Source organism: Paracoccus liaowanqingii (assembly GCF_004683865.2).
GTDB lineage: Bacteria > Pseudomonadota > Alphaproteobacteria > Rhodobacterales > Rhodobacteraceae > Paracoccus > Paracoccus liaowanqingii.
In genome coordinates this window covers 3,177,244-3,271,357 of record NZ_CP038439.1, presented here as the reverse complement: position 1 = coordinate 3,271,357, position 94,114 = coordinate 3,177,244, and the positions used below count along the sequence as shown (strand labels likewise).

The following is a 94,114-nucleotide window of genomic DNA, read 5'->3' as shown; positions in this document are numbered from 1 at the left end:
AAATCACGTCGACCCGGGGTGGGGCCGGAAAACAGCTGTCCCGACGACCGGAATGCGGTCGCGCGGGGGGCGTCAGCCCGTTTCCGATCTCAGACACGGTTCCTGCAATGGTCGGTGGCAGCCGGCCATGTGGTTCCGAGGGCGGAAGAGAAGATCTTCGCGGCCCGGCCGTGCGTCCCGAAGCGACCCGAAGGTCGTCTCGCGAGGTCCGGCCCGTCCCCCAAGCGACGTGAATCGCATGGAGGAAACTAGCGCCACGGGGGCTGCAGCCGCAACCGAACTCTGCGCTTGACAGAGAGTTGGACCCCTCGAATCTGCGAGGCCTTTGACTCGATTAACAATTTTCACAAAACGCTGAAATCGTTCGATTTTCGGGAACGATGCACATGCAGAAACGCAAATCGGGCGCGAGGCTTTCGCCTGCACCCGATCATGTTCTGGGGCCCTGACGGGCCCGAAAGCTGGGGATTCCCGCCCCTTTCGGGGCCGGCCTTCAGGCGGTGGTCAGCGCGTTCACGCGGGCTGCCAGACGCGACACTTTCCGCGATGCAGTATTCTTGTGCACGACACCCTTGGTGACGCCGCGCATCAGTTCGGGCTGGGCGTTCTGCAGGGCGGTCTTGGCGGCGGCGGCGTCGCCCGAGGCGATGGCCTCCTCGACCTTGCGCAGGTAGGTGCGGATGCGCGAGCGGCGGGCCTTGTTGACGTCGGTGCGACGTTCGATCTGGCGGGCGCGTTTCTTGGACTGGGGCGTATTGGCCATGGGATCTTCCTATCGGGTCAGGTGCAGGTCAAAATATCGAACGTGCAAAAGCCCCATGGCGTCGTCCCGGGTCGGGGACGATCATGATTCTTGCCAAAGCGGGCCCACACGCATGTAAGCCCGGGCCTATAGGCCAGCGGGCGCAAAAAGGAAAGCCTCTTTGCGCCGGAGCCGTCATTTGTCGCGGAACTGCGCCTCGCGCTTTTCCAGGAAGGCGGCCATGCCCTCCTTCTGGTCCTCGGTCGCGAACATCGAATGGAAGGTCCGGCGCTCGAACAGCAGGCCTTCGTGCAGGGTCGTCTCAAAGGCGCGGTTCACGGCCTCCTTGACGGCGCGCGTGGCGATCTGGGACTTGTCGGCGATCTTGCGCGCGGTGGCCAGCGCCTCGGGAAGCAGCTTGGCCGTGGGCACGACGCGGCTGACCAGGCCCGAACGCTCGGCCTCGGCCGCGTCCATGAAACGGCCGGTCAGGTTCATGTCCATCGCCTTGGACTTGCCGACGAATCGGGTCAGGCGCTGCGTGCCGCCGATGCCGGCGATCACGCCCAAGTTGATCTCGGGCTGGCCGAACTTGGCATTCTCGGCGCAGATGATGAAATCGCAGACCATCGCCAGCTCGCAGCCGCCGCCCAGGGCATAGCCGCTGACGGCGGCGATGATCGGCTTGCGCACGCGCCCGATCGCCTCGATCTGGGCGCCGAACAGGTCTGCCTGATAGACCTCGACGAAGGATTTCGTCGACATTTCCTTGATGTCGGCGCCGGCGGCAAAGGCCTTCTCGCTGCCGGTCAGCACGATGCAGCGGACCTTGTCGTTGCGGTCGGCATCCGACAGCGCGCTGGAGAGCTCGTCCAGAAGCGTGGCGTTGAGCGCGTTGAGCGCCTCGGGACGGTTCAGCCGGATCAGGGCGACCTCGTCCTCGATCTCCACGATGATGGTTTCGTAAGCCATAGGCTTGGACCTCGTTGCCAGGTTGCTACCGGCCCGTCCTATCAGCTTGGACCCGGTAAATCCAAGCGTTCACCTCTGGCAGGAAGGGCACCAGAAGGACGACCGCCCTGATTGCACGATGCGGCGGATGGTGCCGTCGCAGCCCGCGCGCAGGCAGGGCTGCCCCTCGCGGTCATAGGCGCGGAAGCTGTGCTGGAAATAGCCCAGCTCGCCGCTGGCCTGCCGGTGATCGCGCAGGGACGAGCCGCCCGCCGCGATGGCGTCGGTCAGCACGTCTCGGACATGGCCCGTCAGCGCCGCAAGGCGCGCCGCCCCGATCCGCCCCGCCGCCCGGCGCGGGTCGATCCCCGCCCGCCACAGGGATTCGCTGACATAGATGTTGCCCAGGCCCGCCACGATCCGCTGGTCCAGCAGCGCCTGCTTGACCGGCACGCGCCGCCCCGCGAAGGCCAGCGCCAGATAATCCGGGGTGAAGCCCGCGTCGAAGGGCTCGGGGCCCAGATGATCCAGCAGCGGATGCGCCGTGCCCTCGCGGATCAGGTCGACCATCCCGAAGCGACGCGCGTCGTTGAAGGTGATGGTCGTGCCCGCCTCGGTGGTCAGCACGACATGGTCGTGGCGCGCATGGATGCCGGGATCGCGGTGAAACCCCGCCAGCCCCGCCCCCTCGACCAGCATCCGCCCCGACATGCCCAGGTGCCACAGCACGGTGCCGCCCCGATCCAGATCGGCCAGCAGATATTTCGACCGCCGCCGCAACGCGGTGACCCGCGCGCCCGTCATCACCTGCACCAGATCGACGGGCAGGGGCCAGCGCAGGTCGGGGCGGCGGACCTGGACCTGCACGAGGCGCGCGCCTTCCAGATGGGGGGCCAGGCCGCGGCGGACGGTCTCGACCTCGGGCAGTTCGGGCATGGTGGTTCCTTTCGCGCCTGCGCCTGCCGCATTCGGGGGGCGCCTGCGGCGTAACCGTCGCATTGCACCTATGACGCATCGCGGTCATTGTGCGGGCGGCAGGCCGGACCTATCTGGCGATGGAACAGGCAAACGGCAAGCGTGATGAGCGACAGAAAACAGACCCATTTCGGCTTTCGGACCGTGGACGAGGACCAGAAGGCCGGGATGGTGCACGAGGTGTTTTCCTCGGTCGCCTCGCGCTACGACCTGATGAACGACCTGATGAGCGGCGGCATCCACCGCATCTGGAAGACCGCGATGATGGACTGGCTGACGCCGCGCGACGGCCAGCACCTGCTGGACGTGGCGGGCGGGACCGGCGACGTCGCCTTCCGCTTCCTGGACCGCGCGCCCGGCGGCCGCGTGACCGTCTGCGACATGACCGAGCAGATGCTGGTCGAGGGTCGCAAGCGCGCCGATGCCGTGGACAAGGCCGACCGCCTGTCATGGGTCACCGGCGACGCGATGGCGCTGCCCTTCGCCGACAACAGCTTCGACCGCTACACGATCAGCTTCGGCATCCGCAACGTGACCCGCATCGGCGACGCGCTGGCCGAGGCCTATCGCGTGCTGCGCCCCGGGGGGCGGCTGATGGTGCTGGAATTCAGCCAGATCCCGGTGCCCGCGATGCAATGGGCTTATGACCGCTACAGCTTCAACGTCATCCCGGCCATGGGCCAGGCAGTGACGGGCGACCGCGACAGCTATCAGTACCTGGTCGAATCGATCCGCAAGTTCCCCGAGCAGGAGGAGTTCGCCCGGATGATCCGGCAGGCGGGCTTCGACCGCGTCCAGTGGCGCAACCTGACCCTGGGCATCGCCGCCCTGCATTCCGGCTGGAAGTTGTAGACATCATGCGCGGCCCCCACAATATCCTGAGGCTGGTCCGCACCGGCGCCACATTCGAGCGGACCGGCGCGATGGCGGCCGTGCTGGATGCGGTGGATGCGCCGATCCGGCTGCGGATGGCCGCGCGGGTGTTGGGCTGGCCGTTCCGCTGGCTGGGCTACAAGGGCGATCCGACCCTGCCGCCGATCACGCGGGCGATCACCGCGCTTGGCCCCGCCTATATCAAGTTCGGCCAGATCCTGTCGACGCGCGCCGATGTGGTGGGCCCGGAAATGGCGGGCCAGCTGCGCATGCTGCAAGACCGCCTGCCGCCCTTCCCCACCGACATCGCCAAGGCCGTGATCGAGGCCGACCTGCGCGCCCCGATCGACCAGCTCTTCTCGGAATTCTCCGAGCCCGTCGCGGCGGCCTCGATCGCGCAGGTCCACCGCGCCCGGGTGCGCGAGACGGGGCGCGAGGTCGCGGTCAAGGTCGTGCGCCCCGGCATCGGGGCGGCCTTCAAGCGCGACATCGACGCCTTCCATTTCGGCGCCCGCCTGGTCGAGATGCTGTCGCCCGGTGCCCGCCGCCTGCGCCCCCGCGACGTGGTCAGCCATTTCGAGCAGACCGTGACCGGCGAGCAGGATCTGCGGCTGGAGGCGGCGGCGGCCTCCGAGTTCTCGGAAAACACCGCCCGCGATGCCGGCTTCCAGGTGCCGATGCCGCATTTCGCGCTGTGCTCGCGCCGCGTGCTGACCGCCGATTGGGCAGAAGGTCTGCCGATGGGCGACCGCGAGGCGCTGATCGCGGCCGGGCACGACACCACCGATCTGGCGCGCCGGGTGATCCAGCTGTTCCTGTCGCATGCGCTGCGCGACGGGTTCTTCCATGCCGACATGCATCACGGCAACCTGAAGGTCGCGGCGAATGGCGACGTGATCGCCTATGACTTCGGGATCATGGGCGAGATCGACGAATATACCCGCCGCGTCTATGCCCAGATCCTGTACGGTTTCATCCAGCGCGACTACCGGCTGGTGGCGCGCGTGCATTTCGAGGCCGGATACGTCCCCCGCGACCGCGACGAGGCCGCCTTCGCCCGCGCTTTGCGCGCCGTGGGCGAGCCGATCTTCGGCGCCGATGCCAGCCGCATCTCGATGGGCAACCTGCTGTCCTATCTGTTCGAGGTGACCGAGCGTTTCGGCATGCCCACCCGGACCGAGCTGATCCTGCTGCAGCGCACCATGGTCGTGGTCGAGGGCGTGGCGCGGTCGCTGGACCCGAACCTGAATATCTGGGACGCGGCCAAGCCGGTCGTGTCGGATTACATCAAGGCCGGGATCGGCCCCAAGGCCGCTGCCCACGATCTGGCGCAGATCGCCCAGACCGTCGGCCGCTATGGCCCGCTGCTGCCCCGCATCATCGAACGCATGCTGTGGGAGCGCGCCCATCCCGAGGAGGCGCGCCTGACCCTGATCCAGGCCCGCCCCGCCGTGCCGATCTGGCTGGTGGCCGTGCTGGCACTGGCGGCGGGCGCGGGCATCGGACTTTCCCTGTAGGGCGGGGCCTTTAGGGTCAGAAGCAGATGATCTCTGCCTCGGCCTCGGCGCGGCGCAGGATCGCCACCGTCTCGGTCAGCTGCGCCATGCCGCGGAACATGCCCGAGCGTTCGCCGGTGGTCTGGCGCATCCGCAGCACCGTCTCGGCATTCACGTAGTCGCTGTAGGGCAGGATCTCGGCGATGCGGTCGATCGCGCAGGAGCAGCGGTCGATCATCTCGCGCGTCTGGCCGTTGGTGGCGATGCAGGTGAAGACGTATTCCGCCCGCGCATTGGTCGGAAAGTCGTTGATGGCCTGGGCCTGGGCAGGGGCGCCCATGCCCGAGGCCAGGATGGCCACGACCGCCAGGAGCGGGGGCCAGCCCCCACCCCCTCGGGATATTTCCGGACCCAAGCCGTCAGGATGCCGCGCCCTCATTGCAGGACAAGCGCGCTGCGATAGCCGGGGACGGCATCGGTTTCGGCGCGCAGCTCTCGGATCGGATCGTCGGGATCGGCCATCACGAAGGTCAGGCGCAGCGTGTCGAAGCCGTTCATGCGCGCGGCATTCGCATCCTCGGCGAAGGGCTGGAAGCTGGCGGTCACGCCGCCCTCGTCGCGGGTGATCTCGCCGCCGCGGAACAGCGCCTCCTTCATGCGGTTGCGGATGTAATGGGGGCTGCCGCCGGACAGGGCGGACATGTCGCGCACCGTCTGTTCCAGAAAGAAGGTCAGCACCGGGTCGCCGCCCGAAATCGGGAAGGGCCCGATCTTGCGGCTGCCCGTCCCCAGCTCCTGCGTCAGCTGCAGGACCGGCTGCTGGTCCGAGGGGTCGATCGTCTCGGCCAGGGTCACGGCGGCATCGGCCAGGGGGCGGAACCCCTCGGCCTGCGGGCCCTCGACCGTCATGCGCCATTCCAGCGCGGCGTCCAGATCCCAGGGGCCGCGTTCGGCGAAGACCGCATCGCCCGCCTCGGCGGCGGTCATGGGCTGCGGGGCAAGGGCCGCCAGCCCCGCGCAGAGGGCTAGGGCAAAGGCGCGTGTCATGGTCGGTCCTCCCAAACGTTCCGTCGGTCATGATGGGGGGCGGAGGGGGCCGGGCGCAAGCCCCGGCAGGCCGCGCATCCCCCCTTGGTCTTAGGCCAGGAGCCGGGCCAGGATCTCGGCCAGCTCGGCGGGGCGCACCGGCTTTTCCAGAAGATGCATCCCCATCCGCGCGCAGCTGCGCGAGATGCCCGGGTCGCGATGGGCGGTGACCATGACCGCGGGCACCGGGCGGCCCGCGGCGGCGCGCAGGGCCTCGATGGCGGCGAAGCCGGTATCGCCGTTCTCCAGGTGATAATCCGCCAGGATCACGTCGGGCGGCTCGTCCCCCATGGTGGCCAGCGCCTCGGCGGTGCCGCCCGCCAGGCGGGGCACCATGCCAAGCCGGTCGCGCAGGATCATCTCGTAGCCGCGGCGCATGTCGGGGTCGTTCTCGACCACCAGCGCGACGCGGCCGCGCAGCGCCGGAAGCGCCGTGTCCGAGAGGCGGGGCGCCGCATCGGGGTCGGCGCCGACCAGCGGCAGGCCCACGCGGAAGACGGTGCCGCGCATCGCCTCCGAGCTGAGGCTGATCGGATGGTCCAGCTTGGCGCAGGCGCGGCGCACGATGGACAGGCCCAGCCCCATGCCGGGGGTGGCCTGATCATGCGTCAGGCGCTGGAACTCGTCGAAGATGCGGTTGCGGTCCACGGCGGGGATGCCGATGCCGGTGTCATAGACCGACAGCCAGCACATGCCCCCGCGCTTGCGGGCGCCCACCGCCACGCCGCCGCGCTGCGTGTACTTGATCGCGTTCGACACCAGGTTCTGCGCGATGCGGCGCAGGAAGATCGGATCGCTGTCGACCACCGCGCCGGTCGGCATGAAGGCCAGCCGCAGCCCCTTGGCATGGGCCACGGGCGCGAATTCGGCGGCCAGCCTGCGGAACAGCTCGTCCAGCGCGACGGGCTGGCGGTTGAACTCGATCCGCGCGCTGTCCAGCCGCGAGATGTCCAGCACCGCATGCATCAGCTGCTCGACCGATTCGAAGGCGCTGCCCAGCCTGTCGGTCAGCTCGGCCTGGTTCTCGTCCATCGGCGTGTCGGCCAAGGCGGAGAGGAACAGCCGCGCCGCCGACAGGGGCTGCAGCAGATCGTGGCTGGCGGCGCGCAGGAATCGGGTCTTGGACCGGTTCGCCTCCTCGGCCGAGGCGCGGGCGACGGCCAGTTCGCGGTTCCGTTGCGACAGGTCGGCCATGGCGCGTTCCAGATCGCGGGTGCGGGCCAGCACCTCCTGTTCCAGCGCGACGGCGGCCTGGAAGGTGGACCAGGCCGAGCCGCGCTTTTCCTCAAGCCGGTCGATGCGGTCGATCAGGACCTGGGTGATCCGGGTCAGCTTCTGGACCTGCCGATCGGGCGGGTCGTCGTCACGCAGCATCGACACCCTCCGGCGCGGGGAACGGTGCGGGCGGGTCGGGCGCCAGGAACGCCAGGCCCACGAAGGTCTGGTTCACGTGCATGCCGCTGTGCTGCTCGCCATAGGTGTTGAAGCCCGCGACCCGGTGGCGCCGGTAGAGATCCGAGATCCGCTCGCTGAGCCCGGCGCGCTCCAGCGCCAGCCGCCGCAGGATGCAGTCGAAGGCCAGCACCATCAGCGGCCGGCCGGGCAGCGCCTCCAGCATGTCGGAGAAGCCCTGGGCCATGTCGTCGACCCGGCCAAGCGTCAGCACCGTGCCCGTGTCGATGGCCGACATCAGCGACAGGCCGCCATCGTCGGTGATGGCGCTGATCGCGCGGACATGGTGGCGCGACCCCATCCGCAGCAGCAGCGGAAAGCGGGCGAATTCCGACGGGGTCAGCGCGGTGTGCGGCAGGCCGGTCAGCCGGGCATATTCCGCCGCCGCCGGTTCGGCGTTCAGTTCCAGGATGCGGCGGCGTTCGGGGATGGCGGCGGTCACGACCGCACGGGTCGCGGTGGGGCTGAAATGGGCGAAGGTGACCTCGTGGATCGCCAGATCCGTCTCGACCAGCAGGAAGACGGCGACGTTCGACTGCACCACGCCCTGGGCCAGCAGCGTCGTGACCTGGAAATCCAGGCCGTCGCCCGCCGATCCGCCCAGCACCGGGACCGAGGGCAGGGCCGCGTCCAGCGTGGCGACCAGCACGTCCTCCTGCCCGGTCAGCCCGTCCGACAGCATCAGGCCGAACAGGCGGCGCGCCGGATCATGGCCGAAATCCCGCGCCAACTGCCGCAGGCTGGCCATCCAGGCCGAGACGGGCAGCGCCGGCAGGTCGGGCAGGATCAGGGCGGCGGCACGGAAGTGGCGGGCGGGAAAGCCGATCGCCACCACGCTGTCGGACGCATAGCCCTGCGGCCCGATCTCTCCGGCCGAGGAGCAGCCGGCGATCACGCAGCCCGGCGGCAGTTCGGGCCTCAGCGCGTCGTTCAGCGCCGCCAGTTCGTCGCCCTGGGCGCCGAACAGCAGCACCAGGGCGGGATGGGTGCCGCGCAGGCCGTCCAGCAGGGTCGGGACCAGATCGGTCCCGCCGCGGTCGGCCTGCACAGCGACCGGTCCGGATGCGCCCTCCCTCGCCTCCGGACCGGTGTTCATCAGCCGGCCTCGAACAGCCGGATGGAATTGGCCAGCAGCACCGCCTGCGTGCGGCGGCGCGCGTTGATCTTGGACATGATTGCGGTGATGTGGGTCTTGACGGTGGCCTCGGCGATCGACAGCTCGTAGCTGATCTCCTTGTTGGCCTTGCCCTTGCAGATCAGCCGCAGGATCTTCATCTGCTGCGGCGTCAGCGTCGAGAAGCTGCGCGCCAGTTCGGCCTTGGCCAGCTCGCCCGCGCCGTCCTGGTCGGGGCGATAGCATTCGGGGGTGACATGCTCGCCCTCCCACATGCGGCGCAGGCTGTCGACCAGCGCCTCGCGCGACAGCGACTTGCTGATATAGCCCTGCGCGCCCGCCGCCATCGCGGTCGAGATCATCGAGCCCTCGAGGTCGGCCGAGATCATGGTGATCGGCACGCCGGGCAGCTGTCGGCGCAGGGTGACGATGCCCTCGGCCCCGCGCGCGTCGGGCAGGTTCAGGTCCAGGATCACGGCATCGGGCGCGCCCTGCATGCGGATCTGTTCGACCGCCGCCGCCAGCGTGCGGGCGGTGCGGACGTTCTTCAGCCCGAAGCTGATCTTCAGGGTCAGGGCAAGAGCGTCGCACATCAAAGGATGGTCGTCCACGATCAGGATCTCGCGGACCTGATCGGCGGTCGGTCGCGGTGACGGCGCAGGACGCGCCTGCATGGCGGTTGCGGTCATGGCAGTCCTCCCTGGGGTTCAGACGAAGCGCCCCTCCTCCAAGGTTCGCCCGTTGCCATCAGTTTAGGCCCGCCTGCATATAAAGCAAGCGTTATGCCCAGACTAAAGTGGGAGGAGGTGTTTAGCTTTTGTTGACCTCTGCACGCTCCGCGGGAAAGCTTTCGTCCCAGATATTGCCATCCGTGTCCTCGACCCGCACATCGACGGGCTGGCCGTTGGGATTATAATGAAAGCGGAAAACCGGATCCTCGCTGACCGAGATCCCGGCGGACATGCGGAACAGCAGATCCTCGCCCTGACGGACCTCCAGACGGTCGATGAAATGTGCGGGGATGTTCAGCAGCGTCACTTGGTCGCGCTGAAGGCCCGAGAAGTTGGGATGCCGGATCATCAGCGTGCCGATGGCGCGGTCGCCCGCCTCGTCCGGGGTGCTGCGCCAGCGCATCTGCCCCATCGTCGCCTCGACCGCCGCCATGTCCTTGCCCGCCGGCGCCGAGCAGCCGCCCGCCGCCTTGACGAAGCGGCCCGCCATGACCTGTGCGCCATCGGCCTGCGTGGCGATGGCCCGGACGTCGGAATAGCTGTCGATGCGAAGGCGCACTTCGAAATCCAGCGGCATCAGCGACGGTCCGAAATCGTATTCGGCGGCCACCGGGGCGGGGTTGCCGTCGACCACCAGCGTCAGCGCCTCCAGCGGCGGGGCCTCGGCACCCTGCGTCAGACGCACGGGCACGATGGCCGCGTCATGGGCGCGCGGCGGCGCGTCCAGATCCAGCGCGACGGCGTCCAGCGGCGGATCGACATCCACGCCGATGATCGAGGATCGAAGATCCTCCCAGATCGGCGAGGGTTGCAGCGCATTGTCCTGCGCCAAGGCCGGCGCGGCCAGCAGGACCGCGCCCAGGGTCAGCCACAGCTTCATCACTTATCCTCCCTTTTTCATCCTCCGATAGATCAGCTCGGCTGTCGTGGCGGCCGCATCCTCCTCGGCCCTCGCCACGACACCCGCATGCAGCGGAGATTTCGGACAGACCGGATCGGTCGCCCGCGCGTCGCCCGCCAGCGCCATCGCCTGGCAGCGGCAGCCGCCGAAATCGACGGTCTTGCGCTCGCAGCTCTGGCAGGGCTCGGGCATCCAAGCGGTGCCCCTGAAGGCGTTGAAGCTGTCGGACAGGTGCCAGATGTCGGACAGCGACCGTTCCTGCACGTTCTCGAACCGCATCCAGTCGATGGATTGCGCGGCATGGCAGGGCAGCACGGTGCCGTCCGGCCCCACGTTCAGCCCGGTCGAGCCCCAGCCCCCCATGCAGGCCTTGGGATAGATCGCATGGTGGTCGGCGGGCACGTAGTCGATGACCAGCCGCCCGCGCAGCCGCAGCCGCGCCGCGTTGACCACCTGGCGCGCGAAGGCCGCCTGCTCGCGCGTGGGCATCAGCGCCTTGCGGTTCAGGTCGGCCCATCCGTGGAACTGCACCGTCGCCACCTCGATCCGCCGCGCGCCGAGGCGTTCGGCCAGATCAATCATGTCGGGCAGGCGGTCCATATTCTGGTGATGGACGACCGCGTTGATGGTCAGCGGAAAGCCGATCTCGGTGACCCAATCGCTGAAGGCCATCTTCTTGTCCCACGACCCCGGATGCCCGCTGATGCGGTCGGCCATGTCGGGCCGGATGCCCTGCAGCGACAGCTGCACGTGATCGACGCCCGCCTGGTCCAGCTCGATCAGCCGGTCGCGGGTGATGCCGATCCCCGAGGTGATCAGGTTCACATAGAGGCCCGCATCCCGCGCATGACCCACGATCTGCGCCAGATCCTTGCGCACCCCCGGTTCCCCGCCCGAGACATGGACCTGCAGCACGCCCAGATCGGCGGCCTGCCGGAAGACCCGGCCCCAATCGTCGGCGCTGATCTCGGACGCGGCGCGGACCAGCTCGACCGGGTTGGAGCAATAGGGGCAGGCCAAGGGGCAGCGATGCGTGACCTCGGCCAGCATGGCCATGGGCAGGCCGGGGGTGACGGGGTTGCCGTCCAGATCGCGCGGCCCGTCCTGCTGTCCGGTGGGGTGCTGCTGGTCCTTCATGAGGCGTCCTTCACGAAGACCATGCGCCGTTCGATCAGCCCGGTCAGGAAATCGCGCACGTCGCCCGCGATCTGTTCGGGCGGCGCCTTGTAGCGGGCCGTCAGCCCCGCAATGATGCCGTCCATGCTGCGGGTGCCGTCCAGTTCGGTCAGGATCGCCTCGCCGATCTGGTCCAGCTGCATCGCCCGCTCGGGCGCCTGCAGCACGCGGATGCCGCGCACGCGGTCGCTCTGCAGCCGCACGCCGCGCGGCAGATAGGGCACGTCATGGGGTTCGATCAGCGCGGTCATGCGGCCATCCCCTCGCCCGGTTGCCAGGCGCCGGGAGGGATCTTCCCCTCGACATAGCCGTGCCACAGCGCGTCCAGCTGCGCCCAGAGGACATCCGTCTTGAAGGTCAGCGCCGCCGCCGCCGCGTCCTGCTTTTCCAGCGTGTCGGCATGGGTCAGCACATAGCCCAGGCCGAACTTCACATCCTCGGGCGCCTCGGTCAGGCGCTTCTTGAAATAGGACAGGCTGCTGTCGTCGGCGAAATCATAGTGCTGCAGCAGGCCCTCGATCCGCTGCGCATGGATGCGGGGCGCGAACAGCTCGGTCAGGCTGGCGGCGACGGCATCCAGCAGGGGCATGTCGCGCACGAAGCGGACATAGGCATCCACGGCAAAGCGCGTGGCGGGCATGATGCCCACGCCCGAGGCCACGTAATCGGGGTCCAGCCCCACGGCCTGCGCCAAAGCCAGCCAGCGGCGGATGCCGCCACCTTCGCTCTGGCCGCCGTCGTGATCCTCGATCCGCTTGCGCCAGGCGCGGCGCAGGTCGGGATCGGTCACGCGGGACATGAAGGCCGCATCCTTCATCGGGATGCGCGACTGGTACATCCAGCGGTTGATGACCCAGGCACGCACCTCGTCGGGGGTGCAGTCGCCGCCATGCAGGCGGGCGTGGAACGGGTGGCGGTCGTGATAGCGCGCGGCCCCGATGGCCCGCAGCCGGGCCTCGAATTCCTCGGGCGAATGCGCCTGGTCGCGGATATCCTTCACAAGCTGATCTCCATGCCGTCGCGGCCGACCTGCCAGCCCGCGGCGACGGCTTGGGCCGTCTCGGGGCTGTCGGGATCGGTCAGCGGGTTCGAATTGTTCATATGGACGAAGACGCGCCGCCCGATGGTCGTTCCGGCCAGGGCGGGCATCGTGTCCGTCGCGGCCATGTGCCCCATGCGGCGCCCGGTCTTGCAGCCCAGCCCCATGCGGATCATCTCGTCATCCTGCCACAGGGTGCCGTCGAAGAACAGCGCATCGGCCCCCGCGATCCGGTCCCTGAGCCAGTCGGGCAGGTCCGCGCAGCCGGGAATGTAGAGCGCGCGCCGGTCGCCCGCGCGCAACTCGACCCCCACGGTCGTCTCGCCCATCAGGCCGGTCTCGACCACCGCGCCCTCCTGGTACAGGGGCACCTTGCCGGGCACGGCGAACAGCGTCGCGGTCAGGCCGGGGGTCAGCTCGACCGTCTGGTCCAGCGCGACCGTGCGGCGCGGCACGAAGTCTGGGTTCACCGCCGCCAACATCGGATTGGCGGCCAGCGCGTCGTGGATCGCCGCCGTGGCGTACAGATCGAAGGGCTGGCTTTCGCGCAGCGTCAGCAGGCCCGCCACATGGTCGATGTCACCATTGGTGACCAGCACCGCCCGCAACGGCATGTCGCGCGGCCCGGTCGGATGCAGCGCGGGGGTCGCGGCAAGTTGCACGCGGATGTCGGGCGAGGCGTTCAGCACGGCCCAGTCCCTGCCGTCGGCGCTGACCGCGATCGAGCTTTGCGTCAGCGACGGGATCCGCCCCGCGCGCGCCGCATTGCAATTGTCGCAGCCGCAGTTCCATTGGGGCAGGCCGCCACCGGCGGCGGCGCCAAGGATGATGATCTGCATTGGGGTCCGCCTTAAAAAAGAGGCCCCGACCGAACGAATCGGACGGGGCCGCATTCCTGCCTGTGTGACAGGCTCAGAACAGGACGGGTTCGTCCTCGGCCGGTGCGTACATGTTGATTTCCATGCCGCAGGCAATTTCCGTCAGGATCGGTTTGGTCCAGGCCATGCTGTGCTCCTCCTACATGCCAATACTGCCGCGCAAGAAGGCGACTGGATTCAAATGTAGTTCAGAGGCAGGATGAATCAACACGACCAAGGTCGTATGTTCGTGACCATTTCGTGATCGCTTGGTGCTGAAAGAGTAAAAACCGCGATGTTTCATCTGATCCTGGGGGCCTGCCTGGCGGTGTCGGGCGACGATTGCGGGCAGATCCTGCTGCCGAAGGGCGATTCCCCGGATCTGGCAGGCTGCATGGCGCAGGCGGACCGAATCGTTTCGGATTGGCTGGCCGACCGCCCCGACCTGACCGGCGGCCGCGCGGAGTGCCGCGCCAATGCCGACCTGCCCGCCGCGGATCTGCGGCAGGTGGCGCCGGGCGTCTACGTCCATTTCGGCACCCCCCGGCAGATGGAGGAGACCCCGGACGGCCGCATCGCCAATCTGGGTGTGGTGATCGGGCAGGGCGGCGTGGCGGTGATCGATGCGGGTGTGTCCCGGGCCGAGGGGCAGGCGCTGCATGTCGCGATCCGGCGGCTGACCGATCTGCCGATCCGCCACCTGATCCTGACCCACATGCATCCCGACCACGTCCTGGGCGCCGAGGTGATGGCCGAGGCGGGCGCCCGGATCACCGCCCATGACGCCCTGCCCCTTGCCCTTGAGGCGCGGTCGGACAGCTATCTGCAAAGCCTGCAGGACCTTTACCCCGCCCCGGAATGGATCGGCACGCGCATCGCCCTGCCCGACCGGCTGGTCGCGGATGCGGACCGGATCGATCTGGGCGACCGCCATCTGGACCTGCGCGCCTGGCCCGCCGCCCATACCGACAGCGACCTGACGGTGCGCGACAGCGCCACGGGGGTGCTGTTCACCGGCGACCTGATCTTTCGCGACCTGACCCCGGTGGTCGACGGATCGCTGCAGGGCTGGCTGGACTGGATGGCGGACGATCCCGCCGCCGGGGCAACGCTGATCGTGCCCGGCCACGGTCCGGCTGCGACGTCATGGCCCGAGGCCGTGGACCCGCAGCAGGATTTCCTGACCGCGCTGGCAGCGCAGACCCGCGACGCGATCGCTGCCGGGCTGGCCCTGTCGCAGGCGGTGCCGGTCATCGCCGAGGCCTTGCAACCCTACGGCACGTTCTGGAATTCCTATCCGGCGACAGTGGCGCGCAACGCGACCGCTGCCTACAAAGAGCTGGAGTGGGAATGAGAAACATTTGACAGGTTCGCCGGAACCGTCGGATGTTGGCGATAACAGCGGGCAGCACTGCCCGGGACTTTCAGGGAGGAAGACTTGAAAACCACATTGTTCACGACCGCCGCCGTCCTTGCGCTTGGCGCAGGCATGGCGCAGGCGCAGCTGGTGATCGAACCGGGCAGCGACGACCGCATCAACTGGGCCAGCCTCGAGGAGTTCGCCGCCGCCCATCCGGGCCTGGAAGGCGAAAGCTTCGACATCCTGGGCCCTTGGCTGGGGGGCGACCAGGAGCTGTTCCAGTCGGTCATCGCCTATTTCAACGAGGCGACGGGCGCGCAGGCGAACTATTCCGGCTCGGACAGCTTCGAACAGCAGATCGTCATCGACAGCGAGGCGGGATCGCCGCCCGACATGGCGGTGTTCCCGCAACCGGGCCTGGCCGCCGATCTGGCGGAAAAAGGCTTCCTGCGCCCCTTGGGCGAGGACACGGCCCAATGGCTGGCCGACAACTATGCGGCAGGGGAAAGCTGGGCCGCGCTTGGCACCTATGCGGGCGCCGACGGGACCGAGGCGCTCTATGCCTTCCCCTACAAGGCCGACGTGAAATCGCTGGTCTGGTACGTGCCCGAGAACTTCGAGGACGCGGGCTACGAGATCCCGAGACCTACGAGGACCTCAAGACCCTGACCGAGCAGATCGCCGAAGAGGGCGAAACGCCGTGGTGCATCGGCCTGGGATCGGGCGGCGCGACCGGCTGGCCCGCGACGGACTGGGTCGAGGATCTGATGCTGCGCACCTCGACGCCCGAGGATTACGACGCCTGGACCACCAACCAGATGCCCTTCAACGACCCCAAGGTCGTGGCGGCGATCGAGGAGTTCGGCTGGTTCGCCAAGAACCCCGACTTCGTGGCGGGCGGCGTCGGATCGGTCAGCGCGACCGACTTCCGCGAAAGCCCCGCGGGTCTGTTCGCCAGCCCTCCGGGCTGCTACCTCCACCGTCAGGCCAGCTTCATCACGACCTTCTTCCCCGAAGGCACGGTCGTGGGCGAGGATGCGGACTTCTTCTACATGCCCGCCCCCGCCTCGGGCGATCTGGGCCAGCCCGTGCTGGGCGGCGGCACGATGTTCGCCGTGCTGTCGGACAACCCCGCCGCGATGGCCTTCGTCGAGTTCCTGAAGACCCCCGCCGCGCACGAGATCTGGATGGCGCAGCAGGGCTTCGTGACGCCCTTCAGCGGCGCCAATGTCGAGGCCTATGACGATCCCACCGTCCGCCGGATGGGAGAGATCCTGCTGGACGCCACCGTCTTCCGCTTCGACGGGTCGGATCTGATGCCCGGCGCCATCGGTGCGGGCGCCTTCTGGACCGGCATGATCGACTTCGTCGGCGGTGCCTCGGCGCAGCAGGTGACGGACACGATCCAGGCCACCTGGGCCTCGCTGAACTGACGACCGACCGGCGCGGCGGCCCGTACGCCGCGCCCTTTTCTTCAGGGGGGAGACTGGGATGGAATTGCTGTGGTTGGCAGCCAGCACGATCGTGATCGGCGTCTTCGGCTGCGTGGCGTGGTTCTGGGGGTCGAACTGGCTTCTGGACCGGATCTATCCGCCGAGGGGCGCCAGGGCGGGCGACAACATCCGCCGCGCGGGGCAGATCCGGCCTTGGCTGTTCCTGGGTCCGGCGATCCTGTTTCTGTCCATGTATCTGGTCTATCCGGTCCTCGACAGCTTCTGGCGGTCGCTGTTCAACTCGAACGGATCCAGCTTCGTGGGCCTGGACAACTATTTCTGGCTGATGGGCGACGCGAAGTTCCGCGAATCCATGGTCAACAACATGATGTGGCTGCTGGTCGTGCCGGCCCTGTCCACCGTCTTCGGCCTGATCGCGGCGCAGCTGACCGACCGGATCAAATGGGGCAATATCGGCAAGTCGCTGATCTTCATGCCCATGGCGATCAGCTTCGTCGGCGCGGGCGTGATCTGGAAGTTCATCTATGAATACCGCGCCTCGGGCGAGACGCAGATCGGCCTGCTGAACTGGATCGTGACCCAGTTCGGCGGCGAGCCGCAGATCTGGCTGACCCTGCCCGTCTGGAACAACCTTCTGCTGATGATCGTGCTGGTCTGGATCCAGACCGGCTTCGCGATGGTCATCCTGTCCGCCGCCCTGCGCGGCATCCCCGAGGAGACGATCGAGGCCGCGATCCTGGACGGCGCCTCGCCGCTGCAGGTCTTCTTCAAGATCAAGGTGCCGCAGATCATGGGCACCATCGCGGTGGTCTGGACGACCATCACCATCGTCGTGCTGAAGGTCTTTGACATCGTCTTCGTCATGACCAACGGGCAATGGGGCACGCAGGTGCTGGCCAACCTGATGTATGACTGGATGTTCCGCGGCACGCCGGACTACGGGCGCGGCTCGGCCATCGCCATCGTCCTGATGATCCTGGTCACCCCGATCATGGTCTGGAATATCTGGAACGCACGCAAGGAGGTCCGCTGATGGAGGGCATGGCCGGACAGAAATCCTCGCTGACCTGGGTGGTCAACATCTCGGCCTTTCTTCTGGTGCTGCTGTGGACGATCCCGACCCTGGGGCTGTTCGTGTCGTCGTTCCGCGACCGCGACCAGATCTCGACCTCGGGCTGGTGGCAGTCCTTCTCGGGATCTGAGCAGACCGGCTTCGTGCGCACCGGCACCGCCGACGACCAGGTCGAGCGCGACGGGCTCTACGTGATCGAGGGCACCGCGCTGGAGGGCACGCAGGAGCTGACGGCCTGGGGCACCGGCGCCCGCAGCCCCGCCGAGTTCGCACCCGGCGACACGGTCGAGATCGATCCCGGCGTCAACGTCACCGTGGCCGGGGACGGCACCTACCAGATGACCTCGGCCCAGCCCTTCGAGATGACGCGGGGCGAGCGGATCTTCACCACCACCCTGTCCCCGCCCAGCTTCACGACCGAGAACTACGGCCGCGTGCTGACCGCCGGGGGCCTGGGCCGGGCCTTCATGAACACGATGACGGTGACGATCCCCGCGACCGTCATCCCGATCCTGATCGCGGCCTTCGCCGCCTATGCGCTGGCCTGGATGCAGTTTCCGGGCCGCGCGCTGCTGACCGCCTGCGTGGTGGGCCTTCTGGTCGTGCCGCTGCAGGTGGCGCTGATCCCTCTTCTGCGGCTGCACAACGAGCTGGGCATCGGCAAGGGATACCTGGGGATCTGGCTGGCCCATACCGGCTTCGGCCTGCCGCTGGCGGTCTATCTGCTGCGAAACTACATGGTCGGCCTGCCGCGCGAGGTGATCGAAAGCGCCCGCGTGGACGGGGCGACCGAATTCCAGATCTTCCGCCGGATCATCCTGCCCCTGTCCTTCCCGGCGCTGGCAAGCTTTGCCATCTTCCAGTTCCTCTGGGTCTGGAACGATCTGCTGGTGGCCACCGTGTTTCTGGGCAATACGCGCGAGCAGCTGGTCATGACCGGCCTTCTGCGCGAACTCATGGGATCGCGCGGAGGCGAATGGGAGATCCTTGCGACCTCGGCCTTCATCTCGATCGCCGTGCCGTTGCTGGTGTTCTTCGCCATGCAGAAATACCTGGTCCGCGGATTGCTGGCCGGGTCGGTGAAAGGTGGATGACTTGACGGACATGACGACCGAGTGGTGGCGGGGCGGGATCATCTACCAGATCTATCCCCGCAGCTTTCAGGACACGACCGGCAGCGGCACCGGCGATCTGGGCGGCATCGCCCAGAGGCTGCCCTATGTCGCCTCGCTTGGCGTGGACGCGGTCTGGATCTCTCCGTTCTTCACCTCTCCGATGAAGGATTTCGGCTATGACGTCAGCGACTATCAGGGCATCGACCCGATCTTCGGCACGATGGAGGATTTCGACTGGCTGATCGCCAGCGCGCACGAGCTGGGGCTTAAGGTCATCATCGACCTGGTCATGTCGCACACCTCGGACCGCCATTCCTGGTTCCGCGAAAGCCGGGCCAGCCGCGTGGGTCCGAAATCCGACTGGTATGTCTGGGCCGATCCCAAGCCCGACGGCACGCCGCCCAACAACTGGCTGTCGATGTTCGGCGGCAGCGCGTGGCAATGGGATGCGCGGCGCGAACAGTACTACCTGCACAACTTCCTGTCCTCGCAGCCCGACCTGAACTTCCACAATCCCGAGGTGCAGCAGGCGCTGCTGGACATGGCGCGGTTCTGGCTGGACCGGGGTGTCGACGGCTTCCGGCTGGACGTGGTGAACTATTACTTCCACGACCGCCAGCTGCGCGACAACCCGCCCTTGGCGCCCGAGCTGCGCAAGGCCGACACCGCCCCGGCGGTCAATCCCTACAACCACCAGAGCCACCAGTTCAGCAAGTCCCAGCCCGAGAACGTGGCCTTCCTGGAACGCTTCCACCAGACCATCGCACCCTATGGCGCCTCGGTCGTGGGCGAGATCGGCGACAGCGAACGTGGGCTGGAGCTGCTGGAGGTCTATACCGGCACGCCGGGCCGGGTGCAGATGTCCTATGTCTTCGACTTCCTGTCGGGCACGGACCTGACGGCGGCGCGCATCGTCGACGTCTTCGACCGGCTGACCAGCCAAGCGCCCAATGCCTGGCCCTGCTGGGCCATGTCGAACCATGACGTGGTGCGCCACATCACGCGCTGGTCGGTGCCCGATGCCGCCGCGAAGGCCTATGCCACGGTGCTGCTGTGCCTGCGCGGCTCGGTCTGCATCTACCAGGGCGAGGAGCTGGGCCTGCCCGAGGCGGAACTGCGCCACGAGGAGCTGCGCGACCCCTACGGGATCGAGTTCTGGCCCGAATACAAGGGCCGCGACGGCTGCCGCACGCCGATGGTCTGGGACATGGGCGTGAACGGCGGGTTTTCCACCAGCCAGCCCTGGCTGCCCGTGCCCCATGCCCATCTGCAGCGCACCGTCGTCGCGCAGGAGGCCGACGCCCAGTCCATGCTGCACCATTATCGGTGGGCCCTGGGCCTGCGCCGCAAGCACAGCGCGCTGCGCGGCGGCACCATGACCGACGTCACGGCAGAGGGGCCGGTCCTGTCCTTCCGCCGGATGGACGACAAGCAGACCCTGCTGATCCGCGCGAACCTGTCCGACGACGAGGCGGGCGGGCTGATGCCGTGGCAGGTCCAGATCATCGAAGGATAGGGGAGGAACCCGCAATGGCCGATCTGAAACTGAGGCATGTCGCCAAGTCCTATGGCGACGTGCAGGTGTTGCGCGACATCGACCTGGACATCACCTCGGGCGAATTCATCGTCTTCGTGGGCCCCTCGGGCTGCGGAAAGTCGACCCTGCTGCGGATGATCGCCGGGCTGGAACAGATCAGCGACGGCGAGCTGCAGATCGGGGGGCAGGTGATGAACGACATCCCCCCCAGCCAGCGCGGCATCGCGATGGTGTTCCAGTCCTACGCGCTCTATCCGCACATGACGGTGCGCGACAACATGGCCTTTGCCCTGAAGATCGCGGGCCAGTCCAAGGACCAGATCACCGCCGCCACCGACCGCGCCGGCAAGATGCTGCAGCTGACGCCCTATCTGGACCGCCTGCCCAAGGCGCTGTCGGGCGGCCAGCGCCAGCGCGTGGCCATCGGGCGCGCCATCGTGCGCGACCCCAAGGTCTATCTGTTCGACGAGCCGCTGTCGAACCTGGACGCCGCCCTGCGCGTCGCCACCCGGATCGAGATCGCGCAGCTGAAGGCCTCCATGCCCGACCGCACGATGATCTACGTGACCCATGACCAGACCGAGGCGATGACCCTGGCCGACCGCATCGTGGTGCTGGCGGGCGGCGGCATCGCGCAGATCGGCGCGCCTCTTGAGCTGTACGAGCGCCCGGTCAACGAATTCGTGGCCCAGTTCATCGGCAGCCCCGCGATGAACCTGCTGCCCGGCCGCGTGAAGACCCCGGGCGCCACCACCCTCGTCGCGCTGGAGGGCGGGCTGGAGGCCGAGGTCGCCATCCCAACCCGCGCGGGCGATCAGGACATGCCAGTGAACCTGGGCGTCCGGCCCGAGGACATGCGCGTGACCGAGGGCACCCCCGTCTTCGAAAGCACCGTCGATCTGACCGAAGCCCTGGGCGAGGTCACGCTGCTCTATTTCGGCACCAATGCCGAGACGGTCCCGATCATCGCCAAGCTGCCGGGCATCCATCCCGACCTCAAGGGCCGCCGCGTGCGCCTGACCGCCGATCCCCACGCGCTGCACCTGTTCCACAAGGGGCAGTCGCTTCTGTATCGCGACGGACCGCCCCCCGCCTATCAGCCGCGCACCGCAGCACCCTCGGGCAGCATGGGCAGCACGCCCGCCGGCCCGGACGCCGGTGGTGAAGGCGGGGACCGCATCAAGGACGGCGTGATCAAGCCCGTCGGCCCCGTGCGGTAGGCACCCCTTGGGGATGCGACCAAAGTCGCAGATCGCATCCCGAAAACCGTGCTAGACTGCGCCGACCTTGGGGAGGGGAGGCTTTCGATGCAGCGCAACCATGCGGACCTGGTGGCCGCCAAGTCGCAGTCACCCGGCGCGACATCGGCCTTGGCGGCCTCGTGGCGCCGGTCGATGGTCAAGCACGGGCTGGACCCCGCCGACCGCCGCCGCCCCGAACGCCTGTCCGCGCCCGAGCTGGCGGCGCGGCACCAGGCGATGGAGGCCTTCCTGCATGTCGCCGGGCCGCAGCTGGACCAGCTGCACGGGCTGGTCGGCCTGTCGGGCTGCAACGTGCTGCTGACCGATGCGCAGGGCGTCGTGCTGGACCAGCGCGTCTCGGACAGCGACGCGGCGCAGTTCCGGGACTGGGGGCTGTGGCGCGGCGCCGTCTGGTCCGAGGCGGCGCAAGGCACCAACGGCATCGGCACCTGCCTGGCCGAGGGACGGCAGGTCACCATCCACCGCGACGAGCATTTCCACACCCGCAACACCGCCATGTCCTGCATGGATGCGCCGATCTGGGGGCCGGACGGGCGCCTTCTAGCGGCGCTGGATGTCAGCTCCGCGCGCGCCGACCAGACCGAACGCTACAACCGGCTGATCCAGGCGCAGGTCGCGCAGACCGCGCGGGCGATCGAGGCGATGTTCTTCCGCTCCAGCTTTCCCGATGCGCGGATCGTGGTCGCCTCGGACGACCAGACCGACCAGGCGGTGCTCTTGGCCGTGGACCGCGACGACCTGGCCATCGGGGCCACGCGGGCCGCGCGCCGGGTGCTGGGGCTGGAACGCGAGGGCGCGCTGCGCCCGCGCCCGGCCGCCGACCTGCTGGGCCGGCAGGACGACCTGCGCGGCTTCGACAAGGGCGAACGCGCCGCCGTCATCCGGGCCCTGGCGCGGGCCTCGGGCAACGTCTCGGCCGCCGCGCGGGCCTTGGGGATCGGGCGGGCGACGCTGTACCGGCGCATGGCGCGCTTGAGGATCGGCGATAATCCGGAGGGACTGTCTCAAGACTGAGACAGCTTCTGCGGTGCGGCAAGGATGGCGGCTTGCCACGAATCATGTCGTGCACGATCTTTGGCCCAGGCCCGGACGGGGAGGTCCGGCGACCATCTTCAAGGAGGACACCGATGCCGAACGATCAGACGCACGAGTTCAAGGGCGTGGGCGTGATGCCCTTTGCCAGCCGCTATGACAACTTCATCGGCGGCACGTGGGTTGCCCCCCGCTCGGGCAAATATTTCACCAACACCACCCCCATCACCGGCGCCCCGATTGGAGAGATCGCGCGGTCGAACGCCGAGGACATCGAGCTGGCCCTGGACGCGGCCCATGCCGCCAAGGACGCCTGGGGCAAGACCTCGACCACCGAGCGGTCGAACGCGCTTCTGCGCATCGCCGACCGGATGGAGCAGAACCTGCAGCTGCTGGCCACGGCCGAGACCTGGGACAACGGCAAGCCGATCCGCGAGACGATGGCCGCCGACCTGCCGCTGGCCGTCGACCACTTCCGCTATTTCGCCGGGGTCCTGCGCGCGCAGGAGGGCGGCATCAGCGAGATCGACAACGACACCATCGCCTATCACTTCCACGAGCCCCTGGGCGTCGTGGGCCAGATCATCCCGTGGAACTTCCCGCTGCTGATGGCCTGCTGGAAGCTGGCCCCGGCGCTGGCCGCGGGCAACTGCGTGGTGCTGAAACCGGCCGAGCAGACCCCCGCCACGATCCTGGTCTTCGCCGAGCTGATCGCCGACATCCTGCCGCCGGGCGTGCTGAACATCGTGAACGGCTTCGGCCTGGAGGCCGGCAAGCCGCTGGCCTCGAACCCGCGCATCTCCAAGATCGCCTTCACCGGGGAAACCACCACCGGCCGGCTGATCATGCAATACGCGGCCGAGAACCTGATCCCGGTGACGCTGGAACTGGGCGGCAAGTCCCCCAACATCTTCCACGAGGATGTCTGCCGCGAGGATGACGATTTCTTCGACAAGGCGATCGAGGGCTTCGTGATGTTCGCGCTGAACCAGGGCGAGGTCTGCACCTGCCCGTCGCGCGCCCTGATCCACGAGAAGATCTACGACCAGTTCATGGAAAAGGCGCTGAAGCGGGTCGAGGCCATCGTGCAGGGCGATCCGCGCGACAGCGCCACGATGATCGGCGCGCAGGCCTCCAGCGAGCAGATGGAGAAGATCCTGTCCTATTTCGACATCGGTCGGAAGGAAGGCGCCGAGATCCTGACCGGCGGCGACAAGGCCGATCACGGCGGAGAGCTGTCGGGCGGCTATTACATCAAGCCGACGGTCTTCAAGGGCCACAACAAGATGCGGGTCTTCCAGGAGGAGATCTTCGGCCCGGTCGTGTCGGTGACCACCTTCAAGGACCATGACGAGGCGCTGTCGATCGCCAATGACACGCTCTACGGTCTGGGGGCGGGCCTGTGGTCGCGCGACGCGAACACCTGCTACCGCTTCGGCCGGGCCATCCAGGCGGGCCGGGTCTGGACGAACTGCTATCACGCCTATCCCGCGCATGCGGCCTTCGGCGGCTACAAGCAGTCGGGCATCGGGCGCGAGAACCACCGCATGATGCTGGACCACTACCAGCAGACCAAGAACATGCTGGTCAGCTACAGCCCCAAGAAGCTGGGCTTCTTCTGATCCGGGCGCGGGGGCCTTCGGGCCCCCGCACCCTTCGCCCTCCGCAACACCCGCCCCCGCAACCCACGCCCCTCATGCCGCGTTGAGCCGGACCGCCATCAAGGGACGCGCGCCATGCCCAAGGACGCCATCATCGACCCCGAGGACGCCGCGATCAGCGCGGGCCTCGTCTATGTGAACGACGACATGCCGGGCATCCGCCGGGTCCGGGCGGGCAAGGGCTTTTCCTATCGCGACGCGCAGGGCCGCACGATCACCGATCCGGCGACGCGCAAGCGGCTGGCCGCGCTGGCGGTGCCCCCCGCCTATACCGATGTCTGGATCTGCCCCGATCCGCAGGGCCATATCCTGGCCACCGGCCGCGATGCCAAGGGGCGCAAGCAGTACCGCTATCACCCCGGCTTCCGCGAGATCCGCGACGGCACCAAATACGACCGCATGCTGGATTTCGCGCAGGTGCTGCCCGGCCTTCGGGCGCGGGTCGATGCCGACATGGCGCGGCGCGGGCTGCCGCCCGAGAAGGTGCTGGCGACCATCGTCTTCCTTCTGGAAAACACCATGATCCGGGTGGGCAACGCCATCTATGCCAGGCAGAACAAGTCCCACGGCCTGACCACCCTGCGCGCCCGCCACGTCTCGCTGGAGGGTAACCAGGTGCGTTTCCGCTTCAAGGGCAAGTCGGGCAAGGACTGGGACCTGGGCCTGCGCGACCGCCGCGTGGCGCGGATCATCCGCGCGGTGCAGGAGATTCCCGGCCAGCACCTGTTCCAGTATGTCGACGAGGACGGCACCCGCCATCAGGTCAATTCCGGCGACGTGAACGCCTATCTGCGCGACATCACCGGCCGCCATGTCACCGCCAAGGATTTCCGCACCTGGACCGGCACGGTGCTGGCCGCGCTGGCCCTGTCGGAATACGAGAAGGCCGACAGCGAGGCCGCCGCCAAGCGCAATGTCCGCGACGCGATCGAGACGGTCGCGGCCAAGCTGGGCAACACCCCCACCATCTGCCGCAAGTGCTATGTCCATCCGCAGATCATCGACGGCTATCTGGCCCATGACCTGAAGCTGGACCTGCAGGACGAGATCGCGCAGACCCTGACCCATGACGACCTGCGCCCCGAGGAAAAGCAGGTCCTGACATTCCTCAAGAGAAGGTTGAAGCCATGAGCACCGTCACCGCGACCCCCGACGCCCTGCGCCTGATCGACGAGATCGTGGCCGATCACGGCCCGGTCATGTTCCACCAGTCGGGGGGCTGCTGCGACGGATCCTCGCCCATGTGCTATCCGCAGGGCGATTTCCGCATCGGGGAGCGCGACGTGAAGCTGGGCGAGATCGGCGGCGCGCCCTTCTACATCTCGGCCAGCCAGGCCGAGGCATGGAAGCATACCGACCTGATCATCGACGTGGTGCCGGGCCGGGGCGGCATGTTCAGCCTGGACAACGGGCGCGAGAAGCGCTTCCTGACCCGGTCGGAACTGTGCAGCATCTGACGACCCCTCGTGCGGCGTTGTGACCGGCCCCGGCCTGCGCTAGACAGTCGGTGATCCAGAACAAGGTGCCCCATGACCCACAGCGTCTTCATCGATGGCGAGGCCGGAACGACCGGCCTGCAGATCCGCGACCGCCTGATGGGGCGCGACGACATCCGCCTGGTGCAGCTGGATCCCGCGCGCCGCAAGGATCCGGCCGCGCGGGCCGACTGCTTTGCCCAGGCCGATGTGGCGATCCTGTGCCTGCCCGACGATGCCGCGCGCGAGGCCGTGGCGCTGACCGCCGACATGCCCGTGCGGCTGATCGACGCCTCGACCGCGCACCGGATCGACCCTGCCTGGGTCTTCGGCTTTCCCGAACTGGCCCCCGAGATGCGCGAGATGATCGCCGCGGCGCGCTTCGTCAGCAATCCGGGCTGCTATTCCACCGGGTCGATCGCCATCATCGCGCCCCTGGTCGCCGCCGGTCTGATCGAGGAGACCGAGGCACTGTCGATCAACGCCGTCAGCGGCTATACCGGCGGCGGCAAGGCGCTGGTCGCGGAATACGACGCGGGCACGGCGCCGGTGCAGTTCGTCTATGGCCTGGACCAGCGCCACAAGCACATCCCCGAGATCATGACCCATGGCGGGCTGCTGCTGCAGCCGGTCTTCGCGCCCTCGGTGGGAAGCTTCGCGCAGGGCATGGCCGTGCAGCTGCCCCTGCATCTGGACGACGACCGCAGCGTCGCGGCCCTGCATCAGGCGCTGGCCGACCATTACGCGGGCGAGGCCTTCGTGCAGGTCGTCCCCGCTGCCGAGCTGGGCGGGCGGATCGACCCCACCGCGCTGAACGGCACCAACCGCATGCGCCTGAGCGTGCATGGCGATGACGAGACGGGCTGCGCCACGGTCATCGCGGTGCTGGACAATCTGGGCAAGGGCGCCTCGGGCGCGGCGGTCCAGAACCTGAACATCATGCTGGGCCTGCCCGAGGATGCGGGGCTGTAGCCCCGCCTCCGTCCCACGGTTAATCCTTTCGAAACTGATCCTTTGACACGGATGCGATTCGGGACGTAATGGCCCTGACATCTGCACGGATGGGTTGTGTTTCAGGGGTTTGACACATTGGCACGGGTTTTTGCATATCGCGGTTTCGACCAGCTGAATTCCGACTTCAGCATGCTGTATTACAACGCGCTGGACTTCCAGTTCGACGACAACATCAACCTGAACCGTGACGGCCAGCGTCTCGAGGATCTGCTGACGGTCGCCTACGAATCCGGTAGCGAGCTGTTCGGCATCGGCTTTGCCGGAAGCCGCTTCCGCATGGTCGGGGACCGGGTGACCGGCGGCACCCTGCAGGTCATGGCCGAAGTCCGGGAGGTCGGCGGCCGTTACGAAGAACTCTGGGAGATCGACGGCCTGAACCTGCCGCTGGTCGATGTCTACAACGCCACCCTGACCCGCTCGACCGCCGACGACGCGCGCCTGCTGGGGCGGATGCTGTCCGGCAACGACCTGTTCGAGCTGAGCTTCGAGGCCGATCGCGCCTTCGGCATGACGGGCAATGACACGCTGCGCGGATTTGGCGGCAACGACACCCTGTCCGGCGGCGCGGGCAACGACCTGCTGGATGGCGGCATCGGCAACGACGCCCTCTATGGCGGGGCGGGCAACGACCGTCTGATCCTGGATGCGGGCAATGACCTGATCGACGGCGGGACCGGGATCGACTGGATCGTGGCGCAGGGCGCGCGGGCCGTGCGGATAGATCTGGCCCTCGCCACGCGCCAGGACACCGGGCTGGGCCGGGACATGATCCGCAACGTCGAGAATGCCCAGGGCGGCGCGGGCAACGACGTCCTGATGGGCGATGCGCGGGCCAATGTCCTGCAGGGCGGCGCGGGCAACGACCAGCTGACCGGCCGGGGCGGCGCGGACCGGCTGTTCGGTCAGGCCGGGGCGGACACGCTGCTGGGCGGGACCGGCAACGACCTTCTGGATGGCGGGGCCGGGGCGGACCGGCTGCTGGGCGGGGCGGGCAACGACCGCCTGCGGGGCGGCACCGGCAACGACACGCTGACCGGCGGGGCGGGGGCGGATGTGCTGACCGGCGGGGCCGGGGCGGATGTCTTCGTCTTCGCCGCGATGGGCGACAGCCGCCCGACCGGGGCCGACCTGATCACCGACTTCCGCCGCGGCACCGACCGGATCGACCTGCGTCCCATCGACGCCGACGGGCGCAGCCCCGGCAACCAGGCCTTCGACTTCGAGGGCTTCGGCGCCCTGCAGCCGGGCGCCGCGGGCCAGCTGACCTTCCGCCATGTCCAGACCGGCGGCGGGCGGGAAACGCGGGTCCTGCTGGACACGGATGGCGACGGCCGCGCCGAGGGGATGATCCGCCTGTCCGGCGCGCTGACCCTGACCGAGAGCGACTTCCTCCTCTGATCTGCCCGATTAGCGGGCATCTGCGATCTGCGGCGCCGTTGCGGGCGCCGCGACCTTGCCAAGCCGCGCTCGGCGGGCCTCTGGTAACGTCATGGAACGGCTGTCAATCATCGTGGTGGAACGCGACCGGGACCGGGCGCTGAAGATCGTCGACGGCCTGCGCGCCTCGGGCGATCATCATATCACGGTCATTGCCGAGGAAACTGGCCTGGCCCGCCGCATCGCCGAACAGCAGCCCGACATCGTGCTGATCGACGTGGCCGATCCCTCGCGCGACGTGCTGGAGGAACTGGCGCTGGTCTCGGGCCCGCTGGAGCGCCCGGTGGCGATGTTCGTCGACCGCTCGGACGAGCAGCTGACCCGCGCCGCGATCGAGGCGGGCGTGTCGGCCTATGTGGTGGACGGGCTGCACAAGGACCGCATCAAGCCCATCCTGGACGCCGCCATCGCGCGGTTTCACATGTTCCACAAGATGCGCGCCGAACTGGCCGCCACCAAGGCCGCGCTGGAGGAACGCAAGATCATCGACCGGGCCAAGGCCATCCTGATGAAGGCGCGCGGCATCGACGAAGAGGCCGCCTATGCCCTCTTGCGCAAGACCGCGATGGACCAGAAGCGCCGCGTGGCCGACATCGCGCAGCAGCTGGTGATGGCCGCGGGCCTGCTGACATGACCGACCGCCTGCGCCTCGGCTATGTGCCGCTGACCGATGCCGCGACGCTGATCATCGCGCGCGAGCTTGGCTTTGCCGCCGAAGAGGGGCTGGACCTGGATCTGGTGCGGGTGGGCAGCTGGTCGCAGAGCCGCGACCTGCTGGGCACCGGCGCCATCGACGCGGCGCATATGCTGGTGCCCATGCCCATCGCGCAAAGCCTGGGGCTGGGGCCCGCCTATCCCGACTTCGACCTGCTGATGATCCTGTCCCAGGGCGGGCAGGCCATCGCCATGTCCAAGGCCATCGAGGACCGGCTGCGCGATCAGGGCCACCCCTTCGACTTCCGCGATCCCGTCGCCGCCCGTACAGCGCTGGACCGCGCCCATCCCGGGCCGCTGCGCGTGGGCGTGCCCTTCCCCTTCTCGACCCAGGCCGAGCTGGTGCGCCACTGGCTGCGCGACACCCCCTGGCCGCCCGGCTGGAGGTGCATACCGTCCCGCCCCCGCAGATGACCGACGCCCTCGCCGCCGGAGAGCTGGACGCCTATTGCGTGGGCGAGCCCTGGGCCTCCTATGCCGTGGAACGGGGGGTGGGCGCGCTGCTGCTGCCCGGGCGGGCGATCTGGGCGGCGGCGCCCGAGAAGGGGCTGGTGATGACCCGCGCCCTGGCCGAGGCCCAGCCCGAGGCGACGGGGCGGGTGATGCGGGCGCTGTGGCGCGCCGGGCGCTGGCTGGACCGGTCCGGCAATCGCGGCACCGCGGCCGAGATCCTGTCGCGCGCCGATTACCTGAACCTGTCGCCCGAACTGTGCGAACGCGGTCTGCTGGGCCGCCTGCACGTCACCTCGACCGGGGAATTCCGGGATTATCCCGACTTCATCCGCTTTCATGCCGAGGCCGCGACCTTCCCTTGGCGCAGCATCGCCGCGATGATGGGCGCCTGGATGGCCGCGCGCCACGGGCTGGACCCGGGCGCCGCGGCGGCGAAGGCGGCGGAATGTTTCCGCACCGACCTGTATCGCCGCCACCTGCGCGAGGCGGGCGCGCATCTGCCCGGCGCCTCGGCCCGGGTCGAGGGCGCGATGCGCGAGCCGACCCTGGTCGCCGCCGAACAGGGGCAGATGATTCTGGGCGCGGATGCCTTCTTCGACGGGCATGTCTTCGACCCGGCGTTTCCCGCGCGCTGAAATCGCGGGCAGGCTGCTTTATTCTGAAGCCGTGACGAGCCGATTGCCGTCCCGGACCCCCTGTTTTCTTGACCGGGGCGCCCCCGCTGCCGATGATGGATGAAAGGCGGATGCAACGGCGCACCGCGTTTCGATCTGCCCGCAAGGACGCGGGCTCCCCCTTTCCGGCAATGTCGCCACCTGTTCGTGCCCCCTGCTGCGGGCTGCGACCGGTGGCCTTTCGTGTTTTCGCGCCCGCCCCCCTCCCGGCGGGCCAGCCAAGGATGAGCCAGATGACCTTGATCAAGCCGCCCTCCCGCCGTCGTTTCCTGCAAGCCACCGGCGCGCTGGCCACCATGGCCGCCGCCCGCCTGGCCCTGCCCGGCGGGGCCTGGGCCGCCACCCCCGGCACCCCCGAGGTGACCGGCTGCACGCTTGGCTACATCGCCCTGACCGACAGCGCGCCGTTGATCATCGCCGTCGAGAAAGGCTTCTTCGCCAAGCATGGCATGCCCGACGTGCTTGTCGAAAAGCAGGCCAGCTGGGGCGCCACGCGCGACAACATGGCGCTCGGCTCGGCCTCGGGCGGGATCGATGGCGGGCATATCCTGCGGCCCAAGGTGCATCTCTATTCCACCGGCAGCGTCATGCAGAACAGCCAGCCCCTGCCGATGTACACGCTGCTGAACCTGAACGAGGACGGGCAGGGCCTGTCCGTGCGCCAGGACTATGCCGACAGCGGCGTGGGCCTAGACTCGAGCCCGCTGAAGGAGATCTTCGCCGCCCGTCGCGCAGCCGGGCAGGAGATTCCCGTCGCCATGACCTTCCCCGGCGGCACCCATGATCTGTGGATGCGCTATTGGCTGGCGGCGGGCGGGATCGACCCGACCAGCGAGGTTGACCTGATCGTCGTGCCGCCCCCGCAGATGGTCGCCAACATGAAGGTCGGCAACATGGAGGCTTTCTGCGTCGGAGAGCCGTGGAACGAACAGCTGGTCAATCAGGGCATCGGCTTTACCGCCGCCACGACGGGCGAATTGTGGGCACGTCACCCGGAAAAGGTGCTGGGGATGCGCGCCGAATGGGTCGATGCGAACCCCAACGCCACCGTCGCCGTCATGATGGCGGTGATGGAGGCGCAGATGTGGTGCGACGCGCCCGAGAACAAGCAGGAGATGGCCGAGATCATCGGTCGCCGCCAATGGTTCAACGTCCCCGTCGATGACATCATCGGTCGCCTGCAGGGCACCATCAACTATGGCAACGACCGCATCGAGGAACGCCCCGATCTGGCGATGAAGTTCTGGGGCGAGAACGGCGAGACGTCCTATCCGTGGAAGTCGCTGGATGCGTGGTTCATCACCGAAAACAAGCGGTGGGGCTATCTGCCCGGCGATCTGGACACCACGGCGCTGGTTGATGCGACCAACCGCAGCGATCTGTGGCTGGCGGCGGCGGCGGGCCTTGGCCTGACGGTCGATTTCGGCGACAGCCGCGGGGTCGAGACCTTCTTCGACGGCAAGACCTTCGATCCGGCAAACCCCGACGCCTATCTGGACACGCAGTCCATCAAGGCGATGGTGTAAGGGGGATGGCCATGAACGTGACCGCCCTCAAGCGCAAGCTGGACCTGACCCCCAAGCCTGCAGCCCCCGTCCTGGCGCTGCCCCCCCGCACCCCCGACCGGCTGGCACCCTGGCGCAAGCGGGGCATGGCCGTGGTGAATGCCGTCCTGCCGCCGCTGGTCGTGCTGGTCGTGCTGCTGACCATCTGGCAGGTCGGCGCCTCGGGCGAGGGCAGCGGCCTGCCCACGCCGATCCAGGTCTGGATCGACAGCGGCTTTCTGTTCATGGAACCGTTCTACGTCTATGGCACCCAGGACATCGGCCTGGGCTGGCGCGTCCTGACCTCGCTCGAGCGGGTGTTCTACGGCTTCGGCCTGGCCGCCGTGGTGGGCGTGCTGACCGGCGCGGTCATCGGGCAATCGGCGCTGATGATGCGCGGCTTCGATCCGATCTTCCAGATCCTGCGCACGGTGCCGCCGCTGGCCTGGCTGCCCATCAGCCTGGCCGCCTTCATGGACAGCGGCCCGTCGGCGATCTTCGTGATCTTCATCACCGCCATCTGGCCCGTCATCATCAACACCGCCGCGGGCGTGCGCGCCATCCCGCAGGATTACCGCAACGTCGCCGCCGTCCTGCGCCTCAATCAGGTCGAGTTCTTCTGGAAGATCATGGTCCCCGCCGCCGCCCCCTACATCTTCTCGGGGCTCCGCATCGGGGTGGGCCTCTCGTGGCTGGCCATCGTCGCGGCCGAGATGCTGACCGGCGGCGTGGGCATCGGCTTCTTCATCTGGGATGCGTGGAATTCCTCGCGGCTCAGCGACATCATCGTGGCCCTGGCCTATATCGGCGGCACGGGCTTCATCCTGGATCGTCTGGTCGGCTGGATCGGACGCGTCGTCTCTCGCGGCACGGCCGTGTAAGGGGAATGACCATGAAATACCTTCAGATCGACCATCTCTCCAAGACCTTCGTGAACGGGGCCAAGACGGCCCATGTGCTGTCCGACATCAACCTGACCATCGAGAAGGGCGAGTTCGTCAGCATCATCGGCCATTCCGGCTGCGGGAAGTCCACCCTGCTGAACCTGATCGCCGGGCTGACCGACGTGACCACCGGCGGCATCCTGCTGGACGGGAAAGAGGTCAACGCGCCCGGCCCCGACCGCGCCGTGGTGTTCCAGAACCACAGCCTGCTGCCGTGGCTGTCGGTCTATGACAACATCAAGCTGGCGGTGACCAAGGTCTTCGGATCGTCCAAGACCAAGGCGCAGCGCCACGACTGGATCATGCAGAACCTCGATCTGGTCCAGATGAGCCACGCCGCCGACAAGCGCCCGGCGGAAATCTCGGGCGGGATGCGCCAGCGCGTGGGCATCGCCCGGGCGCTGGCGATGGAGCCCAAGGTCCTGCTGCTGGACGAACCCTTCGGCGCGCTGGATGCCCTGACCCGCGCGCATCTGCAGGATGCGGTGATGGACATCCACAGCCGGCTTGGCAACACGATGATCATGATCACCCATGACGTGGACGAGGCCGTGCTGCTGGCCGACCGCATCGTCATGATGACCAACGGCCCCGCCGCCACCATCGGCGAGGTGCTGACCGTGCCGCTGGCCCGCCCCCGCGACCGCATCGCCCTGGCCAGCCGGCCCGATTACGTGAAGGCGCGCGAGGCCGTGCTGCGGTTCCTCTACGAACGTCACCGCTTCGTCGAAGCAGCGGAGTAAGCCCATGACACGCAAACTTGTGGTGATCGGCGCGGGCATGGCCTCGGGCCGGATGCTGGAGCATCTGTTCGACCAGGCCCCCGGCCAGTGGGACGTGACCCTCTTCAACGCGGAACCGCGCGGCAACTACAACCGGCTGATGCTGTCGCCGGTCCTGTCGGGCGACAAGACCTATGCCCAGATCGTCACCCATGACAGCGACTGGTATCTGGCCCAGGGCGTCACCTGCCGCTTCGGCGAGGCCGTCGTGGGCATCGACCGCGAGGCGCAGATCGTCCATGGCGCCCGCGGCCCGGTCGAATACGACGCGCTGGTCATCGCCACCGGCTCGGCGCCCTTCATCATCCCGCTGCCGGGCCACAAGCTGCCCGGCGTCGTGGCCTATCGCGATCTGGAAGACACCAACGCGATGATCGAGGCCAGCCGCCCCGGCGCCACCGCCGTGGTCATCGGCGGCGGTCTGCTGGGGCTGGAGGCCGCCGCCGGCATGGCCGCGCGGGGCGCCGAGGTGACTGTCATCCACCTGATGGGCCATCTGATGGAGCGCCAGCTGGACCCCGCCGCGGGGTACCTCTTGCAACGGGATCTGGAAAAGCGTGGCATCCGCATCCATTGCAAGGGCGCTACCAAGGCGATCCTCGGCACGGATCGGGTCGAGGCCGTGCTGCTGGAGGACGGGACCACCTATCCCGCCGATCTGGTCTGCATGGCCGTGGGCATCCGCCCCGAGACGCGCCTGGCCAATGATGCGGGGCTGGAGGTCGCGCGCGGCATCACGGTCGACGACCAGATGCGGACCAGCGACCCGGCGATCTTCGCCCTGGGCGAATGCGTGGAACATGACGGGCAACTGTTCGGGCTGGTCGCGCCGCTCTACGATCAGGCCAAGGTCCTGGCCGCCACGCTGGCGGGCACGCCCGCCGCCTTCATGCCCCTGCAGACCGCGACCAAGCTGAAGGTCACCGGCTGCGACCTGTTCAGCGCGGGCGACTTCGCCGAGGGCCCGGGCCGCGAGGACATCGTCTTCCGCGATCCCGGGCGCGGCATCTACAAGCGCCTGATCCTGGAAGGCGACCGCCTGATCGGCGCCGTGATGTATGGCGACACCGCCGACGGGCCGTGGTTCTTCGACAAGATCCGCAGCGGCGCGGACATCACCGCCGACCGCGACACGCTGATCTTCGGCCCCGCCTTCGCCGGAGGTGCCCAAGCGGACCCTTTGGCAGCCGTTGCAGCCTTGCCGCCTGAGGCGGAGATCTGCGGGTGCAACGGCGTGTGCAAGGGAACCATCGTCACCGCCATCCAGGGCGGTGCCGCCACACTTGATGCCGTGCGCGGGCTGACCAAGGCCAGCGCGTCCTGCGGCACCTGCACGGGGCTGGTCGAACAGGTCATGGCGCTGACGCTTGGCGACGGGTTTGCCGCCAACGCCAACCCACCCATGTGCAAATGCACCGATCACACGCACGAGGACGTGCGGCGCCTGATCAAGTCGATGGGGCTGAAATCCATCCCCGCGGTCATGCAGGATCTGGGCTGGAAAACCGTGGGCGGCTGCGCCTCCTGCCGTCCGGCGCTGAACTACTACCTGATCGCCGACTGGCCGCTGGACTATCGCGACGACCGCCAGAGCCGCTTCGTCAATGAACGAAACCACGCCAACATCCAGAAGGACGGCACCTATTCGGTCGTGCCGCGCATGTGGGGCGGCGTCACCACCAGCGCCGAGCTGCGCGCCATCGCGGATGCCGCCGACCGCTATGCCGTGCCGATGATCAAGGTCACCGGCGGGCAACGCATCGACCTGCTGGGCGTGCGGAAAGAGGATCTGCCCGCGATCTGGTCGGATTTCAACCAGGCGGGCATGGTCTCGGGCCATGCCTATGCCAAGGGGCTGCGCACGGTGAAGACCTGCGTGGGTACGGATTTCTGCCGCTTCGGCACCCAGGATTCGACGGGCCTGGGCATCCGGCTGGAGAAGCTTTTGTGGGGGTCGTGGACGCCCGCCAAGGTGAAACTGGGCGTCTCGGGCTGCCCCCGCAACTGCGCCGAGGCCACCTGCAAGGATATCGGCGTCGTCTGCGTGGACAGCGGCTTCCAGATCAGCGTCGCCGGCGCCGCCGGCATGGATGTGCGCGAGACCGAGCCGCTGCTGACCGTGGACACCGAGGACGAGGTCTGCGAGGTGATCGCGGCCTTCGTGCAGCTCTATCGCGAACAGGCGCGCTATCTGCACCGGATCTACAAATGGGTGGACAAGGTGGGTCTGGACTGGGCCCGCGAGCAGGTCGCGGATCCCGCCACCCGTGCCGGGCTGATCGAGCGTTTCCGCCTGTCGCAGACGATCTATCAGACCGACCCCTGGGCCGAACATGCCGCCCGTCCCGACGAGTGGGCCCCCGTGGCCGACCTGCGCCTGAGGGCCGCCGAATGAGCCAGCTGATCGACATCGCCGCGCTGGAGGACATCCCCCCCCAAGGCGCCCGCGTGGTGCGCACGCCGCAGGGCTGCGTCGCCGTCTTCCGCACCGCCGACGACCGGGTCTTTGCGCTGGACGACCGCTGCCCCCACAAGGGCGGACCCCTGTCCGAGGGCATCGTGCATGGCACATCCGTCACCTGCCCCCTGCACAACTGGGTCTTCGACATGGCCACCGGGCAGGCGCAGGGCGCCGACAGCGGGGCGGTGGCCACCCATGCCGTGCGGGTGGAGGGCGGGCGGATCTTGCTGGACGCCTCCGTCATCCGGCGCGTCGCATGAGCGGCGCGGTCCGGACCACCTGCCCCTATTGCGGCGTGGGCTGCGGGGTGCTGGCCACGCCCGACGGCACGGGCGGGCTGGCCATCGCGGGCGATCCCGACCACCCGGCGAACCGGGGGCGGCTCTGCGTCAAGGGCGCCGCGCTTGGGGAAACCGTCGACATCGCGGGGCGCCTGCTGACCCCGCGCATCGGCGGGGTGGACGCCCCTTGGGGCCGGGCGCTGGACCTGATCGCCGACCGCTTCACCGATGCGGTGGCCCAGCACGGGCCGGATTCGGTGGCCATGTATGTCTCGGGGCAGCTGCTGACCGAGGATTACTACGCGGCCAACAAGCTGATGAAGGGCTTCATCGGCAGCGCCAATATCGACACGAACAGCCGGCTGTGCATGGCCTCGTCCGTCGCGGGCCACAGGCGGGCCTTCGGGACCGACACGGTGCCCGGCCTCTATGAGGATCTGGAGCAGGCCGATCTGGTCGTGCTGACCGGATCGAACCTCGCGTGGTGCCATCCGGTCCTGCATCAGCGCATCCTGGCCGCCAAGGCCGCGCGTCCGGGCATGAAGATCGTGGTGATCGACCCCCGCCGCACCGCCACCTGCGAGGGGGCGGACCTGCATCTGGCCGTCGCGCCGGGGGCGGATGCGCACCTGTTCAACCTGCTTCTGTGCCACCTGTTCGATACCGAACGCACCAGCGCGGATTTCCTGCCCCATGTCACGGGCTTTGACGCGGCGCTGACCGCCGCGCGGATGGCCAGCGCGCAGGCCACCGGGCTGGACCCCGCCGATCTGGCGACCTTCCTGGACCTCTGGGCCGGCACGGACAAGACCGTCACCGTCTTTTCCCAAGGCATCAACCAGTCCGACAGCGGCACCGGCAAGGTGAACGCGATCCTGAACTGCCATCTGGCGACGGGCCGGATCGGGCGCCCCGGCATGGGCCCCTTCAGCGTCACCGGCCAGCCCAATGCCATGGGCGGGCGCGAGGTCGGCGGCATGGCCAACATGCTGGCCTGCCATCTGGAGCTGGAGAACCCCACCCATCGCGCCGCCGTGGGCGGTTTCTGGAACGCCCCACGCATGGCCGACCGCCCGGGCCTCAGGGCCGTCGACATGTTCCGCGCGGTCGAAGAGGGGCGTATCAAGGCGCTGTGGATCATCCACACCAACCCCGCCGTCACCATGCCCGATGCCGACCGCGTGGCCCGCGCGATCAAGTCCTGCGATTTCGTGGCCGTCAGCGAGGTCTGGCCCGATACCGACACCGCCCGTCTGGCCGATGTGCTGCTGCCCGCCACGGCCTGGGGTGAAAAGGACGGCACGGTCACCAATTCCGAACGCCTGATCAGCCGCCAGCGTGCCGCCCTGCCCCCGCCGGGACAGGCGCGGCCCGACTGGTGGGCGGTGGCGCAGGTGGCGCGGCGGATGGGTTTCAAGGGCTTCGACTGGACCTCGGCGGCCGAGATCTTTGCCGAACATGCGGCGCTGTCGGGCGTGGCGGGCGCCTTGGGCAGCGATTTCGACATCTCGGGCCTGAGTGGCGCCGATTACGACGCGCTGGCCCCGATCCACTGGCCGCAGGGCCCAACCCAGCAGGGGGGGCGGTTCTTCGGCACGGGGCGCTTCCACACGCCCGACGGCCGCGCCCGGATGGTGCCGGTCACGGCCGCCCTGCCCGCGCAGGAACCGGGGCAGATGCTGCTCAATACCGGGCGCATCCGCGACCAGTGGCACACGATGACCCGCACCGGCCTGTCGCCGCGCCTGTCGCGCCATCTGGCCGAACCCTATCTGGAGCTGCACCCGGACGACGCCGCGCGCCTGAACCTGTCCACCGCCGACCTGGCGCAGATCGACAGCCCGCAGGGCTGGGCGATCCTGCGCGTCCTCGTCAGCGACCGCGTGGCGCCGGGCCATCCCTTCGCGCCGATCCACTGGACCGGCCAGACCGCGCCAAGCGGGCGCATCGACGCGCTGGTGGCCGCGCGGACCGATCCCATCTCGGGCCAGCCCGCCAGCAAGTCGTCCCCGGTCGCGGTCACCCGCCATGCCGCCGCCTGGCACGGCTATCTGCTGACCACGCAAGCGGTGACCCCCGATTGTGCCTATTGGGCCCGCGCCCGCCTGCGCGGCGGCTGGCAGATCGAGATGGCGGGCGACGTCACGCCCCCCGACTGGTCGGACTGGGCGCAGGGGCTGCTGGGCCTCGGCGCGCCCTCGATGCAGCTGGGCGATCCGCTGCGGGGAGTCCACCGGATGGCCTTCCATGAAGGCGGCAGGCTGGCGGCGGCACTGTTCGTCTCGCCCGGCCCGGTGCTGCTGTCGCGCGACCATCTGGCGGACCTTCTGAACAGCGACGACGCCCATCCGCTGGCCGGTCGCCCGCCCGCCGACCGCCCCGATCCCGGCCCCACGATCTGCGCCTGCCTCAACGTGGGCCGCACGACCATCCTGCGCGCGCTGGCCGAGGGCGTGGACAGCGTCGAGGCCTTGGGGACCTGCCTTGGCGCGGGCAGCAATTGCGGCTCGTGCCGGCCCGAGCTGGCGGCGCTTGTCGCGGGCCACCGCCAGCGCATCGCCGCCGAGTAACGGCGCCGCTCAGGGCCGCGCCGGCAGGATCCGCCCGGTGCAGGGACCGAACCCGATGCGATAGCCGTCCCCTTGGGCAAAGCCGAACAGCCCGACCTCGTCCCCATCCTCGAGGAAGGTCCGGGGCTGGCCGTTCGCCATGACCGGCACCCGGCCGCCCTGCGTCATCTCCAGCAGCGCACCGGTCTGGTCGGGCGCGGGCCCCGAGATCGTGCCCGTCCCCAGCAGATCGCCCACCCGCATCGGGCAGCCCGAGACCGCGTGATGGGCCAGTTGCTGGGCGCTGGACCAGTACATCACGTTGTAATTCGTCTGCGCCATCTGCTGGCCGTTCATCGTCCAGCCGACCGTCATGTCGTAAAAGCCAGGGCGATCCTCGTGCAGATAGGGCAGCAGATCATTGTCGCGCGGTGCGCCTGCGCTGCGGAACGGCTCCAGCGCGGCTTGCGTCACGATCCAAGGGCTGATCGTGGTGCCAAACGCCTTGGACTGGAACGGGCCAAGCGGCTGATATTCCCACGCCTGGATGTCGCGCGCCGACCAGTCGTTCAGCAGCACATAGCCGAAGATCATGTCCTCGGCCCGGTCCACGCCGATCCGCTCGCCCATTGCGCTGTCGGCGCCCACGATCGCGCCCAGCTCCAGCTCCAGATCCAGACGGCGGCAGGCGGTCCATTCGGGACCAGCCTCGCCCCTGACCTGCCCCATCGGCCGCCGGATGTCGGTGCCCGACACGACGACCGAGGATGCCCGCCCGTTATAGCCGATGGGCATGTGCGTCCACTGTGGCGGCAGCGCATTCTCCGGCCCGCGGAACAGCACCCCCACATTGAAGGCATGATTCTTCGACGCATAGAAATCCGTGAACTCGGTCACCGCGATTGGCAGATGCAGCCGTGCCTTGGCCATCGCCACCAGCGGCAGGTCGCGCGGGCCGTCATGGGCCAGCAGGTCCGTCAGCGTGGCGCGGATGCGGTCCCATTCGGCCCGGCCCCGCGCGATGAACCCGTTCATCTGCGGCGCCGCAAAGCTGCCGCCCGCCGCCAGCAGGCCCCGCGCCTCGCAGGCCGCCAGATCCAGGATCATGTCGCCGATCGCCACCCCGCAGCGCGGCGCCGTGCCCTCGGTCGAGAAGACCCCATAGGGCAGGTTCCGGATCGGGAAATCGCAATCCGGATCGTTCGCCGCAGCCACCTGGCTGCGCGGCGCCCGGCCCGTGGCCCCCGGGGCGGTCACTTGACGCCCGGCGTGCCGTCGAACTTCTTGTCCAGCCGGTCCCACAGCTCGACGTAATCGGGCTGCATCGGCGCCTCGTGGGCGGCGAATGCGGTCAGGTGCTGGGGAAAGCGCGTCTCGAACATGAAGGACATGGTGTCGTCCAGCTTGGCAGGCTTGAGGTCCGCGTTCGAGGCCCCTTCAAAGGCGTCGCGGTCGGGGCCATGCGGCAGCATGCAGTTGTGCAAGCTGATCCCGCCCGGCGCGAAGCCCTGCGGCTTGGCGTCATAGACGCCATAGATGTTGCCCATCAGCTCGGACATGATGTTCTTGTGGTACCAGGGCGGGCGAAAGCTGTGCTCGGCCACCATCCAACGTTCGCGGAACAGCACGAAGTCGATGTTCGCCGTCCCCTCCTGCCCCGAGGGCGCGGTCAGCACCGTGAAGATCGACGGGTCGGGATGGTCGAAGAGGATCGCGCCCACCGGGGAATAGGTCCGCAGGTCGTACTTGTAGGCGCAATAGTTGCCGTGCCACGCCACCACGTCCAGGGGCGAGTGCCCGATCCGCGTCTCGTGGAACTGCCCGCACCACTTGATGACGACGCGGCTTGGCACCTCGCGGTCCTCGAAGGCCGCGACCGGGCATTTGAAATCGCGCGGGTTGGCCAGGCAGTTGGCGCCGATGGGGCCGCGGCCCGGCAGGTCGAACTTCTGGCCGTAATTCTCGCAGACGAAGCCCCGGGCGGGACCCTCCAGCACCTCGACCCGGTAGACGAGGCCGCGCGGCAGGATCGCGATCTCCTTCGGCTCCAGATCGATGACGCCCAGCTCGGTGCAGAAGCGCAGGCGGCCTTCCTGCGGGACGACCAGCAATTCGCTGTCGGCGGAGAAGAAATACTCGTCCTGCATGGACCGGGTGACCAGATAGACATGGGTGGCCATGCCGACTTGGATGTTCACGTCGCCCGCCGTGGTCATCGTGCGCATGCCGGTGATCCAGGTCAGCGGCTGGTCCGGCACCGGGACCGGGTCCCACCGGTACTGCCCCAGGCTGGTGACGCCGGGCAGCACATGCGGCGCGGTCTTCCAATGCGGCACCTCGAGAGGGATGAAGCGCCCGACATGATGGACCGAGGGGCGGATGCGATAGCACCAGGTCCGCTCGTTCTGGCCGCGCGGGGCGGTGAAGGCGGTGCCCGACAGCTGCTCGGCATAAAGACCGTAATTGCATTTCTGCGGACTGTTCTGCCCCTGCGGCAGGGCGCCGGGCAAAGCCTCGGTCTCGAAATCATTGCCGAAGCCGGGCATGTAGCCCGCATGCGGGCCGCCCGAGGGCGCGCGGGTCAGGCCCTGCGGCAGGTCATGGGTCACTTGCGCCTCCTCCGGCAATACCGTTGCATCTGCAACGAATATGCCGGCGGTGGCGGGATTCTGTCAAGCGTTCAGGCGCCCGCCCGGACCGCGATCCAGATCACGTGCCGCGACCCGCCCCCGCCCCGCGCGGCACGGACCGTGTGGCTGCGGGCCTCGAAACCGCAGCGGGCCAAGCGCCTGGTGAAACCCGCATCCGGCTCGGCCGACCAGACGGCCAGCACGCCGCCGGGGGTCAGCGCCCGATGCGCCGCGCGCAGGCCCGGATTGCCATAGAGCCCGTCATTGTCGGGGCGGGTCAGCCCGCCGGGCCCGTTGTCGACATCCAGCAGGATCGCGTCGAAGACCCCCGCCCCCGCACCGATCTGCGCGCCCACGTCGCCCAGACGGATCTCGACCCGCGGATCGGACAGGCAGCTGCCGAAGACGGGTGCCATCTGCTGCCCGGCCCAGGCCACCAGCTCGGGCACGATCTCGGACACGACCAGGCGGGCCCCCGGCGGCGCGACCGCCTGCGCGGCCCGCAGCGTGAAGCCCATCCCCAGGCCGCCGATCAGCACGCAGGGCGCGGCCCGCCCCGCCAGCCGGTCCAGCGCCAGCCGCGCCAGCGCCTCCTCCGAGCCGCCCAGCCGGCTGTTCATCAGCTCGTTCCCGCCCTGCAGGCGGATCGAGAACTCGTCGCCCCGGCGCAGCAGCCGAAGCCTGTCGCCCCCCGGCGCGACCGCCGATGCCAGCTCGATCCACGGCAGCATGCGCCATCCCCCTGTCGAAGAAACCGCCCCGTGGCCTAGCGCATCGGCGGCGGCAGGAGAAGGGGCCAGAAGGGGGCGCGGACACGCCAGCGTCCCGGCCATGGCGTGGGGGCTATACTTGGCGCGACAGGTATTGTTTGATCGCGCGCATGAACATTCTGCTGGTCGAGGACAATCGGGATCTGGGCGAGGCAGTCGAGCGGCGGCTGAAGAAGCTGGGCTATCAGGTGACCTGGAACACCACCGGCGCCGACGTCCCCGAGACCCTGGCCCTGGGCGAATTCGATGCGCTGATCCTGGACCTGACCCTGCCCGCGGGGGACGGCATCTCGATCCTGCGGGCGCTGCGGCGGACGCAGGTGCAGCTGCCGGTGCTGGTCGTCACCGCCAAGGCCGAGATCGACGACAAGGTCGGGCTGCTGGATCTGGGCGCCGACGACTATCTGGTCAAGCCCTTCGATCTGCGCGAGCTGGAGGCACGGCTCCGCGCCGTGATGCGCCGCCCCGCGGGCACCGGCTCGTCGATGCTGGAACTGGGGCTGCTGCGGCTGGATCAGGCCGGGCAGGTCCTGTGGCTGAACGCCGAGCTGATCGAGATCGGGCCGCGCGAGTTCCGGCTGCTGGACAGCCTGCTGGTCGCGGCGGGCCGGGTGGTGACCCGCGACCGGCTGCTGGCGCGGTTGGGAGAGCTGGACGACGGCGGGTCGGAGAATGCGCTGGAACAGATCGTCTCGCGCGTGCGGCGCAAGATCGCCGGGTCGGGGGTGCAGATCGTGACGGTGCGCGGCGTGGGCTACATGGTGCAGGATGGCGCGCCCTAGGCCGCTGTCGCTGCGGCGGCGCATCCTGGCCTTGGCCCTGCTGATGCTGCTGGGGGCGGCGGCCCTGCTGGTCGTCTTCATCAGCGACTATGCCCACCGCGCCTCGGACCGGGCCTTCGACCGGCTGCTGTCGGCCTCGGCCCTGTCCATCGCGGGGGCGGTCCAGATCGAGGATGGCGCGGTCGCGGTCGAGCTGCCCGCCGCCGCCTTCGCGATGATGTCGGATCAGGAGCGGGTCTTCTACGCGGTCGAGGATGCGGCGGGCCAGCATGTCACCGGCTATCCCGACCTGACGCCCGACGCGGCCTTGGCCAGCTCGGTCACCCCGGTCTTTGCCGATGCCGCCCATAACGGCCATCCGGTGCGGCTGGTGACGGTGGGGCGGCTGGTCTCGACCGTCGAGGGGACGGGCTGGGTGACCGTCCGCATGGCCGAGACGCTTGGCGCGCGCGCGGCCCTGGCCGCCGAGATCCGCCGCAACGCGCTGATCCCGGTGGCGGTGCTGACCGCGCTGGCGCTGGTCATGGTCTGGGTGGTGATCGGGCGGACCTTCGCGCCGCTGGACACGATCGACCAGGCCCTGCGCCGCCGCCGCCCCGAGGATCTGTCGGCGCTGGACGTGCCCGTCCCGGTCGAGGTGCAGCGCCTGGTCGAGGGGCTCAACGGCTTCATGGCGCGGCTGGCCGTGTCGATGGACCGCATGGGCGGGCTGGTGGCCGAGGCCGCCCACCAGGTCCGCAATCCCCTGGCCGCCCTGCGCGCGCAATCGGAGATGGCACTGTCGGAACCCGACGAGGCCGCCCTGCGCGCCCGCGCCGCCCGCATCCACGATCTGGCGGTCGAGGCCAGCCACCTCGTCTCGCAGCTGCTGATGGATGCCACGATCTCGCACCGGATGGACACGACCATGACGCAGCCCCTGTCGCTGGCCGCGATGGTGGACGAGGTGCTGGGCCGCCTGGACCCCGACCTGGCGCCGCGCGTCAGCGGCCGCATCGACCCGGCCGCCCGCGCCGCCGTGCTGCGCGGCGACCGCATCGCCCTGCGCGAGGCGCTGCGCAACCTGATCGACAATGCCCTGACCTATGGCGAGGGGCCGGTCAGCGTCGAGGTGGCCCCGGCGGGACCCCGCCGCATCGCGCTGTCGGTGCTGGATCGCGGCCCGGGCATTCCGGACGCCGACAAGCCGCGCCTGATGCAGCGCTTTGCGCGGGGCGCGGCGGGGGCGGGCCATGTCGGATCGGGGCTGGGGCTGGACATCGCCCGCCGCGTGGCCGCGGCCCATGGCGGCACGCTGATCCTGCGCGACCGCGAGGGCGGCGGGCTGGCGGCGGTCCTGGACCTGCCGCTGGCCGATGACGAGCCGCAGGCCCCCCCGGACCCGGCCCCGCGCGGGACCCTGTCCGCCGGGATGCTGGTGGCGGCGCTGCTGGCGCTGACCCTCGGCGCGTCGCCGCTGTCGGCCCAGCCCGTGCTCTACCCTGCCCGCCCCCTGCCCATGGGCGACGAGACGCCCGAGCGGCTGCTGCGGATCGCGGGCACCACCGACACGCAGCTGTTCGTGGACTTCATCGACGCCTTCCAAGCCCAGAACCCCGGCGTCGCGGTCAGCTATGCCGAGACCGACAGCAACGCCCTCTATCGCGGCTATCTGGCGGGCACCCTGCCCGAGCCGCCCGACCTGCTGATCAGCTCGGCCTCGGACCTGCAGTTCAAGCTGGCCAATGACGGCCATGCGCAGGCCCATGCCTCGCCCTGGACCGAGGGGCTGCCCGATTGGGCGCATTGGCGCGACGAGATCTTCGGCTTCACCTTCGAGCCCGCGGTCATCGTCTACAACCCCCGCCTGGTCGCGCCGGGCACGCAGCCCCGCAGCCATACCGAGCTGGCCAGCCTGCTGGAACAGCAGCCCGAGCGGTTCCGGGGCCGGGTCGCCACCTATGACATCGCGCGCAGCGGCGTGGGGCATCTGCTGGCCACGCAGGACCAGCAGATCTCGTCGCAGTTCTGGCGGCTGGCCTCGGCCTTCGGGCGGGTCGATGCGCAGCTGAGCGATTCGAGCCCCCAGATCATTGACGCGGTCGCCTCGGGCGAGCTGGCGCTGGCCTACAACGTGCTCGGATCCTATGCGCTGGCCCGCCAGGCCCAGGGGGCGCCCATCGGGGTGATCGTGCCCGACGACTACGTGCTGGCGCTGACCCGCACGATGCTGATCCCGCATGACGCGCCCGCGCCCGACCTGGCCCGCGCCTTCGTCGACTTCACCCTGTCGCCCGCCGGCCAGTCGATCGCGGCAGGGCGCGCGGCCCTGGGGTCGGTCAGGCCGGGCGCCACAGGGCCATGGACGCAGGAACGCATCGCCGCGATGGGCCGGGGCTCGGTCCAGCCCATCGCGCTGCGCCCGGTGCTGCTGGTGGGGCTGGACCCGCAGCGGCGCAGCCGCTTCCTGACCACCTGGCAGGAGATCGTGGCCCCCGGCGTGCCCTGACGCCCCCCCTCTTACCCTGACGCCCTCCGACCCTGACGCACGCTGCCCTCGGGCGATTTTTCCCGATGACAGGACGATGACAGGAAACATCGCTAAGGTTTCCTCATCTGGGCATGGGAGGTGTCCGGTCCCGGTGCAGGCGAGGAGGCCGCGCATCACGCCCGCCGCAAGGCGGGCCTGCCGCACCCTTCGGTGCTGTCCCGGTCCGATCCCCTTCCGCCCATGTCACGGCCCCGAGGGCCATCGAACATCCTGGGAGGGAACCATGAAGAAACTTGGAATCGCCGCTGTCCTGTCGGCCACGCTGATGGCCCCTGCGGCCATGGCCGAACTGTCCGAGCTGCGCATCATGGCGCCGGCGGGCCCCGGCGGCGGATGGGACCAGACCGCGCGCTCGATCCAGTCGACCCTGCAGGCCGAGGGCCTGGTGTCGAACATCCAGGTCGAGAACGTCGCCGGCGCCGGCGGCACCATCGGCCTGCAGCAGTTCGTCAACCGCTCCAGCGGCGATCCGGCGGCGACCATCGTCGGCGGCTACGTGATGGTCGGCGCGGTCATCGCCAACGACTCGCCCGTCTCGCTGACCGACGTGACGCCCCTGGCCCGCCTGACCGGCGAATATGTCGTGGTCGTGGCCGGGGCCGACAGCCCGATCAACAATGCCGAGGATCTGGCCGCGGCGCTGGCCGAGGATGCGGGCTCGGTCACCTGGGCCGGCGGTTCGGCGGGCGGCGTCGACCACATCGCGGCGGGCCTCTTCGCGCAGGCGGCGGATGTCGATCCCGCGACGATCAACTACATCCCCTATTCGGGCGGCGGCGAGGCGCTGGCCGCGATCCTGGGCGGCCAGGTCACCGTGGGCGTGTCGGGATTCTCCGAATTCTCGGCGCAGATCGAGGCCGGCTCGGTCAAGGTCATCGGCATCACCGCGCCCGAGCGTCAGGACTATCTGGACGCGCCGACCTTCGCCGAGCAGGGCTATGACGTCGAGGTGCAGAACTGGCGGATGATCGCGGGCGCGCCCGGCATCACCGACGAGCAGAAGGCCGAACTGGTCGGCACCATCGAGACGATGGCCGGATCGGAAGCCTGGGCCGAGGTGCTGGCCTCGCGCGGATGGGTCGACACCTTCCTGGCCGGCGACGAGTTCACCGACTATCTGAACGGCGAGATCGAGGCCACCGCCGCGATCCTGACCGAGCTCGGGATCACCGAGTGATGTCGGTCGACAGGACAGAGGCAGCCGGGGAAACCCGGCTGTCCGCCGAACCCGACATCCGCCTGCATGGCGAGGACGAGGTGGGCCAGGCCAGCGGACGCCGCGATCTGGCCGGTCTGGGCATCGCGCTGGCGCTGTTCGCGCTGGCCGCCGTCATTTATTCCGACGCCTCCGGCTATCCGGTGCGCCGCTCCTACGCGCAGTTCGGACCCGAGATCGTGCCGTTCATCGTGGCCTTCGGCATCCTGGTGCTGGCCGGGCTGACCGCGCTCAGCGCCTGGCGCGGCGGGTTCGAGACGCGCGAGCCCCTGAACTGGGGCGGCGTGATCTGGCTGGTCGCCGCCATCGTGATCGAGATCATCATGCTCTATTCCGGTACGGGCTTCATCCCGGCCTCGACGGTGCTCTTCGCCTTTGCGGCGCGCGCCTTCGGACAGACGACGCATCTTCTGAACGTGGCCATCGGTGCGGTCATGTCCACCCTTCTGTTCCTGCTGTTCCGCTATGGCCTGGGCCTTGCCCTGCCGAACGGTCCGCTGGAACAGGTCATCGACCAACTCTTCCGGTAGGGCGCCATGGACACATTTTACCTTCTTCTGGGCGGCCTCGGCACGGCGATGGAGCCGATGAACCTGATGTTCGCGCTGATCGGCGTGATGCTGGGCACCGCCGTGGGCGTCATGCCCGGCATCGGCCCGGCCCTGACGGTCGCGCTGCTGCTGCCGGTCAGCCTGTCCTTCGGCGCGACCGGATCGATGATCATGTTCGCCGGCATCTACTACGGCGGCATGTACGGGGGCGCGATCTCGTCGATCCTTCTCAACACGCCCGGAGAGACCGCCTCGATCATGACCGCGGTCGAGGGCAACCGCATGGCCAAGCGCGGCGCGGGCGGCAAGGCCCTGGGCGCGGCCGCCATCGGCTCCTTCGTCGGCGGATCCATCGCGACGCTTGGTCTGGCGGTGGTGGCACCCCTGATGGTCGCGGTCGCGCTGTCCTTCGGGACGGCGGAATACTTCGCGCTGATGGTGCTGTCCTTCCTGACCGTCTCGGCGGCCTTCGGCGGCTCGGTCGTGCGTGGCCTGACGGCGCTGTTCATCGGCCTGACCATCGGCATGGTCGGCACCGACAAGCTGACGGGACAGGTGCGCCTGGCCTTCGGCGTCCCCGAGATGAGCGACAACATCTCGATCGCCATCGTGGCCGTGGGCCTCTTCGCCATCGGCGAGACGATGTTTTTGGCCTCGCAGCGCATCAACCACCTGACCAAGGCCGAGAAGATGAAGGGCTCGGTCTGGCTGAACATGCATGACCTGAAGCGCTGCTTCCGGCCCTTCCTGCGCGGCACGGGCCTGGGCTTCCTGTTCGGCCCGCTGCCGACCGGCGGCGCCGAGATCCCGACCTTCCTCTCCTACACGACCGAGCGCCGCCTGGCGACCGGCGAGGCGCGGCGCGACTTCGACGAGGGCCGCGGCGCCATCGAGGGCGTGGCCGGACCCGAGGCCGCCAACAACGCCTCGGCTGCGGGCACGCTGATCCCGCTGCTGACGTTGGGCCTGCCGACCTCGGCCACGGCGGCGATGATGCTGGCGGGCTTCCAGCAATACGGGCTGCAGCCCGGTCCGCTGCTGTTCACCAACAGCGCCGAACTGGTCTGGGGCCTTGTCGGCAGTCTGTTCATCGCGAACCTGATGCTGGTGGTGCTGAACGTCCCGTTCATCGGCATCTGGGTCAAGCTTCTGGCGATCCCGCGCCCCTGGCTCTACGCGGGCATCCTGACCTTCGCGACGCTCGGCATCGTGGGCGCGCAGGGCTCGGCCTTCGCGCTGATCCTGCTTCTGGGCTTCGGACTGGTGGGCTTCGTGATGCGGCGCTTCGGCTATCCGCTGGCGCCCGCGCTGGTCGGCGCGATCCTGGGCCCACTGGCCGAGGAGCAGCTGCGCCGCGGCCTGATGATCAACCAGGGGGACTGGACCTTCCTCTTCACCTCGTGGATCGCGCTGCTCATTTATGCGATCGCGATCCTGTCGATCTTCGGCCCGCGGGTCTGGGCCCTGGCGCGCCGCCGCAAGCCGGTGTCGCTCTGACACAAGGACCGGGCCCGCAGAACCAGCGGGCCCGGTTCGCCAGGGACGGGCATCCTACCCCGTCAGCTTCGCCGCCAGGGTCTGGATGTCCGGGCCCGAGACCTTCGGAACGATGCGATAGGCGGCGTTCACGAAGCAGAAGACCGCAAATCCCAGCAATCCCACGCAGATGCCGATGACCAGCAGCTGCCCATAGACCTGGCCGGACAGCCACGAGAAGGCCTCGCCCGTGCCGCCCGCCTCCTGGGGATTGGCGCGCCAGGCGGCGAACAGGAACAGAAGGCCCACCACGCCCACGACGACGCCATGCGCGATCAGGCCCGCCTTCAGGATCGGGTTCCACCGCGTGGTGAACCGGCTGGCTTGAAGATGCTTGCGATACTCGTTCGTCCAGCCCTGCCGCATGTAATGCGCCCCGGCCCCGACGATCAGCAGCGCCGCCAGCCCGATGATCCAGCGCCCCCGGGGCCAGCCCATCACCATCCCCACATAGCGCGGGATGCTGGACCCCTCCTCCGAGGACCCGCCTCCGAACAGCAGCGTGAAGATGACGACGCCGATGCCCAGGTGGATGCCGCCCGTGACCAGCATGCCCAGGCGCGCCACGATCCCCTTCGCCTCGGACCCGTAATCCTCCAGGTCGTAGGCGGCATCCAGCACGCGCCACAGCGCATAGGCGACCATGCCCAGCAGGATGACGAACAGGATGCTGCCCCCGCCCCAGGTCGTCTCCAGCCAGCCCAGGGCCGAGGACGTGTCCTGCGCCTGCCCGCCCCTCCAGATCGAATAGAGCGAGATGCCCGCGACGGCCAGATAGACCAGCCCCTTGCCCGTATATCCCGCCCGCATCAGCGGTATCGCCCAGCCCAGCTTGCTCTTGGTCATGGTCCTCGCCTCTCCGTCGGATGGTCGAGACCTACCTCAGGTCCCCCGCCCCGCGTCAAGCCGTCTCGGGCGGCAGCGGGACGCAGGGCCGCGCGAGGGCACGGGAAACGACGGCGGGAGGGCGCCCTGAGAGGTCGCGCCGATGACGCGTCGGGCAGGCTGATGTTTCGGAGGCAGTCTCAGACGCGCGACCCTGATCGCGGGCCAGAGAACAACCGTCAGCGAAGCATCGCGTCGGCACTCGCCGCCAGACCACAGCCAACTGCCATCCCAGATGAAGAGGTCGCGGGACGGCATCGGCTGCCCCGGCCTCCGGTGCCGGAGGCAGACGCGGTGGCCCACGGCGTCATCTGGCCGGGTGATCGACACCACTCCGAAAGCTTCGGGCTGATAGGCACCCCGACTCAGCGCGTGCGCGGCGGGGCGACGCTGTCGGTCAGGATCGGGCGCGCGGGCCAGAGCAGCTGGGCAGGTGGATCGTCGGCGCGGATGACGCGCAGGGTCTCGTCGGCCAGCCTGCGGCCCAGACCCACCACGTCGATCTCGCAGGCCGATACGGGCGGATCCAGAAAGTGCAACTGCCGGGACCGGCGCATCGTGACGATCGACATGTCGGTCCCCGGGGACAGCCCTGCATCGCGCAGCGCGCTGTAGGCGCCAAAGGCCATCATCTCGTAATGAAGAATCACGGCGGTGGGCGGGTCGGGCCGGTCCAGCAGCTGGCGGGTGACCAGGTTGCCGCCATATTCGTGACTTTCGGTGGCGACGATCAGGGTTGGATCGCTGTCCAGCCCCAGTCGGGCGCAGACCTCGCGGCAGGTGGCCTGCATCAGCACGCCGATGTTGGAGGGACCCTGCGGCGTGCTGACCGCGATGCGCCGATGGCCAAGCGCGGCCAGCCCCGCCATCGCCTCGCGCAGGAAACCCTCGAAATCGAGGTCGATCCAGGCAAAGCTGCCCGCGATCTGCGATCGCCCGAAGGACAGGAACGGCATCCGACTGTCCAGCAGCAGCGCGATGCGCGGGTCATGGGCCTGCGTCGCGGTCACCACGATCGCATCCGCGATGCCCCGCGCGATGGTGCGGCGCAGAAACCCCGTCGGATCATTGGCCGAATTTGAGGGCAGCACGATCAGGTCGTGATCCTCGGCCGCCAGCCGGTCCTGCATCGCGTCGATGATGCGGACGAAGAAATTGTCGCCGCGCACGTCGGCCCGCCCGGTCTCCATCACGAAGGCCACGGTCTGGGTCGATCCCCGCCTGAGCGAGCGCCCCGAGGCATTGGGACGATAGCCCAGCTGCGACGCCGCCCCCAGCACCCGCGCGCGCCCCAGCACCCGCGCGCGCGTCTGCGCGTTCACGTCGGGCTTGCCGTTCAGCGCGCGCGACACGGTGCCGATCGACAGTCCAAGATGCTGGGCAAGATCCTTGATGTTCACCCGGCGCGGTCTGGTCTGCCCCCTGAAAGGTGGTCCTCCCTGATGTATGGCTTTTGAGCCATTTGGAGGATGCTGGAATGCCCCAGAAAAAGCACAAGCCGGAGGAGATCGTCGCCAAGCTCCGGCAGGTTGACGTGTTGGTGTCGCAAGGCCAGTCGGTGGCCGAAGCCGTGCGGTTGATCAGCGTGACGCAGTTCACCTACTATCGGTGGGCGCAAGGAGTTCGGTGGGCTGAAGACCGACCAAGTGAAGCGGCTGAAGGAGCTGGAGAAGGAGAATGAGCGGCTCAGGAAGGCTGTCTCTGACCTGACGCTCGAGAAGCTCATCCTTCGGGAGGCGGCATCGGGAAACTTCTAAGCCCCGCCCGCCGCCGTGCTTGCATTGAGCATGTTAGGCAGAAGCTCCGGATCTCCGAACGGCTCGCCTGTCGCGTGCTTGAGCAGCATCGCTCGACACAGCGGAAAGTGCCGAGCGGACGAGTCAATGAAGACGCCCTGACGGTCGACATCATCGCGCTCGCCCCGCAATATGGGCGCTACGGATACCGCCGGATCACTGCCCTTCTGCGCGAGGTCGGTTGGGCGGCGAACGTGAAACGGGTCGAGCCGTCGAACGCATGCGTTCGACGGCGGCAGGACTGAGGAGGATTAGGAAAGGCCCCTGTGGGGCGTTTCCCCGACGAAGCTAAAGGTCCCACAAAAGCAACCAAAGAAGGGTTGGCTCTGGCTGAACGACGGGTCATGCATCCGTCGAGGGACAAAGAAACTGTCCAGTGGACAGTTTCGCCCGAGAACAGAACACAACGCTACATCCGTCACCGATGCGAAGGGCCGACCCACCCGGTTCTTCATGTCGGCAGGGCAGGTCAGCGATTACGCCTGTGCGGCAGCACTGTTGGGCAGCCTTCCAAAGGGGACTAGCTTCTGGCTGACAGGGGATATCGAGCCTGCGAGGCGCAATTGGTTCGAGCCCGCTGGCAAGGGCCGACTGGCTGCGAGAAGCGTTGGAGGACAAAAGGAGGAGCGCCTGCATCCCCGGCCGGAAGTCTCGCAGGAAGACAGTCAAATATGAGAAGCAGCGTTATAAAAGGTCTAACCGCATCGAGATCATGGTCGGCCGCCTCAAAGAGGGAAGACGCGTTGCCACACGATACGACAGATGACCGGAGACCTACCTCTCCGCGATCTCTTCTGCCGCAACCGTCATGTTCTGGCTGTGATCAAGAACGAGTCCTGACCCTATGTCGCGCCCGGCTGTGACCTGCCGGGCCAGAAACTGTCAGGGACGGACCGCCGTGACCTCGAGTTCCACCAGCCAGGCCGGGTTGACCAGCGCCTCGACCACCATGGCAGAGCGGACGGGCAGGTTCGGCTGTTCCTCGGTCCCGAAGAACTGGCGATAGCCCGCCATGAAGCCGTCGAAATCGACCGCCTCGCCTTCGGGCGCGACCAGGAAGGCCTGCATCTTGATGATGTCGCCCACCTCCATGTCCAGCGCCTCCAGCTGCGCCTGGATGCGCGTCATGACGCTGACGGTCTGCTCCTCGGTCGTGCCGAAGGCCTCGAGGCTGCCGGGCTCGGCGTCTTCATTGATGACGGCGGGGACCGTGCCGCTGAGATAGACGGTCGTCATGCCCGCGGGAACCTCGACCGCCTGCAGGATCGGAAAGTCCGAGTCGGGGATCGGATGGCGGGTCAGCTCCTGCGCGGTGGCGGGCAGGGCCAGGGCGGTCAGGGCCAAAGCGGCCAGAGTCGTCTTCATGTGATGTCCTTTCATCGGGGTCAGCGGGCGGCGGCGACGCGATCGGGCGTCGCCGGGTCCTCGGCATAGTCGTTGCCGAAGGAGGTGCGGATATAGTTGACCACATCGGCCACCTGCGTGTCGTCCAGAACGCCGCCCAGGGGGGGCATGGCCTTCTGGCCCTGCAGGATCAGATAGATCGGATAGTCCGCGGTCATCAGGTTCTCGTTGTCGGCCAGCGCCGGATAGTCCCCGGCACCGACAGCGCCTTCGCCACCCGGCATGTGGCAGGCGGCGCAGATGGCCTCGTAGACCTGCTGCCCGCCGGTCTGGGTCAGGCGCGCGGGGTCCTCGAACCAGCCGGCGCGGTCGATCATCGAGACCTCGCCCGCCTCCTGCGCGGCGGCAGGAAGGGTCAGGGCGACAAAAGCGGCCGTCAGCATAAAGATGCGGTTCATCAGGGCCTCCTCAGGCTTCGGTGACGGTGGCGTGCAGGCGTTCCACGGCGTCCAGCGCCGACAGGATCGCCCCTTCCATCCAGGCGGGCAGATACGAGATATGCTCGCCCGCCATCAGCGTCCGACCATCCATCGCGGTCGCGTCCATGTAGTCGGCCTCGCGGTCGGCCCAGATGCCATAGCAGCCCAGGACCCAGGGTACCCGGTGCCAGCCGACCGAGACGCCGGACAGGAACTCGTCGCGGTATTGCGGGTGGATCTGGCTGCCATAGTCCAGCACCGCCTCGATCCGGTCGGCGGGAGGCAGCGAGTTGAACTGATAGGACGATGCCCCCCAGCTATAGGCCGCCAGCAGCACCCCCGGGCCGTCGCTGAAGTAGTCCGACGACGGGTAGCTGATCAGCGAGATCGGCAGGTTCGTGTAGCTGATCCCGCCATAGATATGCTCGTCCTGTTCCCAGAAGCGGCGCTTGAACTCCAACCCGCACTTGAACGACGAGGCGTAATGCATCCCGTCGATGATGCCCGACATGCGCCCCGAGAAATCGTGGTCGATCTGGCCCAGGATCGAGAAGGGGATGGTGCAGATGCAGTAATCCGCCGTCTCGGTCCGTTCCTCGCCGCCCCCCGTGGGCACCCAGGTCGCGGTGACGGTGTCGCCTTCGTGGCGGATGCGCGTCACCTTGGCGTCGAAGGTGATCAGGTCGCCGGTTTCGTGTTCGAACGCCTGCGCGATCTGGTCCATGCCGCCGACCGGCTGGAAGATCGTCGACTGCATGTGCAGGTTGTCACCCGCCGTCAGGTTGCGCCACAGGTTCGACTGCAGGATGACCGACAGGGGATGGATCTCGGAGGGTTCCGGCTTGCCGGTGGTGCCGCCGCCCTCGGGCACGGACCATCCGCGAAAGGCCGAGGACTCCTCGCCCGTGACATAGGCCATGTCGTCGTTCAGCGCGCCATAGCGTTTCAGCGCGTCCATCAGCAGCTGCGCGTCACCCTCGGTCACGTCGGCCTCCAGCGCCTGCTGGTCCACCACCTTGGCCAGCAGTTCCGCGACATGGCCCCGGAAGTCGGTCGAGATTTCCTTGAACCGCTGCGGCTGGCCGTCGAAGGCGTCGGAATTGTGCAGATAGGCGTTGTAGTTGACCTGGATGAACGGCTCCAGCTTGACGCCGAAGCGCTTGCAGTAGTCCAGCACCGCGTAGTGATCCGAGGGGATGCGCCACGGGCCGGGGTTGAGGTAATTGCCCTCGGCAAAGGTCACGTCCTGCGTCTCGCCGCCCAGCTCGGTATAGCTGTCGCCGCCCCGGAGCGTCCAGCAGCGGCCGCCGGCCTTCTCGCGGAACTCGAGCACCTTGACCTGATAGCCGGCGGCGCGCAGTTCGTAGGCCGCGGTCATGCCGGCCAGGCCGGCGCCCAGGATCAGGACACTCGTGCCCTGCACATTGCCCTGAAGTTGCAGTCGGCCTGCGAAACCGGACGGCTGCGCAAGCCCCATCGTGCTCATCGCGCCATACATCGCACCTGCGCCTGCCACGGCCCCGATCATCGACAGCAGCGAGCGCCGCGATATCCCCTGTGGGTTAAATGTCATGCCTATCCCTTTGATCTCTGCGGCAGGCACCCCTGGGGTGCCTGCCCAATGAGGACGAGATCAGGGTATCGGGAGGGAGGGTAAGGGGAATGATACCTGCAGATAATGCATAAACATAAGCTGCCGAACTTCTGCGCATCTTCCTCCCGGCGGCGCTCAAGCGCCGGGCATATCATGCCTGCATCACGTCTCTCAGCATTTGCCATTTTGGCAGGCCACGTTTCGTCACGAGCCCAAGGTTTGTAAACGCACGACAGGACACGTGAGGATGAAGGGCTCCGGTGCCGAAACACGAGCGGCCGCTTTTCAGATCTGCACTGCAACCCGGCAGGCGCCCTGTGGCCGCTACAAGACCGTTGCACAGATATTGCGACCGCATTCACTGCAGGTCCCACGAGGGCCCTGAGAGGCTCATCGCGTCGACCCGTCCACGCCATCGAAACGTCTGCCTCCTCTGCAGACGAGGCAGCTGCGCACTGTAGAGACGCCTTGATTGGCCAAGGAAGACAAATGGCCGCCAAAAACCGCCTGAAATGCGTCCTGCCATCCTGAGAAAGAATTGCACCCTCAGGCCGAAAGGCCGAACTTCCTAAAGTCGCTTCCCGGTGGCTTGGTCAAAGAAGGACGCCTTCCTGGTATCGATATTCACGAAGAAGGGCTTTCCCACCGTGAAATCGTCTTCCTGACTCAATCGGTGCACCAGACTGATCCCCTCGAAATCGGACCAGGCCAGGATCTCGTTGCCCATCGGTTCGATCAGCGACAGATGGACCTCGAACTGCCCCGATGGGCCGCCAGCCGGGACGATATGCTCGGGCCGAAGGCCGAGCGTCACCTTCTGACCGCTCTCGACGCGATCGACGAAGGGATAGGCATCGATATCGAGTACGAAGCTGCCGGCCTCGAAGGTGAGGACGCCGTTGCGCGTCGCGAACTGCCCTTCGATCTTGTTCATGGCAGGCGAGCCGAGGAAGCTGCCGACGAACGCATTGGCCGGCTTGTTGTAGACGTTCAGCGGGGTGTCGAGCTGCTGGATGATGCCGTCCTTCATGACGGCGATCCTGTCCGCAAGCGTCAGGGCCTCGATCTGGTCGTGGGTCACGTAGATCATGGTCGAGCCGATCGACTTGTGCAGCTTCTTGATTTCCAGCCTCAGCTCTGCGCGCAACTTGGCGTCCAGGTTCGACAGGGGCTCGTCAAACAGGAAGATGTCGGCGTCGCGCACCAAGGCGCGACCGATGGCCACGCGCTGGCGCTGTCCGCCCGACAGAGCGGCGGGCTTGCGGTCGAGCAGATGCGTGATCTGCAGGATATCGGCGGCCCAGGCCACCTTCTTCTCGATCGTTGCCCGGTCGACCTTGGCCATGCGCAGGCCATAGGACATGTTCTTCCGCACGCTCATCGTCGGATAGAGCGCATAGGACTGGAACACCATGCCGATGCCGCGGTCCTTCGGATCAAGCCAGGTCACGTCCTTTTCGTCGAAGTGGATGCTGCCCGCGCTCGCGTCCGTCAGACCGCCGACGGCGTTCATCAGGGTGGATTTGCCGCAGCCGGACGGCCCGAGCAGAACGAGGAATTCGCCGTCGCGGATGTCCAGGTTGAGATCCTCCATGACGACCTGCTGGCCGTAGCGGATCCCGAGATTTCGGATGGAAACGGAAGTCATGACTTACCCCTTTACCGCGCCGGACGCGATGCCGCGGACAAACCAGCGGCCGGACCCAAGATAAACGGCCAGCGGAACCAGGGACGTCAGGATGGTCGCGGCCATGTTGACGTTGTAGGCCCGCTCGCCCGTGGTGGTGTTGACGATGTTGTTCAGCTGCACGGTCATCGGCAGGTTCTCCCGCCCGGCGAAGACCAGCCCCAGCAGGAAGTCGTTCCAGATGGCCGTCACCTGCATGATGACCGCGACGATGGTGATCGGGACCGACATCGGCAGGATGATGGTGAAGAAGATCGCCCAGAACCCGGCGCCATCGACCCGGGCCGCCTTGAACAGCTCGGTCGGCAGTCCCGAATAGTAGTTCCGGAACAGAAGGGTCATCACCGGCATCCCGAAGATGACATGGGTGAGGACGATCCCCGGCAGCGATCCATAGATGCCCGCCTGAGCATAGAAGCGTACCAGCGGATAGATGAACACCTGATAGGGCATGAAGGCGCCCAGCAGCAGGCAGGCAAAGAGCAGGTTCGCCCCGCGGACCTTCCAGAACGACAGCGCATAGCCGTTGAGGGCGCCCAGAAGGATCGACAGGATGACGCTTGGGATCAGGATCTGGACCGAGTTCCAGAAGCCGATGCGAAGGCCGGTGCAGTCGAGCCCCGTGCAGGCGCTGGACCATGCCGTGGCCCAAGCCTCCAACGTCGGCTGCACGGGCAGCGCGAAGATCTGGCCAAGCCGGATCTCGTCCATGGTCTTCAGCGAGGTGACGATCATCACGTAGAGCGGCAGCAGAAAGAAAACCGTCATGACGCCCAGAAAGGCGTAGATGCCGATCCGGCCCCAACGCTGCTGGGAAGTCACCGGGCGCCGGAGGGCAGGCGCGTTCGCTTCGGCCACGCTCATGCCGTGGTCCCTTTCTTGCCGAGGTATTGCGAATAGAGGACCGGCGCGATGATCAGCAGGACGGTGACCAGCATGGTCGTCGATGCCGCCGTGGCCAGGCCGATATTGGCGCGCTCGAACAGGTTGTCCATGATGAACTTGGCCGGCACCTCGCTGGCCGTTCCGGGCCCGCCATTGGTCATCGCGATGATCAGGTCATACATCTTGACGATGCTGATCGACAGCAGCACCAGCGAGGTGATGATCATCGGTCGCAAGATCGGCAGGATGATGAAGGCGTAGGCGCGCCAGAGCGGTATGCCGTCGATCCGCGTGGCCTTCCACAGGTCCGTGTCGATGCCCCGCAGGCCGGCGAGCAGCAAGGCCATCACCAGACCGGCGCCGTGCCAGACGGTCGCCAGGACGACGGCGTAGAGGACGGTGTCGCTGTTGACCACCCAGTCCAGGACGAAGTCCGAAAAGCCCAGATTGCGCATGGTCCGCTCGATCCCCAGATCAGGGTTGAGGATCCATTGCCACATCAGGCCGGTCACGACGAAGGACATGGCGTAGGGATAGAGAAAGGCCGTCCGGAACAGGCCCTCCGCGCGCACGTTCTGGTCGATGAAAATTGCCAGCAGCGTTCCCAGGACAAAGCAGATCGCCAGAAAGAAGATCGCGATGAAGACGAAGTTCTCCAGCGAGGTCAGCCAGCGCGACGTGCCGAACAGCTGGGCATATTGGTCGAAGCCCACGAAGTCGTTCCGGGGCAGCATGCGCGAGCTTGTGAAAGACAGGCGGACCGACCACGCCATGGTGCCCAGATAGGCGAAGACGACGATGGCGGCCATCGGGAGCAGGGCCAGATATGCTGCCGTATTGCGTCGCATATGCCGGGTGAGTTGAGCGGTCTGCACGGTATCCTCCCTCTATCGAAGGAGGGAAGGACGATGCCCTCCCTCCGTCACCAGACTTTCCGTAGGTCCGGATCAGTTCTGCAGCGCGTTGCCGAAACGCTCGACCGCCTCGTCGACGCTCATGTCCGTGTTCCAGAGTTCGGTGACGACGTCCTGGACCGAGCCATAGACGTATTCGTTCATCATCTGGGAGGCGTCCGGCACCAGGCGCGACGGGTCGCCCATGATCTCCATGCCCAGTGCGGCGCACGCGTCCATCGCGGACACGTCGACGTCGAACCGGATCGGGATCGAACCCTTGAGGTTGTTGAACGCCACCTGGACGTCCGGAGCGGTGATCGTCTCGGCCAGCAGGTTCTGAGCCTCGATCTGGGCCGGATCCTCGGTCCGCGGAAAGACGAACACGTCGCCGCCCAGCACATAGGGGGCATCCTCTCGCAGACCCGGCAGGCAGTTGTAATCGACGCCGATCTGCTGATCGGCCTGCGTGAATTCGCCCTTGGCCCAATCGCCCATGACCTGAAACCCTGCCGTGTCGCCGATCAGCATCGCCGTGGCGTCGTTCCAGTTTCGACCGGGCGAGGCACTGTCCACATAGGGCTTCAGCCGGACGAACGTCTCGATGACCTCCCGGAATTCGGGCGAGTTGATTGCCTCCTCGTCCTTGTCGGCATAGATGCCGGTCCAAAGATCCCGCCCGCCGACATTGGTCATCATCGCGGAGAAGAGCAGGTTTTCCTGCCAACGCTGACCCCCGAGGGCGAGCGGCGTGATATCGGCGGCCTGCAGGGCGTCGAGCGCGGCGAAGAATTCCTCCATCGTCTCTGGAGGCGACTCGATACCTGCCTGCTCCAGCGCGCCCGAGGAATACCAGATCCAGAGCGGCATGTGGATGTTGACGGGGGCCGCATAGTATCTGCCGTCGACCTTGATCGCGTCGACGATCGGGGCCGGCAGAATGTTGTCCCAATCGTTCCGGGTGGCGACGTCGTCGATGTCGTTCAGCAAGCCCTCGGCGATGATCTCGTGATATTGCTGCGAGGTGTTGAACAGCGCGGCGGTGGACGGATCGCCGCCGATGATCCGGTTTATGGCGGCGCTGCGGGCGGCCGAACCGCCGGCAATGGCGTTGTCGGTCCATTCGCCGCCACGCTCCTCGAACGCGTCAGCCAGAACCGAGATCGCCGCGGACTCGCCCCCCGAGGTCCAGAAGTGGATGACCTCCGCCTCCTGAGCATGTCCTGCGGTTGCGCCGATGGCCAGAGCGATGGCGGTCTGCGCCATCAGCCTTGTCTTGTGAAACATGTGTCCTCCCCAATGCACCAAATCGATCTTCGCCGCCCGAAACTTCGAGGGCCGCGAGATGCTCCAGAACCTCCAATGGAACCGGTTCCATTTCAAACACGGTGACTTGATCTTGTCAATCGTTCCTGCGACAACTGATGTGCGGCAATGCATCCGGGCAGGAGCATCTTCCTACAGTTGGTCTTCAAACACCTGTAAAGTAATAAGGATACTTTGGGCACTCATCATGGCGGAACACAAGACGGCGACATTGAAGGACGTGGCAAAGCTTGCCGGAGTCGGATCCGGGACCGTCTCCAGATTCGTTTCTGGAAACGGTTCTATTTCGCAGAAGTCCGCCGAAAAGATCGCCCTTGCGATCCGTCAGCTCAACTACCGGCCCAACAGCATCGCCCGGTCGCTGTCTTCCCGCCGCTCGGAACTTGTGGGGGTATGGGTGCCGTCTCTCGAAGGGCCCTATTACCAGATGATGATCCGGGCCATCGAACTGGAGCTTCGGCAGCACGGAAAGCACATGATCCTTGCAAATGCCGAGGATGCACAGTCCGACGAGGACCGGCTTGCCCATATCGACTACCTGATCAATCGCGACTGCGATGGCATCCTCATGTCGGGGTCGCGGCTTGGCGATTTCAGACTGGCCAGCCTGTCGGATCGATATCCGAACCTCGTCTGCATCAACCGCGAGGTCGAGGCGCTGCCCGGCCGGGCCTTTTCGATAAATCATGACCGCGGCGGGCGCCTTGCCGCCCAGCATCTCCACGGCCTCGGCCATCGGAAGATCGCCGTCATCACCGGCCGGCTCTCGGCGCAGGACGCCAAGCAACGGCATAACGGCTTCATCGACGAGTTGGAGCGACTGAACAATCCGGTGGCGCCCGAACGTGTCATCGAGGGCGCGTACAGCTATGCCGGCGGAGAGCAGGCCGCCGACACCCTGATGCAGTCGGCAGGCGAATTCACCGCGGTGTTCTGCGGCAACGACAAGGTGGCCATGGTGGTCGCGGCCCGCCTCCAGGCCTCCGGCATCAAGGTGCCGGACCAGGTGTCCGTGCTGGGCTACGACGACGTCGATTTCGCCGCCTACATGGTTCCCGCGCTGAGCACGATCCACGCACCCATCGTCGAGATGACGCAGTCGGCCTGCCGCCAGCTTCTCAACCTCACCTATGGTCTCGACATGCCCTTCCAGGAGCGGTTCGAGCCCACCCTCTGCGCGCGCAAATCCACCGCGCCGCCCCCGTCCGCCCCCTGATTGCGCAGCATCGAAAGACGATCATGCCCGAATTCATCGACAACGGAACCCGTTTCCGCCTGACCGACCCCATGCTGGCGCCGTCCGCGGCCGGTTATCTGTGGAACCGGCGGATGATGATCCAGATGAGCTGCCGGGGCTTCGCCGTCAGCCAGTACATGGACCCCGAGCCTAGGAAATACGCCCATGTGCCGACGATGGCCGGGCAGAGCTTCATGCAGCCCGAGCATCGCTATTTCGCCCATCACCCGGGCCGGTTCTTCTATGTCCGCGACAACCGAAGCGGGGCGCTGTTCTCGGCCCCGCACGAGCCGGTGCGGGCGCGGCCGGACAGCTTTGTCTTCGAGCCGGGCCTTTCTGACATGCGCTGGACGGTCGAGAAGGACGGACTGCGCGTCGACCTCTGTCTCGAACTGCCCGAGGATGACGTGGCCGAGATCTGGACGGCGACGGTCACAAACATCGGCGACGGCACGCGGGACGTCTCGTTCGTCCCGTATTTCCCGGTCGGCTACATGTCATGGATGAACATGGGCGGACATTTCGACGCCGACCTCGGCGCCGTCATCTGCACCAGCGTCACCCCCTATCAGGCGGTCGAGGATTACTTCCGGAACCGCCATCTCAAGGATATCACGTTTCTTGCCGCCGACCGCTTGCCGGACCATGTCGAGGTCTCGCAGCAGGCCTTCGAGGGCGAGGGCGGGCTTGCCGACCCATCCGCGCTGCAGGGCGGCAGGAACCTGGCCGGGGGCGACGCGGCCTACGAGATCCCGGCGGGCATCCTGCAATACGACCTGTCGCTTTCCGCAGGCGGATCCGAGCGCTTTCGCCTGATCTTCGGGCCTGCGCATGACACATCCGAAGTCGCGACGCTGATCGGGAAATACCTGCGCGGCGACGCGGCGGCGGTGCAAGGCGCCACCCGCGCCTATATCGCGGACGGGCTGGGCAGCTTTGAAATCGAGACGCCCGACGCCGCGTTCGACGCATTCGTCAACCACTGGTTGCCGCGGCAGGTCTTCTATCACGGCGATACCAACCGCCTGACGACCGACCCGCAGACGCGGAACTACCTGCAGGACGCGCTTGGCATGGTGTTCATCCGGCCGGACACGACCCGCGAGGTCATCCTGCGCACCGCAAGCCAGCAGTCCGTCTCGGGCAAGGTGCCGGATGGCATCCTGCTGCGCCCCGATGCGACGCTGAAATACATCAACCAGATCCCCCATACCGACCATGCGGTCTGGCTGGTGATCACGACCTGCGCCTATCTGGACGAAACGAACGACCGCACCATCCTTGCAGCACAGGTCGGCTGGTCCGACAGCGACACGACGGACAGCCTCTACGACCACGTCACACGCGCGCTCAGCTTCCTGGCAGGCGAGGTGGACGAGCGTGGCCTGCCTCTGATCGCACAGGGCGACTGGAACGACCCCATGAACATGGTGGGATACAAGGGCAAGGGCGTCTCGGGGTGGCTGGCCGAGGCGTCGAGCTATGCCATGTCCCTCTGGGCCGAGGTGTGCGATGCAGCAGCGGACGAGGACACCGCGGGCTGGCTGCGACACGAGGCCGCCGCCATGGTCGATAGGATCAACGCGCATCTGTGGGACGGCGACTGGTATGCCCGCGGGATCACCGACGACGGGAAGCATTTCGGCGTCTCTGCCGACGACGAGGGGCGGATCTACCTCAACGCCCAAAGTTGGGCGATGCTCTGCGGCGCGGCGGACGAGGATCGCCAAGCCCGCATGCTGCGCGCCATCGATGAGCAGCTCGATACGCCCTACGGCGTCGCCATGTTCGCCCCCGCCTACACCCGGATGCGCGAGGATGTGGGCCGGCTGACCCAGAAATGGCCCGGCAGCGCCGAGAACGGCGCGGTCTACAATCACGCCGCCGCCTTCTACGCCGCGGCCCTCTATCATGTCGAGGAAGGGGATCGGGCATACCGCGTGCTGCGCGCAATGCTGACCGAGCCCGAGGCGGGCGACATTGCCGTCCGCGGCCAACTGCCGCTCTATATCCCGAACTACTATCGCGGGGCGTGGCACCAGCATCCCCGGACCGCGGGACGGTCCAGCAACCTGTTCAATACCGGGACGGCCTCGTGGTTCTACCGTCTTGTGATCGAGCAGCTTTGCGGCCTTCGGGGCACGCGCGACGGGGTCGTGATCGCGCCCCAGATCCCCTCGGACTGGGATCGCTGCCGCTTCCGCAGGACATTCCGGGGCGCCCTCTTCGAGGTCGACGTCGCGCGCGTCGGCGGGCTGACAGACCGGGAGATCCACGTTGACGGGGAGCAACTCGACGGAAACGTCCTGAGGCATGTCAAGCATGGCAGGACCTATCAGGTCCGGGTGCGGCTGCCCGCGCGGGCCTAGCCACATCACCGGCACAGGGCCGCATGCCGGCTTGTCCCGGCACGGCCACCACGGTGCCCGCACGCTTGGATCGTGCCTTGGTCAGCGAAAATGCGCACAGTCTGGTTGGGAGAACGCCATATGACGACGATACGGTGGGGTCTGGTCGGTCCCGGGAATATCGCCCGGAACTTCGCGGACGGCATGGCACAGGCTGCCTCGGGCGCTCTCATCGCGGTGTCGAGCCGCAGCGAGGCGCGCGGGCGCGCGTTCGGGGATCGATATAATCTGGACGAGGCGAAGCGATACACCGACTACCGGGACCTGTGCAAGGATCCGGACGTGGATGCCATTCATATCGCGACCCCGCATCCCTTCCATGCCGAGCAGGCCTTGATGGCAATCCGTGCCGGCAAGCACGTCTCGGTCGAGAAACCGGCCGGGATCACCGCCGCCGAGGTCAGGACGCTTGTCGAGGCAGCGGCGCGGAACCGGGTCTTCTTCATGGAAGCCTACATGTACCTGTGCCATCCGCAGATCGCGCGGGCGGTGGAGATCCTCCGATCGGGCGAGATCGGCACGCTTCGGCACCTGCGCGCGACGTTCGGCTTCGAGGCGCCGTTCAGTCCCGGTTCGCGCCTGTTCTCGCAAGAGCTGGGCGGCGGCGCCATCCTGGATGTCGGCGGTTATCCCGTCTCTGCCGCGCGCCTTTTTGCAGGCGCCGCGCAGGGTCGATACGCCGAGCCGGAAACGATCGGCGGAACCGGCGTGATCGGCCGAAGCGGCGTCGTCGAAGTCGCGCACGGCGTGCTGGGGTTCGCCGACGGCATGACGGCCGAGATCGGCTGCGCGATCAGTCAGACAATGGAAAACACCGTTCATGTCGAAGGCGACCGGGGCAGACTGCTGCTTCCGACCCCCTGGACGCCCGGGCGCGACGGGGGTCCGTCGGACGCGCGCATCCAGGTGACGACAGCGGGACAGCGGCGCGTCGAAGACCTCCGCCATCCGGAGCATCTCTTTGCATTCGAGGCCGAAGCCGCGAGCCGGGCCATTGCCGAGGGCCGCACAGGCCTCAGCTGGCCGCAGATGGGCCCGGCGTCCAGCATCGGCAACAACACCGTCCTCGAGGATTGGCGCGCACGGATCGGGTAGGGCAGACGTCCCGATCACGGGCGGCACAGGCCAATGAGCTGCACGCCGGACGTCCTTTCGAGCACTCAAGCCTTTCTGACTTAACCTGGCACATACCCTGCCGCGTGGAAATCATTCCAGCACTCCTGGGGTGAGGACATTCTGCAGATGTCGCCAAGGGCTCTGAACAGGTCCTCGAAGGTCCGTGCGCCGATCTTGCGCCACCGAGCTTTGCGTTCACGGCCGCCTTCATCGCTTTGGCGAGGGGGCTTTGGCGAGGGCCCTCGCAACTCCTGCCATGGGCCATCGCGGCAGGGGTCACTGTGACTGTCGTATCTCTGGGTTGCCCAAAGCCTATGGGATCATTGCAGGAGCGCTCATGGGGCTGGCAGCCTGCGCCCTTCTGCGTCGCAGGAAAGCAGTCCTTGGATGAGCGTAACGTCTCGGGCCGTGATCGTTCTGTTGACCGTCACGGCATTCTCCATCCGTGTCGCAGGACCTGTTGCAGGGGGCCGCATTCGGGCATCACGACAGACCTGGATGCTGGATGACCTGCCCGGGCTGATCGGGGTCAGCTTGGTCGCATCCTCACTGGGTGGACAATCATCCTCCACCCGGATTGCCGCCGGGTTGGCGCTTGGTGCCGCCGTCATGACGAACCACGTTATCGCGACCATGGCGGTGGGATTGGGCATCACTGCCACCGTTGCGGTCGAACTTGAGCGGGATCGTGTCGACCAGATCGACGCCTTCAAGCGCAAGGCACGGGAGGATCCGGCAGGTCACTCACTTCTATTGCATTGCCGGGGATGCCGACTTCATCCTCATCGTGATGGCGCAGGATATTGGGGACTACGAGGCGTTCACCCACCGTTTCTTCTTCGCCGACAAGAACGTCCGGAAGTTTCGATCGTCCATCGTGGTCTCGACGGAGAAGGCCACGTCGGAGCTGCCGATCTGACGACATTGCAGCTCAGGTCCGGAGTATGCCTGGTCTTTATCATTTTCCCAGTGGCGGCACGTGCAGATTTCGTGAACGAAAGCTTGGGCCCGCATGGCGGCCGATCGGCGACGGCGTCTTGAGGTCTGCGATGCGGGACGAACCAAGCTGGAACTCGACCTGCCGAGATGGCTGTTCGGGCAAGTCCAATGACGCGCTGCCCGGCGCCGAGAAACTCAGAAACGGTGGCAGAGCCGACGAAGCCAGTTGCCCCAGTGACGCAAGTTTGTATTCTGGCGTCGTCCTTTCTTCAAAAGCGGGATGCCAAGACTGGTCAGCATCACCATGCGACCGGGCCGTCCTCGTCGGAAAAGCTGCCCGTCGGGCCAGCGTCGCCGATCAGTGCCAGTCGCACCGGTTCGCGGGCACCCTCCTGCAGGCTTCGCGTCCCGTTGAAGTTGTTGAGTGCTGTGGAGGTGAAACCGGGACAGGCGGCATTGACCTTGATCCGCGTGTCCTCAAGCGCCAGCGCAAAGGCCAGCATCACGGCATGGACGGCGGTCTTGGACACGGAGTAGGTGCCGAACATCCTGCGGTGATCGTTGGTCGGATCCGAGTTCAGGCTCAGGGATGCGCCCGAGCTGCCGGTGATCACGATGCGGCCCGCAGGCGCCTCGCGCAGAAGCGGCAGCATCGCCTGCGTCACGGCGATCACGCCGAACACGTTGGTCTCGAACACCCGCCGGACATCCGCGATCGGGGCTTCGGTCAGCAGGCTGGTCCTGACAGCAACGCCGAAGGGCTGGTCCGGCTGCGCGCGCGAAATGCCGGCATTGTTCATCAAGACATCAAGCCGGCCGAATTCGCGGCGGATACGCTCTGCCGCGGCATCAATCGAGGCCTGATCGGTCACGTTGATCCGGATGGCATGCGCGCGATCCCCGATCTGATTTGCGGCGGCCTCGCCCTTGGCCAGATCGCGCGCCCCAACCAGCACGGTCAGGCCCTGTGCGGCCAGGTCCCGGGCGATCTGAAAGCCGATCCCCTGATTTGCCCCGGTGACAAGGGCGACGCGGTTGTCGGTCATGGCGGAATTCCCTTTAGGATATGGTCAGCGGCTTCCGCACAAGATACATAGTAAGCGGAACACTCTTCCGTGTATACGGAACAACGTTCCGCTTAGCAAGAGGAGGTGCTGTGTCACAGCTGAAAAACCCCAAGCTCCGGCCGGACGATACCGGTGCAGCCCCGATGCGGGCGGACGCCAGGCGCAACGAAGGCAAGCTCATCGAGGCCGCACGGATCGTCTTTGCGAGGACCGGGGTCGACGCGCCGATGCGCGAGATCGCCGATGAGGCGGGCATGGGGGTGGGCACGATCTACCGCCGCTTTCCTCAACGCGCGGATCTGATCGCGGCGGTGTTCCGGCGCGAGGTCGACGCCTGTGCCGATGCCGCTCTTTCCCTCGCGCAGGATCATGCGCCTGCGGACGCTGTCGATCTGTGGATGCAGCGATATGTGGACTTCATCCTGGCCAAACGCGGCCTTGCCTCATCCCTTCATTCCGGGGGGCCGGCCTATGCGACTTTGCCCGCCTATTTCGACGCGCGCCTCGAGCCGGCTCTGACGTCTCTCCTTCACGCGGCGGCAGATGCCGGTGAACTGCGCGCGGATGTCGAACCCCGGGATCTGTTGCGCGCGGTTGCGGGCCTGTGCACGCCCTCCGGCCATTCCGATCCCGAGGTTGTCCGACGCTTGGTAAGACTGCTGATCGACGGACTGCGTTACGGCATGGCTGCAAACTCTGACGCGGAAGGTCCCGAAACTGGTTGAGAGGGTCGCTTTGGACCGCGATCCGACGTTCCTGCCGTTCGCTTCTGTCACGGCGACTTCATGCCAGCCGACCAAATCGCACTGAGCAGCACCGTCATTTGGTCTGTTCAGTCTGGCCTTGACCCAGACCACTGGCTGGGGTGCGATGAGCGTTCTGCCCGTTCCCGCGAGGCATGTTTCGAACGCGTTCGAAACACCCCTGTTCTTCGTTTTCCGCGGAACAGCGGTGATGTTCAGTGCAATGGTTGTCGCCGCCCTCGCGGCAGGGCGGCGGCTGGTGTCATCCAGCTTGAAGAGGTTGAAGCAGCTCGATCACGTTTCCCCAAGGATCCGCAATGAACGCGACACGCACCATCCATTCGTGATTGTCGGTGGGATCGAGGGTGATGCGGACGTCCCGGCCCCTGAGTTCGTCCACCGCCAGATCGACGTCGTCGACCCAGATCCCCAAGTGATGCCATCCGTTCAGCAGAAAGCTGTCGGATAGCTCGCCGTCACCGGGTCGTTCGACGGCACCATCGCCCGAAACCAATTCCAGTCGAAACGCTTCGCCGCTCTCCATCGCCATTTCTGTGAATGTCATGCCATTCAGATCAAAGGCACGAACCACCTGCATCCCCAGTTTGTCCCGATACCAGGCGATGCCAGATTCGCGATCCCTGATACGTAGGGCAACGTGTGCGACACGCGCCTTCGAGAGCGCGGAGGCCCGGATGGGTCCTGTTGCTGTGTTTGGCATGATAAATTCCTATTTCAGAGTGGTGGTGGTGTTGTCGCCGGCAAGACGCCGTCTCAGGATTTGCAGAAGATCGACGGCACCGATGATCGTCGAAACCTGCAGGTCAGCGGCAAGATTGTCTGCCCAAGCCTGCTGACGCGCCATTGCCTGTTCATACGCGCCCAGCCCCTGCCCGGTCATCGCAACGAGCTTTGCTCTGCTGTGGTGCGGGTTCGGGTCCAGCCTGACCAAACCACCCGCCTGCATGTCGTCCACCACCCGCTGCACGGCTTGACGCGTCAGTCCCATGTCGCGCGCGAGATGCGCGACCGGCAACGAAACAGGAGAGCGGGACATGGCCCCAAGCACCTGCCAGCGCGCACTCGTCAAGCCCAGGTCGCCGACCAGTGCGTCACCCGATTGGAGGAGGTCGCCGTTCAATCTGAAGATCTCCACGATGAGATCGGTCAACGCACTGCGAAGCTCGATTTCTTCAGGGCTGGAAGACGGGGGTTCGACGGGCATATCCCACACCGTTAATTATGACGTTGTATTGTCATTACGACAGCGTGCTGTCATCGTCAACATGTCGGTGGGCTTATGTGGAGACGTCAAACCTCAGTAGAGGCTCCTGGCGTTGATGTTGCCCTGCAGTCGTGCGGCAGCTTTGGGGTCTTCGTGTCGATGCTGCCACGCATTCTGAGCATCCACTTCCTGGGCAGACGAGGTCGCAGCGCCGACAGAGGACGTTTTTTGCCAAAAACCACAATCAGGGAGGCGAACCACCAAGGGGAACTGCAGGGACCATGTTCCGGACCTTATGATCAGCCCTTTGAAAAAGTAAAAAAAATGCGCGCGCAACATCACGTTGTCCCTCTCCCGCAGGAGCTTTGTCTACATCGGCAAAACACTGCGCGCGTCCGGGATCAAGAACAGAAGTTCCTTCCGAAAGCCCGGTAGCATCTGCGTCACGCGCGTCCGATCGGTGCCGGCCTTGGCCGGATCCAGCCTGCCCGAGGTTCGGCCCGCGAGAGGCAGGAAGGCGTCGACTCACATCGGCCCGTCATCCCCTTGTCGCGGCGCCTCCGGGCAAGGTTTTCCCTATCGTCGCAGCCAACCGACGATCAGGGCGTCAAGGTCGGAGACGGCGTGGTCTCGGCTCGTCTGGCCGCGGACCATCGCGTCCGAGAGGGCTTCGGCCGCGCCGATGATCCCGACGCAGCGACGGTGGACGGTCTCGTCCGGCAACTCGGTCAGCGGCGACAGAACGCGTCCGAAGAAGGCGACATGCCCCTCGATCATCCGGCGCTGATAGCCATCCATCTCCGCGCTGCCCCTGAGCGCCGCGCCGATGGCGTGCCATTCCGGTCCGATGGACGCGTGGCAGTCCATGTAGGCCTCGGCGAGAACGCGGGAGACCTGATCGAGCGCCTGCCCGGTGTCCTTGATCGCATCGGCCAGTGCCCTGGTCTGCCTGTCCATGATCTCGCCGTAGAGAGCGACCAGCAGACCGGACCGTGTCTCGAAATGATTGTAGGTGATCGGCTTGCTCACGCCGGCCTGGTCGGCCAGCGTCCCGAGCGTCAGGGCATCCGTTCCCTGCTGCCGCACGATCCGATGGGCCACGTCCAGCAGCTGCGCGCGACGATCCGCTTTGGGCATCTTTCCGGACAAACCTGTCTCCCTGCTTGACATTGGCGACCTGAGCCGCAATATTACCATAAGTAACTTACTTAGTGTAGCACGCAGCGGTCGTGACATCCACCGCATTCCGGCGCCCCCGGCTGCCAGACCGGCAGCCGCATCGCGGGGCGTCCCCCAAAGCCCGAAGGTCTTCACCCCGATGAATTTGACACGCAGAACGGCCCTCGCGGGCTTTGCCGCCGCCACGGTCCTGATGGCCGTCCCCGCCCTTGCCGACCTGCCAGGCATCGCTCCGACCATGCCGCCCGTCGAGATGGTCGGCACGAACGGCATCGAGCTTGCCGTCTACGAGGCCGGATCCGGGCCGGCGGTCGTGCTTCTGCACGGATTTCCGGGTCTGGCCTATACGTGGCGCCATCAGATCCCGGCCCTTGTCGATGCCGGCTATCGGGTCATCGTCCCCGACCTGCGCGGCTATGGGCTGAGCGACGCCCCGGAGAATGTCGAGGACTATGACATTGCCGATTTGACCGGTGACATTGCGGGCATGCTCGACGGCCTCGACGTCGATGAAGCCGTTTTCGTGGGGCATGACTGGGGCGGGTTGCTCGCCTGGCAGATGGCCCTGTTCCATGAAGAGCGGACCACGGGCGTCGTCTCGTTCAACACGCCGCATATCCCCCATTGGGGCCTTTGGCTGCACCCCGATCTTGTCGCGCCCGTGCTGGGTGACGGCGACGACTTCACCGCCGATCCGGGCCGCGATCCGATCGCCCAGATGCGCGAGGTCTATCGCCCCGGCATGTATGTGCTGATGTTCTAGGACGGCGACCTGGCCGACATCGCCATGAACAGCGACCCGGAGGGAACGCTGCGCGGGGCCCTGCGAAAGGACCTCGGGACCCCTGAGGACTGGGATCAGATGCCGGCCGAGTTGAAGAACATGGAATATTACGGTCAGCCAGCGCCCGCGCAATTCCCTGGACAGGATGTGCTGAGCGCCGGGGAACTGGACTTCTACGTCAGCCAGTACGCGCGCACCGGCTTCACGCCGGCCATCAACTGGTATCGCAACATCTCGCGCAACTGGCAGGCGGGGCTGGAGGTCGACCAGATGGTCCGCGTCCCCTCGCTGATGATCTCGGCGGAAAATGACGTGGTCCTGCGTCCAAGCATGACCGACGGCATGGATGCCCTCGTCCCGGATCTGGAAAGGCACGTCATCGTCGACACCTGGCACTGGACGCCCGAGGAAAAGCCCGAAGAGGCCAACCGGATCGTTCTCGACTGGCTGGACAGGACGTTCCCTCGCTGACGCCCTTGGCTGCGGCGACCGGCCCGACGCCTCAGCGCCCTCATGTCTGTCTGTCATGACTGGAGAATTCGAATGACTGGAAAGATCCTCTTTGTCGGCGGCACGGGTGTCGTCGGCGAACAGATGGTGCGTCACTTCCGTGACCGACATCCGGATATCCCCCTTCTCATCGGAGGACAAAACATCGACAAGGCCGCGGCCCTTGCCCGCGACGTGGGCCTGGCCGAAGCGGTTCAGGTCGACACGGCGCAGCCCCGGCTTGGGCTGGGTCGTGACGCGGATGTCGGTGCCGTGGTGATGGTCGTCCAAGACGCCGGCCTGCAGGGCCTCCGATACGCTCTTGATCTTGGACATCCCTATCTCAGCATCGGCAACTGGCTGGTCGAGGTCGGTGGGGAGATGGCGCATGTCATTCGCCGCCCAAGCGCCTCGCCGGTGGTGCTGTCCAGCCACTGGCACGCCGGACCCACGGTCTTCCTGGCCCTGGCGTCGATGACGGGTCTCGATGCCGTCCACTCGATCCATGTGTCCGCGATCGTGGACGACCTCGATCCGACCGGACCGGCCGCACTGGAGGACATGGATCTGGGCGGCGCCGGGGCGCTGGCCTTCCGCGAGGGTCGCCGGGTCTGGCTGACCGGGGCGGATGCCACGCGGGACATCACGGCGATCGATGGCCGCACGCTCTCGGCCGCGGCGTTTGCGCCCTATGACATCGTCAGTCTTCAGGCCGCATCGGGCGCGGCCGACATTCGCTTCGATCTGGCCAGCGGCATCTCCTCGAGCCGTCTGCGGGGCGGAACCGTCGGGACAGAGGTGATCCTGGACATTGCCGGGGAACGTGATGGCCGGAAGATCATGCGGCGCTCGACCCTGGAGTTCACGCGCGGACAGGCGTCCTTGACCGGCCTGAGCGCCACTCTCTCCCTGTCTGCGACACTCGGGCTGGCGGGGCGCCCGGCGTTTCCGGCCGGGCTCTATTTTCCCGAACAGCTCATGGAGCCCGATGGGTTCCTGGGCGCACTGGAACAGGCTGGTGCGACGATCACGATCGACCAGACCTGACGGTGCCTTTTCCGGCATTGCGTGGGTCACAGCATTGAAATCGCGCCATGCGATGCGAGAGCCGGGCTGGGCCGAGCAAAAGATCCGACCCCCTGTCCCCTCCCATCCGGGCAATCGACATCGGGCTGGCGCCTGCCGGATCAGACCGGGCTTTCGGCCCTCTCGTCCACCAGACCCGCGCGGATGCGCCGGGCATCGCGCAGGGGCGGGGCGCCGAAGGCCCGGGCGTAGTCGCGCGAGAATTGCGAGGCGCTTTCATAGCCCAGGCCGAAGGCCACCCCGGCCACATTGCCGGGCGAGGTGATCAGCCTGCTGCGGGCCTCGTAGAGACGGATGAGGGTGCGGTACTGCAAAGGCGACATGCCCGTCTCTGCCTTGAAACGACGGTGGAGGGTCGCGACGCTCATCCCCGAGGCCCGCGCCAGGTCCGACACGCGGATCTGCCCGGCATATCCCGCCCGGATCAGCGAGATGGCCGGTCCGATGCCGGTGCCATGCCCGATGCCGCCCGCGATCTTGCGCAAAATCGGGCCCTGGGGACCGCGCAGCAGGCGGAACAGGATCTCGCGCTGGATCAGCGGGCCGAGGACCGCGATCTCCTCCGGCCGATCGCGCAGCTGCAGGAGGCGGCGATAGGCATCTCGCAGCTCCGCATCCGCCGGATGCACGGCAAAGGCGCGGCCTGCGGAGGGCTCTGCCGTGGTTCCTGATCGCCCGACCAGATCGGCGATCAGGGCAGGATCGGGGCCAAGCTTCACCGCCAGATAGGGACGCGCGCGGGTGCAGCCGAGGATCTCGACCCGCATCGGCAGATCGACGGCCGCCACGTAGGTGTCCCCGCCGTGATAGTGCAAGACCTCGGCGCCGATCAGAAGGCGTTTCTGTCCCTGGAGGATCAGGCTGACCATCGGCTTGTGGACCTCGGGGGTCAGCTCGCCCGGGCTGGTGATCTTGAGAAGCTCCACCCCTGGAAGGGTCGTGCGCGTCACGCCCTCCGGAAGCGTATCCGCCAGCCGGGATGCGAGGTCGGGAAAGGGGTCGGTCATCGCGGGGATCGGTCCATGACCTGAAGATACACCGTCGTGAGAGGATCGGGCAAGATCCGGATCGCTTCGGGCATGGGTGATGCGCGCCGCATCCCCACATCCTGATCAGGCATCGGCACGGGACCCGACCCTCCTGCGGGCCCGTGCAGGACCTTGGTCATGAAGGAAAGCGCTGCGCATGAAGATCGAAGATTCCGTCATCCTGATCACCGGGGCCTCATCCGGGATCGGCATGGCCACCGCCATCGCCGCCGCACAGGCCGGCGCCCGCGTCGCCGTGCTGGCCCGCCGCGAGGACCGGCTGCGCGCCTTGGCGGATCGCCTTGGTCCAGATGCGCTGGTGCTTCCCTGCGACGTGACCATGGGCGCGCAGATCGAGGCCAGCATCGCGGCGGTCCTCCGGAGATTCGGACGCCTCGATGCGCTGGTGAACAATGCCGGCCGGGGTCTCTACGCGCCCGTCGACAGGATCGACATCGCGGCCTATCGCGCGGTTCTGGACCTGAACACCGTGGCCCCCCTGGCCATGATGCAGGCGGTGATCCCGCAGATGCGCCGTCAGGGCATGGGGGCCATCGTGAATGTCAGCTCCGGCGCCACCTTCGGGATCCTGCCCGGCGCGGGGGCCTATACCAGTTCGAAATTGGCGCTGAACATGCTGTCGGACGTGGCCCGGCTGGAACTGGCCGAGGCGGGCATATCCGTCTCGACGATCTATCCGTTCGTCACCGACACCGAGTTCTACGCTGCGGTGTCCGAGGGGCAGGACGCGGCCGCTGCCGAGATCAGGACCGTCGGCCCGGCGGCACATGCCCCCGACCGCGTGGCCGAGACGATCCTGGACCTGATCCGCAGCGGGGAACGCCAGGACGACCTGGTCCCGAAGGCCTATGGGGGAAGCCTTGAGATGTAGCCGATGGCCACCGGCACTGGGACAGATGTGAACGCTCGGACAAATCACCCATCCCGCCCGCGCTGCGTGGGCGGGATGTTCCTGTGCCATCGTCGGCTGGCGTCCAGGGCTGTGCGGGTTGCCTCACCGGCCTCAATTCGCCGAGGCCGTCGGGCGGATGGTGATTTCGGTCGTGTCCACACCCTCGGGCGCCTCGATCACCTGCCGCACCGCACGGGCGATATCGCCCGGCTGCAGCGCGATGGCGCGATAGGCGTCCATCACCGCCAGCGTCTCCTCATGCGTGATGGTCGCCGCCAGATCGCTGTCCACCACCCCGGGATTGACGCAGGTGACGCGGATCCGGCCGCTTTCCTGCCGCAGCCCGTCCGAGATCGCGCGCACCGCGAACTTGGTCGCGCAATAGACCGCCGCCGTGGGCACCACCTGCAACGCCCCGATCGAGCCGATGTTGATGATCTGTCCCGATCCCTGCCGGTCCATGACCGGCAGCACTGCGCCGATGCCCCACAGGACGCCCTTGATGTTGACGTCCACCATCCGCTCCCATTCGTCCAGCTTGCCTGCCGACAGGGGCGACAGCGGCATGATGCCGGCATTGTTGATCAGCACGTCGATCCGGCCCCAGAGGTCCAGCGCCGTCTGCGCAAAGCCCGCGACCGCCTGCCGGTCGGTGACGTCCAGCCGCCGCGCCTCGGCCACACCGCCGGCCGCGCGGATCGTGTCGACCACGGCCTCCAGCCGGTCCAGCCGACGCGCGCCCAGCAGGACCCTTGCCCCGGCCGCCGCAAGCTCGTGCGCGATGCCCTCGCCGATGCCGCCCGAGGCGCCGGTGATCAGAATGACCTTGTCCATCAGATGCTCCTTATCTGGGATGATCTGAAGGATGGACCGGAACGGCTGTCGCCGGTATTGCCGCAGAACTGCACTGGATGGTAAGCAAGGCTGGACAATGATCGACCTCAACCTTCTTCTTCTCTTCCGCGCCGTGGCCGAGGAGGCGAACTTCCGTGCGGCGGCGGACCGGTTGGGGGTCACCCGCTCGGCGGTCAGCCAGGGGATCCGGCGGTTGGAAGACAGCCTCGGCGTGGCGCTGCTCCTGCGCACCACACGCTCTGTCAGATTGACCGAGGCGGGCGTGGAGCTGCAGGCAGCGCTGGCCCGGCCGCTGACGGAGATCCTCGGCACGCTGGACAGCCTCGGCGCCGAGGATTGCCCTCGAGGGCTCTTGCGGATCGCCGCGACCTCGATCGCCGAGCCCTTCCTGTCGGGTCCGCTGATCGCCCGCTTTGCCGAGGCCCATCCCCGGATCACCCTGGACATCACGGTGACCGACGCCGAATTCGACATCGTCGCCGCCGGCTTCGATGCCGGCGTGCGCTTGGGAGAGGTGATCGAGCAGGACATGATCGCCGTCCCGGTCGGAGGTCCTCAGCGCGAGGCCGTGGTGGCCTCGCCCGCCTATCTTGCCGCGCAGGGCGTCCCGGACCACCCCCGCGATCTTGTCCATCACCGCTGCATCGGCTGGCGCCCGGCGCCCAACACCGCGCCCTACCGGTGGGAGTTCGCCGAAGACGGCCGTCCCTTCGACGTGGCCGTCGATCCGCAGATCTGCACCAACGACCTGCGCCTGATGATGCGCACGGCACTGAATGGCGGAGGGATCACCTTCGCCCCCCTCCAGACGTTGCAACCCCATCTCGACAGCGGCGAGCTGGTCTCGCTGCTGGAGGAGTTCCTGCCGTCCTTCCCGGGGTTCTATCTCTATTTTCCGCAGCGCCGGAACATGGCCCCCAAGCTTCGCGCGCTTGTGGCGCATGTTCGGGGATCAAGATGATGTCGCGGCCTGTCTCTGGGGGCTCGTGCCTGTTCGACCATGGTTTGCGCTCTGCTGCTGCCGAAGAAGCAGTTCGCCAGGGCGATCGATCGAGGGCCCTGCACACTCTTGAGTTCAGCCCGGCAAGGCGGGATACAGGCGGTACCTTCATTCAGCTATCGGGCAGGACGAGCATGGCATTTCGCGACGAGATTGCAGGGTTTTTTGAGGAATACGTCGATGCGTTCGCCCGCGACGACGCCGAGACGCTCAGCGGACTCTGGGATGAGGTCGGACTGTTCCCCTCGCCGACCGGCAACTTTGCCATGGAGCGGCCGGCGTTTCGCGATCACTGCGTGACACTCATGGACTTCTACCGCCGTCAGGGCATCGTGCGCCCCGAGGGAGAGCTGCTGTCCGCGACCGAACTCTTTCCGAATGTCGCGCAGGCCCGCATGGCCTATCGCATGTTCGGCAAGGGCGACGAACTTATCGCCGAGTGGGACCATGTCTATATCCTGCGCCGCAGCGACCGCTGGCGCGTGTCCCTCACCATCGCCGACGGCGAAATGGCCGCATGGGCCGCCAAGGGCGCACAACTCTGATCGGACGCTGGCGCACCATCCGGCGCGTATGACGCCGTCGATCCCGTGCTGGACGGTCGACAGGCGCATCACTCGGGCAGGTCCCGCGCTGTGAGCGTCCTGGCGCTGAACGCGCTCAGTATACCAGCCTGGGGAGGCAGCGTTCAGACCTGGGCCATACCGCCATCGGCAAAGATCTCGCTGCCGGTCATGACGCGGCTGTCGTCCGACGCAAGGAAGAGGGCGACCGCGGCGACATCCTCCGGTTCGGCGATCCGCCCTGCCGGAGTCTGGGCGAGCAGCGCCTCATACATCGTGCCGGCGCCGGCGGCGTCCGCGACGTTCTGCAGTCCGGGTGTTCTCGTGGCGCCCGGAGACAGGACGTTCACGCGGATGCCGGTCCCCTTCAGGTCCAAGGCCCAGCTTCGCGCCAGGTTGCGCACCGCCGCCTTGGTGGCGCTGTAGATGCTGAAGGCCGGGGTTCCCATCACGCCGGTGGTGGAACCGGTAAGGATGATCGAGCCACCCTCCTGCATCAGCGGCAAGGCCTTCTGGACCGTGAAGACGGTGCCCCTGACGTTGAGCCCGAAGGTCTGGTCGAAACCGGCCTCGGTGATCCGGCCGAGCGGTTCGAGGGCGCCCGTCCCGGCATTGGCGAAAAGGATGTCGATCCGGCCATGCCGCGTGCGGACCGTTTCGAACAGGTGATCCAGATCGGCGGCCTTCGTCACGTCCCCCTGAACGGCGGTCACATCGGGACCCAGTTCCGCCGTGGCCTGCTCCAGCTCTTCCCGCCGCCTGCCGGTGATGTACACGTGGGCGCCCTCGGCCGCGAAGCGCTTGGCTGCCGCCAGTCCGATCCCGCTGTTGGCGCCCGTGATGACGGCGATCTTGCCTTCAAGTCTACCCATGATGTCCCTCATCTGCGTTGGTCCAGAGAAACTGGCGGCTTGGCTTCCGATCTTCCAGTATGTACCTTTTGGTAAGTGCCCCGAAAGTGAGCGGTCGACGGATGACACACACCTTCACCTGCGGTCTCGATGCGGTCCTGTTCGTCATGGGTGGCAAATGGAAGCCGCTCATCGTCTATCACCTCGCCCACCGAACCCTGCGCTACGGCGAGCTGCGGCGCTCGGTCGGCAAGGTCAGCGACAAGGTTCTCGCGCAGCAGCTGAAGGACCTGGTCGCGGACGGGATCGTGGCGCGCCGTGACTTCGGGCAGATCCCGCCCCATGTCGAATATTCGCTCACGCCCTTCGGAAGCAGTCTTTCCCAAGCGCTTGCCCAGCTTTGCGCGTGGGGAACCCATCATTCGGCCGAACTGGAGGCCATCGCGGAGCGATCTGCGTCCGGGAACAAGGGCGAGCAGATGGGCCACAATGCAGGCCGGACGCCCGGCATCGTGACGACGACGCCAGTCAGGCATTGCCCGTGACCGATTGAAACCCATCTGATCGATCTTGGCCTTCCCGAGTCAGCCCATCGGCGGCATTGCATCAGACCGCTCGAAGGCAGCCTCGGCAAAGCAGAACCCTTCATCGTCCGCACGCATTGAATCAATTAAAGATCTCACCGGGCCAACGTAAGGCATCGCAACCATTGACGAAAACTCCATCCCTCCGGATCGACAAGCTTCTGTCCTCGATGGGCTACGGCTCGCGCAACGACATCGCGCGAATGGCCAGGACCGGCAGCATCACCCTGGACGCTGTCGACGTCGTGGATGTCACCAGGCGCATCCCGGTCACCGAGGATTTGCCCGCGCGGATGACGGTCGACGGGAAGCCGCTCGATCCCGTCGCGGGCATGGTCATCCTGTTGAACAAGCCGTTGGGGATGACCTGTTCGCACAAGGATCACGGACCGCTTGTCTACGACATCCTCCCCGAGCGCTGGAAACGGCGTGATCCCGCGATCTCGACCATCGGCCGGTTGGACAAGCAGACGTCGGGGCTTCTTCTGCTGACCGATGACGGGGCTCTGCTGCATCGCATCATCAGCCCCAAGCGCCACGTGAGGAAGACTTATCGCGCCATCCTGGCGCGTCCTCTGGATGGGACCGAGGGCAACCTGTTCGCCTCGGGGTGCTTGACGCTGCGGGGCGAGAACACGCGACTGGCGCCTGCCGAGATGACGGTGATCTCCGAGAGAGAAGCCCTGCTGAGCGTCACCGAGGGCCGGTACCACCAGGTGCGTCGGATGTTCGCCGCCGTCGGCAACCATGTCGAGGAACTGAAGCGTGAACGCGTGGGGGGGCTGTCCTTGCCCGATGGCATGGCGCCAGGTCAGTGGAAGCTGCTGACGAACGAGGACATCGCCTCGATCTTTCAGGAGGCCCAGGGAGGTGTGACCTGAAGGATGATGTGAGTACCAAGGTGCAGCCCTTGCCCATCCGTGCGCGACGGCAGCGGAGAAAGACCAGGGCAACGATCGGATTTGCACAGGCGGGCCTGCCGGCTTCGCAACATATGTTTATCTGCACCACATGCAAAAAGTGTGGACGACTGCGAAGTTCCTCTTCTAGGTTAGTGACACACAACGATAACCGCGACAGCGGGGCAGCAGTCCCGGCAAGTCGGCGGAACGAGGCAGGACGAACGCGCCGTCAAATGGCTGCGGAGCACGATGGCTTTCACGCGGCCTATGATGGGCGGGTTGGCCGATGATCTGGCGCTGGCCCCCGGATACCCTCCCGGGGGCCAACTCCCGTCTGTCCCTCTTGGTTCTGGGACAGTAGCACAAGGGCGGCTGCAGGCTGCTTGCCAAAAAGAACATGATGCCGGAGCCTTATCACTGCAAACAGGCCCCCATCCGGCCGCTCTCGATCCTGCGACTCGCAAGGACACCGGTGTCTGTCAGGGCCCGGACCCATCGATTTCACGCATTTTTGGTGATTCAGGCTCTGCAGAAGGACCTGGTTGATGAACAATCTGTTCCGGCTGACGGAACGCGCAGATGGCGCGCCTTCGCGCTCTCTTTCCCAGGAGCCATGGCCGCCCGCGTATCGATGATTTGAGGGTCCTGAGCGGCCTCATCGTCATTGATCGCAATGGCTCACCTTGGTTCGACGCGCCGAAGGAAGACGGGCCCGCCAAGACGCTCTACCATCATAGGAAGCGCTGGAGCGACAACGGGGCGTCACCCGGATCATGGTGGGCTTGGCCGCCGAGCGTCGGAGTCCGGCCCAAAGATCGGACCGCTCCAAAGCAGTGCTGAAGAAATACTTTACGCCAGAAGTCAGGCCTCCTGACAGAAAAGGCAGAACTATCTGTTGCTAAACACCGGGTGGCAGGCGTCAGATAGTTCTGCCTTCAGCAGGGGAAAAAATTGCTTGAAAACAGTGGGGTCTATTGCCGCTGCGACGGCGGGATTGCCTTTCCTGTCACAAAGGTTCGCCTCTGATGGGCCACAGCCCAATCTCTGCCCTGTGTTTTGATCCAGTTCGACATGTCGTGGCGCTCCTTCCTACTTCCGCCAGTAGCGAAGCCATCCCTGCTTTTCACTTTGCATTACCTCATGTCATCCGAAGGGCAAAGCAAGGTGGACGCAGCCCGACCTGCGGCCGGACGGTGATCTGACACACGGGGCCGGAGCGTTGAAATTAGGAGGGACCCGCGCGCTTGCTTGTGGGAGGAACCGGATTTCTCCGTGGAGGCTGACGCGCAGCGGCACCAGAGCCCGTGTTCAGATCGCCGGCCGGATGGCAGACGGACAAACGAAATGAAGAGTCGTCACCCGTGACGAAACGCAGCGGAGGCGTGGCTGTCCTCTCGATAAGCGATCGCGGTGCCCGCGATCGCCATATCTCTTGAAAAGCAGCCTCTCGATTGCCGGGCAGCATCGACGCGAAGAGGCGAGACTGTGTGAAAAATGTACTCGGTTTTAGACTTGGACATGGCGACGGGGGATCAGCCCCTTTGCCCCGCGCGCAACCGGTGACATCGCAACCGAGGACGTTAACTACCTCTTGAAGCGCGAGGGCATTGTCACGGGCCTTGACCATGACCGACCAGCAGTGCTGGTCGAGTGGCTGTCCAAGCGCGTTCCTGACAAGATCACAGGCCAACTAGCCCGCGCAGGCTGGTTCGGCGCCTGAGCTGTCTTGTTTTTACTGACGCCCGGCCACGTGGCCGGGCGTCAGTCGCTAAAGCCCCGGTATCGCCAGAACGATTTGTGGAAACACTGCGATCAGAATGACCGATCCCAGCATGATTGCGACAAAGGGCAACGCGCCCCGTGCCACCACGCCAAGCGGCGCCCGGTCGAGCGACTGGATGACGAACAGGTTCAACCCGACGGGCGGCGTGATCAGTGCGATTTCGATCAGCAACACGAAGAAGATGCCGAACCAGATCGGATCAATTCCAAGAGCTAGGACAGTGGGCATAAGCACGGGGACCATGATCAGCAGCATCGACATGCTTTCCAAGAAAAAGCCAATAAAGATCAACATCGCTGCGATCAGCAGAAGCGCCAGCGTTGCGGTGTTGAAGTAATCCTCGAACAGCCAAGCCAGCTGCGCAGGTAGCTGATATAGGGTGATTGCCTGCCCAAATATCTTGGCGCCAATCACGATGAGAAAGATCACCGTCGTCGTCTTGACCGTGTCCCGCACCGCACCTAGAAAGACCGTCCGGCTCAGCCTTGCGCTGACGGCTAGGATCAGCATTGCGACCGCTGCTCCAATGCCTGAGGCTTCGGTCGGCGTGAAGATCCCGCCATAGATCCCTCCAAGGATTGTGCCCGCCAACAGCAGCGTCGGCAAGGCGCGGCGGGTGGCTTGAAGTCGCTCGGGCCAAGTGGCTCGCGGCATCGCCTGATGCGTGCCCTGGATAGCCGAGGCGATCACCACGTAGATCCCGAACAGCACGATCAGTAGGATGCCGGGGCCGACTCCCGCGAGAAATAGCTGGCCGATGCTCTGTTCGGTGATCGCACCATAGATGATCAGCGGGACCGAGGGCGGGATGATGATCCCTAGCGTGCCGCCTGCAGCCATCAGGCCCAGTGTCAGGCTGCGCGAATACCCACGCTTGATCATTTCGGGAATGGCAACGGTGCCGACCGTCGCAGCGGTTGTGATCGAACTGCCCGAGATGGCTGAGAAGACGCCGCAGGACAAAAGGGCGGCGATGCCCAAGCCCCCCGGCCAGTGCCCGACCCAGCTTTGCATCGCCACGAACAGGTCGCGCCCAATGCCGCCGCGCAACAGCAGGTTCGACATCAGCAAAAACAATGGAATGGCCAGCAGGACAAAATCGTTGATGCCGCCGAACAGCGTGCTGGCGACCATCGACAAAGGCAGTCCGTCGATCGCCAGCAGCCCTGCTCCAAGTATGCCAAGCGTAAACGCGACCGGGATGCCAGTCAGCAAAAGTGCCAGCAGCGCGCCGAATATCAGAAAGGGGGTCATTGCCGCACCTCCATGTCCGTAGGGGGCAGCTCCTGCTCGGCCGAGCTGGAAAATTCGGGCGCGGGGCGGCCCGGCAGGCGGATCAGTTCGGCCAGCGCCTGCAACGCAAGAATGGCAAAGCCCAGAATGATCGGCAGCTCGGCGATCCAGGTTGGCATCCGCAACATCGACGGTTGCCTGCGCCCGAAGGCGATGGAATCCATCATCGCTCGGCTGGTCACCCACAGCACGAAGACCGAAAACAGCAGGATGGCGATCAGGCTCAGCGCCTCCGCAGCCTTGCGGCCTGTCGGGGGCAACTGCCCGATGACGGCGGTAATGCGGATCATGTGTCCCTCGCGCAGGCAATAGCCCATGGCGAGGAACGTCAGCCAGATCATCACCGTGGTGGCAACATCCGAGGTCCAGTGCGTGGGGGCGCGAAAGACATAGCGCGCCACCACCTCATAGGTGAGCAACACCGTCATGGCGACGATGCCCAGCTCGGACAGGCGTGCCGCAATCAGCGACAGCCCGTCCGCAAGGCGCAGCGCGCCACGGGGTGCGGTCATGCCCGTTCTCTCAGCGCAAGGCGTCCAGCGCGGTCAAAAGCCGGTCACCGGCCTCGCCCGCCTCTTCGCGAAATTGTTCGACTGCAGGGCGTGTGGCCTCCTGCCAGACGGCGATCTGCTCGGGCGTCAACTCGGTCACGGTCGCATGTCCGTTCTCGGCCAGCCATTCGGCAGCCTCGACATTTTCGGCCTCGGTCCCGGCGCGCATCTGGTCCTCTGCACGAATTGCGGCTTCGGTCATCCAAGCCTGCTCCTGCTCGGAAAGGCTGTCCCACAGCGCGGGGTTGATCACCGCGATGAACTCGGCAAGGCCGTGGCTGGTCATCGTGACGTGATCCATCACCTCGTAAAGCGCACGCGACTTGACGGCAGTCGTCCCGCTCATCCCGATATCCACCAGGCCGCGCTGATAGGCGACGAATTGCTCGGCGCCGCCCACAACCACGGCTGAGCCGCCGGCGGCCTCGATCAGATCGCCTGTCGGCTTGCCCGTTGCGCGAACCATCTTGCCGCGCATATCCTCGGGCGAGACGACCGGAGCGCCCTTGGACAGCATCTGGACAGGGCCGTAATCCTGCCACCACAGCACCTTCGAGCCCGCCTCGAGCAGCAATTGGTCGAAGGTCTGGCGGAATTCGCCCTCGCGATCGGCTGCGCTGGCCAAGATTTCATAGTCGGGGAAAAGGAACGCGACCGAAAAGATGCCCGCCGCGGGGACTGAGCCGGCGTATTCATCGGCCAGCACGATCCCAAGATCGATTGCCCCGCTTGAAATGGCCTGAGGCACTTCCTGACCTTTAAACAGCTGGGCACTGTCAAAGACGCGCACGGTCATCTCACCGCCGGAAATCTCGTTCAACTGTTCGGCGAAATAATGTGTGTTCGCGCCTACCGGATGGTTCGCGCCGACCTGCACGGTCATCCGCAAAACCCGCTCTGCGGCAGCTTCGTTCACGCCCAGATACAGTGCACCGCACATCAGCGCAGCCGCTGTCGCATATTTCATAGTTTATCCTCCCTGATTTTCGGCGGTCGAACCCCGAGCAAACGCCCCTCCGCAAGCCGACCCATTTGCCATAATGCATACAGAAAAGTCTCTGTAAAGCAGAGTGCTCTTCCCTATTTTGCCTGATGACGAACATATTTCTTACCTAGCAGATTATTTATGGGCGTAGCTGCATACAATTTTAGATCTGGCCTGTTCCCTTAGTAACCCGTAGCACCATGATCGAGGCGGAGGTCATCCCAATCACCCTGCGCGAGCCATGCCCGCTTTGCGGCAGCCTTATGCGCATTGTCGAGATCTTCCGCCGTGGGCAAAGACCGGTGTCACGCGCATCATCACAAAAGCAGGCCGCACGACACGGAGCATGTCCTCCAACATGGACCCCCACAGGCTGCCTCCAGCGTTCGACGTGATGCCCTGTATGATCGGCAATCGCGATTTGTCACTCGCGCGCGCGGGCCCGACGCGCGCGCGGGCCCGATCATCGACGCGCTGACCAAAAAGCAATTTCTGGTCATACATGAATGCGATCGCCACCCCCTCCGATCCGCCACTTGATCGACGTATTGTGAGGATTTACGACGACAATGCATAGGTTTTGGCGGGGGAAAGGCCGATGCGGTAAGAGCCAAATATCCATGCGTGATCGTCAGCGAGCCAGGATTGCGATGTCATTCATTTTGAATTTAAACAGCTTTACCATGCTCAGCAGTTCTGTATTCATTTGAGCGGCATTGTTTCAGAACTACACCTACCAAAGGATTCATGCGGCCGAGCTGGTAAGGCAAGCGCCTCGGCATGAGCAAGCTCGAAGCTACGCTCTACTGCACAACGAGTTTGAGGTCTTACAATTATGCCTTGATGCGGCGATCCACATCCGCGTCGCCCTCATGAACCGCTTCAATGCACGGCACCGTCGAGATCAAACGCGCGGTGTGAGGTCCGCGAAGAAAAGGGAAGTCAACGCTGAGTTTGAAACAACGCCCATGGGAAATATCGACGCTGCAGCGCGGTTGCGGCTAATCCGATGCATCGCCAGATTGACCAAGAAATGTGGCAGCGGCGGATAGGATATGGACCTCCATGGCGCGTCCGGCCCAATCAGCCATACCGGCGGCGATGGCTTCGGCGATCTCGTGATGGTGACCTGCGGATCGTAGGCGCTGACGCAGGCTGTAGCGTTGCAGCGTCAAACTGACGAAGGCCACATCCACCGTGCTTTTCAACACAAGCGACAGCCGCAGGGCCCCCGATGCCTCAAGGATGGTCGCATGGAACAGCGCATTCTCGGCCTCAATGCGGGCGATAATGTCTGGGTCTCGACCGGCCTGAAGATGCGCGACGAGGTCGGACATCCGTCGCGCCGAGGCGGTTAGTTGTGCGCATTGCGCTGGACTGGCGCGCATGGCGGCCCGGGATGCCGCGTAAGACTCCAACCGAACCCGGATATCGAAGATGGCCTGCATCTCGTCTCGATTGGGGACCACGCACCACAGGCCGCTGCCCGACCGGCGTTGCAGGAACCCTTCGATCAGCAGACGGCTTACGGCGGCGCGCACTGGAGTCCGAGACAGGCCGAGCATCTGCGCCAGCCCCACCTCGGTCACCTTGTGGTCGGTAGGCAGGCGCCCCGCCATCAGTGCATCGCGCAATTCACGGTAGGCGCGGTCGGCAGAATTTTCCGTCTTCGCTGACATCAGTACTCTTCCTCATTGGATACAAAAATATCTGAAAATGTACTAAAAGAAAGTTTTTATTTGCTACACGCGCTGTTCTGGCCAACGAATGTATCCAAGACGGGGCGCCTGCGCCCTCGGGGAGGAGAACCGGAGATGACAGAACCCAAGGCATCGGCCTTTGGACCGTTGCAAGGCCTGCGCGTGATCGAAATGGGACAGCTGCTTGCCGGTCCCTTTGTCGGCACGCGCTGCGCCGATTTCGGTGCCGAGGTCATCAAGATCGAAGCCCCCGGCACCGGTGATCCGATCCGCAACTGGGGACAGAACCAGCATGAGGGGCGCACATTGTGGTGGCCGATCATGGCCCGCAACAAGCGGTCGGTCTCGGCCAATCTGCGCGACCCGCGTGGGCAGGATCTAGTCCGTCGTCTTCTGGCCGATGCCGATGTGCTCATCGAGAATTTCAAGCCCGGCACGCTGGAGAAATGGGGCATGAGCCCCGAAACCCTTCAGGCCGCTAATCCCGGTCTGGTCATCGTTCGGGTGTCCGGGTTCGGGCAGACCGGCCCCTATGCCGGACGGCCGGGCTTCGCCTCGGTCGGCGAGGCGATGTCTGGGATGCGCCATATCAACGGCTATCCTGACACGCCGCCGCCGCGCTATGGAATATCGATCGGGGATACGCTGACCGCGTTGTTCGCATTCGAGGGGATGCTGATGGCGCTGCACCGCCGTGACCGGAATGGAGGGCGGGGGCAAGTGGTCGATGCGGCGATCACCGAAAGCTGTTTCGCGATGCTGGAAAGTTGCGTGACTGAATATTCCAAGACCGGCTATGTCCGCCAGCCCTCGGGGTCGGGGCTGGCCAAGATCGCGCCGTCGAACATCTATCCGTCGGCGGAAGGGACCTATGTCGTGATCGCCGCCAACGTCGATGCGATGTTCCGCCGCCTGACGCAGGCGATGGACCGGCCCGATCTGGCCTCCGATCCGCGTTTCGTCAGCCACATCGCGCGCGGCGAGCATGCCGATCTGCTGGACGGCATCATCGCCGAATGGTCCTCCGGGCTGACGATGGCCGATCTAACCGCACGGTTGGAAAAGTTCGACGTGGTGTTCGGCCCGATCAACACCATCGCCGAGGTTGTCACCGATCCGCATTTCCGTGCACGCGGCATGGTGCGCGAATTCGAGGACCCGGATTTCGGCACGATCACCATTCCGGGCGTCTTTCCGGTCCTGTCCGACACGCCCGGTGGCGTGGCGTGGCTTGGCCCTCAGGAAATCGGCGCCAGCAACGATGACGTTTACGGTGACATTGGGCTGGCCGCCGATGAGCTGGCGCAATTGCGTGCCGAAGGGGTCATCTGATGGTCACGATCTGCGAGGTCGGCCCGCGCGACGGGCTGCAAAATTTGCCCCGCAACTTCTCCGTCGAGGAACGCATCCACATGATCACCGCCCTTGCACAGGCGGGCGTCGCGCAGATCGAGGCGGTCAGCATGGTCCACCCCACCCGCGTCCCCCAGATGGCGGGCGCCGAAGAGGTGCTGGCCGGTCTGCCGCCTTTGCCGGGACTGCACCTTTGGGCGCTAGTCTTGAACCTGCGCGGCGCCGAACGCGCGCTGGCCACGCGGGTGGACGGGCTGCGCTTTGCGGTCGTCGCATCGGACACGTTCGCGCGCCGCAATCAGGGCATGAGCCGGGATGACAGCGTGGCCGAATTTGCCCGCGCCGCCCGTCTGGCGCAGGATGCGGGGCGCGGCTGCGTGGCAGTGATCGCCACCGCCTATGGCTGCCCGTTCGAGGGCGAGATCGACCCGCAGCAGGTAGCCGACATGACGCGCGCGGTGATCGCAGCGGGTGCGGATCAAGTCATTCTGGCCGACACGATCGGCGTCGCTGCACCCTGTGATATCCGGCGCGTGCATCGCGCCGTGGCACCAGCCTTGGGCGACGTGCCGTGGGGCGTTCATCTGCACAACACCCGCAACACCGGGTACGCCAACATGCTGGCTGCGATCGATCTAGGGGCGGGGGTCATCGACACCTCCATCGGCGGCTTAGGCGGCTGCCCCTTTGCACCGCGTGCGACCGGTAACATCGCGACGGAGGATGCGCATTACCTGCTAACTCGAGAAGGGATGGCCACTGGCCTGTCCCATGACCGGATGGCCGGGCTGGTGGATTGGCTGACCGAACGCGTGGCCGACAAGATCACCGGGCAACTGGCCCGCGCCGGCTGGTTTGGTGAACCCGAGGATATTGCCCCATGATTGAACCCATCATCGTTCTCGTCGTCCTGCTCGGTCTGATCGGGATCGGGGCGCCGATCTTTCTAGCGCTTGGCGCGGCGGGCATGCTGGGCCTGTACATGGCGCGGGGCGCGATGGCCCTGTTCTTCGGCCCAACCTCACTGTTCGCGCAGTTGAACAGCTTCGAGTTGCTGGCCCTACCCCTGTTTGTGCTGATGGGCAATTTCCTGTCCGCGACCCCGGTAGGCGAAAATTTGTATCGCGCCGCGGCCCTGTGGTTCAGCCGCATCCGGGGCGGCCTGGCGGTGGCGACGGTCGGCGCTTCGACCATGTTTGGAGCGGTGTCAGGCGTGTCCATCGCAGGGGTTGCGGCCATTGGGTCAATCGCAGTGCCGCAGATGCTGGCCCGCGGCTACAGCCAGCGGCTGGCGGCGGGATCGGTGGTCAGTTCGGGCGCGCTGGCGATGCTGATCCCGCCAAGCGTGCCACTGATCATCTATGGCTCGGTCTCGGGTGTGTCGGTGTCAGATCTGTTTATCGGAGGCATCGTGCCAGGGCTGGCCCTGGCCATGACGCTGGCAATGTATATTTGGATCCGCGCAACGCTGAACCCTTCCGAGGCACCGTTGGAACATTCGGGCCCTCCCGACTGGCGTGCGCGCTTTGGATCATTGGCCGGTCTGTGGCATGCGGCGGCGCTGGTCGGTGTCGTGCTGGGCGTCATCTATACCGGCGTCGCCACCCCAAGCGAGGCGGGGGCGTTCGGGGCCATCGGTGCGATGGCGCTGGCTGGACTGGTCTTTCGCACCCTGACGATGGCGCGGCTATGGCAGATCCTTGCCTCCAGCGCGCGGATCTCGGGGGCGATCCTGTTGATCATGGGCTGCGCGCGGATCTTCGGCGATTACCTGAACCTGATCCGGCTACCCGATGCGGTGTCGCAGGCGCTGACCCAGACCGGGCTGCCGCCCTTCGCCATCCTGATGATGGTAATGGTGGCACTGCTGATTTTGGGCATGCTGGTCGATGCAGTGTCGCTGATCGTGGTGACGACCCCGATCCTGTTGCCGCTGATTGTGACACTTGGTTATGATCCGCTGTGGTTCGGCATCATTCTGGTGATGAACCTAGAAATGGCGGTGATCACGCCGCCTGTGGGCCTGAACCTGTATACGCTGAAGGCGGTGGCCCCGGTCCTGCCAATCGAAACGATCATCCGCAGCGTCGTGCCCTTTGTGATCCTGCAGTTTCTGGTCCTGACGCTGTTCGTGCTGATCCCCGAACTGGCGTTATGGCTGCCGGGGCTGATGCCCTGACCTGAACCTTTTTCTGTCAATCTGGGAGGAGACGACATGACCACGCGACGCACTTTCCTGACCACTGGCGCAGCCCTTGGCGGCCTTGCCGCCGCGGGCCTGCCCCGCGCGGCCCACGCGGCCGAAATGCTGACCGCCGTCAGCTATCTGCCGCCATCCTATGCCGACCTGGCATATGGATCGCAGGGCTTCGTCGATCGCGTAAACGAGGCGGGCAACGGCGTTGTCTCGTTCGATTACCATGACAGCGCACGGCTGGTTTCTGCTGACGAACAGCTACCTGCCCTGCGGTCGGGGACGGTGGATTTCATGTTCCACACCACATCCTATGTTACCCGCTCCCTGCCCATTCTTGGGATTCTGGGTCTGCCCGGCGTGGTGGGCTCGCTGTATGAAAACCCCGACCGCATCAAGCGCGGATCGCCCCTGTTCGCGCTGATCGAGGCGGAACTGCAAAAGCAGGGCCTAACCTGCCTATCGCTTGGTGGCGGCATCATGGAACCAGAATACGTCTGGAGCATCGAGAGTGCCCCGATTACCTCACTCGCCGAAATCCAGGGAAAAAAGATCCGCCTCGTGTCGTTTGAAGCCTCGGCTTCACTGGAACATTTCGGTGCCGCCCCGGTACGCGTGCCCTCGTCCGAGTTGTACATCGCCTTGGAGCGCGGCACGGTCGATGCGGCGGTGGCCAATATCTCGACCATTAACGGTCGGTCCATTCAGGAACAGGTGAACTTTGCCTATCGCTTGCCGGTCACGGGCTTTGCGATCGGCGCTTTCATGACCACCCGTCGGTGGGAGTCGCTGCCCGACGACGCGCGTCAGGTGATGACTGAAGCTGCCGAATGGTTCGACCAAGACAGTGCGCGTGCGGCGAACGAGGACTATTTTCGCGACCAGTACTGGCCTGCCTTCCAAGAGGGCGGCCTCGAGGTAATCGACCCAACAGAGGACGAACTTGCCGAATTTGATGCCATCAATGCCGATGTTCGGCAGGTCTGGCTAGACGAGGTCGGTGCCGAAGTGGGTCAACAGGCCATTGATTTGGCCATGGGCACGGGGGCCTGAGGGGATGGGCGCCGTAGATCGTGTCGTAGGCTGGGTGTCCGGGCTCCTGCATGCTGGCGGCGCCCTTGCCCTTGGCTTCATCATGCTGACCATCGGCTATGACGCGCTGATGCGTCATTTCTTTGCGCAAGCCACCAGTTGGAGCCTCGAGATCAACGCCTTCCTGCTTGTCTATATTGCCCTTGTTCCCGCGTCCGAAACGCTGCGTCGGGGCGAGCAAATCGGCATCGGCTTTATTGCGGACCAGTCAGGACCGGCCCTGCGCCGCCTGTTTCGGATCGTGATTGGACTAGTGGGCGTGACCTTCTGCGCGGCGCTGACCTATCGCGGCGTTCTGATGGCCTATGACGCTCACGCCTACGGAGAGCGTGTGTCCAGCACCTTCGGCACGCCTATGTGGATCCCCTATGGCTTCATCCCCTTGGGCTTTGGCGTACTGGGCTTGCAGTTCCTGCTGATCCTGCTGCGCGGCGCGCGGCCCGACGATAAGCTGACCGGGGCGGGCGACGTTCTTTAGGCCGTGGATGGTCGTAGACGATGTGACCGCCCCCCGGGGCATAACCGCCTACGGGCGAGGTAGAACTGATAGGCAGCACCTGCCAGTCGATCCGCGACAGGCCAGCAATGACCCCCATTCCCTCCTTCAGATTTCATCCATGACCTCCGCCTGCGGTAGACCGGACGAGTGCCTGGCACTGGAGATGACAGAGATGAGACCTTTGGATGACCCCATGTCATCCGAAGGGCAAAGCAGGGCGGGCGTAGCCCGACTTGCGGCCGGGCGGTGATCTGACACACGGGGCCGGAGCGGTAAAATTACACGTTACCCGCCCGCCTTTGCGTGGAAGGAACCGGATTTCTCCGTGGAGGCTGATGCGCAGCGACACCAAAGCCGTGTTCAGATCGCAAGTCTGATGGCAAACGGACAAACGAAATAAAAAATCGTCAGCCAAAGCGAAGCGGAGGCGCGGCTGTTCTCCGAATCAGCGATCGCGGTGCCCTCGATCACGTGCTTCTCGAAAAACCGGCCCCTCGTCCGCCGGGCGGCATCAAGTGAGAGGGGTTCACATCGGATAGCGCGTATCAGTTGGCACCGTGACCGCCTTCAACAAACGTTGGCCGAGACCGGAAAATGCCAAACTTTAAGGCAGATCTAGCTAAGCTCATTGTCAACCTACAAAGACATTGGTCCCACAACTCATGTCGTATACAATCTACAATTAGAGAAAGGGTGCACAGGTTGACGATTGTGACAGTGGTGAAGCGTGAGACAATGGCGGCGCAGATCTGTGAGATGATGCGTGCGGCTATTCTGGCAGGTGAATTCGCGCCAGGTGAAACGGTTACTGAAACTGCACTTGCCGTCAGATTTGGGGCTAGCCGCGCCCCCATGCGGGAAGCCTTGCGTCAACTAATCGATCAAGGCCTAGTCGTATCGGTACCCTATACCGGCACCCGCATCGTTGATCTTTCTGTAAAGGACATCAACGATATCTACTCAATGCGCATATGCTTGGAAGTTTTTGCTTTTGAGCAAATTTGGGATCGACGGACTTTACGCTTTGAAAAGGAGCTGCGGGCCAGACACGAGAGGCTTTTGAACGCCATCGACGCTCAAGACGACGTTCGGGCTATCGATGCCGAACTGGATCTGCATGGCCTTTCTTATGAATGGAGCGGCAACAGTATCTTGGCCTCAAGTTGGTCGAGTGTTCGCGGTCGCCTCCAAGTCTATTGGGCTGCTCATCACCGCGCCCACGGAATTTCTGGTCCCAAACGCGACAGCCACGATGAATATATCCGCCTCGCGCTTTCCGATGATCTTGAGACTATGAAAGCCGAGATCCAAACGCATATGCGGCGCGGCCTCGAAACAACAAAAGCCTTTGTGGACACCTTGGAAACGACAAGGGCAAATCCCAGCAGGAGCAAAAAATGAAAAGACGGACCCTTCTCATCGCCGCCGCGGCAGTCAGCTTCGGTGCGGCCATGCCTGCATTGTCTGCGGAAACAGGCACACTTGCTCAGGTCCAAGAAACCGGCAAGCTGCGCATCGGCGTCACGTCAGCCGAACCTTGGTTCTATAAAGACCCAATGTCTGAAGAGTGGACCGGCGTTGGCGTCTCCATGGGTGAGCGTATGGCCGAGGACCTCGGTGTCGAAATGGAGCCGGTCGAGACTTCCTGGGCCAACGCTGTTGCGGGTCTTCAAGCCAACCAGTTTGACCTAATGTTCGTCCTTGACCCGACAGAAGAGCGCAAGCAGGCCATCGACTTCCCTGAAAACCCGCTTTTCTACTACGCAATGGGGGCACTGGTCGCGGAAGATAGCGCGGTCACCACATGGGAGGAGCTTGATAACCCGGAGATGCGCATCGGGGTGACGATGGGAACCTCGCTTGACCAGAATATCACCGAGATGATGACAGAGGCCCAGATCAATCGCTTCTCCTCCAATGATGAGGCCGTTGCTGCCTTTGCGGCAGGCCGGGTCGACACCGTTGTGCAGTTTCACCCTGCTCTCATCGTTCAGTATTCGCGGCTGAAGATGGGCAAGGTGTTGCTCCCAACGCCTGTTGAACCCGTGGAAACCTCTGTTGGTCTGCGCAAGGAAGAAAGCAGCGATTTCAGGGATTGGGTGAACACGACCCTTGGGACCCTTTACGAGAGCGGCGTTCCTAACGAGTTGTTCGAGGCCTATCTGTCCAGCAAGAACATCAGTTCTGAAGGTGTTCCGGGGCTTGTGAAAGAGTCTTGGTAAGCACTGGCTTGAGACCTGTTGGCTTGCCTCAAGCCTCGGGTCTCTACTCTTTCTGATGACTGAAGCGAAAGTCGCCGAATGGAATACTCCTGGGACTTTGGCCCGGTATTCGAGCGTTTTGACATGCTCGCACTGGGCCTCCTCAACACCGTGAAGATTGCAGCCGTGTCCATCGTTCTAGGCGTTCTGGTGGGGATGATCCTCGCAGTGATGCGCTTGTCATCCAAGAAAGCGCTGAGATGGCCTGCTGCAATCTTCATTGAATTTTACCGCAACACGCCTCCGATCGTCCACTTCTTCTGGTTCTTCTATGCCTTGCCAGTCATGCTTTCCGTAAGCCTGAGCCCTTACGTCGCAGCTGTCCTCGCTCTCTCTACGCAATCGGGCGCATTCTACGCGGAAGTATTCCGCGGTGGCATTGTCTCCATTGAACGCGGTCAGTGGGAGGGAGCCAAAGCTCTTGGCATGAGCCATCAGGCCCAAATGCGTCGCATCATCGTTCCCCAGGCAGTATCGCGCATGGTGCCGCCGTTCATTGAACGCAGTTTTGAGCTTTTGAAGACAACGGCCCTCGCATCCACGCTGGCCTACGCTGATCTGCTCTACCAGGCGATGATGGTGAACTCGGAAACGTTTCGACCGCTCGAGGTCTACACGACGATCGCTGCCATGTATCTCGTGCTTCTCATTACAGCCAGTCAGCTTGCTCGTCTCGCTGAAAACCGGCTTACAGCCTATCAATGAGGTCCGGATAATGAACTACATCCCCGACTTCAGTATCGTGACGGACAACTGGATTGTCTTGATGCGCGGCCTTTTGGTGACGATACAGATCTGGATCCCATCGATCGTTCTCGGATTGATTGGTGGATTTATCATAGCACAAGCGCGGCTTTCGAGGCGCAAGTGGCTCTCCGGACTAAGCCTTGTGTATGTCGAGTTGTTTCGCGACACCCCAGTCCTGATCCAACTGATCTGGTTCTTCTATGCCTTTCCGATCTTGATAGGTGTTCAGCTCAGCCCCTTTTCCGCTGCTCTTCTGGGGCTGACGCTTAACACCACCGCCTATGCGTCAGAGATCTTTCGCGGCGGCATCAGGTCCATCCATCGGGGCCAGATGGAAGGAGCCAAAGCAATCGGCATGACAGAAGGGCAGGCAATGCGGCGGGTCATCCTGCCTCAGGTAATCAAGCGAATGCTGCCCGCCTTCACCAATCGCGTGATCGAGGTCGCGAAGATGTCTTCGCTCGCGTCGGTGATCTCGGTTCATGAACTGATGTATCAGGGCAGGTTACTGTCCTCGACCTATTACCGCCCGTTCGAGATCCTGACCGCAGTGGCCTTCATCTACTTCGTCCTGATTTACCCCGGCACCTTCCTTGCAGGCCGCCTTGAAAAACGTCTAGCGCGGTCGAACTGACGCCCGAAAGGATTCACTATGACAAGCAAGTCCATTCTGGAAGTCAAAGGGCTCCACAAGCGGTTTGGTGATCATCACGTTCTTAGGGGAATCAACTTCCAGGTTGAGCCGGGCGAGCGTGTGGCCATCATCGGCGGTTCCGGCTCAGGAAAGTCAACATTTCTGCGTTGCATGAACTTCATGGAGATGCCCAGTGAAGGGCAGATCTGGCTCGACGGTAAGCGCATTGGGACCGAGAGCAAAGGCCGCGTCACCTATCCGGAGAAACAGCTCTGCATGGTCCGTGAGCGGCTCGGCATGGTGTTTCAGCAGTTCAACCTGTTTCCTCACATGACGGTTCTTCAGAATGTTATGGAGGGGCTCCTAACGGTGAAGCGCCTCTCCAAGCATCAGGCCCGGGAAATTGCGGTCCGGGAACTGTCCAAGGTTGGTCTTGCGGAAAAGCATGACGCGTGGCCGGGGCGCCTGTCTGGTGGACAGCAGCAGCGTGTGGCCATTGCGCGGGCGCTCTCCATGGAACCGGAGATCCTGCTCTTTGACGAGCCAACGTCCTCGCTGGATCCAGAGCTTGTCGGGGAAGTCCTGCGGGTCATCAACAAGCTGGCAAGCGAAGGTCGAACCATGATTCTGGTCACGCACGAGTTGGGCTTTGCCTACCACTTTGCGACGAAGGTGATCTTCCTTGCTGAGGGCGTTTTCCATGAGGTCGGCACGCCCGATCAGGTTCTCAAAAACCCTCAGAAGGCGCGGACACAGAAGTTCCTGCGGCGCTTCGGCGAATTCGCCTTCTGACCAAGCTAGTAGAATAAGGTAATATCATGACCCCCCTCAGCAGTTCTTCATCGCAAAGCTATGTGAAAGACCCCAGGAACGACGACGTGGACGTCTACGTCAACGGTGAATTCTTTAAACGTGACGAGGCAAAAGTCTCCATT

At 66.0% G+C, this 94,114-nt stretch carries 89 protein-coding genes and 6 pseudogenes (1 of these 95 cut by a window edge); 56 read left to right on the top strand and 39 right to left on the bottom strand.

The window, feature by feature from the left end:
- Positions 1-493: 493 nt before the first annotated feature.
- From rpsT to mutM, 3 genes are all read right to left on the bottom strand, one after another.
- Entirely contained in the window at positions 494-763 is a 270-nt protein-coding gene (gene rpsT / locus E4191_RS15845; protein ID WP_135314245.1) for a 30S ribosomal protein S20, read from the bottom strand.
- A 174-nt stretch (positions 764-937) separates the two neighbouring features.
- The gene (locus E4191_RS15840) at positions 938-1,714 is read right to left on the bottom strand and encodes an enoyl-CoA hydratase (RefSeq protein WP_135314244.1); all 777 of its coding nucleotides are present in this window, start codon (positions 1,712-1,714) and stop codon (positions 938-940) included.
- Positions 1,715-1,783: 69 nt separating this feature from the next.
- The gene (mutM, locus tag E4191_RS15835) at positions 1,784-2,629 is read right to left on the bottom strand and encodes a bifunctional DNA-formamidopyrimidine glycosylase/DNA-(apurinic or apyrimidinic site) lyase (protein ID WP_135314243.1); all 846 of its coding nucleotides are present in this window, start codon (positions 2,627-2,629) and stop codon (positions 1,784-1,786) included.
- Positions 2,630-2,773: 144 nt separating this feature from the next.
- Between mutM and ubiE the strand changes: the two genes are divergently transcribed.
- Both ubiE and ubiB read left to right on the top strand, forming a co-directional pair.
- Positions 2,774-3,520 (top strand): bifunctional demethylmenaquinone methyltransferase/2-methoxy-6-polyprenyl-1,4-benzoquinol methylase UbiE, encoded by a 747-nt coding sequence (gene ubiE / locus E4191_RS15830; protein ID WP_135314242.1) that lies wholly within the window; start codon positions 2,774-2,776, stop codon positions 3,518-3,520.
- Between the two features lie 5 nt (positions 3,521-3,525).
- Complete coding sequence (gene ubiB, locus E4191_RS15825; RefSeq protein WP_135314241.1) at positions 3,526-5,058, top strand: 2-polyprenylphenol 6-hydroxylase; 1,533 nt, start codon at positions 3,526-3,528, stop codon at positions 5,056-5,058.
- Positions 5,059-5,074: 16 nt separating this feature from the next.
- Here the strand turns inward: ubiB and E4191_RS15820 are convergent, their stop codons facing one another.
- From E4191_RS15820 to pqqA, 11 genes are all read right to left on the bottom strand, one after another.
- Positions 5,075-5,377, bottom strand: coding sequence for a hypothetical protein (locus E4191_RS15820; RefSeq protein ID WP_135314535.1), 303 nt, complete (start codon positions 5,375-5,377; stop codon positions 5,075-5,077).
- Positions 5,378-5,472: 95 nt separating this feature from the next.
- Positions 5,473-6,084, bottom strand: a complete 612-nt coding sequence (locus E4191_RS15815) for a hypothetical protein (RefSeq protein ID WP_135314240.1) — start codon at positions 6,082-6,084, stop codon at positions 5,473-5,475.
- Between the two features lie 90 nt (positions 6,085-6,174).
- Entirely contained in the window at positions 6,175-7,497 is a 1,323-nt protein-coding gene (locus E4191_RS15810) for an ATP-binding response regulator (RefSeq protein WP_135314239.1), read from the bottom strand.
- Positions 7,487-8,671, bottom strand: coding sequence for an FIST N-terminal domain-containing protein (locus tag E4191_RS15805; RefSeq protein ID WP_135314238.1), 1,185 nt, complete (start codon positions 8,669-8,671; stop codon positions 7,487-7,489). Before E4191_RS15805 ends, E4191_RS15810 begins: the two co-directional genes overlap by 11 nt.
- Complete coding sequence (locus E4191_RS15800; protein WP_135314237.1) at positions 8,671-9,378, bottom strand: response regulator transcription factor; 708 nt, start codon at positions 9,376-9,378, stop codon at positions 8,671-8,673. Before E4191_RS15800 ends, E4191_RS15805 begins: the two co-directional genes overlap by 1 nt.
- Before the next feature lie 121 nt (positions 9,379-9,499).
- Positions 9,500-10,300, bottom strand: coding sequence for a quinoprotein dehydrogenase-associated SoxYZ-like carrier (locus tag E4191_RS15795; RefSeq protein ID WP_135314236.1), 801 nt, complete (start codon positions 10,298-10,300; stop codon positions 9,500-9,502).
- Positions 10,301-10,303: 3 nt separating this feature from the next.
- Entirely contained in the window at positions 10,304-11,377 is a 1,074-nt protein-coding gene (gene pqqE, locus E4191_RS15790) for a pyrroloquinoline quinone biosynthesis protein PqqE (protein ID WP_228461750.1), read from the bottom strand.
- Positions 11,378-11,454: 77 nt separating this feature from the next.
- Entirely contained in the window at positions 11,455-11,748 is a 294-nt protein-coding gene (pqqD, locus tag E4191_RS15785; protein WP_135314234.1) for a pyrroloquinoline quinone biosynthesis peptide chaperone PqqD, read from the bottom strand.
- Positions 11,745-12,497 (bottom strand): pyrroloquinoline-quinone synthase PqqC, encoded by a 753-nt coding sequence (gene pqqC, locus E4191_RS15780; RefSeq protein WP_228461408.1) that lies wholly within the window; start codon positions 12,495-12,497, stop codon positions 11,745-11,747. The genes pqqD and pqqC overlap by 4 nt, the downstream gene beginning before the upstream one ends.
- A complete protein-coding gene (gene pqqB, locus E4191_RS15775) occupies positions 12,494-13,375 on the bottom strand; it encodes a pyrroloquinoline quinone biosynthesis protein PqqB (protein WP_135314233.1) in 882 nt (293 codons plus the stop codon). Before pqqB ends, pqqC begins: the two co-directional genes overlap by 4 nt.
- Before the next feature lie 73 nt (positions 13,376-13,448).
- Positions 13,449-13,541 carry a pyrroloquinoline quinone precursor peptide PqqA gene (gene pqqA, locus E4191_RS15770; protein WP_042250260.1) on the bottom strand — a complete coding sequence of 31 codons (93 nt, stop codon included), beginning with the start codon at positions 13,539-13,541 and terminating at the stop codon, positions 13,449-13,451.
- Between the two features lie 147 nt (positions 13,542-13,688).
- Here pqqA and E4191_RS15765 point away from each other — a divergent pair, with 147 nt between their 5' ends.
- The 21 genes and pseudogenes from E4191_RS15765 (at position 13,689) to E4191_RS15670 (ending at position 38,235) form a co-directional block, all read left to right on the top strand.
- Positions 13,689-14,747, top strand: a complete 1,059-nt coding sequence (locus E4191_RS15765) for a quinoprotein relay system zinc metallohydrolase 2 (protein ID WP_135314232.1) — start codon at positions 13,689-13,691, stop codon at positions 14,745-14,747.
- An 84-nt stretch (positions 14,748-14,831) separates the two neighbouring features.
- Positions 14,832-16,186 (top strand): annotated as a pseudogene (locus E4191_RS15760) (ABC transporter substrate-binding protein).
- A gap of 58 nt (positions 16,187-16,244) precedes the next feature.
- Complete coding sequence (locus tag E4191_RS15755; protein ID WP_135314231.1) at positions 16,245-17,240, top strand: carbohydrate ABC transporter permease; 996 nt, start codon at positions 16,245-16,247, stop codon at positions 17,238-17,240.
- On the top strand, positions 17,240-18,373 hold the full coding sequence (locus E4191_RS15750) for a carbohydrate ABC transporter permease (protein WP_135314230.1): 1,134 nt from the start codon (positions 17,240-17,242) through the stop codon (positions 18,371-18,373). Before E4191_RS15755 ends, E4191_RS15750 begins: the two co-directional genes overlap by 1 nt.
- 10 nt (positions 18,374-18,383) lie before the next feature.
- Positions 18,384-19,910, top strand: a complete 1,527-nt coding sequence (locus E4191_RS15745) for an alpha-amylase family glycosyl hydrolase (protein ID WP_135314533.1) — start codon at positions 18,384-18,386, stop codon at positions 19,908-19,910.
- 14 nt (positions 19,911-19,924) lie between these two features.
- Positions 19,925-21,151 (top strand): ABC transporter ATP-binding protein, encoded by a 1,227-nt coding sequence (locus E4191_RS15740; RefSeq protein WP_135314229.1) that lies wholly within the window; start codon positions 19,925-19,927, stop codon positions 21,149-21,151.
- An 87-nt stretch (positions 21,152-21,238) separates the two neighbouring features.
- Positions 21,239-22,207, top strand: coding sequence for a GAF domain-containing protein (locus E4191_RS15735; protein WP_228461406.1), 969 nt, complete (start codon positions 21,239-21,241; stop codon positions 22,205-22,207).
- A 113-nt stretch (positions 22,208-22,320) separates the two neighbouring features.
- Complete coding sequence (adh, locus tag E4191_RS15730; protein WP_135314228.1) at positions 22,321-23,847, top strand: aldehyde dehydrogenase; 1,527 nt, start codon at positions 22,321-22,323, stop codon at positions 23,845-23,847.
- Between the two features lie 114 nt (positions 23,848-23,961).
- Positions 23,962-25,017, top strand: a complete 1,056-nt coding sequence (locus E4191_RS15725; RefSeq protein WP_135314227.1) for a DNA topoisomerase IB — start codon at positions 23,962-23,964, stop codon at positions 25,015-25,017.
- Positions 25,014-25,343, top strand: a complete 330-nt coding sequence (locus tag E4191_RS15720; protein ID WP_135314226.1) for a DUF779 domain-containing protein — start codon at positions 25,014-25,016, stop codon at positions 25,341-25,343. Before E4191_RS15725 ends, E4191_RS15720 begins: the two co-directional genes overlap by 4 nt.
- Positions 25,344-25,415: 72 nt before the next feature.
- Positions 25,416-26,333 (top strand): N-acetyl-gamma-glutamyl-phosphate reductase, encoded by a 918-nt coding sequence (gene argC / locus E4191_RS15715; RefSeq protein ID WP_135314225.1) that lies wholly within the window; start codon positions 25,416-25,418, stop codon positions 26,331-26,333.
- 117 nt (positions 26,334-26,450) lie between these two features.
- Positions 26,451-27,773, top strand: a complete 1,323-nt coding sequence (locus E4191_RS15710) for a calcium-binding protein (protein WP_135314224.1) — start codon at positions 26,451-26,453, stop codon at positions 27,771-27,773.
- 91 nt (positions 27,774-27,864) lie between these two features.
- The gene (locus E4191_RS15705) at positions 27,865-28,446 is read left to right on the top strand and encodes an ANTAR domain-containing response regulator (protein ID WP_135314223.1); all 582 of its coding nucleotides are present in this window, start codon (positions 27,865-27,867) and stop codon (positions 28,444-28,446) included.
- The gene (locus tag E4191_RS24735) at positions 28,443-28,940 is read left to right on the top strand and encodes an ABC transporter substrate-binding protein (protein WP_331459609.1); all 498 of its coding nucleotides are present in this window, start codon (positions 28,443-28,445) and stop codon (positions 28,938-28,940) included. Before E4191_RS15705 ends, E4191_RS24735 begins: the two co-directional genes overlap by 4 nt.
- A complete protein-coding gene (locus E4191_RS24730; protein ID WP_331459608.1) occupies positions 28,937-29,614 on the top strand; it encodes an ABC transporter substrate-binding protein in 678 nt (225 codons plus the stop codon). The genes E4191_RS24735 and E4191_RS24730 overlap by 4 nt, the downstream gene beginning before the upstream one ends.
- 272 nt (positions 29,615-29,886) lie before the next feature.
- Complete coding sequence (locus E4191_RS15695; protein ID WP_135314222.1) at positions 29,887-31,179, top strand: ABC transporter substrate-binding protein; 1,293 nt, start codon at positions 29,887-29,889, stop codon at positions 31,177-31,179.
- 11 nt (positions 31,180-31,190) lie between these two features.
- A complete protein-coding gene (gene ntrB, locus E4191_RS15690; protein ID WP_135314221.1) occupies positions 31,191-32,078 on the top strand; it encodes a nitrate ABC transporter permease in 888 nt (295 codons plus the stop codon).
- Between the two features lie 11 nt (positions 32,079-32,089).
- Entirely contained in the window at positions 32,090-32,884 is a 795-nt protein-coding gene (locus E4191_RS15685; RefSeq protein WP_228461404.1) for an ABC transporter ATP-binding protein, read from the top strand.
- Between the two features lie 4 nt (positions 32,885-32,888).
- Positions 32,889-35,318, top strand: coding sequence for a nitrite reductase large subunit NirB (gene nirB, locus E4191_RS15680; RefSeq protein WP_135314219.1), 2,430 nt, complete (start codon positions 32,889-32,891; stop codon positions 35,316-35,318).
- The gene (nirD, locus tag E4191_RS15675) at positions 35,315-35,644 is read left to right on the top strand and encodes a nitrite reductase small subunit NirD (RefSeq protein ID WP_135314218.1); all 330 of its coding nucleotides are present in this window, start codon (positions 35,315-35,317) and stop codon (positions 35,642-35,644) included. The genes nirB and nirD overlap by 4 nt, the downstream gene beginning before the upstream one ends.
- The gene (locus E4191_RS15670) at positions 35,641-38,235 is read left to right on the top strand and encodes a nitrate reductase (RefSeq protein WP_135314217.1); all 2,595 of its coding nucleotides are present in this window, start codon (positions 35,641-35,643) and stop codon (positions 38,233-38,235) included. The genes nirD and E4191_RS15670 overlap by 4 nt, the downstream gene beginning before the upstream one ends.
- Positions 38,236-38,244: 9 nt before the next feature.
- Here the strand turns inward: E4191_RS15670 and fahA are convergent, their stop codons facing one another.
- From fahA to E4191_RS15655, 3 genes are all read right to left on the bottom strand, one after another.
- Positions 38,245-39,471, bottom strand: a complete 1,227-nt coding sequence (gene fahA, locus E4191_RS15665; RefSeq protein ID WP_135314216.1) for a fumarylacetoacetase — start codon at positions 39,469-39,471, stop codon at positions 38,245-38,247.
- Complete coding sequence (gene hmgA, locus E4191_RS15660) at positions 39,468-40,760, bottom strand: homogentisate 1,2-dioxygenase (RefSeq protein ID WP_228461748.1); 1,293 nt, start codon at positions 40,758-40,760, stop codon at positions 39,468-39,470. The genes fahA and hmgA overlap by 4 nt, the downstream gene beginning before the upstream one ends.
- A gap of 134 nt (positions 40,761-40,894) precedes the next feature.
- Positions 40,895-41,575, bottom strand: a complete 681-nt coding sequence (locus tag E4191_RS15655) for a spermidine synthase (protein ID WP_135314214.1) — start codon at positions 41,573-41,575, stop codon at positions 40,895-40,897.
- A 149-nt stretch (positions 41,576-41,724) separates the two neighbouring features.
- Between E4191_RS15655 and E4191_RS15650 the strand changes: the two genes are divergently transcribed.
- The 5 genes from E4191_RS15650 (at position 41,725) to E4191_RS15630 (ending at position 48,190) form a co-directional block, all read left to right on the top strand.
- Positions 41,725-42,396, top strand: coding sequence for a response regulator transcription factor (locus tag E4191_RS15650; protein WP_135314213.1), 672 nt, complete (start codon positions 41,725-41,727; stop codon positions 42,394-42,396).
- Positions 42,383-44,884: a sensor histidine kinase gene (locus tag E4191_RS15645; RefSeq protein ID WP_135314212.1), complete on the top strand. Its 2,502-nt coding sequence runs from the start codon at positions 42,383-42,385 to the stop codon at positions 44,882-44,884. The genes E4191_RS15650 and E4191_RS15645 overlap by 14 nt, the downstream gene beginning before the upstream one ends.
- Positions 44,885-45,149: 265 nt before the next feature.
- Positions 45,150-46,103, top strand: coding sequence for a Bug family tripartite tricarboxylate transporter substrate binding protein (locus tag E4191_RS15640; RefSeq protein ID WP_135314211.1), 954 nt, complete (start codon positions 45,150-45,152; stop codon positions 46,101-46,103).
- The gene (locus E4191_RS15635; protein WP_135314531.1) at positions 46,103-46,672 is read left to right on the top strand and encodes a tripartite tricarboxylate transporter TctB family protein; all 570 of its coding nucleotides are present in this window, start codon (positions 46,103-46,105) and stop codon (positions 46,670-46,672) included. The genes E4191_RS15640 and E4191_RS15635 overlap by 1 nt, the downstream gene beginning before the upstream one ends.
- Before the next feature lie 6 nt (positions 46,673-46,678).
- Entirely contained in the window at positions 46,679-48,190 is a 1,512-nt protein-coding gene (locus E4191_RS15630) for a tripartite tricarboxylate transporter permease (protein ID WP_135314210.1), read from the top strand.
- 54 nt (positions 48,191-48,244) lie between these two features.
- Here E4191_RS15630 and E4191_RS15625 read toward each other — a convergent pair whose 3' ends face one another.
- Together E4191_RS15625 and E4191_RS15620 are read right to left on the bottom strand one after the other, a co-directional pair.
- Positions 48,245-49,075: a DUF1206 domain-containing protein gene (locus E4191_RS15625; RefSeq protein ID WP_135314209.1), complete on the bottom strand. Its 831-nt coding sequence runs from the start codon at positions 49,073-49,075 to the stop codon at positions 48,245-48,247.
- A 404-nt stretch (positions 49,076-49,479) separates the two neighbouring features.
- On the bottom strand, positions 49,480-50,514 hold the full coding sequence (locus E4191_RS15620; protein WP_135314208.1) for a substrate-binding domain-containing protein: 1,035 nt from the start codon (positions 50,512-50,514) through the stop codon (positions 49,480-49,482).
- Positions 50,515-50,591: 77 nt separating this feature from the next.
- Here E4191_RS15620 and E4191_RS15615 point away from each other — a divergent pair.
- Together E4191_RS15615 and E4191_RS15610 are read left to right on the top strand one after the other, a co-directional pair.
- Positions 50,592-51,264, top strand: a pseudogene (locus E4191_RS15615) (transposase); the annotation flags it as partial.
- Positions 51,265-51,327: 63 nt separating this feature from the next.
- Positions 51,328-51,676, top strand: a pseudogene (locus tag E4191_RS15610) (transposase); the annotation flags it as partial.
- A gap of 116 nt (positions 51,677-51,792) precedes the next feature.
- On the opposite strand, the gene E4191_RS15605 reads toward E4191_RS15610, so the two are convergent.
- The 7 genes from E4191_RS15605 to E4191_RS15575 form a co-directional block, all read right to left on the bottom strand.
- Positions 51,793-52,275, bottom strand: a complete 483-nt coding sequence (locus E4191_RS15605; RefSeq protein WP_135314207.1) for a RidA family protein — start codon at positions 52,273-52,275, stop codon at positions 51,793-51,795.
- Positions 52,276-52,295: 20 nt separating this feature from the next.
- Positions 52,296-52,712, bottom strand: coding sequence for a c-type cytochrome (locus E4191_RS15600; RefSeq protein ID WP_228461402.1), 417 nt, complete (start codon positions 52,710-52,712; stop codon positions 52,296-52,298).
- 10 nt (positions 52,713-52,722) lie between these two features.
- A complete protein-coding gene (locus tag E4191_RS15595) occupies positions 52,723-54,306 on the bottom strand; it encodes a flavin monoamine oxidase family protein (RefSeq protein ID WP_135314206.1) in 1,584 nt (527 codons plus the stop codon).
- Between the two features lie 589 nt (positions 54,307-54,895).
- Positions 54,896-55,975 (bottom strand): ABC transporter ATP-binding protein, encoded by a 1,080-nt coding sequence (locus E4191_RS15590; RefSeq protein ID WP_135314205.1) that lies wholly within the window; start codon positions 55,973-55,975, stop codon positions 54,896-54,898.
- 3 nt (positions 55,976-55,978) lie between these two features.
- Positions 55,979-56,878, bottom strand: a complete 900-nt coding sequence (locus tag E4191_RS15585; protein WP_135314204.1) for a carbohydrate ABC transporter permease — start codon at positions 56,876-56,878, stop codon at positions 55,979-55,981.
- The gene (locus E4191_RS15580) at positions 56,875-57,774 is read right to left on the bottom strand and encodes a carbohydrate ABC transporter permease (protein WP_228461400.1); all 900 of its coding nucleotides are present in this window, start codon (positions 57,772-57,774) and stop codon (positions 56,875-56,877) included. Before E4191_RS15580 ends, E4191_RS15585 begins: the two co-directional genes overlap by 4 nt.
- Positions 57,775-57,846: 72 nt before the next feature.
- A complete protein-coding gene (locus tag E4191_RS15575) occupies positions 57,847-59,232 on the bottom strand; it encodes an ABC transporter substrate-binding protein (protein ID WP_228461398.1) in 1,386 nt (461 codons plus the stop codon).
- Between the two features lie 106 nt (positions 59,233-59,338).
- On the opposite strand from E4191_RS15575, the gene E4191_RS15570 reads away from it, so the two are divergent.
- The 4 genes from E4191_RS15570 to E4191_RS24990 all read left to right on the top strand — a co-directional run bounded on the left by E4191_RS15570 (position 59,339) and on the right by E4191_RS24990 (position 64,920).
- On the top strand, positions 59,339-60,334 hold the full coding sequence (locus E4191_RS15570) for a LacI family DNA-binding transcriptional regulator (protein ID WP_231714304.1): 996 nt from the start codon (positions 59,339-59,341) through the stop codon (positions 60,332-60,334).
- Between the two features lie 23 nt (positions 60,335-60,357).
- On the top strand, positions 60,358-62,724 hold the full coding sequence (locus tag E4191_RS15565) for a GH36-type glycosyl hydrolase domain-containing protein (protein WP_135314202.1): 2,367 nt from the start codon (positions 60,358-60,360) through the stop codon (positions 62,722-62,724).
- A 120-nt stretch (positions 62,725-62,844) separates the two neighbouring features.
- Positions 62,845-63,858 carry a Gfo/Idh/MocA family protein gene (locus E4191_RS15560; protein WP_135314201.1) on the top strand — a complete coding sequence of 338 codons (1,014 nt, stop codon included), beginning with the start codon at positions 62,845-62,847 and terminating at the stop codon, positions 63,856-63,858.
- Between the two features lie 519 nt (positions 63,859-64,377).
- Positions 64,378-64,920, top strand: a complete 543-nt coding sequence (locus E4191_RS24990; RefSeq protein ID WP_456320276.1) for a hypothetical protein — start codon at positions 64,378-64,380, stop codon at positions 64,918-64,920.
- 62 nt (positions 64,921-64,982) lie between these two features.
- Here the strand turns inward: E4191_RS24990 and E4191_RS24985 are convergent.
- Positions 64,983-65,069 (bottom strand): annotated as a pseudogene (locus E4191_RS24985) (NAD-dependent epimerase/dehydratase family protein); the annotation flags it as partial.
- A 48-nt stretch (positions 65,070-65,117) separates the two neighbouring features.
- Entirely contained in the window at positions 65,118-65,864 is a 747-nt protein-coding gene (locus E4191_RS15540; RefSeq protein ID WP_135314200.1) for an SDR family NAD(P)-dependent oxidoreductase, read from the bottom strand.
- A 110-nt stretch (positions 65,865-65,974) separates the two neighbouring features.
- On the opposite strand from E4191_RS15540, the gene E4191_RS15535 reads away from it, so the two are divergent.
- Complete coding sequence (locus E4191_RS15535) at positions 65,975-66,610, top strand: TetR/AcrR family transcriptional regulator (protein WP_228461395.1); 636 nt, start codon at positions 65,975-65,977, stop codon at positions 66,608-66,610.
- 280 nt (positions 66,611-66,890) lie between these two features.
- Here the strand turns inward: E4191_RS15535 and E4191_RS15530 are convergent, their stop codons facing one another.
- From E4191_RS15530 to E4191_RS15515, 4 genes are all read right to left on the bottom strand, one after another.
- Entirely contained in the window at positions 66,891-67,349 is a 459-nt protein-coding gene (locus tag E4191_RS15530) for a VOC family protein (RefSeq protein ID WP_135314199.1), read from the bottom strand.
- Between the two features lie 9 nt (positions 67,350-67,358).
- Positions 67,359-67,853, bottom strand: coding sequence for a MarR family winged helix-turn-helix transcriptional regulator (locus tag E4191_RS15525; RefSeq protein WP_135314198.1), 495 nt, complete (start codon positions 67,851-67,853; stop codon positions 67,359-67,361).
- 93 nt (positions 67,854-67,946) lie between these two features.
- Positions 67,947-68,192 (bottom strand): hypothetical protein, encoded by a 246-nt coding sequence (locus E4191_RS15520; RefSeq protein WP_135314197.1) that lies wholly within the window; start codon positions 68,190-68,192, stop codon positions 67,947-67,949.
- Positions 68,193-68,429: 237 nt separating this feature from the next.
- Entirely contained in the window at positions 68,430-68,990 is a 561-nt protein-coding gene (locus tag E4191_RS15515; RefSeq protein ID WP_228461393.1) for a TetR/AcrR family transcriptional regulator, read from the bottom strand.
- A 181-nt stretch (positions 68,991-69,171) separates the two neighbouring features.
- On the opposite strand from E4191_RS15515, the gene E4191_RS24225 reads away from it, so the two are divergent.
- The 3 genes from E4191_RS24225 to E4191_RS15505 all read left to right on the top strand — a co-directional run bounded on the left by E4191_RS24225 (position 69,172) and on the right by E4191_RS15505 (position 71,352).
- On the top strand, positions 69,172-69,795 hold the full coding sequence (locus E4191_RS24225; RefSeq protein ID WP_228461391.1) for an alpha/beta fold hydrolase: 624 nt from the start codon (positions 69,172-69,174) through the stop codon (positions 69,793-69,795).
- A 24-nt stretch (positions 69,796-69,819) separates the two neighbouring features.
- Positions 69,820-70,287, top strand: a complete 468-nt coding sequence (locus E4191_RS24220; RefSeq protein ID WP_228461389.1) for an alpha/beta fold hydrolase — start codon at positions 69,820-69,822, stop codon at positions 70,285-70,287.
- Between the two features lie 72 nt (positions 70,288-70,359).
- A complete protein-coding gene (locus E4191_RS15505) occupies positions 70,360-71,352 on the top strand; it encodes a hypothetical protein (protein ID WP_228461387.1) in 993 nt (330 codons plus the stop codon).
- Positions 71,353-71,492: 140 nt separating this feature from the next.
- On the opposite strand, the gene E4191_RS15500 is transcribed toward E4191_RS15505, so the two are convergent.
- Positions 71,493-72,398, bottom strand: coding sequence for an AraC family transcriptional regulator (locus E4191_RS15500; RefSeq protein ID WP_135314194.1), 906 nt, complete (start codon positions 72,396-72,398; stop codon positions 71,493-71,495).
- A gap of 178 nt (positions 72,399-72,576) precedes the next feature.
- Between E4191_RS15500 and E4191_RS15495 the strand changes: the two genes are divergently transcribed.
- Positions 72,577-73,311 carry an SDR family oxidoreductase gene (locus tag E4191_RS15495; RefSeq protein WP_135314193.1) on the top strand — a complete coding sequence of 245 codons (735 nt, stop codon included), beginning with the start codon at positions 72,577-72,579 and terminating at the stop codon, positions 73,309-73,311.
- Between the two features lie 132 nt (positions 73,312-73,443).
- On the opposite strand, the gene E4191_RS15490 is transcribed toward E4191_RS15495, so the two are convergent.
- Entirely contained in the window at positions 73,444-74,166 is a 723-nt protein-coding gene (locus E4191_RS15490; protein ID WP_135314192.1) for an SDR family oxidoreductase, read from the bottom strand.
- A gap of 97 nt (positions 74,167-74,263) precedes the next feature.
- On the opposite strand from E4191_RS15490, the gene E4191_RS15485 reads away from it, so the two are divergent.
- Both E4191_RS15485 and E4191_RS15480 read left to right on the top strand, forming a co-directional pair.
- A complete protein-coding gene (locus E4191_RS15485; RefSeq protein WP_135314191.1) occupies positions 74,264-75,148 on the top strand; it encodes a LysR family transcriptional regulator in 885 nt (294 codons plus the stop codon).
- Positions 75,149-75,321: 173 nt separating this feature from the next.
- Positions 75,322-75,732 (top strand): hypothetical protein, encoded by a 411-nt coding sequence (locus E4191_RS15480; RefSeq protein ID WP_135314190.1) that lies wholly within the window; start codon positions 75,322-75,324, stop codon positions 75,730-75,732.
- Positions 75,733-75,875: 143 nt separating this feature from the next.
- Here the strand turns inward: E4191_RS15480 and E4191_RS15475 are convergent, their stop codons facing one another.
- Positions 75,876-76,622 carry an SDR family NAD(P)-dependent oxidoreductase gene (locus tag E4191_RS15475; RefSeq protein ID WP_135314525.1) on the bottom strand — a complete coding sequence of 249 codons (747 nt, stop codon included), beginning with the start codon at positions 76,620-76,622 and terminating at the stop codon, positions 75,876-75,878.
- Between the two features lie 101 nt (positions 76,623-76,723).
- On the opposite strand from E4191_RS15475, the gene E4191_RS15470 reads away from it, so the two are divergent.
- From E4191_RS15470 to E4191_RS15460, 3 genes and pseudogenes are all read left to right on the top strand, one after another.
- Positions 76,724-77,146 (top strand): winged helix-turn-helix transcriptional regulator, encoded by a 423-nt coding sequence (locus E4191_RS15470; protein ID WP_135314189.1) that lies wholly within the window; start codon positions 76,724-76,726, stop codon positions 77,144-77,146.
- Between the two features lie 209 nt (positions 77,147-77,355).
- On the top strand, positions 77,356-78,066 hold the full coding sequence (locus tag E4191_RS15465) for a 16S rRNA pseudouridine(516) synthase (protein WP_228461385.1): 711 nt from the start codon (positions 77,356-77,358) through the stop codon (positions 78,064-78,066).
- Between the two features lie 566 nt (positions 78,067-78,632).
- Positions 78,633-78,881 (top strand): annotated as a pseudogene (locus E4191_RS15460) (transposase); the annotation flags it as partial.
- 974 nt (positions 78,882-79,855) lie between these two features.
- On the opposite strand, the gene E4191_RS15450 reads toward E4191_RS15460, so the two are convergent.
- From E4191_RS15450 to dctP, 3 genes are read right to left on the bottom strand one after another with little or no spacing between them, the layout of a single operon-like run.
- Positions 79,856-81,124 (bottom strand): TRAP transporter large permease, encoded by a 1,269-nt coding sequence (locus E4191_RS15450; RefSeq protein ID WP_135314187.1) that lies wholly within the window; start codon positions 81,122-81,124, stop codon positions 79,856-79,858.
- Entirely contained in the window at positions 81,121-81,675 is a 555-nt protein-coding gene (locus E4191_RS15445; RefSeq protein WP_135314186.1) for a TRAP transporter small permease, read from the bottom strand. The genes E4191_RS15450 and E4191_RS15445 overlap by 4 nt, the downstream gene beginning before the upstream one ends.
- A 10-nt stretch (positions 81,676-81,685) precedes the next feature.
- Entirely contained in the window at positions 81,686-82,597 is a 912-nt protein-coding gene (gene dctP, locus E4191_RS15440) for a TRAP transporter substrate-binding protein DctP (protein WP_228461383.1), read from the bottom strand.
- Positions 82,598-82,908: 311 nt separating this feature from the next.
- On the opposite strand from dctP, the pseudogene E4191_RS24980 reads away from it, so the two are divergent.
- Positions 82,909-83,034, top strand: a pseudogene (locus E4191_RS24980) (IS91 family transposase); the annotation flags it as partial.
- A 666-nt stretch (positions 83,035-83,700) separates the two neighbouring features.
- Here E4191_RS24980 and E4191_RS15430 read toward each other — a convergent pair.
- Positions 83,701-84,378: a GntR family transcriptional regulator gene (locus E4191_RS15430; protein WP_135314184.1), complete on the bottom strand. Its 678-nt coding sequence runs from the start codon at positions 84,376-84,378 to the stop codon at positions 83,701-83,703.
- A 135-nt stretch (positions 84,379-84,513) separates the two neighbouring features.
- Between E4191_RS15430 and E4191_RS15425 the strand changes: the two genes are divergently transcribed.
- The 11 genes from E4191_RS15425 to E4191_RS15375 form a co-directional block, all read left to right on the top strand.
- Entirely contained in the window at positions 84,514-85,731 is a 1,218-nt protein-coding gene (locus E4191_RS15425) for a CaiB/BaiF CoA transferase family protein (protein WP_135314523.1), read from the top strand.
- A complete protein-coding gene (locus tag E4191_RS15420) occupies positions 85,731-86,636 on the top strand; it encodes a hydroxymethylglutaryl-CoA lyase (protein ID WP_135314183.1) in 906 nt (301 codons plus the stop codon). Before E4191_RS15425 ends, E4191_RS15420 begins: the two co-directional genes overlap by 1 nt.
- Complete coding sequence (locus E4191_RS15415; RefSeq protein ID WP_135314182.1) at positions 86,633-87,931, top strand: TRAP transporter large permease; 1,299 nt, start codon at positions 86,633-86,635, stop codon at positions 87,929-87,931. Before E4191_RS15420 ends, E4191_RS15415 begins: the two co-directional genes overlap by 4 nt.
- 36 nt (positions 87,932-87,967) lie before the next feature.
- The gene (locus tag E4191_RS15410) at positions 87,968-88,999 is read left to right on the top strand and encodes a TRAP transporter substrate-binding protein (protein WP_135314181.1); all 1,032 of its coding nucleotides are present in this window, start codon (positions 87,968-87,970) and stop codon (positions 88,997-88,999) included.
- A 4-nt stretch (positions 89,000-89,003) separates the two neighbouring features.
- Positions 89,004-89,516 (top strand): TRAP transporter small permease, encoded by a 513-nt coding sequence (locus tag E4191_RS15405; RefSeq protein WP_135314180.1) that lies wholly within the window; start codon positions 89,004-89,006, stop codon positions 89,514-89,516.
- Between the two features lie 732 nt (positions 89,517-90,248).
- Entirely contained in the window at positions 90,249-90,938 is a 690-nt protein-coding gene (locus E4191_RS15400) for a GntR family transcriptional regulator (protein ID WP_228461744.1), read from the top strand.
- Positions 90,935-91,759: a transporter substrate-binding domain-containing protein gene (locus E4191_RS15395; protein ID WP_135314179.1), complete on the top strand. Its 825-nt coding sequence runs from the start codon at positions 90,935-90,937 to the stop codon at positions 91,757-91,759. The genes E4191_RS15400 and E4191_RS15395 overlap by 4 nt, the downstream gene beginning before the upstream one ends.
- A 78-nt stretch (positions 91,760-91,837) precedes the next feature.
- On the top strand, positions 91,838-92,503 hold the full coding sequence (locus E4191_RS15390; RefSeq protein WP_135314178.1) for an amino acid ABC transporter permease: 666 nt from the start codon (positions 91,838-91,840) through the stop codon (positions 92,501-92,503).
- A gap of 10 nt (positions 92,504-92,513) precedes the next feature.
- Positions 92,514-93,179, top strand: coding sequence for an amino acid ABC transporter permease (locus E4191_RS15385; protein WP_135314177.1), 666 nt, complete (start codon positions 92,514-92,516; stop codon positions 93,177-93,179).
- An 18-nt stretch (positions 93,180-93,197) separates the two neighbouring features.
- Positions 93,198-93,971 (top strand): amino acid ABC transporter ATP-binding protein, encoded by a 774-nt coding sequence (locus E4191_RS15380; protein WP_135314176.1) that lies wholly within the window; start codon positions 93,198-93,200, stop codon positions 93,969-93,971.
- Between the two features lie 26 nt (positions 93,972-93,997).
- On the top strand, positions 93,998-94,114 hold the 5' portion of the coding sequence (locus E4191_RS15375) for an aminotransferase class IV (protein WP_135314175.1). Its footprint extends 798 nt past the window's final position; only the first 117 of its 915 coding nucleotides appear in the window; the start codon lies at positions 93,998-94,000; its stop codon lies beyond the right edge, outside the window.

Excerpts from the sequence above, each read along its gene's own strand:
- E4191_RS24225 (WP_228461391.1), top strand. The coding sequence starts at position 69,172 with ATGAATTTGACACGCAGAACGGCCCTCGCGGGCTTTGCCGCCGCCACG.
- E4191_RS15390 (WP_135314178.1), top strand. The coding sequence starts at position 91,838 with ATGGAATACTCCTGGGACTTTGGCCCGGTATTCGAGCGTTTTGACATG.
- nirB (WP_135314219.1), top strand. The coding sequence starts at position 32,889 with ATGACACGCAAACTTGTGGTGATCGGCGCGGGCATGGCCTCGGGCCGG.
- ubiB (WP_135314241.1), top strand. The coding sequence starts at position 3,526 with ATGCGCGGCCCCCACAATATCCTGAGGCTGGTCCGCACCGGCGCCACA.
- E4191_RS15800 (WP_135314237.1), bottom strand. The coding sequence starts at position 9,378 with ATGACCGCAACCGCCATGCAGGCGCGTCCTGCGCCGTCACCGCGACCG.
- E4191_RS15480 (WP_135314190.1), top strand. The coding sequence starts at position 75,322 with ATGGCATTTCGCGACGAGATTGCAGGGTTTTTTGAGGAATACGTCGAT.
- E4191_RS15475 (WP_135314525.1), bottom strand. The coding sequence starts at position 76,622 with ATGGGTAGACTTGAAGGCAAGATCGCCGTCATCACGGGCGCCAACAGC.
- ntrB (WP_135314221.1), top strand. The coding sequence starts at position 31,191 with ATGAACGTGACCGCCCTCAAGCGCAAGCTGGACCTGACCCCCAAGCCT.
- E4191_RS15540 (WP_135314200.1), bottom strand. The coding sequence starts at position 65,864 with ATGACCGACAACCGCGTCGCCCTTGTCACCGGGGCAAATCAGGGGATC.
- E4191_RS24730 (WP_331459608.1), top strand. The coding sequence starts at position 28,937 with ATGACCGACGCCCTCGCCGCCGGAGAGCTGGACGCCTATTGCGTGGGC.
- E4191_RS15485 (WP_135314191.1), top strand. The coding sequence starts at position 74,264 with ATGATCGACCTCAACCTTCTTCTTCTCTTCCGCGCCGTGGCCGAGGAG.
- E4191_RS24220 (WP_228461389.1), top strand. The coding sequence starts at position 69,820 with ATGAACAGCGACCCGGAGGGAACGCTGCGCGGGGCCCTGCGAAAGGAC.
- E4191_RS15735 (WP_228461406.1), top strand. The coding sequence starts at position 21,239 with ATGCAGCGCAACCATGCGGACCTGGTGGCCGCCAAGTCGCAGTCACCC.
- E4191_RS15445 (WP_135314186.1), bottom strand. The coding sequence starts at position 81,675 with ATGACCGCACCCCGTGGCGCGCTGCGCCTTGCGGACGGGCTGTCGCTG.
- adh (WP_135314228.1), top strand. The coding sequence starts at position 22,321 with ATGCCGAACGATCAGACGCACGAGTTCAAGGGCGTGGGCGTGATGCCC.
- dctP (WP_228461383.1), bottom strand. The coding sequence starts at position 82,597 with ATGACCGTGCAGGTCGGCGCGAACCATCCGGTAGGCGCGAACACACAT.
- E4191_RS15495 (WP_135314193.1), top strand. The coding sequence starts at position 72,577 with ATGAAGATCGAAGATTCCGTCATCCTGATCACCGGGGCCTCATCCGGG.
- E4191_RS15695 (WP_135314222.1), top strand. The coding sequence starts at position 29,887 with ATGACCTTGATCAAGCCGCCCTCCCGCCGTCGTTTCCTGCAAGCCACC.
- E4191_RS15630 (WP_135314210.1), top strand. The coding sequence starts at position 46,679 with ATGGACACATTTTACCTTCTTCTGGGCGGCCTCGGCACGGCGATGGAG.
- E4191_RS15755 (WP_135314231.1), top strand. The coding sequence starts at position 16,245 with ATGGAATTGCTGTGGTTGGCAGCCAGCACGATCGTGATCGGCGTCTTC.
- E4191_RS15625 (WP_135314209.1), bottom strand. The coding sequence starts at position 49,075 with ATGACCAAGAGCAAGCTGGGCTGGGCGATACCGCTGATGCGGGCGGGA.
- E4191_RS24735 (WP_331459609.1), top strand. The coding sequence starts at position 28,443 with ATGACCGACCGCCTGCGCCTCGGCTATGTGCCGCTGACCGATGCCGCG.
- E4191_RS15750 (WP_135314230.1), top strand. The coding sequence starts at position 17,240 with ATGGAGGGCATGGCCGGACAGAAATCCTCGCTGACCTGGGTGGTCAAC.
- E4191_RS15725 (WP_135314227.1), top strand. The coding sequence starts at position 23,962 with ATGCCCAAGGACGCCATCATCGACCCCGAGGACGCCGCGATCAGCGCG.
- E4191_RS15430 (WP_135314184.1), bottom strand. The coding sequence starts at position 84,378 with ATGTCAGCGAAGACGGAAAATTCTGCCGACCGCGCCTACCGTGAATTG.
- E4191_RS15410 (WP_135314181.1), top strand. The coding sequence starts at position 87,968 with ATGACCACGCGACGCACTTTCCTGACCACTGGCGCAGCCCTTGGCGGC.
- E4191_RS15385 (WP_135314177.1), top strand. The coding sequence starts at position 92,514 with ATGAACTACATCCCCGACTTCAGTATCGTGACGGACAACTGGATTGTC.
- E4191_RS15820 (WP_135314535.1), bottom strand. The coding sequence starts at position 5,377 with ATGGGCGCCCCTGCCCAGGCCCAGGCCATCAACGACTTTCCGACCAAT.
- E4191_RS15420 (WP_135314183.1), top strand. The coding sequence starts at position 85,731 with ATGGTCACGATCTGCGAGGTCGGCCCGCGCGACGGGCTGCAAAATTTG.
- E4191_RS24990 (WP_456320276.1), top strand. The coding sequence starts at position 64,378 with ATGCTGGATGACCTGCCCGGGCTGATCGGGGTCAGCTTGGTCGCATCC.
- E4191_RS15720 (WP_135314226.1), top strand. The coding sequence starts at position 25,014 with ATGAGCACCGTCACCGCGACCCCCGACGCCCTGCGCCTGATCGACGAG.
- E4191_RS15465 (WP_228461385.1), top strand. The coding sequence starts at position 77,356 with ATGGGCTACGGCTCGCGCAACGACATCGCGCGAATGGCCAGGACCGGC.
- E4191_RS15585 (WP_135314204.1), bottom strand. The coding sequence starts at position 56,878 with ATGAGCGTGGCCGAAGCGAACGCGCCTGCCCTCCGGCGCCCGGTGACT.
- E4191_RS15515 (WP_228461393.1), bottom strand. The coding sequence starts at position 68,990 with ATGCCCAAAGCGGATCGTCGCGCGCAGCTGCTGGACGTGGCCCATCGG.
- pqqB (WP_135314233.1), bottom strand. The coding sequence starts at position 13,375 with ATGCAGATCATCATCCTTGGCGCCGCCGCCGGTGGCGGCCTGCCCCAA.
- E4191_RS15595 (WP_135314206.1), bottom strand. The coding sequence starts at position 54,306 with ATGACATTTAACCCACAGGGGATATCGCGGCGCTCGCTGCTGTCGATG.
- E4191_RS15635 (WP_135314531.1), top strand. The coding sequence starts at position 46,103 with ATGTCGGTCGACAGGACAGAGGCAGCCGGGGAAACCCGGCTGTCCGCC.
- E4191_RS15810 (WP_135314239.1), bottom strand. The coding sequence starts at position 7,497 with ATGCTGCGTGACGACGACCCGCCCGATCGGCAGGTCCAGAAGCTGACC.
- E4191_RS15565 (WP_135314202.1), top strand. The coding sequence starts at position 60,358 with ATGCCCGAATTCATCGACAACGGAACCCGTTTCCGCCTGACCGACCCC.
- E4191_RS15640 (WP_135314211.1), top strand. The coding sequence starts at position 45,150 with ATGAAGAAACTTGGAATCGCCGCTGTCCTGTCGGCCACGCTGATGGCC.
- E4191_RS15380 (WP_135314176.1), top strand. The coding sequence starts at position 93,198 with ATGACAAGCAAGTCCATTCTGGAAGTCAAAGGGCTCCACAAGCGGTTT.
- E4191_RS15525 (WP_135314198.1), bottom strand. The coding sequence starts at position 67,853 with ATGCCCGTCGAACCCCCGTCTTCCAGCCCTGAAGAAATCGAGCTTCGC.
- E4191_RS15450 (WP_135314187.1), bottom strand. The coding sequence starts at position 81,124 with ATGACCCCCTTTCTGATATTCGGCGCGCTGCTGGCACTTTTGCTGACT.
- E4191_RS15470 (WP_135314189.1), top strand. The coding sequence starts at position 76,724 with ATGACACACACCTTCACCTGCGGTCTCGATGCGGTCCTGTTCGTCATG.
- E4191_RS15575 (WP_228461398.1), bottom strand. The coding sequence starts at position 59,232 with ATGCATTGCCGCACATCAGTTGTCGCAGGAACGATTGACAAGATCAAG.
- E4191_RS15655 (WP_135314214.1), bottom strand. The coding sequence starts at position 41,575 with ATGCTGCCGTGGATCGAGCTGGCATCGGCGGTCGCGCCGGGGGGCGAC.
- pqqA (WP_042250260.1), bottom strand. The coding sequence starts at position 13,541 with ATGGCCTGGACCAAACCGATCCTGACGGAAATTGCCTGCGGCATGGAA.
- E4191_RS15425 (WP_135314523.1), top strand. The coding sequence starts at position 84,514 with ATGACAGAACCCAAGGCATCGGCCTTTGGACCGTTGCAAGGCCTGCGC.
- E4191_RS15560 (WP_135314201.1), top strand. The coding sequence starts at position 62,845 with ATGACGACGATACGGTGGGGTCTGGTCGGTCCCGGGAATATCGCCCGG.
- E4191_RS15405 (WP_135314180.1), top strand. The coding sequence starts at position 89,004 with ATGGGCGCCGTAGATCGTGTCGTAGGCTGGGTGTCCGGGCTCCTGCAT.
- E4191_RS15505 (WP_228461387.1), top strand. The coding sequence starts at position 70,360 with ATGACTGGAAAGATCCTCTTTGTCGGCGGCACGGGTGTCGTCGGCGAA.
- E4191_RS15765 (WP_135314232.1), top strand. The coding sequence starts at position 13,689 with ATGTTTCATCTGATCCTGGGGGCCTGCCTGGCGGTGTCGGGCGACGAT.
- nirD (WP_135314218.1), top strand. The coding sequence starts at position 35,315 with ATGAGCCAGCTGATCGACATCGCCGCGCTGGAGGACATCCCCCCCCAA.
- E4191_RS15795 (WP_135314236.1), bottom strand. The coding sequence starts at position 10,300 with ATGAAGCTGTGGCTGACCCTGGGCGCGGTCCTGCTGGCCGCGCCGGCC.
- E4191_RS15705 (WP_135314223.1), top strand. The coding sequence starts at position 27,865 with ATGGAACGGCTGTCAATCATCGTGGTGGAACGCGACCGGGACCGGGCG.
- E4191_RS15685 (WP_228461404.1), top strand. The coding sequence starts at position 32,090 with ATGAAATACCTTCAGATCGACCATCTCTCCAAGACCTTCGTGAACGGG.
- E4191_RS15600 (WP_228461402.1), bottom strand. The coding sequence starts at position 52,712 with ATGAACCGCATCTTTATGCTGACGGCCGCTTTTGTCGCCCTGACCCTT.
- E4191_RS15815 (WP_135314240.1), bottom strand. The coding sequence starts at position 6,084 with ATGACACGCGCCTTTGCCCTAGCCCTCTGCGCGGGGCTGGCGGCCCTT.
- argC (WP_135314225.1), top strand. The coding sequence starts at position 25,416 with ATGACCCACAGCGTCTTCATCGATGGCGAGGCCGGAACGACCGGCCTG.
- ubiE (WP_135314242.1), top strand. The coding sequence starts at position 2,774 with ATGAGCGACAGAAAACAGACCCATTTCGGCTTTCGGACCGTGGACGAG.
- E4191_RS15840 (WP_135314244.1), bottom strand. The coding sequence starts at position 1,714 with ATGGCTTACGAAACCATCATCGTGGAGATCGAGGACGAGGTCGCCCTG.
- mutM (WP_135314243.1), bottom strand. The coding sequence starts at position 2,629 with ATGCCCGAACTGCCCGAGGTCGAGACCGTCCGCCGCGGCCTGGCCCCC.
- E4191_RS15670 (WP_135314217.1), top strand. The coding sequence starts at position 35,641 with ATGAGCGGCGCGGTCCGGACCACCTGCCCCTATTGCGGCGTGGGCTGC.
- E4191_RS15645 (WP_135314212.1), top strand. The coding sequence starts at position 42,383 with ATGGCGCGCCCTAGGCCGCTGTCGCTGCGGCGGCGCATCCTGGCCTTG.
- E4191_RS15745 (WP_135314533.1), top strand. The coding sequence starts at position 18,384 with ATGACGACCGAGTGGTGGCGGGGCGGGATCATCTACCAGATCTATCCC.
- pqqE (WP_228461750.1), bottom strand. The coding sequence starts at position 11,377 with ATGGCCATGCTGGCCGAGGTCACGCATCGCTGCCCCTTGGCCTGCCCC.
- E4191_RS15805 (WP_135314238.1), bottom strand. The coding sequence starts at position 8,671 with ATGAACACCGGTCCGGAGGCGAGGGAGGGCGCATCCGGACCGGTCGCT.
- E4191_RS15740 (WP_135314229.1), top strand. The coding sequence starts at position 19,925 with ATGGCCGATCTGAAACTGAGGCATGTCGCCAAGTCCTATGGCGACGTG.
- E4191_RS15530 (WP_135314199.1), bottom strand. The coding sequence starts at position 67,349 with ATGCCAAACACAGCAACAGGACCCATCCGGGCCTCCGCGCTCTCGAAG.
- E4191_RS15590 (WP_135314205.1), bottom strand. The coding sequence starts at position 55,975 with ATGACTTCCGTTTCCATCCGAAATCTCGGGATCCGCTACGGCCAGCAG.
- pqqD (WP_135314234.1), bottom strand. The coding sequence starts at position 11,748 with ATGACCGCGCTGATCGAACCCCATGACGTGCCCTATCTGCCGCGCGGC.
- E4191_RS15415 (WP_135314182.1), top strand. The coding sequence starts at position 86,633 with ATGATTGAACCCATCATCGTTCTCGTCGTCCTGCTCGGTCTGATCGGG.
- hmgA (WP_228461748.1), bottom strand. The coding sequence starts at position 40,760 with ATGCCCGGCTTCGGCAATGATTTCGAGACCGAGGCTTTGCCCGGCGCC.
- E4191_RS15605 (WP_135314207.1), bottom strand. The coding sequence starts at position 52,275 with ATGAAGACGACTCTGGCCGCTTTGGCCCTGACCGCCCTGGCCCTGCCC.
- E4191_RS15395 (WP_135314179.1), top strand. The coding sequence starts at position 90,935 with ATGAAAAGACGGACCCTTCTCATCGCCGCCGCGGCAGTCAGCTTCGGT.
- E4191_RS15650 (WP_135314213.1), top strand. The coding sequence starts at position 41,725 with ATGAACATTCTGCTGGTCGAGGACAATCGGGATCTGGGCGAGGCAGTC.
- rpsT (WP_135314245.1), bottom strand. The coding sequence starts at position 763 with ATGGCCAATACGCCCCAGTCCAAGAAACGCGCCCGCCAGATCGAACGT.
- E4191_RS15520 (WP_135314197.1), bottom strand. The coding sequence starts at position 68,192 with ATGTTGCGCGCGCATTTTTTTTACTTTTTCAAAGGGCTGATCATAAGG.
- E4191_RS15500 (WP_135314194.1), bottom strand. The coding sequence starts at position 72,398 with ATGACCGACCCCTTTCCCGACCTCGCATCCCGGCTGGCGGATACGCTT.
- E4191_RS15490 (WP_135314192.1), bottom strand. The coding sequence starts at position 74,166 with ATGGACAAGGTCATTCTGATCACCGGCGCCTCGGGCGGCATCGGCGAG.